The sequence below is a fragment of the Legionella gresilensis genome, assembly GCF_900639865.1.
Classification (GTDB): domain Bacteria; phylum Pseudomonadota; class Gammaproteobacteria; order Legionellales; family Legionellaceae; genus Legionella_C; species Legionella_C gresilensis.
This window is the reverse complement of record NZ_CAAAHX010000004.1, coordinates 238,522-353,864: the sequence shown is the minus strand read 5'-3', so window position 1 is coordinate 353,864 and position 115,343 is coordinate 238,522. Positions and strand designations below refer to the sequence as shown.

The following is a 115,343-nucleotide window of genomic DNA, read 5'->3' as shown; positions in this document are numbered from 1 at the left end:
TTATTATTGATACACCTGATGCTGTTTTAGTTGCTGATAAAGAGCAGACGCAAGATGTAAGACATATTTATACGGCCTTAAAAGAGACGGACCATAAAGCATATAAATTACATCAAACTGTCCATCGACCCTGGGGAAATTACACTATTTTAGATGAGGGGAAAAATTTTAAAATTAAACGTCTTGAAGTTAATCCTGGAGCAAAACTAAGTTTACAAATGCACCATCATCGCAGTGAACATTGGATTGTGGTTAGTGGTATAGCACAGGTAATTAATGGTGATAAAGAACTCTTAGTAAGAATGAATGAGTCCACTTACATTCCAGCCGGTAGTATTCATAGATTAGGAAATCCTGGCGTCTTAAATTTAGTTATTATTGAAGTACAAAGTGGAGAATACTTAGGTGAAGATGATATTGTACGATTTGAAGATAACTATGGTCGACTTTAATTTATTTAAAATAGCAAGTCATTTTAAATAACTTCCTTCAGTGGAAAAAGAATGCTATTTTTACTTCAAATTAGTGATAATTAATCACTTGCTGAAGTGATTAATACTTTAACTCATAATCTTTAAGTTTAATAATGAAAATTCTTCTTTTTGGAAAAAGTGGTCAGTTAGGTTGGGAATTAAGGCGTTCCTTAATGCCTCTCGGTGAATTAATTGCTCTTGATAGACATAGCGAGTTAGTTGCTAACTTTGAAGATCTAACAGGACTTGCTACAACGATTCGCTTCATTAAGCCTGATATAATTGTTAATGCTGTAGCCTATACAGCTGTTGATAAAGCAGAGAGTGAACAACATTTAGCAACATTAATCAATGCTCAAGCGACAGCTACTTTAGCTCAAGAAAGTGCAAAACTTGGTTCGCTACTGGTTCATTATTCTACCGATTACGTATTTGATGGTTCGGGCACCATAAGCTGGCAGGAAACTGATAAAACAAATCCCCTGAATTTTTATGGTATGACCAAGCTACAAGGTGAACAGGAAGTCATAAACTCTGGCTGCCGATATCTGATTTTAAGAACCAGCTGGGTTTATGGCACTTATGGTAAAAACTTTATTAAAACAATCCTGCGTTTAGGTCAAGAAAAAGAAACACTTAAAATTATTGATGACCAGATAGGCGCGCCAACCGGCACTGAACTTTTAGCAGATGTAACTGCCCATATTTTAAAAGCAATTAGTCTAAATCCCAACTTAACAGGGTTATATCATTTAACAGCGAGTGGCAATACATCCTGGCATGGTTTTGCACAATTTATTTTAGATGAAGCAAAAAAATTAGGCAAAGCACTTAAAATTCAAGATTTACTACCTATTCCAAGTAAAGAATACGCTACACCTGCGTTAAGACCTCTAAACTCTAGATTAAACACTCATAAATTACAGGAAACATTTTCTGTTTATCTTCCAAGCTGGCAACCTGGCGTTGCAAGAGCAGTTAGGGAAATTTTAGGATCAACATTATGAAAAAACATAAAGGCATTATTTTAGCTGGAGGTTCAGGCACAAGATTACATCCTATTACGTTAGGCGTTTCTAAACAGATGCTACCTATCTATGATAAGCCTATGATTTATTATCCTTTATCAGTATTGATGTTAGCTGGTATAAGAGAAATTTTAATTATTTCTACCCCTGCTGACTTACCTAAATATCAAGAATTATTAGGTAACGGCCATCAATTCGGTATTGAATTAAGCTATCAAGAGCAGCCTTCGCCTGATGGTTTAGCACAAGCTTTTCTTATTGGAGAAAAATTTATTGATGGCGATAATTGTTGCTTAATTCTAGGTGATAATATTTTTTATGGACAAAGTTTTTCAGCAAATTTAAAAGCAGCTACCATGCGAGATATAGGCGCAACTATTTTCGGTTACCATGTACGTGACCCAGAACGCTTTGGTGTCGTCTCCTTTGATAAGCAAGGTCGCGCAATAGACATTGAGGAAAAGCCTGCTCAACCTAAATCTAATTATGCAGTTACAGGTTTATATTTTTACGATAATCGTGTAGTAGATATTGCTAAAAGTATAAGACCCTCCGCTAGAGGCGAGTTAGAAATAACAGATGTTAACCGCTTTTATTTGGAAGATGAAACACTCTATGTAGAACTTCTTGGTCGAGGGTTTGCTTGGTTGGATACGGGCACCCATGATTCTTTATTAGAAGCGAGTCATTTTGTACATACGATCGAACAACGGCAAGGGTTGAAAATTGCTTGTTTAGAAGAAATAGCTTACACATCTGGGTGGATTGATTCTGAACAGCTACTTGAACAAGCTTTTCGTTTCCAAAAAACTGCTTATGGTCAATATCTGCTTCGTCATCTGGAAGAAGAAGTAATTGCATGAAGTTAATTCTCTAACTGCTTTAATTGCCATACTTACTAAACTTGCTATTTGAAGGTAAAGAAGTTGTCAAAATAATTAACTAACTAATTGTTATTGCAGTTAGTTAGCGCCTATTAATTAGGCCTAATAGTAAATTTAGTTATTATTAACTGCGAAAATAGCTAAAAATTAAGACTTATATTCTTTCATATCCGATTTTGTGCAAGGATGGCTTTTAGCTCATAAGAAAATAGAAAATTCATCATTGTTTAAAGTTCACATAAAGGCAGTATTTAAACCCTAAAACCGCGTTTAATCTAAGATCATTAAAAAATGCTTTTTAGTCAGCATAAAGAATAGTTTATTTTTATTAAAAAATCCTTATACTAACTGCGAAAGTTATATAAGAACGCAGCTACTTAAAATAGTAACCTGCACTATTTATGGATGAATTGGTAAAAACTGTATAACTCGATAACTATCCCATCTTAAACAGCCTTAATTAAAGGATTAGATGAGTGCTAAAAAGCTTAATAAATTCTAGTTTTTTTTATTTTTTACTTCCCGCTTATCTAGCAGTGATACTGCTTTTGACTTTTTTTTATATACCTCAGGACTTCTATTTTGGTATTGTCGCTTATTATCTTATTATTACTTTACCTATTTTATTATTAACGCTTCTATTCCCATTTAAGATGGCTTTACAGGATTATTATGCATCAATAATTAAACAACCACGTTACAAATATATTATATTTTTAACTTGCATTATTATCACGCTTTGTGGCCCCTTAGATATCTACATTAATGGTTTTAAATTACTTCATCCAGAAACTTACGCTATTTTTAAAGGAGTAGGTAGATACATCAGGCATATTACTATACTTTGTTGGATTTTTATTCCAGTAGCCTTTATTTTTGTTTCTAATCGATTTATAAAAGTCTTCCTTTGCTCATATGCATTATTATTTCCTATTCTTATCATCGATAGAAACCGCCTGTTTTTAGGGGGGTATACTTTTTTTCTTTGTTATATACTTTCCTATTTATGCGCTAAGAAGAATAAGCTATCAACAAAGCTCACTTTTATTTGTATACCCATTATCATTTGTGCAGTTTTTTCTTCTTTAGGCTTCTTTAGAAGCGGTAACATGTTAATTATACCCTCTTCTAGCCAGAATTTAATTCCTGAAGCTTATCCGTTAAGCGATGCACTTTCCAACTTAGTGCCTAGCCTACAACAGGTTATCTTATATGTAACCTCACCTATTTTTAATTTTTCCACTGTTGTTGCATCTAATTTCTTAAATCCTGAAGTCTTACAAAGTCAATTTTCTCCCTTTAGTCGGGAGACTTTAAACGCTTATCTTTATACACCTATTTTCGTCCCACGTTTTAATGTTGGAACAGAATTTTATCCATTTTTACTTTATGGCGGATTGCCGCTAGTAGTACCCGCCTATCTTTTTCTTTTAGCTGGATTTATGCTCTCCTCTTTTTTATTAAAAAGATATCCTAATATCTTTACATTTTTAATTTTTATTAAAATCTCTTATAGCGCTCTTTTTATGAATTTTGCGCCGCAGTATTATATATTATTAAATTTTTTATTTTGTATCTTAATGTTAGTTCTATGGAGTATTGCTGCAACTTTAAACTGGGCGGTAACAACACATCGCAAGGAAATCATTTATGAAGCATAGATGTGAACCTAAAGCTCATTATGCTGTGCTCATGGCTGTTTATAATGGAATAAAGTATCTTCCTAAGCAGATAGAAACGATTTTATTACAAAAGGATGTTCGTATTACGCTCTTTATTAGCGTAGATGTATCCGAAGATGGAAGTGAGCGCTGGGTAGACGACTTATCCTCGAGTGATCCTCGTGTTATTATCTTACCGCATGGCCAGAAATTTGGCTGCGCCGCTAAAAATTTTTTCCGTTTAATTCAGGATGTAGATTTTTCACAGTTTGATTACATTGCTTTTGCTGATCAAGATGACGAGTGGTACTTAGATAAATTATCAAGAGCTGCCACACTTCTTGGTACGTCAAGTTTTAAAGTCTATTCAAGCAATGTTATTGCCTTCTGGCCAAATGGCAAAAAAAAATTAGTTAATAAAGCACAACCGCAAAAAAAGTGGGATTTTATTTTTGAGTCTGCTGGCCCTGGCTGTACTTATGTGATGACACAACAATTTGCTTTGGCATTCAAAAAACATTTGTTAAATATAGATGATTTATCTCAGCAGATAAGTTTTCATGATTGGTATTGTTATGCATTTGCTCGAGCACATCATTTTAAATGGTTTATAGATGCTAGACCAAGCATGCTTTATAGGCAACATGTGAATAATGAAATGGGCGTCAATGCGGGACTTAAAGCTTATTATTACCGTTATAAACAAATTAAAAATGGCTGGTGGCTTATGCAAGCGCGTACCATTGCTAACCTAGTCGGTTTATCTGAAAGTAATTTTATAAAAAGCTGGGCAAACCGGGGACGAAAAGGATTGATTATATTGGCGTTATATGCGTTCCAATGTCGGCGTAAAAATCTAGACAAAATTACCTTTACACTCATATGTCTTCTTTTAGCTTTTAAAGGTAATTATAATAAAAAGGCGACTATTACTTTACAAAGAGAAACACTTTAAATAGTAAATAACGCTAGCTTATATTAAGATCACCCTAAAAGGAGATGATATTGTCCACTTAAGAATTAGATTTGCTAAATCAGTTTTATAAAATTTATTTAACCTAAGCTAGTAACTATGAATAAAAATGAAAAACATAAAGCATTAACTTATAATAGTGAGCCGACTTTATTAGATCATCTTGCTTTTCTATGGTATAAAAAATGGATTATTAGTAGCATTACTTTTCTAAGTTTATTTACTGCAATTTTATACATTTTCTATACAAAACCCATATATCAAGTACAAACTGTTATTTTGCCTTTAACTCTAACTGAAATAGAACAATTAAATTATCAACGCGCTCAAGGTGAAGATATTCGTACGTTAGGTAAGCAAGTAGCAATACCTTCTTTCACTATAGAAGAAATTTACGGTACATTTACGAAAGACTTAATAGCTGAATCAACAAAGATTAATTTTCTTAAAAGCAATGTAGGTCAGCAGTGTAAACCACCTAACGCCAACCTCACAATTAGAGAAACCCCTCAACCTAACTCTGTGAAATATAGTGTTACTGTAAAGAGTTATAATTCAGAACAAGCTAAACAATGTACTATTAACTATTTAACCTTTGTAAAAAGCAAGGCAACACAGAAAATTTTAAAGCTAGTAAATATGCAAAATAAAAAATTACTAAGACATTTACTAAACGAAATAAAGATAACCAAACGAGCTCTAGCTGTAGACAAAAGATATAACGACGAAACACTTAAATCAGTAAAAATTACTGATACCGTTAAGCTAGCACTAAATCAAGATAAAGCGATTAAAAGTGATGAGATTATAGCTGCCTCATCTACTTATAAAGAGCTAAACTTAGTTTATTTAAAACAAGGGTTATCTAAGCAACAAGCTTCTGTTGATCAGCAAGCAAGAGCTGTTCTAAAAAATATGCGTCGAGATATGTTAGAGCTTAAGCTTTTTAATAAACAAGCTAAATATCAACTCTATAAAAACATTACTAAAGATAGTGAAAAAATAAGCCCTATTTTCTTTCATCTTGATAAACCTATTGAAATACCTAATTCGCCTATTTGGCCTAAAAAAACCTTTATTCTAATTGTTAGTGTTTTTTTGGGCTTAATCCTAGGTTTATTTACTGCTGTTCTGCATAAATTTATTACAAAAACTTAAATTAGCTTGGTGACGATATGAAAATTTTAGTAACTGGTGGCGCTGGATTTATTGGTTCTGCTTTAATACGGTATATTATTAATGATACACAAGATACAGTTTGTAATATTGATAAATTAACCTATGCAGCTAATTTACAATCTCTAACTTCAGTAAAAGATAGTAGTCGCTATTCTTTCAAGCAAATTGATATTGTTAATGCAACTAAATTGGATGAAGCAATTTCTTCTTTCCGCCCTGATGCAATTATGCATTTGGCTGCAGAAAGTCATGTTGATCGCTCAATTGATGGACCAGCCGAATTTATTGCAAGCAATATTGTAGGCACCTACACTTTACTAGAATCCGCAAGAAGATACTGGGAAAAGCTTTCAGATAATAAAAAAGAAATTTTCCGCTTTCACCATATTTCAACTGACGAGGTATATGGTGATTTGGAATTAGAAGATGACGCTTTTACTGAAAAGACCCCCTATGCACCAAGTTCACCCTATTCAGCTAGTAAAGCAAGTTCTGATCACTTAGTTAGAGCCTGGCATCGAACTTATGGTTTACCAATCTTATTAACTAATTGCTCTAATAATTATGGACCTTTCCAATTTCCGGAAAAACTCATACCTAAAACTATTATACATGCTTTGTCTGGTCAGGCTATACCTATTTACGGCCAGGGATTGCAAATTCGTGATTGGCTTTATGTAGAAGATCATGCACAAGCACTTTATCAAACCCTACTTAAAGGTAAGATGGGTGAAACTTATAATATTGGTGGCTGTAATGAAAAGAAAAATATTGAGGTAGTCTCCAGTATTTGCACACTGCTTGAAGAGCTTGCTCCACAAAAACCGCAGGGATTAGCTTCATATGCTGACTTAATTACGCATGTTACGGATAGGCCTGGACATGATAAACGCTACGCTATCAATGCAGAGAAAATTAAAAGCGATTTAGGTTGGCAGCCAAAAGAAACGTTTGAAAGTGGTCTTCGGAAAACTGTAACTTGGTATATAAATAATTTAGCCTTAGTAAGCTAAATTGTGCTTAAGCTGCATTCAATTTTTGATAAAATTGCTGCATACCAAAGCATTGTAATGAAACCAAAAATTAGTTTTGTAATTTCAAGCTATAATCCTGTAAATTTTTGCTGCATTATTAAATGGTATTCAACTTGATATTGCCACAGTCACTGTGGCAGCCAAGATTAATATTATAAACGTAGGTATATTGTTAGCTTCTATATAACCTTGCTATTTCAACCATTATTTTTTATTTAATTTAAGCTTGAATAACTTGATCGTATACCTTTCTTAAATAGGTCCTGCTTTGTTTATTATCTGTCTTACATATATTATTAACATAATCAGATAATGAACCCTCCTGCTGGCCAGAGTATAGCTGTTCATTAAAATCTTTATTACCTTTTGGTAAAGTTAAGGCATATTCAATTAGCTCTAAGAGGTCATCGCGAATAGGATCATATGGAACAATATTTTTTGATATTTTCTTAAGAAATGCTTTGTCGCGATTGTCATATGTATTAGTTATTGATGGGATACCTGAGGCAGCTGCTTGATAAGCAATAATGCCTGGGTGAGCAGAATAAATCATTGATACAACCACATCACATGAAGAAAGAAGATCGACATATTCCTGCTTGGAAAGCTTACTTAGCACATAAATTTGAGTGCCATTGACCTCATAAGAGTATCGGGTGTCAACGGTACCAACCATATAAATAGTATAGTCTTGATGCTTCATACAAAATGCTTCGGCAGTCTCGCGTAATAGATTTGATAAATTTCTTAAATTAAAACATTCTGGACGAAAGTAGAAGAAAAGCTTTTTAGTTTTCTTTTCTAAGGCACTTATCGGCTCAATTTTAGGACTTGTGATAAAGATTCTTTTGTCTTCCGTAACAAGATTTTTATTTACTAAGTAACGCTTTAAAATCTCAGTAGAAAGAATAAGATTGCGTGCACTATAAATTGCTTTTTCTACTTCAATATATTTTTCACTTAAAGGATAATCGCATGCCTCAAATTCCTGACAATAATAAATTGTTTTATTAACATCATTAAATAAACGAGATGCCTTATGAAAAAGATAATGATTAAAGCAAATAATAAGAGTTGGAGCATAATCTAAGTCTTTTAGCTCACTCTCATGAATAACTTCAATATGCTCAGCGTAGCGAGTTGCGAGGCTTGGCGTAAATTCTTCACATTCTACTGATAAGACTATTTTTTTAAATTGGGTAAATATAGGAGCAAAGTCATTAAAAAATGCAGTATATCCCCCATAGAAAATGTCTTCTTGTAAATGAGAAAATAAAATAAGGAGAAAAGGCTCTTTACTCTTTGCTAAAGCCGGTAAAGCTTTATACTTCGTGAAAGAAGCATAAATATTTTTCGGAGCAAATAATCCTGTAGGATAATTAGGCATTACAGAAAAATTTTTTTGCAACTGATTATTACTCCATATTCTGCCTTCATCTTTGCCGTTTAGACAATAATGGATATAACCACAAGGAATTTTTCTACTCGCAACGCTCTTTGCCACATCTGGATATGCAGCTAAATAAAATTCTTCGTTAAAATCTATTAGACTTTGTTCTCCTTTAATTAGCTTATGAAGCTCGTGTTGAAATTTTAATAGACCTAAGTATTTATAGTCTGACCTTTCATAAACTGATTTCTCTAAATATAAAAAAGGTAATATTTCTTCATCTGTATTATTGATTAACTTGTATTGGTGATTATCAATAAATTTAGCCAAATCTAAGGGATTTGTTATGGAGTTATCATGCTTAGATGTCTTTGTGGAATTGAGAGTGATTTTAATCCATTTATAGCCTGCATGTTCGCATATGAAAAAATATAATCTTTCTATAGCATGTGCTAAGGTAGCATCTGTTTCTTGATTTTCTATAGGAAAGTCATTATAAGTAAGATGAGCATTTAACAACGATTTTAAACTTGCTGATCTACCCCAAAACATAGACCCTGAAGGAAAATCTATACGATTATTATTCTGTAATTTTATTCCCAACTTCTCTGCAAAACTCTGAGCGATTTTAAAATTATTTGCCCATCCCACATGCGGGCGAAGTAAGTGGAAGTGTTCAGGCGCAATCATGCCTAAATCTTTATCCCGCCTAAATGCCTCAAAAATACTTTGAATAATTTTTTCAGAGCCTAATAGAGTCTCAAATAAATAATTCCGCCAGCCCATTCCTTTGTAATGTGGTGATTTTTTTGTATGGATATGTAGAAAAAACTCATATTTAGAATAAACATGTGCAAATTCAATTAACTTCGGCGCAATATCTCTTCCACGATTTTCAACGATTTTTACACTGACAGATCCTTTTGCCCACTCTAAAAAATAGTTTTCAATTTCCACCTTTTTTTCTTGAGTATTAGTTGTGATAAATAAATCAAATGAAAAAGGAATATTTTTCAAATAACCTGAAATTTCCTCTAAAAGATCAACATAAAACATATGGCATATGACTGCTATTTCTGGATCCGTTGTCCATTTTTCAAATGAATAATTTAACGGAATTTGCAAACAATATTTTATAGGAGCGCCCGCAACTACTTGAGATGGGATCGTTAAAAAATTAGAAATTGTTTTTCTAATGCCGCCATATGTACGACATTTTTTCAATAATTGTCCAGAAAGCAAATATTTAAAGAATTTTATAAAAGCTCTAGAAATTAACACAGAATACAAGTAGTAAGGATAACTTTTCATTCTGGACTGTACCCTTCCTTTTAACTCTCGGTAACCTTCTTCCTTGTAAATTTGGTAACTTTTATTTGCCAGTTTAATAGCTCTTTGAAATTTTAACATTGCGCTTCCTATAATTCGAATTGGTTTAGAAACCTTCCAGCTCAAAGAATTTTTAATAGCTTCTAGTTGGTTTTGATATTCACAAATAGAAATATTTTGGTTATTAGCATGTTGAAAAAGCTCTTTATGCTGATTGCTTAATGCATTATATTTTTTAGTTATCTGCTCAAGCTCACAAGTTAAAGCTGTATTTTGTTGATTTTTATCTTGTATAGCTTGGCCTAAATTACTAAAAGGGAGCAAAGTATCAAGTGGCCAGCATACTTCACTACAAATAGTTAAGCCTATAACTTCACTATATATATTTGCTTCAAGCTGACAATAGTTCTTTATTTTGTCTAAATCAATTTCAAACCCTGCTTCTCTATAAGCTTCCTGAAAGAAATCTAAGCGAGTTTTTATATTAGTATAAACTGGTTTCCCAAACCTAGAAAGGCTATTGGTCAAAGCCAATAAACATCTAAATAAAATAAAACCTACAGATAAGGGCTGTTTAATGATCCATTCTTTATCAATTACATGAAGCTGGCCATCTGAACTAATAATAATATTCCAACCCATGTCAAAACACTCACCTGATACAGATGTATCAATAGTAAGTGCCTCTTTAGATATAGTTGGAGTACATAACGATAAAATAATATTTATATATCGACGTAAAAAACTACCTACTTCACGAATGTGCCATCCATCCTGAGTTACTATCCTAATTAAATCGAATATAAGTAATTTCCCGGATATATAACTAGCTTTATTTTCTAAAGAATGAGTGATCCATTTTGTCTTTAGTCTAATTGTTTTAGGTTCTAACAAATGATAATGAACTTCAAGGACCCCAGCTTCTATTTGCTTAAAAATGGTTGCTTTACAAAAATAGCTACGCCTTTCAGTGCTGTAATGGTAAGCAAGTGTATTAGTATTTGATAATTTGTTTGTCGTCGCTAAGCTAGCCACAATTAAAAATGAATTAGCAACATCTAAAGCTAACTTGTTATCGCATAGACTAGGCCATACTAATTCAGGTGAAAAAGACAAAAGGCTAGGTAATTGCAGATCTTTTTTAACTGATGCGTTGATTAAAGGTATAGGGTCAAATTCTTCATGAGTAAACCCTTGTTCATCGATAATTGTTACCGGAAATTTATAATCTGGAAAAGCTCCAAAGAAATTTGTAGAAGCAAAACCTGCTTGCTTAATATAGTTTGTCAAAACTTGCCGGCCATAAGTCTGAGGCCCATCATTATGATAACGCCCTTCAATACCATACATAGGTAAGCCTAAATGATCTTCAGGCGCCCCAGCAAAATATTTTAAGCCGAGCTGATTTTCAATAGCTATAATTAATTTGCCCTCAGGTTTTAAAAATCGACAAACTCGTTTTAGTAAAGCTAGTACAGGCGGCTCTTCTTCTGAAGACATATACATATTAGCGTACTCTAATACACCAATTAATGTAATAAAATCAAATTTCTTATTTCCTTGAAATTGATCAAACCGTTCACAAACTACTTCTACATTTTTTAAATCGCGTGTACGCATTCTTGTAAGAGCAGCACGTCGATAAGTACCTTCTAAAGCAACAACATTTGCCCTACTTTCTCCTAGGAAACGAGTTACGGCTCCACATCCTGCACCTATTTCTAATACTTCGGCGCCATCAAGCTCCTTTTGAAAAGGCCTTAAAATATTAGCTCTAGCGCTACTTAAATGATAGGACCAGGGCCAGTTTGTGCAGTATTTTTTTAATTGTGTAGATAATACACTTAAGTCATTTGCTTCGGTTAAAATAACAGCAAGCCTTTCTTCAACCTCGTCACCATCACTATAGGGAATGCTTTCATAATCGGGACGAGACCAGACTTGCGTTTTGCTATCTAAAATATAAACAGAATCAAGAGTAAATAAAAAATTCATTAAGAAATTTCCTTTACTTTTAATGTAAGACCTAAATCAGCAAGTCCAAAAAAGTTAGTTAGCGGCTTTACATGAAAGTGAATAGAGTCATATCTTCTATCATGCGGAATAATCTCCTCCCCTTCGCGCGTAGCAATACCTAAAGAAATAAAGTAGTCCCCAGATGCTAATAAACAGTTGAAAGAAGCATTAAATTGGTAAACTTGATCTTGAAGCCCTGCTCTCTGTAATTCTAATAGCTCAAGCATTTCTGAATTAGTGCCATATACGGTAATTCCTTCAACAGTCTTAATGGTGATACCAAAGATTGGACGTACAAGCTCTTGCATTAACTTTATTGAAACACTTAATAAAATAGTTTGGCCTGAACAGACAGAAATTGGATAAGGTTCCTCGCCTGCCTGCATATAAAAATCAAGTATTTTTGCTTTTTTGTCGCCCCAGCGGTATTCGTTAGGATTATAACCTGGGCGGCTAGCAAACACATCTTCTATAATACTTAGATCATACGTTAGGAAAGGGTTAGACAATAGACTATTTTTTTGGGTTTCCAGTTTAGGAGTGGGAAGGCTTTTTACCGATTGCTTACCAAATAACAAATCCATATACCTATTGGTAACATCTAGGGGTTTACCCGTTTCTAACATTACACCATTATCTAACAAAATCGAGCGCGAGCAATGCTTAATAATTTGATCGCTTGAATGTGTAACTAAAAGTATGCTTGTTCCATTCTCTTTTAATACCCGCAAACGTTCAAAACATTTAGCCTGGAACTTAGCATCGCCTACCGCTAGCGCTTCATCAACAATTAGAATGTCAGGATTAATTTGAGCTTGAATAGCAAACGCTAGTCTTACCATCATACCACTAGAATAGGTCTTTACAGGTTGTTCCATAAAGTCTTTCATATCAGCAAAAGCGACAATATTTTCATAACGCTCGTCTATTTCATCTCGAGTCAAGCCAAGAATTGAGGCATTCATGTAAACATTTTCACGACCTGTAAACTCTGGATTAAATCCCGAACCAAGCTCTAGTAATGCAGCAATGCGTCCGGTTTTTTTTATTGTACCTTCAGTTGGAAGTAATGTGCCGCAGATAATTTGTAATAGAGTTGATTTACCTGAACCATTACGACCAATAATGCCAACAGTTTCACCTCTTGTGACAGTAAAAGATATATTTTTTAATGCCCAAAATTCTTTAAAATATTTTTTTGCTTGCTTTTTAAATCTTTGCTGAAGAGGAGAAAAAAGGAATTGCTTGAGTCTATCTTTAGGTGTTTCATAAATTTGATAACATTTACTGAGATTGTTTACACTAATACATACATCATTAGATAACATCTGCAAATCCTTTTCTTGTTTTTTGAAAAAGACTATAGCCAAGCCAGGCAAAAATACACGCGACTAACATATAAAAGCTTAAGCCCTTCCAATTAGGTAAATTGCCCCACAATATTATGTCTCGCATTTGCTCAATAATAAAGGTTAATGGGTTAGCCAAAATAATGGGCCTATATTTTTCAGGTACAGCGGTAATTGGATAAAATACGGGAGAAAGAAAAACCAACATTATCGTTAATAAATTAATAAACTGCCCAATATCACGCAAAAATACTCCTAATGCGGAGAAAATCCATGCCAACCCCGCTGTAAATAAGCAAAGTGGAAATAAAATAATTGGCAGGAAAAAAAGGGTTAAATGGATATGGCCTGTTAATAAGAGGAAAGACACTAATAATACCAGTATACTAACAGCCGCGTTAAATAAAGCTGTACATAATGTAATAACTGGCAATATTTCTAAAGGAAATACAACTCTTTTTACATAATTATTATTAGAAATAATTAAAGTAGGAGAACGATTTAAGACCTCGGCAAAAAAGTTTTGGATAATTAATCCTACAAAAAAGATTAATCCAGATTGAAACGGATCTGTATTATCTACGCCTGTCCAACGAGAATGAAAAATTTGTGAAAAGACAAAGGTATATACGACTAACAGAGCTAAAGGATTAATGAAAGACCAGGTAAAGCCTAAAAGGGAGCCTCGATAGCGACTCGCTATCTCTCTTTTAGTCATTTGTAAAATTAAATATTTATTAAGTATAAGACTTCTCATTAAAGCAAAAGGTAACGTGGGCTGTTTAGGCCAACGAGAAACCGCTGAAAGTGAATTGGTAGGGCTTTGTGCTATCTTTGAATTTGTACTCATATTTTTCTTAAGATAAAAAGGCAACCTGTTTATCTTTTATAGCGAATAATTTTATATTATCCTTCGAGCCCACTATTTCATTAGGTATTTTTAATTTAAATCCTACTCTTGTTAATGTGGGGTTATTAAAATAATTAGCCACGTCAGCTCGATCTAGATTAACGCCATCAATAAAAACAACGCGATTATTAGCAATAACACCTACATAATCGGCAGGCATTTTCGCGTCAGTAAAAGCTGCCCAACCATATATTGTAATATGATCCCCTTCTTGTGTAATGGAATCAACGGCGCCACCTTTAACCTCCCCTTCAGGAAATCGAGCCCATAGCTCTCCCTCCAAGCTGATATAAACCCCTTTTTCATCTTTCGACAACTGCGCATTCTTCATAATTAGCTTATATACTTCCTTTCTTTTAGCTAAGTCTACATCAGTATATTGATGCATTTTTGGATCGTTTAATTTTTTTAAACTTTCATATAAATCTGGATTAGGAACAAATCGCATTGAGCGCTCAACTCGCTCCTCTATTACGACGTCAGGATTTTCTTGTAAGACAAGTTGTACAAATTGTTCATTATCCGGCATCCCCCAAAAATAAACTACTCGCTTAAAGCCAGAAGAAAAATATCTAGACATACCAGAGGTAAATGAGTCATGGAAAATTAGCAAAGTTCTGGTTTTAAACGGCGCGTAGGTGGCTCCTGTTTTAAATGCGTTTTGTTTAAATCCTAAAGGATCAAGTAATTGAGCTGGGTAAAAGTAATTTTTATCTGGCTCAGGAACAATATCTTCCTCTAACAAATTAAGCCTAGCCATTACCGCTAAATCTCTTTTAGTTTTTGGTCCATTTTTAAAATTTTCTCGTTTATATAAGATTGTATTAGGTAGATAGTCATTTCCTAATGATTTCATAATATTCAAATACCCCAAATAAGCACCGTATGATGTCCAATGCGTATCTGTTCGAAAGTAGAGTTTAGGTCTATCTGGGGTTTTATTTTCTTTTAAAATAGGTAATAAATCTATCACGTAAGGATTAGAGCCTAAATAAGTCATTAGCTCCTGAAAACGAGAGAAATTATGCCTTTTATGACTAGCAGGTAAATACTCTGAAAAGATACTGTGTTTATCTGGAGGGATTACAAAACGATATTTTATTCCCTTACTAGCTAGCCATGTCCCCCTTTCCTTTATGGTTAAGGCCCATTTTTCTAATTCCTCTGGTGATAAATGCTCTTTTCCTTGAATATCTTCTAAACTTCTATCGTCACTATAAAATAACCAGTCGTTTTTCCCAACAATAACTCTGGGCGAGCCAGACTCTTTAAATAAATAATGGACAGCTTGATTATATAGATCTAAAAAATAACTACGAAAACCAAAATTGTCATTAAAGTAGGCTTCAAAGTCATGAGGGAATAGCTTAAAGCCTTCCCTAGATAAAATAAGTTTAGGCCGCTTATTATGGACTCTTTGTTCTGCAGCATCAACACTCGTTAATTTAATCCCAATTAAAGGTAGCGTTAATAACATAATAAAAAAAAGAACGAGTAAATAATTGAAAAATTGTTCCTTATTTAAATTTTCCATATCAAAACCTAAAATAAATAAACGGGTTATAGGTTGTAGTAGCTAACTTAGAGACACTACCAATTAGAATAAATGATGTTACTGCGAAACGTGTAGCCATCAAAGACAAGCTGGCATCAGATAGCTGTAGGCCCTCTACAAATTTTATATAACCCTTTTGCACATGCGCAGGGAATAACCGATTACGCCAGTCACGTGCCAGAAAGGTTAAAATTGGGCAAGATGTGATGATCGCAACAATAAGGATAAAAAATGTATAGCTATTTAAATAGATAGCCATTTCTGGTGTAAAACCATGCCCATGCCCCCCTAGAAACATAGTTTTAAGGTACACTAAAGCATAAATTAAGGTGTCAGCTCTAAAGAAAACCCAGCCAATCATGACCATAAGTAAGGTATAAATATGCCCCATATAGGCTGGCGCGTTATCAATTTTTTTCCCAAAACCACCTCGTTCAATCACCAAAAGAATACCATGAAACATACCCCAAATTACAAAATTCCAGCTTGCTCCATGCCATAATCCACAAAGAAAAAAAACAGTAAATAGATTAAACCGTACCCGCCACCAAGATCCTCTATTTCCACCTAAAGGAATATATAAATAGTCTCTAAACCAAGTTGACAACGATAAGTGCCATCTGCGCCAAAACTCTCGTACCGATCGTGAAATATAGGGATAATTGAAATTTTCGGTCAACTCAAAACCAAATAAACGTGCCAGACCAACAGCCATGTCAGAATAACCTGAAAAATCAAAGTAAATTTGTAATGTATAGCAAATAAGCCCAAACCAAGCTATAGAAGTAGATAAAGAAGAATTAGGTGTATTAAATGCCTGATCAGCAATCTGACCTAAAGTATTAGCAATAAGAATTTTTTTACCTAATCCAAATACAAAGCGCTCTATTCCTGATGAAAACCTCGCTATTGAATTCGTTCGATTTAATAATTGTTTAGCAATATCGTGATAACGTATGATAGGGCCAGCAACAAGTTGAGGAAAGAAAGAAATATAAAGGCCCATATTGAGCGGGTTTCGTAATACATAGCCTTGACCTCTATAAACATCAACAATATAAGATATGGCATGAAAAGTGAAAAAGGATATACCTACAGGTAAAATAACATTATGAACATCTAAGTTAAAATGGAGTACTTTAAATAAAACTATATTAAAACTCGATATTAAAAAAGCAGCATATTTATAATAAGCTAACGTAATTAAATTAACACTAACGCCAAATCCTAATATTAGAAATTTCCCTTTCTTATCCGAAATAGTTGCAATACCTAGTCCAATTGCCCAGTTAAATAAAATAGAACTTATCATCAGCAAAACATATAAGGGTTCACCCCAAGCATAAAAAAACAAGCTTCCTAAAAGGAGAATAATGTTTCTGTAACGCGGATGTAATAAATAGTATAAGCTGAGCAATAAGGGTAAAAATAAGAAAAGAAAAACAGGCGAGCTAAATACCATAATCTTCCTTAATAAAAATGATCAATCGAAAAATATAGAAAATAAGTTATCTTTTACCTATTTAAATAACTATTTCCTAACTTATATTAAGTGGCTTTTAATTATTTAGTTTGCCTATTATTCAAATAACTCTGCTTTACACAATGGTAAACCCTGCCCGTCTTTTTGTGAAATTTGTGGTTGCTCATCAGTGGGCCAATCAATAGCTAGATCAACGTCATCCCATTTGATACAACGTTCATGTTCAGGTGCCCAATAATCGGTTGTTTTATAAAGTACCTCAGCAGTTTCTGATAAAACAACGAAACCATGTGCAAAACCCTCAGGCACCCAAAGTTGTTTTTTATTTTCTGCAGAAAGTATTTCACTTACCCACTGGCCAAATGTTGATGAAGAAGCTCGAATATCGACAGCTACATCAAAGATAGCGCCGGAAGTCACCCGAACTAATTTACCTTGTGCTTGTTTAATCTGATAATGAAGGCCACGTAAAACATTTTTTCCAGAACGTGAATGATTATCCTGAACAAAACGGACTGAACGCCCAATGATTTCTTCAAAATGAGCCTGGTTAAAACTTTCAAAGAAAAATCCGCGAGCATCTTCAAATACTTTAGGCTGCAATAAGATTACATCTGGAATTTTTAATCGCGTTGCTTTCATTAAACTACCTCTTCACTAAAGTGCCTCTAAAAGGCTCATACCCATTTCACTATCTGCAAGGATAATAAATTACCAATCTTTTTCAAAACGATTTTATTCCACGAAAGTATTCTAATCCCTAAAATTTTCATACTGTAACGGTATTTTAATATCTGATTTTTTAAGTAGTGCAATTGTTTCTTGCAAATCATCACGCTTTTTACCTGTTACGCGTATTTTATCACCCTGAATAGAGGTTTGTACTTTCAGTTTATGGTCTTTAATTAATTTTATAATTTCTTTCGCAGTAGGTTGATCTATCCCTTGCTTAAATTTCATATTTAAAGAATATGTTTTACCACTATGAATAGGCTCGTCTTCTATTTCTGTACCTGCTGCGCTGACATTACGCTTGGTGCAGTGATTACGAAACATATCTTCTAATTGACGAACCTGAAAATCTGATTCAGATTTTAGAGTTACCGTTAAATCATTGAGTTCAACACTGGATTGTACACCGCGAAAATCAAAGCGGGTTGCTATTTCACGGCTAGTATTCTCAACAGCATGGCGTAACTCAACTGTATTAATTTCTGAAACAATATCAAAGGAAGGCATAGTTTTTCTAAGAAAGTTTTTGCATTATATTATCAGGATATCAACGCTTTGAAAATTATCTTGTAGAGTGACTTATAAATACAATAGTATTATTTATAGAAAGAAAAATTCATTTTTTTAGCCTAGCTTGTTTCATTTTCTCGGAGATTTTTATGGTTGATATTGCTGTTATAGTCAATAGTAAGGCAAAAAATGCAAATCAACTTACTCCTTATCTAGAAGGACTAACTAAGCAAAATGTTGCTTATCAACTTTATAAAACTCATCCTGCAAATTTAGAAGAAACTATAAAACAGTGCCAATTAAATCACCCTATTTTATTAGTAGGTGGAGGAGATGGCACAATTCGTAGTGCAGCGCAATGGTGTGCAAATACTAAAACAATACTTGGTGTTTTACCTTTAGGTACGCTAAATCATTTTGCTAAAGAGTTAGACCTACCTTCTACAGTAGATGAATTAATAGATGCTATACAAAAGCACTCAACTAGCCTTATCGATTGCGCCGAAGTGAATGGCAATGTTTTTATTAACAACTCTTCAATCGGTTTTTATCCAAAACTTGCTGAAAAGCGAGATTATTACACGAAATTTTATAACAAGTGGATAAGCTATATACCCAGCTTCATTAAAGCGCTCTTTTATCATAGAAGCTACTCCCTTCTCATAAAATGCAATGACTTTAATATCCTACTTAAATCATCCTTTTTTATGATTAGTAATAATCTTTACTCTTATGAATTTCCTTTAAGTTATGTTCGCGATAGCTTTAACGATGCGAAATTAGGCATTTATTATTTTAAGCACGGCAAACTACGTTTGTTTGAAATTCTACGTGTTTTATTTACAAAAAAGCACAATTTTGAAATTAAGCAAACGCAATATCCAGTTGAAGTAACGGTGCATTACAAAGAAAAGATAAACATTTCTCTTGATGGTGATACGCTCACTGTTACAACGCCCTTAACGTATAGAAGTCTCCCTAAATCTCTTATTTTATTAACTAAAAATTATGAAAATAGCTCATATCTCTGATCTACATTTTGGTATGCATAATAAGCAAATCTTAAACGCTTTTATGAATGACATAGCAGAGCATAAGCCAGATGCTGTCATCATTTCAGGTGATTTAACCCAGCGTGCTAAGGCTTGGCAATTTGAACAATTTAAAGATTTTATTAATCGATTATCCGCTTTAGTGCTGACTGTACCAGGGAACCATGATATTCCTCTTCATAATCCAATAGCGCGACTATTTTTTCCTTTCCAAAATTATAAACAGTATGTCACGAATGATTTAACTATCACTTATAGTAATGAAGAAGTACGTATTTTAGGTATTAACAGTGTTAACCCATATCAAGTAAAAGATGGACAGCTTTCACATAAAAATTTAGCGACAATTACGCGTTATTTCGATATCCAAGATACCAAATTAAATATATTATTTTTCCATCATAATTTTGATTATCTTGAGGGATTGCATAAACCTTTGGAAAATGATCAAGAGTTTTTGCATTATTTAAAACAAAGTACCGTCGACATTGTATGTACTGGTCACTTACATTATGCTCATTTAGGCTTAATCGAAAAAAATGATAATTATTCCTGTCTTGTACTACATGCCGGCTCAATGATGTGTGAGCGAAGTAAAGACGGATTAAATAGTTATTATATCATTGAGAATAATCATCAAGCTTGCCGTATTCATTGGCGCGTATTTTGTGAAAATCAATTTATAACTCGCACTATTCATCATATTGATTTTTCCAATAAACACGCTTTATTAGAAAGTATCATGCAACCAGCTGAGGAAGTGTAAATACCTTAAGAACTTATTTGACTATAGGTGATTTTTAGAATTACTATAATTCAGCATGCTTTAAATAGATTCATATATTATTAATTGAATTCAATTTATAGTAATTATTTAGTTAATATAATCATTAAATTAAAAGAATAAAAATGATAAACAGCGTATTATTTTTTAATAAATTTTTAGGAAGTTCTTCAACATCGACTTTGCCCAAGATTATTTTATTGATGGGTGGTCCAGGCAGCGGTAAAGGAGTATTAGCTAAGCAGCTACCCAACACTAATCACTTTTCTATAGGTGAATCATTAAGAACTATTATTAATAATCCAAAGCACCCCAAGGCTCAATTATTTAAACAGCGTATAGAACAAGGTAAGCTTTTAAACGATCAAGAAGTTATCGAAGTAATGAACCAAGCTGATGCATTTAAACAAACAAAGCCTGTTTTACTTGATGGATTTCCGAGAACGTTAATGCAATGGCATCTTTTTAAGAATTACTATGGCTCACCTGCTGCTGTCATAGACTTAGCAGTCTCTAAGGATATTATGCGTAGTCGTTTATTAAGCCGGGGCCGTAAAGATGATAAGGTCGATGTTATCAATTACAGAATTGAAGATTATTTTAACAATACTCGCCCCATGGCAAATAAAATATTATCAGAAACAACTAATGCTTTAAGGATTAATGCCTCGACTTTGAATCCGAAAGAAATAGCTGAAATTACTAAAAAGTTTCTTGAAAGTAAACATATTTATCCCCTTGATAACCAATCAAAGGAACTTACCTCAGTACAACCTTAAAATAGGAAATTATTAATCTTCCTTGGGGTAAATAACTGAATCTTTATGCTCATCGTGCCATATTTCTTCTTCGCTTAAGCGCGTTTCGATGAGCTCAATAGGCATACCGCATTCGTTAATAATAGCAACTTTAAAGCCAGAAAATGGTTCATAAGGGCCAAGTATGACCTCTTTACCAACAATGGCTTTTATAAGATCGTCTACTTTAAACGCAATATGTGGCTTTGATCTTATTAACGCGTGCAAGGGCGAATCTGATTCAAAGCGATGATATTGGATACGAAATTCATTTTCCTGACCGCCACTGGTATACATTTTAAAGGTTGAGCTGTATCGCTCATTAGGTTGTATAGTTGTTGTTGGTATGCCTATATGATGAAATGCATAAGTTACCGTTTGTACTTTCATAATTAGAAATACCTCGTTTAAATAAATCTAATTATACCTTGATACGAAAAAGGTTGTAAATTGATTGTTTTTTCACCTATTATCAACTAAAAGTTGATAATATCTTAGGTAAATCATGGGATTTTATAACCATAATCAGATTAAATGTTTTTTAAAGGTTGCAGAGTTAGGCAATTTTACTTTAGCGGCACATAACTTACATTTAACGACTACTGCCATAAGCAAGCAAATAAAAAACTTAGAACAAAACTTAAGAGAACAGTTATTCCAACGCTCTACACGTCAAGTTAAATTAACAGAATTTGGTATTTTGTTTTATCAACGCTGTAAACTCATAGCAAATGAAATAGAGTCTATTGAGCACTTTGTTGAATCAAGTAAAGAAATACCGCAAGGTGAATTGAAAATTCTTGTTTCTACCATTACATCTAAAGATTGGATACTTAAGCATCTTCATAGTTTTATGAATCATTATCCTAAAATAAATTTAGAAATTATTTTTTCTGAAGAAGATGCTGATTTAGCGAGAGATGATATTGATATTATGGTTGGCTTTCCAGTTATTCCACCGGTCACTGAAGCCCTAAAATATAAAAAATTATTTCAAACTAACAATATTCTTTGCGGCTCAAAAGAATTCATTGCCTACTATGGGAAGCCGGAGACGGCTAATGAGTTACTACACTATAAAATCATTTCCCATACACTACGTAAACCAGCAAATTTTTTGCCTCTTGCTAATGGAAATCAATTGCCTTGTGCTAATCCAATTTTATATATGAATAATTTTGATGCGCTTAATCAAGCTTGCTTAGCTGGTATCGGTTTGTTTTTAACTGGCGATACCTTAGTTAAGCATTGGCTTGAAAGCGGAGATTTGATTCAAGTATTACCTCAATATCAATTTAGACAGTATGAAATTTTTATATTTTATCGCGCTTACAACTACGAATTACCTAAAATTCGAGTTTTTCTTAATTTTTTTTCTAAAACTTAAAATTATAATTAGCTTTTAAAGAGCGCTGCACTCTATTTTATATTCAAAGCTTAAATAAATTTATTTAAGGTGCGACATTGGATTGAAATGTTTCCTCCGGAGCCTCTTTTGTAGTTTTAATTACCATTTCCACTAATGCCTTACTTAATTCTTTATTAAAATTTGGCTCAGCTCTGAAAAAGCCATTCGCTACTCTACTACTTTGTTGATTTGTATTATCAGTATTACCTAAAGCTCCGACACATAGACAATTTAAATCCCTTAGCTGCTCACGTATATAATTAATTGTATTTTGGCTTTCATTATCGTTTGCAGGAAAACATCTTTCAAGTTCGATGTCTAATTCCTGCGCTGTAGCATAAGTTGCATACAATAATAATGTATTAAATGCTGTTATTCGAATGCTACGTTCTTTTTCATCTGGAGTCCTATTAAAGATACGATGTACATTATCAATAAATTTCTCTTTTTGCTCTACATATGAGCCTATTTTGTTAAGCTTATTCATTAAGTACTCCTGATTAAACCAGTCACAAATTAAGATTTTGAAAAGATATTTGCCCTACTGACTTTATCCGTTATTAGGTTTGACAGCAATACTTGTTAGTAAAAAAACATGATGCTAATTCAAAAAGCAAAATATCCAGTATTTTGTTTATTAATCAAAGATAGATGATTGCAAATGAGCACCAAATTTAAGGGAGAAACTATTTGAGCTTAGAGTTTAAAATTGTTCTTTATTCTTTCACTCTTTATCATCAAAGACACATAAATCTGATAAATTTTATTGGTCGATTAAACGTTGCCTAAGAATTTTCCCAACTTTAATGTCGTGTGGGTTATGGGGATAGTTTTGAGGATCATTGAAAGACATCTTCACGTAATTATTTTTCCTATATAAGTGATACGCTTCACGAGATGACGGGACTAAAACTTCCTTTATATTTTGCTCAGCCAACCACTTCTCACAATATTTAAGAAAAAGACTGCCGAAACCTAAATTACGATACCGCTCCTCAATAACTATTATTCTTAATATAGCTTTATTGTTAGAGCATAATTGAATATGTGCATAGCCAATGATTGTCGACTCTTTATATAAGATAAGATGCTTATGGGAAGAATCTTTAAAAGTCCAATGATAAAGGTCATTCATGGTACCTTTATCAAAAAATTTTTGACGCAGGTTTTTTACTGCTTCCCACTCTCGCTTGGTTAAAGCTTGGACCATTCTTAAACCTGTAAAACCGCTTTTATTATCAATAGTTGCGATAAAGGCCTCTTTACCTTCACAATAATTTAAAATATCATCAGGGTATTTTAACGCTAACTCTTTTTTAAGTTGAGCGTAAGCCTCTCTATCATCAGCATGCGCGCACATCCAGTCGCGAAATTTCAGATGCCTATCAATCTCGGAATTGCCCACTTCAAATATATGAACATGATGGGTGCGCTTATCACCTTGGAACTTCTGAAAGTAACGCCGAAAAGGAATACCATATTCACCACGATAGCAGTAGCCGATAGCTACCATTTGACTGACAGCATTCCCTACTAATGAAATATCTTTTACAACGGGTAAAATATCAATGATAGGCTTAGCGCTTAGGCCTGGAACAGCCGTCGAACCAATATGGTAGATTGTAATGCAATTAGCACCTAAGGCTTCTTTAATTAAGCTTGCTTCTGCTAAAAAAAGCTCGGGCCAATTATTTTCATAAGCCACTACCTCTACAATGTTGCTCATACTTTTTCTTAAAATTAGTGTAAATAATTTGTTTAGTAAAAAATAAGTTAATCTACTTTTCTGTAGTACTTCTAAAGATTATTTTACTCATTATCAAATTAAAACCAAAATAATTCTCAGACAGCTGAAGCAGAGGCCACAACTAAGCTAGGCAAAATATTTAGACCTAACTTAAGCTATAAAGTAATTTAAAAAAGATGGGCCTACTTTGTGGCCCATCTTAATCATTGCGTTATATCATTTGATTTGATATATCTATCGGTTGAGTTGCTGTGATAGCTTTACTTAGGATATCTTCTACAAGTCTATCCGGCTCTTGAATTAAGCATTGTTTGCGAACTTCCTTTAAGCAACCATACTGCCCATAAAGCAACATCATCTTTAACAGCTCACTTTCACTGCCTGGGTGTGATAACTTCTCTTTAATTGGTGCAGGGTTAAGAATAGTCATTTCAATACTATCGTTGCCACTTTTTCTAAACGTTAAATAGGCACTTCCATCCTTATCTTGAAGAACTATATTAAAGTCATAATTTAACACAGCGAATAGAGATTCAATTTGAAATTGCGGTTTTTGCAGCTGTGCGATAAATAAACCACTAGCGTTGCGTGCGCTTACATTCAACCGTTTTTTATTAAAGAAAGAGGTTAAGTGTGAAAGTGCGCCTTTTTCCTCATGGATAATTAAATTTTTTGCACCGTGAGTGTTTATCGTTGCGATCAGAGGTGGCGTTTCACCACGACGAATGTTTGTGTTGTAAACATCAATGTTTGAATTAGGTTGACAGTATGCAATTAAGCTGAGGCTTGCTGTTTTATGCATATGCAGCAAGCTCGAGGTATTTACATGGCGTCCTTTATCAGCTGAACTAGAGTCCTCCTGAATAGCTCGATTATAAGAACGGTTTACCACTTCAGATGCATCATCTAAACAGGCACAAACGATAACCGAATTTTTATTGGTTTCTACCAAAGCTCGGTGAGCTGGTTTATAAGTAACACCATCCACTATCATATTCGGTCTTTTATCTTTTAAAGAACGCATTCTATCTTCAACAATTTCACTTACTAAATAAGCGCTATCTTGAGTACGGATAAACATTTGATCCGTTTGCTGACATTCAAAGCCATCAGTAGCAGGTAAATAAATACCTCGATAATCATCAGTAGCCATTGACACATAATCTAGTCGCTGATCTTGATGAATATATTGGTTAGAGATAGTACTCTTACCACTTGCTGCTGGGCCAATAAAAACGTAATCTTTATTTTCACCAATTGGAAATTGCGGCTTCTTGTGTAAGTCTTCTTGACGGGCAAATTGGTCAAAATACTTATCCAAAAATGCTGCCATAACTTGGTTACTTAGTCGCTTGCGAACTTTATTTTTTTCCATTTCTAAGCAAGATTTAAATTTAAAATCATATTCAGAAGTATCTTCAGCAACATCAGGATAAAGCCGGCTCATACGTTGCTTTGCTTTTTCCTGACAATCTTCATAAAAATGCGTTTCAGCTAAAGGCGCCATTTTAGTTGACATCTCTTGCCAATCTACCATTAATTTATCTGAGATGTCTGAAGACAATATTTTATACCACAGCTGCTGGGCTGTTTTATTAACATCTTCAATATCAACGCGATAATCTGTAATTAATCTTGCTGCAATATTTAAAAAAAGAGCAGTCGAAAATTTAGGCACTAATACATCCGTTAGCCACTCTTCTTGAGCAACTTGTGCATGTTTAAGCTGCTCATCAAGAATGCCTTCCATAAAATTAGGCTGTAAAATTCGATTGTGGATCTGTTGCAAGTATTTTTCTTTATTAGTCCAAGCTTTAAAACTTTTAAGCGTTAATATATGTCGCATACTATATTGGCGATAAGCTTCCGTCCTTGCTTCGTCTAAAGTGATAGTAGGCAATTTAAAAGGCTTAGTAGGAATACTAAATTGCTTTGTGAAGTCATCTACATCTGTTTGCACAGCTGGCTTTGCTACTTGTTCTTTTTGATAATTTTGTAAAGCTTGTCTGTGGTAGCTTAAACAATTTTCTTTTAAATGAGTTAATAAGCTCATTTTGAGTTCTTCTCTAAAAATAACTTTTGCAGAAATTAGGTGACCTGACTCATCTGTCAAAGATGCACTTTTAGATGTCTTTTTATTAAAGACTTTAACTACAGGGCTATTTTCAACTAAAGCATCTATTAAGGAATCCCACTTTAAGCACCAAATCTCATCTTGGTTACTAAATTCAATTAGTTCATCTTTATGTCCATGCAAAATAATGTTTTTAACAAATTCACTAAAATTTCCATCCGTTTTAGGAAAGGCTTCATTAGGAAATAATAATGGCGTTTTATCGTAAAAGCTTTTTAAATTTTTTAAATGACTTATTAATTGTAAAATTTGTATATCAAATGCTCCATCTTGCTTGTCCATAGATGCAGCAAGGTGAATAAAGTTATCCATTAAATCTCTAACAGCATCAATTTCGGCCTTAATATAGGTACTCATCTCACTATGATTTTTGGCCTGCTCTGTAACAAGATTTAATTGCTGAATATAACGTAGGCAACTATCATCAATTAAATGATGAATCACTTGCGGTAAATTTCCTGCATTTAGCCACTGATTTAATAGGAGTTTTGCTTCTTCTCTCTGTATAAAACAGCTAGGTGGTAAATTAGTTGAATGAAGCTCAGGATTAAATTCTTTTTTAATAAAATCTATCGCCCTATCTCGCAATGAAGCTGTATTATTTAAAGCTAAGCGATTAGTATGCCCCCTTGCTGCTGTGATTTTAAGAATATTGGGTAAATATTGTTTTAACTCTTCCTCCGTAGTTTGCTCATCAATTTGATTATTGATTTCACTAAAACGAATAGTATCTCTAAGGAGTTCCCCATTATCTTTTAATATAGTGTAATTCAAGTAACCATAATTAAGGGTTACATAAAGCATGCCTTTTTTGTAACGATCAGCACTTGGAATTTGCAGCGTAATATCAGTACTTATAGATTGAAGAAATGGTAGCAATGTATCTCGAGTTATAATTTCTGGCGCTACAACTTTTACCTCTTTTTGATAGTTATTAAATTCGATAGCCAATTGACGAGTAAATGCCTGTAAAAAATTCTCATATATTGGATTGGCTGTAAGTAAACTGATTAACTGTTCAAAATCATCTTCATCTCTAATTTTTACTAAATTTGGCGCATTCTTCGCTAACTTTTTTTGCTCAAGCAAGAATTCTTTAAATATTTTTTCTAATTCCTGTAAGTTGGTTATCCCTGCATCTTTTAAAATAGCTAAAGAAATTACTCGATCTTTCGTTGCACCGAGTTTGAAGGCAAATTTTTCTAAAAATAAATGATAATTTGGATAACTATATAATTGCTTAATTACATGTTGCAGAATAAAATCATTATATGAAGTGTTTGAATTTATTTTCTCAATTATTTTATCAGCAACTTTAATTCCTTTTTTCTCTAAATTTTGTAAAATAATAACTGCGATATTATTCCAGTTAACTTCATCATTTTTTAAATAAGAGGAATAGTTATTAATTATTAAGTTTTCGAATACGTCAGTTAAATTTTGCTTATTATTATAGCGATTTATTTCTTTATTTTTTATCAAAGTTTTCATGTCTACTCTAATTTTTATTAAAATTTTCTCAACTTTAACAAAGAAAAATTAAGAGAACCTGAAGAGAAAGAAAGTAAAATGAAATTAGGTCATTAAGGATTATGAATAATTGATTATCCTTAGTTATTGATTTAATTATATTTTTAAATATTTTAAAAAATTTTATTTATTTCAAGATAAATAATTTTATTAAAGTGTTAATTTTTATTGAAAGCTATAACTTTCAATAAATAGATTGTGCTTAAGATGGATTAGCAATGACGTTGCTCTTGAATTATCTATTTATAACGCAATAAATATTATATAAAAAGCAACTTAAAGGCTGTCTTGTTTATAAAAGTACTATTAAAGTATTAGTTAGCTGATAGTATAATACATCCCTGTACTATATGTTTGGACCAACCTTAATTTTATCAATATCATTGAATATTTCTTCGATATTTTTATGCTCTGTTGAAGTCATCTTTCCAAAAAATGTTTGATTTCTTCTCGTATCATTATAATTTTTAATTTCCTCTGAAGAAAACTCAGTTTTAGATGAAGGTTTAATCATTGCAACAAGGTTATCAAAAAATCGCCCAATTTTTTCTCGCCAACTAAAGTCTAACGTCCTGTTAGCAAGTATGTCCGTCTTAATAATGTTTCTTACTTCTGTTTTATTATTTTCTTTAATTTTCAAATTTGAAACACTAGTAGTGATGAGATCTTGGTTACTCCAAAGTTCCTCTGCACAAAGTCCTATAGCCTTATTAATACTAGATTTAATCTTATCATTAACTAACTTAAGCGCTGCAATATGATTTCTATTATGATTTGGCTCACTTTCAATCCTATTTATCTCATCAGTAATTCGTTCTTGAACCGCTCGTATCTGATTAAAAAACGAATCATGTTGTAATAGTATTTTTGTATAAGCTTGGATAAAAGTACTTTTGCAACGTTCTTTATTATTAGATAAAGTTTGGGCTTCTGCTCCTTTCTTACTGCGCCAACGATTTTCTATATACTGCGCTTGATCATGTACTATTTCAGATTCAAGTTGGTCGCGCGCTGTATTAATTATTAGCTTAGCTTGTTCTGGATTAACGGCAATACAGCTTAATCGTGTATCTTCAGTTTTTACACGCTTAGAGTTTTCCTCATAAATATTAAGATCAACTTCTGACTTAGCTAATTCTTTAGAATACATAGCGATAAAGTCATTAACTTTAACTATACACTGCTCGGTAATACTTTCACTAGCTTTACCTCTGCGAACATTATCTATTGCCGGATTTAAGATATTTCTACGTAAATCTTGTTTGGCTTGTTCAATACATTGACTAATACTATCATTAGCCTGTGTGAGGCACTCTAATCGTGATCTTAAGTGAGTCTCTGATTTTATTCTTTGCTCTATTTCTTGATATTCCTTTTCAATTCGTTTTTGAATTGCTATTAAACTGCTAAATGGAGCCATTTGTTTTTTTGTTGACTCATCTACTGCCGCTAATGTTTCTTTAATTTCCTGAGCTAGCGGAGCTAGTTTGCTTTCCGTTTTGTGCTGGGAAGAGCTTCTATGCATTTCTATATCTACATCTAATTGAACTTGTAATTCTTTCTGGGTAGGCAATTGAACTTCTTCGCCTGTACCTGACTCACTATCAAAAAAATTAGCTGCGTTGCTTAAAAACTGCTGGGCTTCCATGGACTTATAAGATTGAGTACGCACTTCTTCCTGCGTTCGTTCAATAAATTCATCCCAAGTCTCTAGCAGTGTATAGCACATACGGCCATCTGGGTACGGCCGAACTGAAGAGAAAATATTTTCCCATTGTTTCTTTTGTATACCCCAGTTATATTGTTGTAAAGAATTTTCTAAATCTTTTGAGTTAGGTAAAGGGTTGTCTCGCTTACTATCTGAAAAAAAATGTTGTGCTCTTTGCAAAAATTCTTGAGCTTCTTTTTGTAAAGGAGAAGAAGTACTTAAATTAGGAGAAGCCAATTGTGTAGTTAATTTTAAAAATCTATCCCAAGCTTGGACTAGACTCGAGCGTTCTTTTTTATCTAATATTAATTCAGAAGAGAAAATTGCTTCCCATTGTCTTTTTTGCTCTTGCCAATTTTTTAATTCATCTACTCGTTCCTTGAGAATAATTTTTAATTGATTGATTTGAGGTTCTCCCTCAACTAATTTTTCGTTGAAAAAATAGCTAACTTCGTCCAAAAATTGGCTAGCTTCTTGTTGAAGTTGAGTTGTATTGAAGCCTAAATTATTATTAGATAAGGATGCTATTTGTTTCGAAACCTTTATAAAACTTTCCCAAGTACGTAATAATATTTCCAGCTCATTTTTAGATGGTAATGCCCTTAAAGAAAAAATTTTCAGCCAATCTTTTTTTTGCTTTTGCCATTTATGCAATATTTTTATGTTTTCAAAATGAGGTAACTCTTTTTTAGCGGGTAAGGTTACAATAGATTTTTGTGATCCTCCATAAAAAAAAGCATTTGCTTTTTCTAAAAATTGAGTGGCTTCCTGCTGCAAGGAACTTCTCGTAGTACCTAAAGGAGTAGGTCCAAACTCAAATTGATATATATTTTGAGTTATGCTTTTAAAAATTTCCCAATCATTAGCTAACCTTGTCCAGGTTGCTTCTGATGGGAAACCTAGAGCAAAAACTCCTTCCCAAAGCCCCTTTTTCGTACGCCAATCCTCTAATTGCTTTACGGACATTCTTTCTAAATTGTGTTGTATAGGTAAAGATCGCTCTTTCTGGCTAACCATTAAAAGCCTACTTTCTTCAAGGTGAAAAAATTTTTTGCCTTTTTCTAAAATCTCATTAGCTCGGTTCTGATATGGAACTAAGGTAGTTCTTTGCTTATCTAAATTAAGTTCTTGAAGATCACTTAGCTTTTGAGTTAACTTTATAAACTGATCCCAACTTTTGATTAAAGTTAACCATTTTTGATTATCTACCGTATCTGAATCAAAAATTTCTTCCCATTTTTTTGCCTGATCTTGCCAACCTTGCAGTGAATCAACTAAAATATTTGTCCTTTGAAAGAACTGACTTGGAGGTAAGTCAATTAAAATATTCTCAATTTTATCAAAATCCTTGCCAAAGAACTTACAAGCATCTTTTAAAAAATCTAAAGCGTCTTGTTGTAAAGCAGGGCATGTGAGCTTTAAATTTTCAGGAATTATCTTTGATAAATCTAATACTAAGTCTGCCCATGTGCTAGTTAGCCTTAACCATATCTCTTCGTCGGGAATTCGTTTTTGAGAGAAAATTTTCCTCCATTCTTTTACATCTGTTCGTACTTGCCACTTCTTTATCAATTCTAAGGAAAGCTTTTGCACCTCATCTTGCGTAGGTAACTCCGTTTTTTCAGGTTCTTTATTATTAAAATCCTTATCAAAGAAAGTAGCGGCTCTTTGTAAAAAATCCCTAGCTTCTACTTGATGCTGAACTGCATAAATACCAGTAGAATTTGCACTTATTAACCGAGTTAGAGCGATAAAGTCATCCCAAGAGGAGAGAAGTTTTGCTGCAGTTTCTTTATCAGGCAAGGATTTAAGAGTAAAAAAGTTTTCCCATTGCGCCTTTTGTGCTTCCCATTTTTCTAACTCCGCCATGGAAAGTCTATATGCTCCTAGAAGATTTTTCTTAAAGAATTTCTCAGCACTACCTAAAAACTCCCTAGCATCTGCCTGTATCTCTGTTATGTTAACGCCCGGCATTCCTCCATACAACCGAGAAGTTGCATCTAATTCACTTAAAAATTTAGTGAATTCTAGGAACTTATCCCACGAATCTTCTAATTTACGTAACGTTGATAAGCTTGTTATTAGTTTAAAAGAGAAAATATCTTCCCAATGTTTTTTATCTTTTCGCCATTCCGTTACACGGTCCAAAACCACATCTGGCTGGCCAAATCGACTTTTCATGATGATTAACTTTAAATTATATAGATAATTTATTATACAATATATTTTAATAATACACTATATGTCTAAAGATTTTAGAGAAAATATAAGCTTACAGTTAGCAAGATTGGTCAAGCGACACCATTAAAAAGTTAATATCATGATTAGGTAGGCAGGACTTATGATTTAGAGATTATTATGAATTACGAGCAGCAGTTACAAAAAGTCACGGAATTTATTGGTAAGCATCTTGACGATAAGCTTACCTTAACGCAATTAAGTGAGATTGCTTGCTTCTCCAAATATCATTTTCATCGCATATTTAGTGCCTACACTGGGCTATCTTTACAGCAATATATACGCTGGTTACGTCTAAAACGGGCGGCACATCAGTTAATTTATGAAAAAGATAGAACAATTATTGATATTGCAATCAATGCCGGCTTTGAATCCCATGAAGCTTTCACGCGAGCTTTTAAACAAACTTGTGGTAAATCACCTAGTTTATTTAGATCCGAGCCAAATTGGCACGTATGGGAGGATTTGCCCTATTGTTTGCCTAAACGAGATAAAGAAATGAATGTAGTTATTAAAGAATTAATGCATGACCGCCGTTTAGCTGTTTTAGAACATAGAGGTGATCCTGCGGGGGTTGGTGAAAGTGTAAATCAGTTAATTGACTGGGCAAAGTCTCAGCCAATAAACTTAAAACCTAGCCCTGGGGAGGCCTTTGGCTTCGCTTATGATGATCCAAAGACAACTCCTTCTCAAGAATTTCGCTTTGATCTAGGTATTACGGTGCCTAAACAGTTAAAAATTGATGGTATTGTAAAAGAGAAATATTTACCTCAAGGGCGTTACGCGGTGGCAGTTCATAAAGGCTCGCGGGATGACATTGATAAAACGATTTATCATTTATATCGCGATTGGCTACCTAATTCTGGCGAAGAACTTGCAGATCTACCTTGTATTTTTTGCTATTACAATTTTGATCACGAAGTTGCTGAAACAGAATTAATCACCGAGTGTTGGTTATTACTAAAATAAACATATTGGTTTTTTATTCATTTAAGGCCGGCGATGACGTTCGGCCTTTATTAAATATAGGATAGGGCACTAAAAATCGAAGCTTCTTTTAATTTGTTCATATACAGAAGTTTGGAGTCCAACTTGTACAAAACCAGCAAAATTATACACTTCTACATCCATTACCTGCCCAAACGTATGATACATGGAATTACTGTTGATTGTTTTTGATAGTGGAATACAAAATCCGCCACGAGGATAGTCAAGATTTAAGTTATTGATTGCTTCTAAGGCTTCTATGGCTTTTAACCAACGTTTAAGGGCATCTCCTTTAGCATATACCGTATTGCATGCATGGATAGGTAGAGCAAAAGAGCTAACAGTTAATCCAAATTGCTTAGCAGCATTTTCATCATACACAAAGCAATAGGCACGTAAACTATGATCACGCCGATAGCCAATAGGCACAATTCTACCTGTGGTTCTTGACATCGCAAGTCCATGTAATTGCGCGATAATTTTATTTTCGTTGAGATTTTTTAAGATCCAAAAATTATGGGTAAAATTAAAAAAAGGAATAGGTAGTTTAAATATAGCAGCCTCGATCGCGTAATTTAACATGATCAAACTCGTCTCTTTATATAAAATTATGCCAGCTCACTATAGAATTATTTCTTTAAGTTCGCTTTCTATTTTTAGTCTACTTAACCCCTAAAGTCCTAGGTCGGAGCCATCAGCAAGGAATCTTCTTCCTCTGATGTTAACTCTTCCGGATAAGTAAAAAAACGCAATTTTGAAGTAATTACTTGACTAGAAGGGCTATTAATTTTGCTCATTTCAAGAATTTGCTGTGATAAGCTATTATACTGTCCACCTGTAAGAAGCGAATATGTTTGCAAGGTATCTAACAATGACTGAATATCACACCTATGGTAAGGAGCTAATTATCCTTTCTCCTAAAATGGTAATGCCAATCGTTACTATAATTTGCATCAATGCCTGCATGATAAATCTTCCATCCCTCAGTGACATGCTCTATTACATAGGTTAAAGTCGATGCAGGATCATGCTTTTCGAATTCATCAGCAACATCCATCATAATTAATAATTCATCGAATCCGTTATAATAAACCGTTATATTAGATTCTTTAATAATAATGTGGCGAATCGATGATTTCTTGTTTTGATCTGGTTCTGGGGTTAAGATTATCAAGGCAATCTACTTTACAAAAAACAATCAAACTGTACATATTATACACCAAAAGATTAAAATTTAATAGAGTAGCTAGTAAACACAGGAACTAAGCAAGGAAAAGCACTGCGTTGTTAAACTTCGAATAGCTGCAGTGCTAAATAAAATTAATTATGAGCCATTGCAACAAAAGTTGGTATTTAATACATAAGAATTAACGATTTATTGCATATGGAGCGACTCTTTAGTATAGACGTTACTTTAGGATAGGAAATTTACAATGAAGTTTTTACTCTCTCTCTTAAGCTTGTTACTCCTAGTTATAGGACATTATTCTTTTTCTAAAAGGGCTGAGCCTAGTCGGCCATCTGAATTGCCTAAACGCTATATCAAAAAAATAGATAGATCGGTTTCTTTTATTGGCTTAGGAACTGTTGAATTAGGTCGAGCCTGGGGTATCGCAGGCAAAGAAAGCTTACACCCGTCGGAATCAGTAGCACAAGCTGTATTACAACAGGCTCTAAGCAATGATATTAATGTCATTGATACAGCTTCTTCTTATGGCTTAAGTGAAGAACGTATTGGACGTTATATTCCACGCACAGCTTATAATTATCTTCTAATTACTAAACCAGGCGAACATAATATTAAAGCCACTGATCCGCGTTGCGAGCAAAAAGCTTATGATGAGGTTTATTGTGCAAAGCCTGCTGCGGATTATGATTTCAGCCGAGAAGCTATCTTTAAAGATGTGCATGAGAGTTTACAAAAATTAAAGACAGATAAATTAGATATCGTGTTACTACATTTAGATAATAAAACAGCAATCGATGTCTTAAAAAAAGGCGAAGCGGTGCACGCCTTGCAAGAATTAAGAGAGATGGGAAAGTTAGGCTTTATTGGCGTTTCGGTTAATGGGGAAGCTGCTCAACATGCGATTGATATGAATCTCTTTGATGTCATAGAGATGGAATACAGCTTAATTAATCAGCGTAATAAACCTTATATTGATGCAGCTTATGCTAAAGGAATGGGTGTCATTATCAGGGGCGGCCTCGGTACTGGCTTATTAACCCCTTATGTCAAACAACACATTGATGATCCTAATCTACCCTATGGCTCAAAAATACGCGCTTTACTTGAATTAACCCAGCATGATTATAATCAACTAACTAGCCTAGCTCTGGCCTTCCTTTATCAAGAGCCTCATATTAGCTCTGTTATTATTGGCGCTGATAGACCAGATTATATTGATAAGGACATTAAATTATTAAAAGAATTTAAGAATCAAGCTCTATTAGAAAAGGCAAAGGCAATTCTGCAACATTATGAAACACCTGACTTTTTTACTGAAAATATGGGTGAATATTACTTTGATAAATAAATTTAATTGAATTAATCAGTTAAGTCTAACCATTGGTCTAACCGGCTTTAAATTGTGTGATATTTTAAAGGTAACACACAATATAACTGCCTCAATACTTACAAAGGGCTTAACTCTTTTCTTCCTTTTGCAGTCGCAACTTCTAACATCATAGCTAAAAGTGTTCGTATTTGATTTAAACGCCACCTCATCATTATCCCAAACTCATTTATTTATTTTTAGTTTAGCGAAGAATTTAAGAGCAAATATTTCTTGAATGTATGAAATTGTATTTATTTTATGCTAACTAATAAAATTAAAATCTTACGTTGCTTCATAATTTTATAGCCTGTGATCGTACCCTTAAGCCTTAGATAATTTCAATATTGTATAATTAATATACATATCTGGATTTTATAGTCTTCTTTAACCGTTTAGGAAATAGCATGCCAGGTACCATATCCTCACTATTAACGGAAATGCTGATTAAGATTTCTTCAGGCGAGCATGATTTTACAATCACGGCACAAGCAAAATTAAATATAAAGAAAATTCAGAAGATTTGTAATGATAAATATTTTGATCAACACTTTTATGGTAGCGCAGCTTTAAATCGCATGATCTTACTTGATAAAAAAATTGCTGAGTTGTTGACACCTGAAACTATTTTAGCTCTTTTGGCGATGCATGCTAAAACTACTAAACTTGATCACGATAGCCCTATTGGTGTATTTAGAAATACCACCGGGTATTTAAGTTTAGCTGCAGTTTTATTTTATGGATTCAGCGAGGGCTTAGAAATTATTAAGTTATTGCCCAATAATGAGCCAAACTATGGTATTCATCCTTACCAAGAACAAAAGAAAAAATTTACTGAAAACACCACTAAAATCATTAACAATATTGAACAAGCTGCAGCCCATCTCAATATTACAACTAATAGTAAAAAAACTTTATTGGAAGAAGGGCAAGTCTCATTGTCACAATTATTTAACTCTATTACCGACACCATAATATGTCTCAAAAAAGCATATAAAAGTGAAGAATTACTCTTTGTGCCAAAATATACCCCGCAAGCAATAAGAGAGCAGGCTCTTTTAGGTTTTCAAGCCATTTGTAGTAGCCTTAATATACCCTATACTGTTAAGCCACCGCATAATATTTCTCTTCATACAACAACTTTAGAAGATTTCATAAAAAATTTTCTCACTACAGAAAAAACATTACTTGATGGGGAAGTTATTCATCTTTTTTATGATAGAGCTCATTTAGAGGCCTGCATTGAACAAGATACAAAAATTATTTTTAAGGATAAGGCTTATTCTTTAAAAGATATACTCAAAGAAATGGTAGTATTTTGCGAAAAAAGTCCTTTAGCTAGTCAAACTGCTAGAGAACAATTTAAAGTAAGATTAAAATCATGTGAAACCCACCTTAAAAGAGAGTTTCCTTTTTATTATAAGAAAGAGAATATTCAACCCCATACTCAACAAATCATTAATTTTCCTCCCGAATATTATGAAATCAAGGAATTACTTTTTCGGATTGAAGAAGATATTACTAATGATAAAGCATTATGGGCCTGTAAAAATCCTAAAAATGATAAGGCTCAAAGAGACTTTTTAAGACAAATATTAACCTTGTATGAAAAAGCAGATGGTCAAATATCTTTAAAAGATTGTTTTCTAACCGCTAAAAAAAATTATCCAGAAGGCTATCAACTGCTTAGAAGTAATACGGGGGCCGACTTTATTTTTGCTATCTTAAACACTGAATTAACGCAAAAACTTAGACAAGGACCACGATTTAAAACTTATGCAACAGTAATGCTTGAAGAATTATTACATGCTTTATTAAGTAATTATAAAACCATGAACTGCTCTTATAATGCGTTAGAGGAGCTAGAAATTACTATCGATGGTAAGCTGTTTAATGTTACGCAAATCTTGCTGTATGAACCTGATTTTGAACATATCTTATTCTCAGATGAACACTTAACAGCTTATGAAAGCTATATTCACAAGCATCCTTGGAATAAGACTGCGATTGAGTTAGACGATTTAGATAAGGTACCTAGGCGTGAAGATTATGAAAAATGGGATACAAAAAGAGAGTGGACACACTTACACTATGGAGAAAAACTTGCCATAACAGCCTATTCCTCTGAATTTCATTATATTATTCAACAATTTTTACGCAACAAAGGTCAAGTGGGGTTATTAAAAAGTCTCCCAGCAAAACAGCAAAATAAAATTATTCCTAAAATACTATTAAGCGCAGCTATAGCAGCCCATGGCCTTTCTAGAAAGTCAGTGACTGTTGAAGAGCATGATGATTCTGTAAGCAAAACATATAGAAAAGAACGCTCGCCTGTTAATGCAAATTATTTAAAGGAAAGATTAGAAGCATGCAAACTACATCATGCTTTAGTCGAACGAGGCTTCTTAAGTACTAGTAAAAATAATAGTTTTTTTCAGACAAATTCTAATATTTTTGTCGTTTTTCGAGAAAACAGCGTATCTAACACAATCGGTAGAAATGTTACATCTTTATCACTTAAGAAGGAAGAATTAGAAATATTGTATGCGCCTGGAACTCAATTGCAATATACGGACTATCATGCCGAAGAAGGTAAGCATTTCTTTGCGGTAAGGCCAACGCGTTCTATTGACGGTATACAAAATAATACCTATTTAAAGTATCTCTTTGCAGCGCATGAAATAGAAGTTATTGATAAAATAATGCAAATCTATTTAAAAGAAAATGCTCACTCATCAGTTCGTCGTTTAATTGATACTGTAGATAATAGTAAAAAAATAGAATGTATAAGAGAAGCAAGGGTAGAAATTGAAAAGTCAATGAAAGAGATTAACGAAATTTTTGAAAAAATTAATCGATTAAGAGGAGAAATAAAAGAGTTTAAACATATAATATGCACTAAGTTCAATACCGCTGCTGAAGGTGAAAGCTTTGACGAACTAATTAAGTTAAAATATGGTGAAATTGCAATTTTACAGCAAAAATTAAAAGATAGCTTTATTTTTGAAACACTTACTTATTGTAGAGACGTGCTGGAAAAAGCAACAACAGAGAATTTAAAGTTAGTTAAACAAGCAGTTGGCCCTGCCTCAGCGGGCAAAACAGGGAAGCTATTACAAGACGCATTAGAGCGAGTTGAGCATGCACTAAAACTAATAAAACTAGAAAATTTAAATACCACACAGAAAGATATTCCTTTACCTTAAAAATCAATTTTTCTACTTTTAAATAATTTTAATTATCTCTCTACGCCAAAATACAATTAATAGTAGTTAACTGTTTTTAAAATTTTATGTAAGTATTAGTCTTATATTCTCATAATTTTTATCCCTTTATAATTCTTGTACAAAAGACACAAAATGGTATAGACTGCGCATTTTTATATGCAAATGTATTATTTATGGCAAATTTAAATGTAAATCTTAAAAAATCTGAAAGTAAATACGGTGGCTTTTACCGTTTAGAGAATCCGAAGAAAAAACCTTTAGAGAAAGTTGGTCAATTTTTAATACATTTAATTAAACTCCCTTATACCCTTTTCCAAATACTTGTGGGTCGCCTACTTAGTTATCTAGTCATCAATCCACTTTTTCGGAAGGAAGAAAAAGATGACGCACTTATCGTCCAGAATCCTAAGTACCCTGATCCCTTATTTATGTCGTCGGAAGAAATGGATGTTATTAATATTTTACCGAAGAAACATATTTTAGTTAGAGAGTTATTAAACTGGCGAAATTTTTTGGTTAATCATACGATTACAGTAAAAGTTCTAGATGTTTTATTAAGTTGGGTAACTCACCTATTTCCTAAACCACGTGCTGAAAAGTATATTGATAGTTATTTAGATAAAGTAGTTAGCAAGGTCGAAGCTAAGATTAAAGGCGATAATCCGAAGTTCAAACCTGATCAGATTCATTTTCGTGGCCTCGAACAACTCAATGAAGTACAACAAGAGCGATTTTATCAAAAATTACAGCAACGTTTAGGGTATGATTTTCGCCAAAATAGAAGCCACCTTTATTTCTATAAATTACAAACGCCAGATAATGCTATTCTTGATTCAGTAGAGGTTCGTAATCCAAAATCAGCGAATCATGACATAGCTAAACGTCGATTTATTATAACGGCGATGCCTAGAAGTAATAATTTTGTAGATTGGCTTAAACTTTATCAAATATATGCTAGAGAATTAAATGTCACCGTTATCGCTTTTAATTATCGCGGTATAGGTTTAAGTAAAGGAATTATAAAAAGTGAACAGGATCTTTATGATGATGCGCTTGCCCAAGCTCAACGTTTAATTAAATTAGGCGCAGATCCACAGAATATCGGTTTTATGGGCGAGTGCTTAGGCGGAAATGTCGCTGCACATACGGCTGGTACATTACATGCAGAAGATAATTTACCTGTTAAATTATATGATGCTCGCTCATTTCGCTCTATAACTGCCATTATTGAACAGCGTAGCCGCCCCCCTAAAGGAGCAAATCCTCTTCATCCTAAGACTTGGTTAAATTGGTTTATTCATGGTTCTGTAAAATTGATTTTAAATCCTCTTATCGTTTTAAGTGGCTGGTCTCTAAATGTAGAAAAACAATTTTCAGCGATTCCTCCCCATGATCGGGACTTTGTTGTCGTTCGCTCTAAAAAAGATAAACAGGGAAAACGTTTTGCAGATGATAAATTAGTTCCCTATAACAAAGCATCAATTTATGCCTTCGTAAAAGAAAAAACGAAAGCGTTAACGGCCAAAAAGCAACAAGGCCAGACACTTTCTGCTACCGAAGAGGAATGGCTGCAGGATAATCCTAAATCTCATAAATTTTATGTCTCTGAAGAGAAATATAAAAACGCGCGTACAGCGAATGGTCATATTGTTCTTTCGCATTTATTAGTACCCACATGCCCTAATGCATGTGAGTCTGTTCAGCCTGATAGTCGGCAGTATTCATTTAATTTCTTTAAGCGTGTTTGGCCTGAACAAGAAGCGAGAAGCACTCCATTAGATCAGAAATTTATAAGTGCACCTTAATAAGTAAAACAATAATATCGTCTCTTATGCACACTTAATTATTTACATTAAGCTATGGGCTACTATACTTCGATGTAATTAAGATAATTGGCTACTTAACTTAGCTGATGTAAAACTATCAATATAAACTAATTATAAACTTTCTATAACGAGTTAGATTTAGCATAATTATTGCGACATTTTATTCGTACTTAAATTTTTCACCAACCGCCCCACCTCTTTGTTTAATATTTAAATTTAATTGTTAGTAGGCTTATAACCTGCATGAAGTGGAATATAATCAAAGGGCTGTTCTGATGTCAAAGAGCCGCATTCATCATGGGTATTGTCTACACATAGATAAAATTCTTTTGCACCATAAGCTGAAGCGCAATCAACTGCATCTTTAAGTGTGTGAAAATGACGATTTTTTTTGCCTTTATGAATAAATAAAACAGTATCTTTAGCAATTATTTCAACAATGTATTCATGTAGCTCAATGGGTGAGTAAATTAGCGCAATACGTTTAGATTTAGATTTGACGTAATTTAATAAATCTTCATGTGTTTGACTTGCCATAATTTTTGCCTTAATAAAGATTTAAAAATACTTCTAGAAATCCTTTTATTTTTATAGTTAGTTTATATTAATTATAGCCGGATTTGGCATGAATCCGAGCTATAAAATAAAAGCAAAAACTATCTACTTCTTAGCGCTCTTCTTTAAATAATTGATTTAACCCTTCTTGATAGGTTGGATACTTAAGTTTAACTTTTAATTCGCTCTTAATTTTATTATTAGATACTTGACGATTATTGGCATAAAAATGCCTCTCAAAAGGTGAGAGGTTCGCCTCTTCATAACTAATAAGCGGCAAAGGAGATTGTTTCAATAATTTACAAACATACGCATCAACAATATGAGAGCCAATTGGCTTATCATCAGCAACATTATAAATTGAATAAGGGTTAGGATGGTCTAGCGAAGCAAGTAAAACTGATACAATATCAGAAACATGGATTCTAGAAAAAAATTGCCCACTTTTATAAATACTTAATTTTTTTCCTGCTTTAATACGAGCTATAGCATTTCTTCCTGGTCCATAAATACCCGCTAATCTAAAGATATGTAGGGGTAGTTGATATTGCTTTGCAAAAGACATCCACGCTTTTTCGGCATTTAATCTTAAAGTACTTTGAGCATCTTTTGCTAAGCAGACTGACTCTTCATCTATCCAATCACCTTTATGATCACCGTAAACACTAGTAGAGGATAAATAACCTAACCATTTTAAATGATGTCTATTATCTTTAATTAAATTACTAAAATCAGACAAGACAGGATCACCTACTGCAGGCACTGGAGGAATGCTTATAAGAAGATGTGTTGCTTCTTTTAAATAAGCTGAGACTTCATCAAATTGATAATTAATAAGAAAATAATTTGGCTGTTTAGGTAGGGTTAAAAGTTTTTGTTTATCACGAGTAGTTCCAATGACTTTACAACCGCGATTCATTAAATCCTTTGCTAAAAACTTGGCGGTATAACCGAAACCAAAAATAAAGTAGCAATCACCAGATGCTGAATTTTTCATAAAAATAACTACTATATAATTTTAACGTTGTCTATTGGTTTAGACATAATAATAAACTCAAGGATACTTCATTTTAATGGAAATTCTCAATTAGATTTAAGTTTGGTAACGGGCTGAAGCTCGGCATCTAGTTTATTAGAGTTAATTTTAAAATAGATTCCCGCCTGCGCGGGAATGGCATAGTTTTGCGGAAATAAAATACTTTCGTGGGAATGATATTGTTTTGCAAAATAGTCTATTTCTTTTTTGTCATTATAGGCATTAGAGTTAACTAATTGGGAAAGAATTATTCTCTGCATTTCTATAGTCAGGAAAAGAAGCATGCATATGCGCTATTTTCCAAGCACCATCCTCTAGTTCAATGATTAAAGTACCTCGTAAATGCTCAAATAAATAATTCTCATTAGCAACTTTAATTCGGGCATTACAAACTGCCGCAGTCCACAAGGCATTATCAGGTGTGGGTATAAAGCGTACAACTTCTATTTTAGAACTTTCTGACTGGCTCCAATCTCTCCTTAATTGTTCTTCAATTTCCTTTAATCCTACTCGATACTCATCAAGTCCTGATCCCCAAACATTAGCTTCTTTCGTAAAAAGGCTTAGTGTAAAAGATAGATCACGCTTTTCATAACCATCACAAAATTGTTCAAATAAATGTTGTGCAGGTTTAGCTAATTTCATCAAACTCTCCAAAATTAATTTTATTTCTCGTAGAGTTTAATAGGTAAAATTATTTTGTCTGTCCGTTATAAATACCTACACCTAGCAAATATTCTAAACAGCAGAACAAGAATACAACATACGTTCTATTTCAGACCAGGAAGAAAATTCTGTCCTTTGTTTAATTCTCACCAAATAAGTCTCAACGGTTCGATGCGAAAGATCGAGACACCTGGCAATCTGTTTATGTGTTGCCCCTTGCAACCATAACCTTAAACAGGTTAATTCTTGGGTAGTGATGTAAGTCGATTTAGTTTTTCCTTCTACTATGATTCTATCTTGATGCAAGCAGATATCTTTATAATTTACATCGCGATAGGCACTAGGAAGTTTTAAAGGATTTTTATTTAGTAACGTTATTAATTCTTTATTTTGTAATTCAAAGTCAAAAATAAATTGTTCTATCGCTTTAAATTTATTGAGATAAAATGAGCCAGGATTTGGGTGCTCGTAGGGAAGCGCAACAGCAATCATATCGTAATAATTTTTATTACGCTTCACTAAGGTAATACCATTATGGAAATTATATTTTTCTCGAGCAATTTGCACCGGCATGCTAGGTAACTCTTCATCCCAAAAAAACCAATAGGAATGGGATTTCGTATGTTCATCACCAAAAGATGAAAAAACAACAGGCTCGTTGTCAATTTTCTGAAAATATTCAAATAAGTTTGTATCTGTCACTAGGCAATTTATAGAGCCATCAGCAAAGCAACGTAAGTATTGAAAATAATTAAAACCAAATATATTTAAAAAATTTTTACTAATTTCGTAGACTTTATTTTTTAGTAAAAAAATTGGATGGTTTAAATCGATTTTTAAAGACATTGATAAAGATTTTATTACCACTTAAGTGAATGTTAACAAGCTTAAATTATGTATTCAAGCTGTAATATTTTAGCTAAATAATCGCTTTGAATTAAAAAAAAGAGATAACTTCCTTGTTTTATTCTTATCTTTGACAGTTTAGACTTTATTGTTTTTATTAGTTTTTCTTCTTTTTTCGTTTAAAGAGTCTATAAATAGGCATATAAATTTAACCTATTAAACACATCCTTGCTTTATTTTTGTTGCAATTTTTATTTAACCATTAATTATTGTTATTAGTTAAATAAGCACACTTGAAGCTCTAAAATTCTACTTTAGTAAAACACATCCCTATCTTTTTTTCTTATTAGTTAGTTTATTTTTATTACTTATTTTTATTGTTTTATTTTTATTAACGATTTCCTTTTGGATTTTACTAAACTTTATTCTTTTTATTTTTACAAATTTATTAAGTTCGCTCCAAATCCCTGTTTATTATTATTACATCTTAAAATCTATTCCCTCACACTCAGTTTCTTTGGGCTTCTCTGATTTATTGACTACTACAAGCTGAACAGGTTTTCTAAATATAATTTCAAACTGAGTCAGAGAAATTGGCTCTCCATTGCAATTAACTGCCACCGGTTGTTTTATAGGCTTTAATAAGCCATCAACCAATATTCCTTTATTAAAGAGACGCTTCATCACTTCCCATAACTGGTCATCATGAGGCAAAAAATGGGTCGTCACAGATTTTATTTGGTTAAAAACCAGCTTATAAAAATCTTCATGAACAGACACACCTTGTTTTTTGGCTTTATTAAAAGTTGCCTCTTTCCAAGCCTCAAATGAAGTAATTGCTTGGCCATCTCCCAAGATGAGATCACTGTTATCATTCATTACTTTACCTACAGCACTTAAGATGCTTCGACAATTACTAGCAAGGTTTCCCGGTGGAACTAAAGTACCCCTCATATCATTTGTATGTAAACGCTTTTCACCTTTTAAATCATATAAACTATATAAATCATGTGGTTTTGCTGCCGTATCTACTATGGTAATTTTGGTTTCATTAACCTCAACCACATCAGACAGCTCAAACCCCTTAGCTGAATAAATGACATCTTTATGGACATCCCACGTCATTACTTTATTATTTTTTATACATAAGCCGCGGATTATTATTCTATCTTCATCATCCGTTGTAAAAAACTCTGCTTCTTCTAATCGTAAAACACAATCGAAATGGTCCATTGGCAGTATTCGATCACCTTTAGGTATTATATAAATAAGGTTCGTTTTACCTTTAAAATCTCGAGTTGCCCATATTGCATTTAAGCCAGAAGCCACTATGGCCATTGGGCTCTGGGCTAATTCCTCTGCTGATTTTTTATAAGCATTACCAAAATGCTGTAATTTAATTCCTGGTATTTCAATTAATTTCTTTCCACTATGAATAACATGGTAGTCATGGTGGGGGATAATTACCTGCTCTGTACCATTTTTCGTTATAGTTAAACCATCTTTGCTTTCTTTAATCGCTTCAACTTCCTCTTCAATAATCTTAACGCCTGCTTCTTTAAGTAATTCACGTAATTTGATTACAACATCCTTAACCATTTTAAAGGTTAACGGTTTATCTTCACCATGATCTGGAAAAAGCTCTCCTGCAACATAGCGCATTGCTTTTGGCAAATAACGCTTTGGTTGACCCCAAGGTTGATTTGCCCAGAGCTGCTCATTAATGCCTTCAATCCACATCGGCGAGCTGACTATTACAACTTCTGTACCTTTTAATTTATAAGGCTGTACCATTAAAACTTCCCAAATCGCTGCTAACGTTGCTGCCCCACCGAAAAGACATAATGCTTTTACTTGGGGCTGTATTTGCTCTGCCTTAGTTTCAATTTTACTTTTAACTTCCACTTCTTTCAGTGAGCTAAAAAAGCTAATTGATGCTGATATGGATAAATTAGGCTTAAATTGTTCTACCTTCATTTTCCACGGTCCTTTTAAATCATCTCTTTTAATTGTTTGCTGTTGTTCTAAATTTGACCCAAATGTATTGCCTTTACCTATTCCCTCTTTACTTGTAAATAACCGTTGAGATAACAGCTTATTATTCTGATTACTGCTCTTATTTCTACTTATCCTTGGCATACTAGGTAATGAACCTAAATGCCATTTAGCTTTTTCTGATGCATTATCCCTAGCCCCCACTATTTTCTTACTTTTACTTATTATGGTCGTTAATGTTCTCATTATTATTTCCTGCTTTAATTTTTATTAACTTTATTGCTATAATTGCTCTTGTTATTAACAGGAAGAGTAACAATTTGACATTAACGAAAAATTTCTTTACCCCTAAATTTATTTATATCCTTAAAAAAATTGTTAATAGATAACGTAATTAAAGAATTACCGGCCAGGTAGCGCAGAAATATTGAATATTATATTCATTTAATGTAATATATTTAATCAATATGTTTAATTTGCTTTTAATTATTTTATTTAAAAATGCATATCAACTTAGAAAATGAACCCTTGCGCCTGCTTAATTACACTAATTTTGTAAAAAACACATGCGCCGTATTATTTAAAGAAATAGGAATTAATCATTTTAGTTACATTGAAGCGGATGAAACGGGTAATTTTTTTTGGTTAGACAGTCATGATGAATACTTACGTCAATGTATTTTACAAGGCATTATTAAGAATAAACCTCTAAATATTTTAAAATCTTATCCCAAAAAAGGCTTTTATCTTCTAGATACTTATTCACAAAAGGATCAAGAATATTGTAAGGATACATATAAATTATTGCAGGATTTTAATTTCGGTCACTCATTTCGTGTGCTAGAAATCCTTAATAGTAAGGATAAAGTATTAAAATTCTACTGCTTTGATGCGTCCTTAGATAATCCAGATATAAATCATATCTATTTAAACAATCTTGATACATTATCTAAGTTTAATAACTATTTTGATAGCCAATTAGCTCCACTTCGCCCACTTTTACCTAAACTTTCAATTTCGAATCACCTTGAGTTTATGCAACGCATGAGTACCGCCTTTATTAAGGAATCGATTTCCCTCGCAATCCCTTTTAATAAAAAAAGCTTTCCACACAACACACATTTAACGCTAAGAGAGAAAGAAGTACTATGGTGGCATATACGTGGGAAAACCTCGGATGAGACAGCCTCTCTCCTTGGTATTTCAAGACGTACCGTAGAGAGACACTTTGAAAATTTACGCGAAAAATATGATTGTAAATCAAAAAACCAGCTTATTCTAAAATTAGCTTCTGGTTATTAATTAGATAAAGATTTCCTAAAACGCTACTTCTTCGTAGTATTGAAGTGCCCTAGTATACGCCTATTAAATTCTTTACAGACATCTTATCTGAAAGCTCTTTGAAAAACTTCATTCGTTTATTTAGCAAACTACCCGCTTTATATACCAAATACACAGTATATCGAGGTGGATTTTTAGGAAAATGCATTTGAATAACCGATTGATTGTCGATATAAGGCTGGACATACGCTTTTGGCAAACATGCTACCCCGTATCCACGAGCAACTAAATCAACTAACACATTAAAATCAGTAAAAGTAAGATAAGGTTCAATAAATTGTACTGTATCTAATATAGAGTCAATGTATTTTTTGATAAATGGCAAATCATTATTATAAGCAAGCCAACGCAATGAATGAAGGCTAGAAACAAATGCAGCCAGATTCGTTTGATCTAAGTAATTCTTCCAGCGCTCAGTTCCAACAAAAATTAATTCATCATCAAATAATTTAATAAATTTCAGATTGGGATAATCGAATTTCACTGAGGTAATACCAAAGTCTATTAAATTATCTTGCAATGCATCAATTACTTCCTGATTGTTATTGATATAATTTACTCTAAGTTTAATTTCATGCTCAAGACAAATACCAATTTTAGGCGTTAAAATCTTTTGAGCAAATTCATTAATGCAACCTATTTTTATTATACCTTCCCGCGTGTTGGTATATTTCGAAAAGCTATCGATAGCACCTCTTAATTTATAAAAAGGCTCAGAAACTAAAACAGCTAACTTTTTAGCAGCAAACGTAGGTTTAATATATTTACCTTCACGTATAAAAAGTGTCTTACCTAAATAAATTTCCAAATTCTTTATTTGAGTTGACACAGCAGCTTGTGTAATATTTAACTTCTTACCTGCCTTAGAGAATGAACCGAGCTCATAAGCGAATAAGAATGACTCAAGATTATTATAAAATTTCATCACTAATTCTTGAAAACCTCTTAATTGGTTTATTTTCAATCAAGTCGCGATTTTAATTAATCTTGGCCAAAATTAATATGGGTAATTTTACCCATATTTATAATATAAAAAATTTTATTAAAGAAAAAACTTAAAAATTTGGCTTAGCGGTATTATTTTCTGAAGATATAATATTATCTATCTTTTCCGCCTTACCGAGCTTGGTAACATCGCGATGAATATAGAAAAAAGGCGAATTCGTATCAGGGGTCTTTGTTTTTAAGCACTGAACATCTTCTTTCAAGGTAAAGCTAGCAAATCTAGAATAAAAATCCTTACCCATCGTCTGAAAAAATCCTTTTTCCTGTGGGGATAATTTATTAAGCGTTTCCTTCTTATAGAGCGGGTAGGCATCCAGTAAAAGATGCTCATCAAAATGCATATCTAACCCAGTAAGTGTTGTTCCCTTTTTTAGAGTCGTAATTTCAGCCTTTATATTCCTTGCCTTTAATTCTGCAAGTTGCTGCGCTAAATAGGAGGAGCTATGAGGTTTTGCATAGCGGGTTGTAGACAGATTCCGATTAAAAAAACTAGGTACTTTTTTAGAAGCTGGATTCATATATATCGAAGTGAATGTTTTAAACATAAGTTTCTTCCAGTGCTGAATTAATTGCATTTTACTTAAGCCGTAAGGCCAATATAGCTAACACTATGGCAAATAAAAGTTCAAGATTTTTTTTATTTTTATATTTAACATAATTAATTGTATTTAAATTAACCAATTAAATGCGTTTATTATCAAAGGCTTACGGTTAAATTATGGAGATTAAAAATAATTTAGAGATGAGTACTAGTTTAATATTGATCTTTTCAATGCTTAAAAATAAATTAATTTTTTAGCGGGCTAAAATTTAATTGTAATTTTTGCAATAAATAGATCACAACATTAGTCATATTATTTTATGTTAGCGGTTTAATGGTACAAATTTGCACATTATTCTTATGAAGAAGGTTACCTACTAAATTTAGCGTTAAACTACTAAGCAACTAATCTGAATCAGTCTTTTGATAATATTAATTAACTGATTCAGGGCTACCTCTTTGCAGTAGAAAAGTCAGAATCAGCGCAGCAATTACTAATAGAGTACTGATTAAAAAAGGTAAATGAATATTAATATAGCCAAACGGGCCTGCCAGTAAACCTGCCAAAGTCCATGCAATGGCAACAAATGCACCAGAAACCCCCATGATCCAACCTTGCTTATCATCACCAACTGCATTTGAAAAAAGTGCCAATACTAATGTATAAGTAATAGCCATAGAGCCAATTATAAATGGTCCTGAAATCCATTGGATTGCCTCGTAAGGGATTAAAAGCGCTAGTAATAAAGCAATCACATTAAGGCTCAGGCAAAGTAAGATTATGTATGAGGGTTTTTTAATGTATTTTATTAATACTTTTAAAATAACCATCAAAGCAAGAGCAAAAGCGATACCTAAATAAGCTATGAATAGGCCAATTTTATTTGGCGTAAATTTAAATTGCTGAAAAAGAAACCAAGAAATAGATTGAAAATAGAGTGTCCATCCAAACATAAAAAAGAAAAGCAAAAATGAAAGCAGACGAATTTTAACGTTTGTAAAAGCTTCCTTTAATAGTGTAAAACCTTCAAATAAATTGAATTTAACTGGCGTTGTTCGTTTAAATGTTTCAGGAAAAATTAACCAAAGAATCAAGGCATTAATAAAAGCAAGTAAAGCTGCTGCTTCAAAAGGAGTAGCATAAGTTAAATCTTTAAAAAAACTAGGGTCAGAAAGATAGCCACCTACTAGGGGGCCAAAAATCATGCCAATACTTATTGCAACAATAATATAACTTAGATTAACAGCTTTTTTATCTTCAGGACTAATATCAGCAATAGCTGCTTGCGCAATATATTGGCTGCCACTAAAAAAGCCAGCACTTGCCCTACTAAACAAAAGTAATGTAAGACTTCCGATATTAATAGCAACGGCTGATAAAACAAAACTTGCAGCTGATCCCAGCAAGCAAAGAAGAAGTGTTGCTTTTCTACCTAATTGATCTGAAAGTGCACCTAATAAAGGAGCCCCAAAAAACATAAAAAGAGGATATAACGCAAGGCATAAGCCAAAAAGAACATCGCGCGTACCCTTATCCATTCCTGTAGAAATAAGGTTGCTGGTAGGCTCCATGAATAAAGGCGTTAAAATAGGAAATACAAATGTAATACCCATTTGATCAATAATAATTGCTAAAAAAAGACTTCCAATAATCGCAATTGGGTTCGACTGGGTAGGCTTACTAGTGGGCATACTCTTCCTAAGTAATTATCTCCTAGTTATAAAATAACGTTTTATTTGAGAAATACAAGTAAAATACCCTTATTTCAACTTGAAAATTCTTTTTAAATAAACTTCAAGCCTATTCCAACAAGGTGGCATACTGCGAAAACCAACAAATCGATCAGGTCGAATTAAATAAAGGCATTCACTAATTGCGCCATAGCGTTTATGGATTCTATCCTCCTCATCAAAAATGATCCCTGTCTTCCACTGAACTGACAACTCATAATTTTTACTTATAATTAAATAGAGATTTATCCATACATTATAATGTTGGTGAATATTATGGATGATAGTATCAATAGCTTGTAACATTTCATCTTTAAGATCATTGTTGGATAAAAATATAAATAAACTATGTTTTCCAGCTAGCCGATTCTCAAATAGCCACTGTGTTGTACCACCTTTATTAAGCGTTGCTGCATAAACATCGGGGGCTCTTTCACCTGACTTTAGGCCCTTAAAGTTAACTGAGTTTTGTAGACAAGCACTATTTTTAACTTGATAACGAGTTCGTAACCAACGAATAGGTGAGTTTACATAAGTATCAATAATCGAACTTCTAGTTATATGTATATTAGACTGGGATAATAAGCCACCAAAGTAGCGTTTTACAGGCTCTATTTGCATCATCAACTTAGTAACATGATCACGATATTCTCTGGAGATAAATCCAGTCATTCCAAATGATTTTTCATTTAAATTTGAAAGTAACTTTGCTGATATTATGGTTTGCCTTTGTTCCTCACTATAACTATCAAGCAATCTATCAGCTGCGACTCCTTGACATTGCAAAGCAAGTTTCCAACCTAAATTTCGAGCATCCAATAGACCTGAATTCATACCTAAAGAAGTCAAAGGGCTAACTTGATGAGCTGCATCGCCACATAAAATAATTCGCCCTTTTCTACGATTATTAATTAATTTTAAATAGGTATGAAAATGGGATATCCATCGTGGCTCTGAAAACTTTGTGGAGATAGGAGACAGCACATCGAAATAATTTTGTAATTCACTAAGGGTAGGTTGTTGACCTTGTTCATAAACATCTGATTTAGGTAGTGAGATTAGTACTCCCCAGCGGTTATCGGGCAAGCAACCTAAGGATGCAAAGCCTTTATTTGCAAAAAAAAGATACCAATGCTTAGGATTTAAATCACCTTGAACGCTCACATCAGCCACAATATAATGGGAAGGGTATTTTTTACCTTTATTAATAGTAAACTTAGCTCGGTCTTGTACTAAGCTATGGGCACCATCACAACCAATAAGATAACGGCAATTGATAACTTCCTTTTGCTTACCCTCTAGATTCGCTTGAACATACTCACCTACATCCATAAAGTCTTTTAATTCTACTTGCCATTCAACTTGGCTACCTAACTGATTTAAAAGCTCTTCTTGAAATTTTTCAATATAGTTCTGGCCTATTAAAAAATAATTTGGATACTTCGATTCAATGCCTAGCCAAGGGGCATGAACAACTCGTTGACCTTCTGCATAAATAACGAGAGCCTGCGTTGCATTACCAACATGGATAAAAGGAGAGGCGTAACCAAAATCATCAAATCCCTCGAGAGCTATTGAAGAAAGGGCTGTTGCTTTAATTATTTGAGATGTTTGTGCTTTTTTATCAATAATCCGAAAATTAATTTTTTGCCGTGCTAATTCTAAAGCTAACATTAAACCAGTTGGCCCGGCACCTACGATAAGTACATCGGTATCTGACACCATAAGATTAAACTCAATAAAACTTATCCTTTAAGTTTAGCTTAATTGATATTGAACTTTGGTCACTATCTATTTAGTTTTAAATTAGATTTCTTTGTGCCTTAGGAAGTTTTTAAATATTTCCTCATTATATAGGTTGTATAGCCCTTAAAATTTCTCGGTAGTGTTGCAACGGTACTGTAGCCTAGCTTTTCATAAAATGGTTTTGCTTGAAACTGAGCTGTATCAAGTTGTATAAATTCGCAATTATAATTGCAAGCGACTTCTTCTAATTTTTTAAATAATTTGTGGCCTAGACCTTTATGGCGCTCTTTTTCTGTAACCCAGGCCATTTGTACCATGCACACTTGCTCAAAGATCTCACCTTTGATACCAGCAATAATTTGATCATTTTTATCAGTAAAATAAAGTGTAAAGGGCTTAAAATCAAAAGGGCCTATTCTTGATTCATTAAATTTTCTTAAATTCTTGCCAATTTCCTCAGCTGTAGAATTCACTTCTTGCTCATCAAAAGTTAATTTTATTTTTAACATTTTATAGAATTTTAAAAAGTTTAATTTTTAAGGGTTTATTCTAATTCTTTAAAACAGTGAGATTAAGAGCCTTCCAATACACGAAGGCTCAACTTTAAAGCTTTTTTACTTATAATGCAGCCAGTTATTTAATTTTAAGGCTGAAGTGAACTTCCGTGGGTTTGCTCCTCCGGTAGATGATGCTCCTTTTTAATCTGTGTTAAATCAGCTTTAAAAAGTTCACTATTTGTTTTAAATAAATTAAGAGGTGACTTACCTGTTAAAGCATAGACTATACCCATGATAGCAAGACCGGGAATAATGCCTGTCGCTAGGGTAGCTACAATCATTCCAACCCCGGTAATAAAGCGTTTTGTTGATATATCTTTATTATTTTGAATAATCTCAATATTAGTGAATTGTCTTCCTGATTCTTTTGCATTAAGAAGCTCAAAATATCTTTTTATAGTATTTTGGTTTTTTTCTGAGTTATCTAAAGTACTAAGAAGCTTTGCAATTATTGCATGAATTTCTCGGTTTTTTGGCGATAAACTTGCTTGATATTTTTTGGTAGCTTCTAAAAGTTGATTAATGATTAACACAAACTCTTCTTGGTTATCAGAATTTACTACCTCAGCATTTATCTCTTCATCTAAGTCTTGTTCTGTAGCCTTCGTATTTATATCATTAAGGTTAGGAACCTGAATATTTATCTGAGGGGAAGGTAGGTCTTTTTCTTCTCGTTGTCCTTCTTTAGACGTTAAGCCATCCGAACTCTGTACCTCAAGCGCTATCTCAGTAGTAGAGAGATCATTCTTTTGGTGTTTTATACTTTGTTTATTTGCATTATCTCTGTTATAAACAACAATGTTTTTATCTGCGCTAAGGGTTTGATTCCCGTAAGCTTCTGGCGTAAGCTCACATTGTTTTCTAAACTCCTGACCTATATTTTCCGCGACATAAATTGAGGCTTTGGAACCAACATGACCATCATAAACACCAAGAAGCAAAGCCGGTGTAGTGGATGTAATTGTTTGGATAGCAACAGTAATATTATCGGTAGAGCCAGCTTCTTTTGCTTTAATCACTAAAGCTTTAGCTATTTCTGTTTCAGATAACTTATCATTTGCTTCTAAAATTTCTTTCAAAGCCTCTAGTAGAAACTCCTCATGTCCTTTTTTTGTTTGAACATTTGCACCATCGGTAAAACCATCACAGGTATTAATAATTTGTACTTTTCTTATTGCATTTGGACTAACTTGAAAAGTTTTCGCAAGTGTATTGATACTAGTAATATCAATTGTTGCCTCAGAGCAAACGCCACTTTTTTTAAAGTATTTATCACCAATGGCTCTTGAAACAGCAAGGTGACCACCTACTCTTCCCCAAGAAACCGTGCCGCCAGCATCAGTAATACGTTTTTCTTCTAGAGGATCCTTTGGCTTATGTATTACTGAGTTTAATCTAACAACCCCTAAAAGTTGATTATTATTGTCATAAACCGCTGCAAAAGATGCAGCGTCTGCTAATAGTGCGGTAATTAAGTTCCCTTTTCCATCATAAATAGTCGTTGCTGCTGTTGTGCCATCCCTATAATTATTCTGTAAAAATTGTTCATCTAAAGTGCGATAAGTTGTCCATAGTCGCTTACCAATTTCTTCTGGTGTTAATGAATCTACAGTATTTTCTAATGTTTCCCAAGCTAAGGCATCTTCTTGCTTGTCGCGATACCTTGAGTTTTGAATTTCAAAATAACCAAACGGTTGCTCATTATCCTGATAGAAAATGTTTTCAGCTTGAGAGCGATCATATTTTTTTATGTGAGAAGTAATTTTGGGCATGTATTTTTCTTAGTAAAAAATTTTAGCCAAACTTATCACAAAACTTATACACAATAAACATTAAAATCACAATTTGATCATGTAATTTAACCACTAAAAGAAAGGCAATAGGATTATGCTTGCAAGAAGGATTGACTGATATAAACAACGTCATAATAATTGGATAAGGAGCTAATAGATGCGCTACTTGGCAAAGTCACCAGTAGGTTTAATTTGACTACTTAAATAATATTACTCTTCTTTTAAGCGATACTTTTTGAATTCTAGATTTGCTTTAGCTAGTGGCTTTAGCTTAATACGTGCTAAACCTAGTTTTTTAAGCAAAAGAATATAAACCCACCCTATATCTAATTCATTAGAATAAAATGAAAACTTAGCAGAAGCAGGATATTGGTGATGATTATTATGTAATTCCTCACCAGCAATAAATAGCCCAAAACTAGTCACATTATGTGAGTTATCTTTCGTGTTAAAGTTACGATAACCCAAGTAGTGGCCTAAGCCATTAATAACACTAGCTTGAAATATAATTTGTAGAATCATTTGCAGTGTCCATAAGGGAATAGCCCATATACCAATTAGAATCATTTCAATCACTAATAAAATGATGGGTCCCATTGTAGAATATTTACTATACCAATGTTTCTCTAAGTAATCGTTATCGCTAATAATTCCATACTTCTCGACTACTTGATCAGATTTCGCTTTATGATAAAGCTCAAATCCTGATGTAAATAAAGTTTTTAAGCCATGGATAATGGGACTGTGCGGATCGTTCTCTGTATCTGTCGCTTGGTGATGTGCCCTATGGACCGCAACCCATTCACATCGACTAGCGCCCGTTACAAGCCAAAGCCAAAACCTAAAAACATGACGTACTGCAGGATGAAATTTTACGGCGCGATGTGTCTCACTTCGATGAAGATAGATAGAGATAACAATCATTGTAAAATGGCAAGCCAAAACTAAATAAAGGATTGACCACCATAAATTAATCCCGATAAGTCCCTGTATTACAGGGGGATACAACAGAGCTAAACACCAAAACCCAATCATCATCCCAACTGTTAGCAAGCTATACTTAAAATGAGCAAAATTGATGTTTTTCAATGTAATAAGCAATTTATCTAACATCAACATACTTTTAAGTGTTTCCTGAGAGTCGTTTTCTACTCCAAGTTTTAGCTTATTAATTTCTTCTTTTTTAAACATTGGCTTACAGCTTGTGCCTAGTAATTTATCCCATAAAGTAGTGACAATTGCATAATTTCTAGCGTCTGTATCTGTTGTATGATGAAGTATGTGATACTTAGGTGTCGCGATAAATAGACTTAAAAAACGCTCTACCTTTTCATTGCATTTAATATTGGAATGGCACCAAAAAACAATGAGCGCTTGAATTAAGTCACAAATTAAGACAACGGTAAAATAAGGACCAAATATAAAAATAATACTAATTTTATAGAGAGTAAACAGTAGAAATTCAATAGGGTGTATTCGCAAAGCTGTTGTAGCATTTACTGATTTATCTGTATGATGGGTTTTATGTAAGCACCACAAAAAGGAATACATATGAGCTACACGGTGATAGGAATAGTGCATAAAATCATTAATTAAAAACCACAAAATAAATACTAGCCAAATAGGTGAATTAAAATAATGAAAAAGACCAAAATTATAATATTCACAAAACAAGGCAACAGAAAGCGTGCTTAAAGGAATAGCAATAATTATACTTATAATACCTATACACCAGTTCAATAATCGTCGTTTTTGTACCCCGTCCTTGCCTAAATTGTGAAATGGATAAAAAGCCTCTAATAAAATAAATAGCCCAATCATCATGAAAAAAAACAACATCCTTATTATGCTATAAAAGTCAGCATCATAAAGATCCACAAACTACTCCAAAAACACAACAGTATTTTAAATTATAGATTAATAGATAAATAATTTTTCTAATTATTCAAAATTTATCCTAAAAAACATAAAAAAAGCCATAAAAATAAATGAATAGAGATATTTTCTTATTAAATTAATAGCCCTTTTATAAGCTATCTACTTTATTTAATACTTTGAAATTCTTTTAATTCTTGCTGTAGTTCAGCAATTTTTTTATCACGACAGGCTTTTACTTCAGTAGCTTCGACACTTATACCTTCGATTTTTCTCCCTAAAACTAAAGGCTTCATGCAGCCTTGCCAAAATTTTTTATCCTTATCTTTAAAACCAGCTGATTTGCATGCTTTAACAATCTTCTTGCAATCCATATGCTTAAAATCATCCGCAAAAGCCATAGGAGAAAGTATGAATGTTGTTACAATAATCAAACCAAGTCTTTTCATTTATTCTTATCCTGGAATTAATAGAGACTTAAGTAATAGTAGGATAGAAATTTTGCTTAATCAAAAGTAGATTTACAGCCGTGGCCTTATCTTTAGGCTTCTAATCTAACAGGCAGGATTTAACGTAATTTGTCTCTTTCTTTGCGTTGAAAGCTACTAGTAAAGCTAGCTTATTTATAGTCTATATACCGCGGCCAAACCGCGGTATAAAAAATTTTTACGTTTAATTACATAGTGTATTGCACACCAAGTGCTAATATATAATTTTTATTATCTAAACCTGCTGAATTAGGAATAAATAGCCGTCTTCCTAAACTATTACTTTTAATTTCAGTATCAGCCCTAGTATTGCCATAGTTTGCATAAGAAGCTTCAGCGAAAACTTTAGTATTTTGAGTAAAGTAATAGCCTGCGTTTAAGGTCAGTGAATGATATTTTGCATTATTCCCCCACTCTTTAAAAGTTAAGTTACGTGAATAGTGCTTATCCTGATCTTCTGATTTTACCCAATTACTTAACTTCAGTAATAAGTTCAGTTCAAAATTGTTTATTGCATATTTCCCAGCCAGACCCACATAAGGTGTTTTAAATACTTGCCGGTACCCTATTCCAGGCTCATTATTGCTAAAGCAGCCAACTTGGCGGCCATTTTCATATATGAAACACCCACCTTTTGCTCTAAAATTAAAAGAGTTTTTTTCATAACCTCCGAGAAGACCTAATTTATAGTTTGGTTTATTAAGCAACCAAGTTTGTAAACTAAAATCAATTCCATTAGCATTATTAAGATGCGTATTTTCATGATAAGACCAGTCTGTCCAATGTGATTGTCTATCACTTAACCAATCATAATCATCCATAAATCCACTGCCTTTAGCCAGAGTTGCCCAACCTTTTCCGTTAATACTTAGCCAAGGCCTTAAGTCATAATTTAACTCTGCTTTAGCTATTAATGAATTATCTATCCGCCAATCTAACTGACTTATTTTTTTATTTGTATTTGGCTCATACACATATTCATGTGCTTCGCCGGATAAATGACCTAGTGCTGCATTAAATGATAAGCCCTCAAATTTATACGCTGTATCACTATCAGAAGCACTTGCTGTTATAGGCAATAGGCTCACTAATGACATCATCGCTAAAATGCTTGGTTTTTTTCTCATAGCTACTCCTAATTTTTTTATTAATGGAACTATTTGAATCCCTTGCATTTGAGGTTGGATTTTAGAGGCGAATTTTTTGCTGAAAGTTACCTTAACGGAGAAAACTTAAGGTTTTCTTAAGAAGACGATGTTTTATACCATTTATTAGTAAATTTTCCTTATCCTTATAAGTAATTCGCCATCAACACCTGGTCAATTTAAAAACCAAAAGAAAATTACTTAATCAAAACTTGTAATGCAAATTCAATTAGATAATAATAAGCCTCAATTAAATGTATATTAAATGAGCAAGGAAAAACCTTATCAATTTTACTTTCTTATTAATTCATTTTAGGAATACCGATCTAATAATTAAAAATTATAAGGTTTAATTGTTAGGTTTATTATTCTTTAGTGACTTTAAAAATTGCTTACTTTAAAGGAAAAGTGAACAAAAAATTAAAATATTTACTGTATTTATTCTTTTATTGGTAGCGAAGTAACTGATGTACACACATAATTTTTTCTCCGTCAAAATTCGGCCCATTCAAGCTCATATTGCAAAAATTAGATTAAATGCTAACTTAAGCCTTGCTGATAATGAAGGTACTTTATTAGCTAAAAATGCTTATAAAGGTTGGTTTAGTCAGACAAGAGCTACTTTAACTGAACTTGAAAGAGAAGAGACTGAATTAACCATCTATGAAATCTTAGCTTATCAGCAGAGAATAAAAAAACATTTACAAAAAATAGCCAACAAAAAAAGTCAAATGCATGCGGACAAATATAAAGTTCTTCATGACATTTTAGGCGATTTAAATTCTTTAATAGATTTGAAGAAAAAAGAGCTATTTCAAACCCTGGCCAATCTGGAAGTAATATTTTTAGCCCATAAAGATCGTTTTTTAGATGAAGAAATTAAGGAATTTCGTAAACAGGTACGTCAAATACAAAAGCTTTTTGATCCTCGTTTTTCTCACTTACGAATTTATTTAAATAGAGTAAAACTCGTTATAGAACATTTTATTGCCTTTACTCGAGAAAAAATAACGCGTTGCCTACCAGAAAAAGAAAGGGCCATTAATTCAACTCTCGACAAATTAATAGTTATTTTAGAAGATAAATTACAATCAGACTGTATGCACCTATTAATTAAGATTAAAGATATTGCTAATAACAATCAGAATAATAAAATTTTTGTCGACTTGATAAAAAGCCACAAACAATTATTTATTATTTCTTCTAGTAATCCAATAGACAGCCATCAGCTTTATTTATTAATAAAAGCCTTTATAGAAGATTTAAAAAAACAAACAGACAATGTATCTCTAGAATCTCGAGAAATTGTTGAGGTACAATACAAAAAACTTCTTAAAAAATTTCAAAAAATACAAAAAAATAATAGCTATTATATTAATTATCAACAGTTTAATTTCATACCACATAAGCGCTTAACTGCACCAGAAATTAGACGTGCCCATGCGCCGGCCCGATCAGAAAATCAAGTTATCCATTTTTTAAATGCTTATGAAGATATGTCTGTACCTAAAGAGCAACTTCAAGGTGCTTTCCCTTCTATTATCAGAAGTATTCAAAATGCGAAATATGTAATTTGTATAGAAGGCTGGGAAATTAATCTACACCTTGACTATTTACAACCACAACTTAAAACCATAGCAGAACATGAAACCTCGCCCCTTACTTTAGGTAAAATTTTAGTTCAAAAGGCCATCGATAACCCTAACTTAGTTATTGCTATTAAAGTATGGGCCCAATTTTGGGATAACAAATTAACTTACCATCATGACTCTATTGCTTATCTAGATTCAATTGCACGAGCAAAAGGACTCAAAAATGGCCTAAATGATCTTCCTAATTTACAATTTCGAGCGGTTAATCATACTTATAATTTCAATACTCATCATGCAAAAGCCGTCATTACCGATGCAGAATTTACACGCAAAGATGGTAGCAAAAAAAGAAAACTAACAGCCTTTTATGGTGGTTTAGATCTTGCGCATGATCGTATGGATGATGCGCATCATTCAACGCAAAGAACGCCTAATGCTTATGGCTGGCGGGATGTTCATCAACAAGTCATTGGCCCTGTGGTTGCAGATATATTTAACGATTTTGTTTCTGCCTGGCAGAATGCCAATAATGGCAGATTAAAGTTTTGGAATAAAAGAACAAAAGATAAACATCATTATCACAGCTTAGAGCGTTTCTGCCGCAATCTAGGCCATACTCAACTTCTTAATTACACAGAGCTTCGCAAACCTAAAGCCCTATGGCAATCACAGCTTTTACGCTCTACAATGGCAGCTTCTCATGGTAATTTCTGGACTGCACCTAAACCTTATGAGCGAAGTATTGCTTTAGGTTATAAAAACGCTATTGCCGAGGCGAAGCGTTCTATCGAGCTAGAAACACAATACTTAATAGGTGGGCCGGGAATCCACGCTAAACCAGAACATGCAGCTTTTAACCCTATTCCTCAAGCGTTAGTTGATAAAATTGTGGAACGATTTAAAGCAAATACACCATTTCATGTTTTCGTTACCTTGCCCATGCTACCCAATGTCACGAGTAGTGCCCCAGGTAGATTAGAGGTGGATTCTATAAGAACGCTACAATGGCTAACTATAAAATGGATGATGAATGAAATTGAGAAACGGACGGATAAGCCTTGGTGGCATTTTATTTCTTTTAACTTCTTAGCTCAATGGTATGGCCCAACAGAAGAATATAATAAATTGGCATCTAAGGTAGGTGTTACAAGAAATGAACTCATAGCTGCAGCTCAACGTAGCCCAATTTATGTGCACTCTAAATTTTTAACGGTTGATAATCATTTAATGATCTGTGGTAGTGCCAATGCTAATGAACGTAGTATGCGTGGTCAAGGCGGCGATAGTGAGATTGCAATTATTAACCGGCCTGAGCAAGGATATGAAGCCGCATGTCAAGAACAAATAATAGCTCAACGTATTCATAATTACCGAGTAACCTTAGGAGATGATTTTATCAAAAACTATCCCGAAAGCGTAATACATCCTGAGCTATTCGCAGAGCAAAGGCGACAGCAAGCATTAGCAAACTTTAAAGCATTTACCTCTAATACCGTGCGTTTAGATAATAATTCACCAGCAAGTAAACTTCTAACTTGGCCTTTAGTTTACTCGGATAAAACAGGGCATGTGGGAGAATACCAACTAGGGAATTCAAATTTAATAGATACACCTAAAGGAGAAGAAAACCAAGGTTATTATCATTGGCATCCAGAGCATTTTCCCAAAGCGCTACATACTTTAGCAAAATTTGATATAAGAATACCTTATTGACTAGTTTCCATTGACTTAGCATTGGCAAAGAGAGTCTCCTATAGAACTAACTAGCTATTCCAGAAAACTATCTAATTAACCCTCGCCTTAAGTATATTAACGATCTCACTATCTTTGAGCGCATTTAAATAATTCATAATTGTTACCTTAGGCTTAAATTTAAATCCAATTGTTACAATTTTGGTTAAATTAAGTCAAAATTGGTCTTTTTTGTACTAAAATTGACCTATATATATTATTTAGTTTGTAGTTTGTATGCCTATATCCGATGATCCTCAAACCAGATTAAATTATTTGGCTCATAACGGACTTCATAAAACTGTAGCCAGCATCTACCGTAATATAGAAGACAACCCGCAATTTTTAGATATTGATGTAACTGATGAGGCAATCCAGACGGCAATTGAAGCTGGATTAGCAGTAGAATTTAGAGAACCTGAGAAAGCAAAGAACTATGCAGCTATTTTAGAAGTGTTATGCGCAGTTCGACTAAGAGAAATTAAAGTGATTGCTGATTCCTTTCCTGAAGTAATAAATTTCAAACTTCCTAGAGAGAGACTTAATGAGGTATTAATAAAACTTACTGAGGAAGGAATAAAAGCCGCAAAAAGAGATGAGGATGCATCACAATATTGGCAAGCTCTAAGGATCTTATGCTCTCTACCGCTAAAAGAATATAGTCCCAGCAAATCAGCTATTACTGATATTTTACAGGCGATAGCTAGGGATAAACCTGAGAATTATATGCAAATTCTAGAAGAATTATCTCTCCTACCATTTCAACAAATTAATGTTTTACAGGTGATAGCTAGAGATAAACCTGAGAATTATATGCATATTCTAGAAAAATTATCTCTCTTACCACTGAAACAAATTAAAGTCATTACTGACTTCCATCCTGAAATAAAAAACCTTCAGCTGCCAACAAAAGACCTTGATACATTCTTAATAATAATTACCGAGGCTGGAATAGCTGAGGCAAAAAAAGGAAATAAGGAAGCGGCAGCCCAGTATTGGCAGGCTATAAAGATTTTATGCACTCTGCCGGCAAAAGAATATAGTCCTAGTGACAAAGCGATTAATACAGCCATAATAAAACTAGCTACTGTTGAACAGAGTGAAGCACTTGCTGTATTTACAGACGTCCTAGGCCGAGAACGAGTTATAGACGCGGCTATAAAGGGTGATGCTAGAGGTACATTAGCAATATTTTTGGAAGAAACTGCCCAGTCTCATTTATCAAGTCAAACTAAAATTGATGACGAATTCATAACCCTTGCTTCTCGTAAGCAATGGCATAAAGCACTGGAACTTTATTTTAAACGAGTACCCCAGCCTTCACCAAGCGCCCATGATGAAGTTTTAAGGTATGCAGTTTGGCTAAAAGACTGGGATGTTATTCCATTACTTTTAAATATTGAGTGCCCTAAACTTGATATTTTAAATACACTTCTAGAGAAAGCTGTTGAAGAAAAAGAGTTTTCAGTAGTTGAGAAAATTTTCTCCTTAGGTTATCAACCCTCCAGCAGAGGATTTAAGAGTGCATCAGATTTAGCGAAAAAGATAAAATGTACAGAAGAATTTGATAGCGCTGTTAAAAAAGGATTTCAATCTAAAAAATCTGCTGAGGTTATGCCTGATATTAAAATTACATCACAAAGCGAATTCGAGCGTACCTTAACCTGCTTAGCATATTTACGAGACTGGGATAATGCTCTCCGACTTTTAGTGTCAGGCCCTCGCAAGCCTATTGACCCTAAAATCATAACAACTATTTTTAATTTAGCTTTGAAAGAGATGGAATCTAACTCGAAGTTTTTTTTAATTATTAGGCCGCTTATACTTTTAGATACTAGTCAATCAATTAAGCTAAACGATAAAGAATTCATTTTCTTGTTTAATCGAGGTATTGTAGAAGATAAATTAGATTTTATTAAAAAACTTTCTCTTATTAACCCAGACCTATTCGCTAAAATAATTCCCGATACTTTGCAAGATATTAGCAGGGGATCTTTAATAGGTAAGTTCTTGAGTTTACAGCGCATTTTTTACAATGGAGATGATTTACTTGCCGGGATAAAACTTGTACTAGAAAACTATTTGCTGTTCAATAAACGTCATTTTGGAGTAATTAACCAATATGAAGAGCTTAGAGATATTTTTAATAAAATTGATAACCTTGAGGATTTAATTCAGCGTATTACCAATTTAAAAGACCTTCCGAAAGAAGATCCAGAGTTCAAACGTTATATGGACTTTATTCTTGAAAAATATACAGGGCAACTTGTTGAAGCTTCACTTAGTGTAAATCCAGATACACTAGAAAATAGAGAAGACCTTAGTGCGCCAACAAAAAATATATCTCGTTCTGAACTTTACTTTCAACGTTTACCCGCAGCCTCTGAAATGGCACAGATAGCTATACATGATGAGTTTGAACAAGCACTTGCAGGAAAATTGGAGGAAGAAAGAGTCGATATAACTACAAATTGGCAGCAAATCTCAAGTCTTCTTGCGTCAGGAAAGCAGCCTGATACCCGAATGGCAAATAAATTATTATATTTAGCAGCTAAAGAGGGACAACTAAGTGTTATCAAGCAGCTTTTTAAACTTGATATTTGCAATCAGCCAACAGAATTAGAAAAAGCAATTCAGGTAGCCAAAAAAGACAACCATAAAGGGGTGGTTCAGTACTTAACTAATCAAGCTCTTATTGCCAGCACAGAAAATCCTCTAACGGTGGTTAGATTAATATTAGAAAATTTCATAAATAGACATGCCAGGAAAGCCTTTATGAGCCATCTTTTTAATACACCTATTACTACATTACGAGAATTAGTTAATACAATAAAGCAAATTGAAAAGGAACCAAATTCCGCAGGAAATGAAGAAAAACTCGATAAGGTATTACGTCAGTTAGACGAGCTAAAGGAAATTCCAGAAATAAAAGAAGATAAAAAATTAGCTAGCTGTATTGATTTTATTAGAGAGCAAATTCCTCTACAGGAACAAAGCATACTAGAAATTCCAATAGAATCTAAAGATGTTCAACACCAAAGTATGTTTTAGATCAGATAGCCTTGATGCAGCAAAAATCAAGGGTATTTATTAGTACCATATCTTTGAAAATCCTTGATTACGCTGCATCAAGGCTACTTTATTGCGCGCTACGAGCCTTACTTTAGAGCTTCCTTAAATCAAGGGTTAGGGTTCTGATTCAGTGAATTTTGTTTTATTTCCCCATTTCCTTGGTCATTATTTGCAGTAATATAGACTCCATTTCGAATAAGATACTGATTAAGATAGGTACTACTCATTGCTATAGAGGAAGCAGAAAGTTATACAAGTAAAAGAGAAAAAAGTGGAATGATTTCCCCATAAAATTAGAGGAACTTCTATTTATTAACTAATAGCAAATAGCGCAGTAATAAAAGCTTTATTCGTATTACCAATCAATAAGTTATGGTGGGGCGGCGTCCATAACATTGGCCATCCAACCCATTGATAATAAATAATTATTTTAATGTGATTTTTGAAAAAGCCCCCAAATAGGCCCCATTTTATCAGGTGTTACTCTTGAAATTGAAGCCAATTCGACTAGCTTACTGTTCTTCTGTTCGCGAACAGCAGAACACCGCTTTTAAGCGTAAAAAGGTACATAATGAATGTATTTTGCATTTTTAATCTCTGGATTACCAACTTTAATCTTATTTTGTTCCAGTGCATCTTTGATGATTCGTGAAGCAAGAGCATAATTTTTTTCACTAATCCCTAGTCTTTGACGTAAAGTCGCGTTTGTCATTTTTTCATTTGATAAATATTTTAAAATGCAATGTTGAAAGCAAGCCTCTACACGCTCTGTTTACTCATATCTTGATAATTTTTAGGCGCGTATAGTATTACTTTAAAAACTATATTACTAATTTCAAATTTCAGTGGTGGTAATCCATATAATTCAATGCCGGTTAAAGCTCTTATCAGTCCACTACCTCTATCCTCACAAATATGGGTTTTATACATTATTCTCGCAAACAGTTCATTTCGAGGATTCGTAGAACCAAATAATCTATCAACAGACGTTTTCGCGATTAGTGTACCTGGGTTAGAGATCTCCATACGATCCGAAAAATCTCGACTTTAGGATGAGTACTATCAATACTAAAATCCTGATGAATCATTGCATTTGCTAAAAGCTCTCGTATTGCAACGATAGGATAAACAGTCACATTTTCTCTGAAGGCATTTTTAATTATTTCCCTACTAGGCAGTTAGTCTTGTATATAATCAAGTATTTCATTAAATCCAACAGCATAACCTCGACCAAAGGTTTTATCTTTGGTTGCTTCAATTTTTGACGAACCTTTATAACAAATTACACGGATACCCCGTCTTGCATAACCGGAAAAATGAGACATATTATTTGCAGCAAGTAATACACCTAAGTTATTAATCACATATTGACGATTCTCAGGCTTAACAAGACAGTATTCTTCCAATTTTTGGATTATTGTATCGGCATTTCCAGGGACAGGTATTTTTAAGAGGTTAAAAAAGTAACCACATCTATTTTATTTAAAATTTCATTCGATGATGTAGGTAGGTCAGCATCCTGCTCTTCAAAACTGGGTACCTTTGATCGTAATAAACAAACACCAGCCTATTTCTTGTTTCGACATTTTATGAGTCGAAGCTCCACTCCTTATGTAGGATTCTTCTATACCTTTGCCGCGTAAATGAACCGGTTTTTCCTTAGATTCTTTAATATAGATAAATAATAATACTTTGTCTTTATAAACGGTTACTTCATGATCAATAGATATTTGAGGTTCGACGCCTTCTCTAGCGATACTACTAATTTTACTAATAATTTCTTTGATTTTTTTCTGATCAAGACTATTTATTTGCCCATAATCGTCTATACCAAAGACTAAATAGCCGCCATATGCATAATTTGCAAAAGCTGAAATATGCTTCGCTAAATTTGGAGCGCCTTTACTTGAAGCATCTGCCTTCCAATCTAACTCATTAAGTTCGTGAGGCAGTGGGTTCAAACTCTTTTCTAAAAGTTGTAAGGCTAAATCTAACCATTGCTTTTCTGGTTTCATAACGCATAACCTTTTTAGCACATGACGATCACATGAGAATATATTTATAATCAAATGGTTACTTAATTTAGTAAATAGATGATCACATGAAACTTAGTGATTGGAAATAAAACAATTTACTAACACCAATAAGCCTGTCACATGAAAAAAACTATAAAATCAATTGGTTATGTAATTTTGCGGCAATATGATCACATGAGATTTAACTATTCTAACCTACCCCATTTTTGTTTCCATTCAGCATCTTTAATGATTTTTCGTTGATGATTAAGGAAATCTGAAAATCTCTCGGCCTCTTTCACAGATCAAGGCTTATTGGATTTTTTTAGATGTCTTAGGAAGTCAATATGGTGGAGGCGGCGGGAATTGAACCCGCGTCCGCAAATCCTCTGCCCTTAGATCTACATGCTTAGCCTTGTCTTTTAGTATTCACTGCGTCCTCTCCGATAGGCAGGATTTAACACAGCTAGTCTTTAAATTTCGCTTCAATGGGCAAGACAACCAAAGAAGCTAGCTTATCTTCTATGACCGTTGATTCGATACCAATAAGCAAGCTCGGTCAACGGGGCGCTGGTTTTTTGGCAGCGCACGGTGCGGTTACACTATCAAAGCTTACGCAGCGATAGCTTCACCTGCAAAGTTTTCATCGTTTGCATTTATATTTAAGTGAGATTGATTTACGAGAGTTCTCTCAAGTTCTCGGCATGCACCTTAGGTTTCGCAACCCGCGTCGAAGCCAAGTCGCCCCCCATTTAGGAACACTATAAGTATACCATATTTTTTAATAATTGCAGTCTTTAAATGATCATTTAGCCTAGAGCGTTGTAGTGATAATTTAATTTTCCCCTACGTCCTGTGGCTTGTCCACCGGGCCCAGTATCGGTCTTGACAATTAAAGCTTCTTTGCCTGTTCCAAATCCAATAGATCCCGTGAACAAGCTACGGGACATAGGCGTAAATAGTAATTATTAACCATCCCTAAAATACGAGCATTATTTAACTGGGTTACTAAATATTCAACAACTTAGGCTAATTTATACCATTATGACGCAGTAGAGCATCAATTGTGGCAGGCCGACCTCTAAAACTTATAAAGGCATCTTTCGCTTTTTTTGACCCTCCCACTTCTAAAATTGAATGGAGAAAATCACGGCCTGTCTTAGCGTTAAATATGCCCTCTTCCTCAAAGCGTGCGAATGCATCACTTGAGAGAACCTCAGCCCATTTGTAACTATAATAACCAGCTGCATAACCACCAGCAAAAATATGAGAAAAACTATGCTGAAACCGATTATAGTCAACAATAGGGACAACCGTAATTTGCTCTCTAACTTGATTTAAAACCGTCTGTACAAATTGCTTTTGCTCCGTATTAAATTCCTGATGGATTCGAAAATCAAACAAAGAAAATTCTAATTGACGCATCATAGCCATTGCAGATTGAAAATTTTTAGCAGCGATCAGTTTTTGATATAAGCTCTCGGGCAAAGGTTCGCCTGTTTCAACATGGCCTGATAATAATTCAAGAGCGCTTTTCTCCCAGCACCAATTTTCGAAAAACTGACTGGGCAATTCAACAGCATCCCACTCAACCCCATGAATTCCTGATACGTCTAAATAGTCAACTTGAGTTAAAACATGGTGTAGACAATGGCCTAACTCATGAAATAAGGTAGAAAGCTCATCATGAGACAATGTCGCCATTTTATTTGCACTTGGTTTAGCAAAATTGCAGGTTAACGTTGCTATTGGCGGTTGAATACTTTTACCATTTACTCGACGTCTACTTTGTAATGAATCCATCCAAGCGCCACCACGTTTATTTTGCCTAGCAAATAAATCCATATAAATAAAACCGCGTTCGATATTATGCTCGTCAATTAAACGATAACAAGTGATATCTTGATGCCAAGTATCAACATTAGGTACTACTTCTAATCGAATGCCATAGAGTCGTTCAATAATTGTAAATAATCCTGTCATGACCTTATTCAATGGAAAATAAGGACGTAAATCTTCTTGAGATAAATCATAATATTTGTGACGCATTTTCTCAGATAAATACGCAATATCCCATGGTTCAACTTGCTCTAACTGATACTCAGTTTGGGCAAATTGTTTTAATTTTTCTATATCCTTTTTCGCTTGAGAATGAGCGCGCTCTGCTAAATCAAGAAGAAAATGGCTAACTTCATTGGTTGATGAAGCCATTTTAGTTGCTAAGGATAATTCGGCATAATTAGCAAAACCTAATAGTTGTGCTTTTTCATGGCGTAAAGAGAGTATCTCGTCAATAACAGTGCTGTTATCAAATTGACCAGCATAAGGGCCTTTATCAGAAGCTCGTGTAACATAAGCTTGATAAAACGTTTCCCGTAAGTTTCGATCGTCAGCATAAGTAATGATTGCTAAATAACTGGGAAATTCTAAATTTAAAACCCAACCCTCTAAGCCTTTTTCAACAGCTAACTCTTTAGCTGCTTGTAAAGCATGCGGCGGTAAACCTTTTAATCTATTCTCATCCGTAATATGAAGGCTGAAAGCTTGTGTTGCATCGAGAACATGATTTTCAAATTGATTTGATAATTCAGAAAGCCTTGTTTGAATAGCTTCAAAACGTACTTTATTTTCTTTAGATAATGCAACACCAGAAAGTTCGAAGTTTCTCAGACTATCAGCTACTATTTTCTGTTCAATAACATTTAAATCTTCTGCATCGATAGAGCAAATCGCTTTATATAAGGTTTCATTATGTCCTATAGCAGCCTCATAGGCAGATAATTTAGGCAGACACGCCTGATAACAATCACGTAGTGCTTTAGAATTAACAACAGCGTGTAAATGCGACATAGGAGACCAAAAGCGCTCAAGAGCATCTTCCATATCCTCAAGCGGCTGCATTAAATTATTCCATGTAAAGGACTGTTTTTGTTTAAGCAATTCCGTAATTTTTTGTAAATTTTTCTGTAATAAAGCATCAAGTTGCTCAACAAAAGCATCCGGCTTAAATTGACTAAATATAGGCAACGTAGTCTGTGACATAATTTTCTCGGCAAAAAGAAAAATTGTAGCATTAACTTAAGAATCACTCTACGCTTACATTTGATTCAATTCTAACGATGGATCTAATAGCTCTAAATCTACTTCACTAGATTTTTGTATGCCTTGCTTAGATGCAAAAAAACTATGCGCGGTTAAAGGTGACGGTAAATTTAATAGTTTCTCAACTTTTTCATTTGGTCTTTTCTTTTCAATATTTTGCCAAATCAAATAGCCCGCAACTGTTATCGATACTAAAAGTAAGGCGCTAATAAAAGGAACAATGGGTGAAGCAACAAAGATTGGTATTGTTATGGAAGCAGCAAGCAACAATGCAGTGGTATTACATACACCAAATAATAATCTTTTATATTCATAATTTAATTGAGTATCTAAATGTTGTTGAAACTCGTAAATTTCGATTAACTCCTGTTTATCCCCTTGCTCTTTGATACTATTTGCTAAATTATTATATTCTTCTTTCAAAGTATGTAAGCGTTTAATTTCAAGCATTGCCCTTATGCTTGCTAAAAGAACATCATAACCAAAAAGACCCACATTAACATATACACTAAATGGTGCTAAGAATGGTCCAATTAAGATAAAACAATTTAAGATGCCGCCAGTCATCCATGCAATATCATTACCAATTTCAGGCCATCGGCGCTGCAATTGAGCATGAAAACGGGTAGTCCAGCCTATTTTTTTCTCCTCTTCTCCCATCCAAAATCCAGGAATTAAGTGCTTGAACAATAAAAACAGGTTAGTCGATAAACGCGGAATAAAAAATAACCATCCTAAATAAGCCACTACAGGATTAGCATATTTATCTACTGTGGCAACAAAGAGGCAAAATTTCTCTAAATCTTTAGCTAGAGGTACGGCCGTATCTAATAAACGTTTGCTACGAATAGACAAAAGACGCGGCCAATTATATTGAGCAATTTTAGCTCGAATTTTCTGTGTAAAATTATGAGAGGGTTCTGTATTAAAAAGATTAGTTGATGGAAATTTAACGCCTGCCTCGATTAACAAATGTTTATATACCTCTTGTTCTTTTTGCAGGCGCATAACTTCGCGAGGTACTACAAGATAATTTTGATATAAATGAGCTAATAATTCAGCCATCATAAGCGCTGTTATAAGCTCTGTTCTTAATTGCTCACGATCATAGTTTTTACGCGTATAATTATGTACCAATTGCGTACAAAGCACATTATATTCAAGGTTAAGTAAGTTATGTTGCTTAATTAAAGGAAGAAAAAAATCACTTTTTTTATTTTTTAGTTGTTCACTGAATTGCCATAATTGCTTATCTTTCAAGGGTATTATTTGTATCGTCTTTTGCAGATGGCGCATTACAGCAGTCATATTTTATCCTAGAGTTGCTCTTATTTCGCTTCGATGCCAAATTGTTACTAATTTTGTTAATAAAATCAACAGCAGTTAATTATTTAATCAATTTCAATCATTTTTAATAAATAACTAAGGCTTTAATAGTTAAATAAAATTCAATCCAGGGCTTTTTACAATCAGTTCGACTATAATATTTACGGTTGTATTAACTTGCTGAATCACAACTTCTGAGCGACAATAGCCCTCTCAGTGATAAGCTAAGAAAATAAATGAGCTCTACAAACGAATTAGCAAACGCAATTCGCGTTTTAAGTATTGATGCTGTTGAACAAGCCCAATCAGGTCATCCCGGTATGCCTTTAGGCATGGCAGATATTGCTACTGTTCTGTGGCAAAAATTTCTAAAACACAGTCCCAGTAATCCTCATTGGTTTGACCGCGATCGATTTGTATTATCGAATGGTCATGGCTCAATGATTCTTTATTCTTTACTGCATTTAACTGGCTATAAATTATCTATTAATGATTTAAAACACTTCCGCCAACTTCACTCTAAAACACCTGGGCATCCTGAATATGCAGAGACACCTGGTGTTGAAACAACCACGGGCCCTCTTGCGCAAGGCTTAGCCAATGCAGTGGGTATGGCCATTGCTGAGAAAACCTTAGCTCATCAATTTAATTTACCTGATTTAGAAATTGTTAACCATTTTACTTATGTCTTTGTGGGTGATGGCTGTTTAATGGAAGGTTTATCACATGAAGTGTGCTCCCTCGCAGGAACTTTGAAATTAGGAAAGTTAATTGTCTTTTATGATGATAATGGCATCTCTATTGATGGTAAAGTTGATGCTTGGTTTACTGATGATACAGCTACTCGATTTAAAGCTTATCAATGGCATGTTATTGAAGAAGTTGATGGCCATAATCCAGAAGCAATTGAAGAAGCTATTCGACAAGCCCGTGCTGAAACAAATAAACCTAGTTTGATTATCTGTAAAACTATTATTGGTTTTGGGTCACCTGTTGCCGGTAGCGAAAAATGTCATGGTTCACCTCTTGGTAACACCAATATTGAGCAAGTAAGAGCAAAGTTAGGCTGGTCTCATGAACCATTTACTATCCCTGATTCTATTTATGATCAGTGGAATAAGGTTGAGCAAGGCAAACGACATGAAAATGCTTGGCTGCAATTGTGCCATCAATATCAACAGGAAAATAAAGCACAGTATCAGGAATTTTTACGACGTATTAATGGTGATTTACCGGATAACTGGCATGACTTAAGCAAAGAGTTTGTTAATGAGTGTCGTTCACAAACAAAAGCTATAGCAACCCGTAAAAGCTCTCAGGCTTGTATTGAGTATTATGCAAAAATATTGCCGGAAATGTTAGGTGGCTCTGCAGATTTAACTAGCTCAAACAATACAAATTGGTCAGGTAGTAAAGCACTGACAGCAAAAGATTGCTCGGGAAATTACATCTATTATGGTGTGCGAGAATTTGGTATGGCTGCAATTATGAATGGTTTAGCCTTACATGGTGGCTTTATTCCTTATGGTGGAACATTTTTAGTCTTTGCCGATTATGCCCGCAATGCTATTCGCTTAAGTGCCCTAATGAAACAGCGGGTTATTTATGTTTTTACTCATGACTCAATTGGCCTTGGCGAAGATGGTCCGACTCATCAACCAATTGAACATGCTGCTATGCTAAGAATGACTCCTAATATTCATGTTTGGCGGCCTGCTGACTCGACAGAAACGGCTGTCGCTTGGTATCAGGCTCTAACTCATCATACAGGGCCTTCTGCTTTATTATTATCACGGCAGAATTTACCTGCGCTAACTCATCAAGAGAATGCTTTAAAAGCTATTAGCCGAGGCGGATACACTATTCTCGATTGCGAACAGGAGCCAGATATTATTCTTATAGCAACTGGCTCTGAACTTCATCTAGCAATTACTGCAGCAAAACAATTAAATGAAGAGCAAGGCAAACAAATTCGTGTTGTTTCTATGCCATGCTGTGAACAGTTCATTGCTCAAGACGAAGCATATCAGGAATCTGTTTTACCTAACAAAATACGCAAACGGATTGCCATCGAAGCAGCTGCAACGAATTATTGGTATCGTTTTGTTGGCTTGGATGGCGCTGTAATTGGCTTAGATCGCTTTGGTGTATCTGCACCAGCCGACGAAGCTTACGCTTATTTAAACATTACAGTAGAACATCTAATTGATGTTATTAATAACTTTTAATTGATTCATAATGAATCTTTCATTTTGGAGAAAAGTATGGCGCTGAGAGTTGCAATTAATGGCTATGGGCGGATCGGTCGTTGTATTTTAAGAGCAATTTATGAATACAATCGACAAGATGAATTTGAAATTGTTGCTATAAATGATTTATCAAGCCTTGAAGCAAATGCTCATTTAACTCGTTATGACACTACACATGGCCGCTTTAGTCATGAAGTCGCTGTTAAAGAAGATAGCTTGGTTATTAATGATCATGCGATTCGTGTCTTCGCTGAACGCGATCCTAAAGCCTTACCTTGGAAAGATGTAGATGTAGATGTAGTTTTGGAATGTACGGGTTTATTTACCAACCGTGACAAGGCAATGCAGCACATTGAGGCAGGTGCAAAAAAAGTATTAATTTCAGCGCCTGCTAAAGATGTCGATGCAACGATTGTCTATGGTGTAAACCATCAGAGTTTACGTGCAAGTGACATTATTGTTTCTAATGCATCTTGTACTACAAACTGCCTAGCGCCTGTCGTTAAGGCCTTGCATGAAGCAGTAGGAATTGAACAGGGTTTAGTGAATACTGTACACGCTTACACGAATGATCAAATGTTACTTGATGGCAGTCATAGTGATTTAAGACGTGCACGAGCCGCCGCACATTCCATTATCCCTACTAAAACAGGGGCAGCTTCAGCTGTTGGACTTGTGCTACCTGAATTGAATGGTAAATTAGATGGCTTTGCAATGCGTGTACCAACATTAAATGTCTCTGTTATTGATTTAACATTTACTGCCTCACGTGAAACAAATGTATCAGAAATTAATGATATCATGCGTCGTGCTAAGAGTAATATTTTATATATTAATGAAGACCCTTTAGTTTCTTGTGATTTTAACCACTGCCCTGCATCTTCTATTTTTGATACCAACGAAACAAAAGTTTTAGGCAATTTAGTTAAAGTGGTTGCTTGGTATGATAATGAATGGGGTTTCTCTAATCGTATGCTCGATACTGCTAGTTGTATGATGAGTCGTTAAGGGATTTTAGTCATGAATTTGCTTAAAATGAGTGAATTAGATTTACGTGATAAGCGTGTTTTAATTCGCGAAGATTTAAATGTACCTATTAAAGATGGAATAATTACAAGCGATCAACGATTACAAGCAGCTATACCAACTTTACAACGCGCGCTTGAAGCTGGCGCTGCAGTAATTGTTTTATCGCATCTAGGCCGTCCCGAAGAAGGTAAATTTGAAAGGCGTTTTTCGCTTGAGCCTGTCGCTAATTACTTAGCTAGTCAATTAAATTATCCAGTGCACTTTGCAGCAAATTATTTAGAAGGTGTATCTGTTAAGTCAGGAGAAATAGTCATTTGTGAAAATGTACGGTTTAATCCTGGTGAAAAAAAGAATGATGAGCAATTAGCTAGAAAATTAGCCTCATTATGTGACATTTTTGTTATGGATGCATTTGGTACGGCTCATCGTGCCCAAGCTTCTACCTACGGCGTTGCCAAGTTTGCGCCAATTGCCGCTGCAGGCCCTTTACTAATACGTGAGTTAGAAGCAGTAGAAACGGTCATGAAAGCACCAGAAAAACCTATTGTTGCTATTGTAGGTGGTGCAAAGGTATCTTCTAAATTATCGTTGCTTAATCACTTAGTAAAAATGGTTGATTACCTTATACCCGGCGGTGGTATTGCCAATACCTTCTTAAGAGCGCGAGGTTTTGAAATAGGTTTATCACTTTGTGAAGATGACTTACTTGATGAGGCTCGAGCTATTTTAGAAACAGCTAGCCAACATAATTGTCAAGTGCTCTTGCCTTCTGATGTTGTAGTTGGTAAATCATTTAATGAAAACTGCCCAGCTTTCAATAAATCTCTTATGAGTGTTGCTAGTGACGACATGATTATGGATATCGGACCAGATACTGTGGGTAGATATTTAGATATTGTTGATAAGGCTAAAACGATTATTTGGAATGGCCCTGTAGGCGTTTTTGAATTCGCTCAATTTTCCTATGGAACTCGAGCGATAGCGATTGCTATCGCAGACAGTGATGCTTTTTCAATTGCTGGTGGCGGTGATACATTAGCAGCTATTGATCAATATAATTTAACCGAACAAATATCATATATTTCTACAGGCGGTGGCGCATTCCTTGAATGTTTAGAAGGAAAAACCTTGCCGGCTGTAGCTATCTTGGAAGAACGTGCACATGCTACATCGAAGAACTAAAATTGTTGCTACCCTTGGCCCTGCTTGCAGCTCACCAGAAACGTTAAAATCTATTTTAGCTGCTGGTGTTGATGTTTTACGAGTTAACTTCTCGCATGCAGATCAATCTGTACTTAAAACGATTGCAACAGCTCGGATGATTGCTCAAGAATTAAATCAGCCACTTGCGGTCATGGCTGATTTGCAAGGACCAAAATTACGAATTGGTAAATTTCAAGAAGGTCAAATTACTCTTACTCCTAATCAGGAATTTATTCTTGATTGTGCCACTAAAGAATTAGGGAATAGCACTTTTGTAGGTGTAACTTATGCAGCCTTATGTCAGGAAGTATCACCTGGCGATACGTTATTATTAAATGATGGCCTTATTGAATTAACTGTGACTAAAGTTGAAAAGTCACGTATTTTTTGTAGAGTTATTGAAGGAGGCATTTTAAAAAATAACAAAGGATTGAATCGGAAAGGTGGAGGGTTAGCTGCACGTGCCTTAACTGAAAAAGATAAGGATGATATGCGTACAGCCGTTGAAATTTCGGTTGATTACTTAACGCTGTCCTTTGTACAAGATGGCCAAGATATTGTAGAGGCCCGTCAGCTGTTAGCTAACTTAAATGCACCTGATATACCTATTATTGCAAAAATAGAGCGAACAGAAGCGCTAGAGAATTTAGCAGAAATTATTAATGTTGCTGATGCTGTAATGGTAGCTCGTGGTGATTTAGGTGTTGAAATAGGTGAGGCAGAAGTTCCTGCTATTCAAAAGAAAATTATTGAGCAAGCAAGGCGCTTGGATAAAGTTGTTATTACGGCGACACAAATGATGGAATCAATGATTTATCAACCACAGCCAACTCGAGCGGAAGTATCTGATGTAGCGAATGCTATTCTTGATGGTACTGATGCTGTTATGTTGTCTGCGGAAACTGCAACAGGACAATATCCTGTTAAAGTTATTGAGATGGTTAATAAAATTTGTTTAAGTGCTGAAAAACATGCTTCTTTCTTATATAACAGGCCTGAGAAAGATACCTGCCATTATGATCGTGCTGATCAAGCTATTGCGATGGCAACCATGTATACAGCCAATCACTTTCCTATTAAAGCAATTGTTGCATTAACTGAATCAGGTGCAAGTGCAATTTGGATGTCGCGACATCAAAGTAAAGTACCTATTTATGCAATTAGTGCAAACCCTAGAACAGTTAATAAGCTCAGTTTAGTAAATAATATTTTTCCTATTTTATATGATTTTCATCCTTTACAAGTAGAGCTTATAAAAAAGGCCATCATTAACCATTTAACTAGCTTAAAGTTATTGGAGGTTGATTCTTTAGTTTTATTAACTCGTGGTCAAATTATAGGTGAACCTGGCGGAACAAATTGCATGGAAATCATTAAGGTTATTGCAGAATAAACATAATTTAGCTATTGAATCCAGCTTCTGAAAAATATCGTAATAGATCAGGTAACAGCGGCAACTTAAGGATTTTGTCATTTTCGCGAAGGCGGAAATCTATCCTTACACTTACACTGTGCCTACATAGAAATGGATTACCAACTACGCGGGAAAGGCAGAGTTGTTCTTAAGTTGCCGCCATTAGGTGATCTGTTACAAATTATCAAGTTAAACGCAAACGCTTCCTTAGTTGAAAGCATGTTTAATTCAGCATTAAATACACATTCTGTTGCTATTTATAGCATGATGTTTAAAATACCTCTTCTTCAAAATTTTATAAATTTATAAATAAGAGGTATATAACTGACATGAAATTAATACTTAACAGCATAGAATATGAAGTTAATGATGCTTATAGTTTAATAGAGTTAATAAATAGCTCACCTCAAGATTTATACCAAGAAATTATTATCAAATTACTTGAATCGACTCATTTTAATAGCCTTATCCAAGATAATGACCAACTTATTGCCTTATTAAGATCGCCTCTAACTGATAATGAAATCTCTAAAATAATGAGTTTTATTACCACCAATAAACAAGAATTTAAAAGATTAATTCCTACTACTTATGAATTCAAACAAACACTCCTAACTATTAATACTGAAGATGCCGAAATTTTAATTCAATCTATTTTAGAGGATGAAAATGAGTTTGATAGACTGATTAAAGATGAATATAGATTAAATATATGGATAGATTTTCTTGATGAAGAATTTCCTAATTACATTGAAGATTTTTTTGAAAAAATATTAAATTTTAATATTGAAAAATTTAATAAGCTTATTGGTGATAAAGAAAACATTATCGAATTTTCAGAAAGATATCCTCATCTTCGAGATAAATTAATTAATAAAGCGTTTTCTTGTGATACAACAACTACTGAGGGTTTGGTTAAGTTCGCCGAAACTGTTAAAAACTATAAGCTGCCAAAAAATTCGGTAAAAAACAAAATACTACAATCTATCCCAAATAAATTATTAGATAATTTTTTTAATAGGAAAGATGATATTAGTTTTATTGAATTCCTTAAAATTACCAAAGATTTATTAACTGATAAACTTACTAATAATTTTTTTCAATTATTTATTACATCTGATAATGAACTATTGCGATTAAGAATTCACGATTTAGAAGGTTTAATAACCATTTTAGCGGCTTTACCTGTTGATTTAGCGGCTCAATTATTTAATCGTATTCTAAATGATAATAAACTTTTTACTTATTTTATTAAAGATAATGAAACATTAAGTCGCCTATGGTTTGGTTCTGTAATGCAACAAGGCACCGTAGATAAAGCATTAATTCCTGGTTGGGCTAGAGAATACATGTTTGATAATAATTCTTCTTTATATAAACAATTAGAATTTGATATTGAATTAAAATATAAAAGAGATGAAGGACTTAGCCCAGAATACCTTTTTACTTTGCAAACTAAGTTACATCACAAGAGTAAAATTAGGGTAGGCAATACTATATACCAGGTACTAAGTACGGAAAGAGGAATTTTTATCGATAGTATTCACAATAAAGATCAAAAGAAACTACTAAATATATTAGAAAATGCATTAACCAATAGCGCCTTACTAGAACGACTTTTTAAATCTACAAAGTATAATGGTGAGCCATTTTCCTTAAAAGATTTATTTGAACTAATACCCAATGATCTAGCCTATAAATTAATACAAGCTATCATAAAAAATGATAGGCTTGATCAAGCTGTTGATCTTATGAGTATTAGTCAACTTTCTTCAGTAAAAAGTTTAAATAGTTTATTAAACCAAAATAATAAGACTGATTTTAATGAAATTGAAAATGAAATAACGAATAAAATTAAAAATAATACTATTAATTATTCTTCATTAAATTTATTTTTGCATTTATTAAATGAAAAAAACAAAAAAATTTTAGACACATCACCAATTAAGGCTAATTTAGAAAATCTAATTGATTTTGTAAAAAAAAGTAGAGTACCCTCACTTAGACGCATTACTTCTTTCTTCTTGCAACAATCAGAAGTAACAATTAAAAGCAAAACCCATGATGAAATAGCTGAAAAGAAAGAAATAATTCAACAAGCGCTAAGCAAGAATATGAGTTTAAAATATGAAGAAATTGTTACAGACATTAACAATAATAATAATACGCTAAACGCTGAGCAGATAGAGAAAAAAAACAAACTTGCTCTGGAAAAAATGCTGCAACGAGCTAAGACAGATCCCGATTTGTTAATTTCAATGTTTAAGCAGCCAAGATATGTTTCTCAATTTAACGGTGCAGAGTTATGTGCACTTGCCTTATCTAATGTAAAAGTTGCTAACGGTTTATTAGAACAATTAAGCGATAAATTTGAAACCAGAGAAATTAGTTTTCAAGATATTAAGACTATTATTAAAGCTTTTCCTGAGATAACTTCTTCGCTGCTTCAACGTCTACAGTTAGGCTCACTGCATCTTTTAATCATTGCAGATATTCATCCAGAAGCAGCCAATGCTATTTTAAAAACCCCTAAGCAATTAAGCATTTTGGCAAAACGTCCAGGGGTTAGTAGCGCTATAGTTATTTTAGCTAAAAAACATCTTGAAACGGCTAAATTTGTTTTGAATCAACCCCTATTAAGTAACTCACTTACCGATGACAATGTGGTTGAAATCGCTACAAATAACCCGGATATTGTAGATGATATTCTAAGAAATGAAAAAATTATGAATAAAATGAGTGAAGAAGCACAGGAATTACTAGGTACAGTATACTCGCTCCAACAACCAGCAAGCTTAAAAATTTCGTGATATTAAAATTATCATAAGATAAATTTTTATTTTAGTTGCTGATTTGTTTCTATTTAAAATAAAATTTATGAGTTTCCTTTATATATGATCATTTTTTGCAAGACCATCCTATATAAAGGAAACAATTTCGATTTAATTATTGCATTTAAATATTTTTTCTTTAGATTATCGTTTATGTTAGCGCTAATAAACCAAAACTTACCGGATAACCTAAGTAGCATATATTAAATATTTATTAAGCTTCTTATTCACTCTTACGAGCTATGCCTAATTTTTCTTTTAGACGAGCTACAGCGCTAGGATCATAGTGACGCAAAGGTTTGCGCTTTATCGTTACTGTAGGCTTGGAAAGGGTATTTGTATTATCGGCTGTACTAAAAAGAGGGGGCTTTTCAATATAATGAGAGTCAGAAGAGCAATAGCTAGATAGGTTAAATGTACTTGCTTGATGATTAGAGTTAGATTGGTGTAATGAATTATTGCCTATTGGCTTAACTATCACTGTACTGCGAGTATTTCGTATATTTTTTTCGATCCGCTTTTTAATTTTTAATGCTGCACGTTCAGCTTCTTCTGTCGTAACAGGTTCAACTGGATTGCCGTCTAAATCAATACGCATTTCTTTCGCTTTTAAGCAAATTAAGTAATCTAATCGACGTGTAAATAAGACGACAGCTTCACGAATCTTACTACGAGAAATTCCTAACGAATGTGCTTTATCTGCATGTTGCAAAATATCGCTCATAATACCTGCTTTTAAAGGGCGAATACGCACTGTACTATCAAAAGCTTGCGGAAAAGTGGCCGCCAACCATGTTAAAGCATCACTTTTAGCTTTTTTCGATTGATTTTTTTGTGCTTTATTAATTACAGCAGTGTAAGGATGAAGTTCGTACCTTCTCATGCTTGATACCTTAATTGAAAAACTTAAGTACAATGTTTGAAAATATTGCGCGATGTTAAGCGAAACCAGCTCATAATGCAAAAATTTCTTCTTAATTAAAGCAGGCAAAGTTATATTCGCCCATTAATGCCTGGTAAAGGTACATTACTTGTTGCTCCAATGCAATGCCTAAGCTCAAGCAGGCGTTAGTAAGCTTTGGTTTTTAAGTAAAGAAATAATATACTTTAAGTAAAACTTAGTAATTAACGTATGTTTGAGATAGGAGAGTTGAAGGCTCTTTAGTTCGTAAAACATTTTCCTATGCATGCGTAGGATTCATAAGCGATCCAGATTAAAAAGTATTACTAATTAGCGAGATTGTGTATAGTAAATTAAATTAATTAAGTAGGTACCTAAAAATGTTAAAGAGAATGTTTTGGGCCTTTCTTTCTTTTGCTTTTCCTTGGTTAGTATTATTAATTTATGATAATCCAGGTGGAGCAATTGTAGCATTGTTTATGCAAGCCACTCTAATTGGTTGGCCTCCTGCAACAATATGGGCTATGCGTACAGTAAAAGAAAATCAGAATTTAAACAAAAAGAAGTTTAGCAAAGAATAATTATTATTAAGTGGCTTATATTGCAATTTAGGAGCTAAATTATGGTGATTGGTGTTATCGTTAATGGCGCACGTGGTAAGATGGGATCGCTTGCTTGTGAAACAATAACTAATCACCCTGAGTTTAAATTAGTTGGTGCCCTATCCCGGCAGGATAATTTAAGTACCGCTATTATTGATACAAAAGCACAAATCGTTATTGATTTAACCCGAGCTGATTGTGTGTATGCCAATTGTTTAACCATTATTGATAGTGGTGCCCATCCTGTGATTGGTACTTCAGGTTTAAAACAAGATCAAATTCAGCATTTAGAATCACTATGCGAGAACAAAAAATTAGGTGGCATTATTGCGCCTAATTTTTCCATTAGCGCTGTTTTAATGATGCAATTTGCAGCACTTGCAGCGCGTTATCTTTCTGAAGTAGAAATTATTGAAGCTCATCACCCCCAAAAATTTGATTCTCCTTCAGGGACGGCTATAAAAACGGCAGAAATGATCGCTGCTACACGAAGTGCATCCGAGATAGAAGATCGAAGTCATGAATTAATTCCAGGCGCTCGTGGTGGTAAATATCAGGGAATTCCCATACATTCGGTACGCTTACCCGGTATTATGGCAAGACAACAAGTCATATTTGGTAATCCAGGTGAAACATTATCTATTATGCATGATAGCATTGATAGAGCTTCCTTTATGCCAGGCATTGTTCTCTGCTGTCAAAAAGTAACACAATTGCAGGCGCTCTACTATGGTTTAGAACACCTCTTAGTGTAAATGATTTGTCTTACACCTTTTCACCAAGATATAGACAAACTAGCTTCTTGAACTATTAATTCTTAGCTCATAGCTCGTTTGAGTTAAGATAAACTTAATATGAATCTATTATTCTTCACATGATAGACCCATCGCCTCTAAACCTCGTTCTATGTCATCTGGCATAGTTGGCCTAGAAAGTAGATATTCACCTGTATGCTCGGTCCAGCGCTCTACTGCAAAAGCTAGTGCTTCATCCCATTCTTCAGGCACATAATCACCTCTACCTAAATACATTAATGCTACAAGGGTTGCTTGCTGATCAGGTCTTAAATTATTAATTGCACCAACAACCTCTTGATAGACCATATCGTCAGCATAATCAGCTAAAACATACGATGCATCCATATCATCTGTCATCTCAGGAAAACTTACCTCTTCTTTTGCTTGAAATTGTCGTGCTTTAATAATTACATCGCAAATAATACCTGTATTAACATTTAACATTTTTCCTCCCTATAGATTTATAACTCTTCTTGTAAGATTCTCTAATTTGATAAGACTTGGCTTGTCTCTTTTATATTATCTTCAAAGGATTTAGCTTTAGTTTCTAGCAATTGCTGTAAAATCAAATTAACTTGGGCTTCAGGATCAGTTGATGCATATAAATTCCTTATACAAGTATAAAATGCTTCTGTTCCACTCAATCTTGTTTCAGATTTGTCTGGCCTCTCTGAAACAATATAGTAAATATCAGCAAGCATACGCGTCTTAATTTCTAAAGATGAACTTTGCGTAATTGTGTCATCAAATAATTTTTGAATCTGAGTTATACCTTTTGGTGAAGTAGCAAACAGGCGATAATTTAGCTGTTTTTGCCAATATCCTTTTTCACCTATTAACAACTTTATAGTTTCTAATAGTGTTTCTATGCTAGATTCAGATAGTTGCATTGCAGCCACAACACAACGAGCATACTTCCGTTTTGTATAAGATGCAATTCCAGCAATTCGTCTAACTTCATTATTAGTAGCTAGAGTATCATCTATAGTTAACGACTGTTTTCCTGCTCTTAGCTTAATGGCTTCTACTATATCTTTAGGTAAATAATTTGCAGGAGTTTTAATTCCTTGGGCACCATCAGCATTTCGGCCTGCATGAACATGCGCATGCCAGGTAATATATAAATCCACAAATATACTTTCAAAATGCCCTCTTGCTTCTTTATTATCAAAAAAGCTTGGCCAAGTACCATAAATTTCACGATAAATTAGCATGGCATCCGTATGAATTATTTCTAATGCTTTTCTATCTTTTCCACTTACGCAGGAACCATAACTAAGCCCTTCTATAAGTATAATAATTAAATTCTCAACTGAACTTAACCATAGTTCCCTACAACGGTAATCAAAGATTGTTGCTGTACCATAGCCTGAATTAAGCACTTTATTGTACTCACAACAAATCTGTGCTAAATCAGTTAACCGTTTAGCTAAGTTAAATGCTAAAGAGTTAGAACCTTTTAAAGAGATCAAGTAATCTAAGCTTTTAATTACGTTGTCTTTATTAAATTCTTTATCCGGCCATAAACTAGAACAAAAAGATACAGGTATTTTATTTTCACTAAAAACCTGCTTAATAAAACGTTCATAAGCAGAAGTACCAATGTCTTCTATAAGCTTAGGATTTTCTATAAATTGTCTAATTTGCTTAAATATCTTTGGATAGGTATAAGATAATTCAATAAGACAAGCAATATGAGTTGCAAAATTATCATCAATTTTTAAATCTTTAGATTGCTCAGTAATATTCCGCAATTCTTCTTGCACGCTATTTAATAGTTCTAAGCAATCTTGATCATAAGAACTTGTATAAATTAAGTATTTAGCTATATTAAATGGATGATTACTTGTATAAATTTTAATTTCTTTGTGTTCAGAGCGTAGGCGCTCTATAGCATGTCGTCTATGTTTGTCTAAAATTGGATCCGGTAATATTTGACTAGGTAAAGAAATCGGGCTAATTAAAGTCTGAATAAATAATGCACGACTTTTACCTAAATAATGACAAATTTGCGCTACATTGCGATTACTATGCTCTTGACCTAGGATAGCAGGTTCATCTTCTAAATCTCTTGAGCTTAAGTGACTAGAACGCAGCCTTGCCTGACCTAATTCTTTTACTTGTCCATTTGGATATAACAAAAATAATTGATGTTTACCAAAGTTTGCTAATAAAGGCAAAGACCGTAAGCGGCTAGGTAAGTAAGAAACCACGTCAGCTATATTATTAGTTTCAGAGAGAACTCTTTTCAAGAATAATTGTTCATAGGCAGGCAGCCTTAGAAACCAATAAGGAACCTCACTAACCTCTTTATTGACTGGAATATTATCTAATGATTTACCTATCTCGGTTAAGTGATATTCAACACAATTTAATCCATTTTTAGAAACCTGCGCAGCTAACTCTCTAAATATTTTTTGATGACCTAAACTTAAGTGAGAAAACCAGGAAGGTTTTGGTAACTTGTCCTCTGAAATAATTTCTAAATCTTTAAGTAAATTCGCTTGCTCCGTATGATCTTTTACATACTTCCAAAGCGTTTCTAATATACCTAAGTTATTTCTTAGATTTTCTTTATTGAGTGGTTGGCTTTCATTTACATGTACAAAAATTTGTTGAATAGGAGAAAGTTGTCTAAACCAATCGGGAGTCACCCATAAGTTACTATTTTTGATCGCTTTTAATTCATTAAGTGTTTCTTCCGTGTAAGGCGGTAGTGATTCATCCCATTGTAAAATTAGCTTGGGTTCATTAAAGGTTGTTTCTATACTCAATGTAGCTAAATTTGGACGCCCCTCTTTCATAATAAGATATTGCTCTGCTCTATTTAGCATCTCAATAGCAATCTCTTTAGCTTGAGCTTCTTCTAGAGAAGTAAAGTCATCCCAATAATCTAGTAATCCATTAACAAGCAAAGCTGTGAACCGAGCCAACGTATCCTGATATTCAGAAAGCACTTTACAAGGAGAGAGATTACAAGACCTTAAGCACCAAGAAATATAATCTTTTAATTCTTTTTCATTCCCTTTGGGTGGTATTGCTTTGACAATAAATTGAAAGGCCTGATGTAATATCTGAATGCGCTTTGTATAAATATTTTCTAAATTTGGAGTGTTAGAATAAGTTTCTAGTGTTAAATCTTGGCCTAGAATACTCTTTAGATTAGCCATTATCGTAGAAGTGAGTTCAATTCCTTCGGCAACACGTAATATTGTTTTTCCCATAGCTAAGTTTCCTTGCTCGCGTTGGTGATTTATTATTGAATAAATCCTTATACTTCACAATTTATTGTCAATAATTTATAACAAGACCTTCAAAGTTTATCGTGCTAAACTAAATTTCTCCAATTAATGAACGGATAGTTAACGGATGATAATATCGAAAACACGTGATTATACAGGCTTTTCGGAAGAAAGCCTTAATGAAGCAATTCTAAATGCGCTTGAAAAAGCTCAAGAACATAGTCATGTTGAAGTCATTGAATCACGCAGCTCTTTATTTACTGATAACATACGACATTATTATGTCACGTTGGCTACATTTTGTGATTAATAAATAGAAGGCTGCTTCTTTCAAAACTACTTGTTGAGGCTTAGATGACTTAAATTCGTAGCCAAAGCTTAAGCTGTCTTGCTAACAATAAACATTTTTGAAAGACGTTTACCTAAAAAGGAGTTTAGTGATGGTCTATATTGTTTCTCACTATATTGGTGGCCAAAAGCTGGATAATGATAATAGTGCAAATCAACGTACGCTCTATAATCCTGCTACGGGTGAAAAGATTGGTACTGTAAATTTAGCCAATAAGCAAATTTGCGATCTTGCTGTTAAAACAGCTAAAGAAGCGTGGTCTGATTGGGCACATACCGCGCCTGTAAAACGAGCACGTATTTTATTTAAGTTTCGCGATCTACTAGAAAAAAATCAGCGTGATTTAGCAAAGCTTGTCACCCAAGAGCATGGTAAAACAATTGATGATGCATTAGGTTCAGTTGCCCGCGCAATAGAAGTTGTTGAACTTCATTGTGGCTTAGTGTCGCAACTGCAAGGTCATTTTACACCTGAAGTGTCTACTGATATTGATTGTTACACATTAAGGCAACCCTTGGGTGTCTGCGCCGGTGTATCACCTTTTAATTTTCCTGTAATGGTACCTGTCTGGATGATGATTCCGGCCATTGCCTGCGGCAATACATTTATACTTAAACCTTCAGAGCAAGATCCTTCAGCCCCAATTCGCCTTCTAGAGTTGCTTACAGATGCAGGTTTACCTGCAGGAGTTGCCAATTGTGTTCAGGGCGATAAAGATGCTGTTAATTATCTTTTACAACATCCCGATATAAATGCATTTACTGCTGTTGCTTCAACACCAGTAGCGGAATTTATTTATAAAACAGCAACTACAAATGGTAAGCGTGCCCATACTTTTGGCGGTGCTAAAAACCACTGCGTAGTTATGCCAGATGCAGACCTTGCGCAAGCCGCACAAGCGATTGTAGGGGCTGCTTATGGCTCTGCAGGAGAACGCTGCATGGCCATTTCAGTCGTTGTTACTGTAGGTGATAAAACAGCTGATCAATTACTAGATAAATTATTACCTTTAATCCAAGCAATTCGAGTTGATTCAGGCGATGTACAAGGTTGTGATATGGGCCCATTAGTTAGCAAAGAACATAGAGGGCGCGTTATTCAAGCTATTGATCAAGGTATTGAAGAAGGCGCTAAGTTGCTTGTTGACGGGCGTTCTTTCAAGCACCCAATCCACGCAGAGGGATTTTATTTAGGGCCAACTCTTTTTGATGAAGTTAAAGAATCTATGACAATTTACCAAAATGAAATCTTTGGACCTGTTTTAGTAATATTACGAGTTAATGATTTAGATGAAGCTATTTCTTTAGTTAATCGACATCAATATGGGAATGGTACTGCAATCTTTACTAAAGATGGTTATTTTGCCCGTGAATATAGCCAACGTGTACAGGTAGGCATGGTTGGTATTAATATTCCAATTCCTGTTCCTGTTGCAAGTCACCCTTTTGGCGGATGGAAGCACTCTTCTTTTGGTGATACTAATATGCATGGAACAGAGAGTATTCACTTTTATACCCGAATTAAAACTGTAACTAGTAAATGGCCTGTTCATAAAAGTGCTTCTAATGCTTTTATTATGCCAACTCATTAAATAAATTGAAAAGATGCAAATCCCTAAACGCTCACTTGTTAATAAAATGTAAGTGAGCATGTTAAACAATCAATTGGAGAGAAAATGGCTCACATTGGATTCGTGGGACTAGGACATATGGGCTTGCCAATGGCACTTAATTTAGTCAAGGCAGGTCATCGCGTAACAGGTTATGATTTACAATCAGAGGCTTTAGAACATTTTGCTAGTGCAGGCGGTATTGCTGCTTTAGATTTAAAACAAACAGCGCACCACCAAGATGTTATTATTACTATGCTTCAAACAGGAAAGCAGGTACAACAAGTCTGCCTTAATGATGGACTTTATGCAGCTGCCTCACCCTCTACTTTACATATTGACTGCTCAACAATCGATGTTTCCACTTGCCAGGGCCTTTATCAGCAGGCTATAGAGCATCAACTGTTAATGATTGATGCACCTGTATCAGGTGGCGTTAAAGGCGCTACAGCAGCAACTTTAACGTTTATGATAGGTGGAGAGACAAAAGCATTTGAACGTGCTAAACCCTTACTTATGGCAATGGGTAAAAAACTTTTTCATACAGGCCCTGCTGGCAGTGGACAAGCGGCGAAAATTTGCAACAATATGATTTTAGGAATTAGTATGATTGCAGTCTCTGAAGCCTTTGTGCTTGCGGAACAATTAGGGCTTGCTCCTGATAAATTATTTGAAGTAGTTAATAACTCCTCAGGTCAATGTTGGACAACCAGTCATTATATACCTGTTCCTAGCCTCCTCCCAGATGTCCCAGCCAATAGAGATTATCAAGCAGGTTTTACAGCAGCTATGATGCTTAAAGATTTATTATTAAGTCAAGAAGCTGCTAAACAAGTTAAAATTGAAACAAGCCTAGGAAAACAAGCAGCTGCAATTTATCAGCAATTTAATGAAGAAGGATTAGGACAGCTTGATTTCTCAGCAATCATTAAAACTATCAAAAGGTAAATCATGGCTGGGCAAGAACAGAAAGATAGCTTTTGGGCTAATATTGCTAAAGAATATGTAGATTGGATTGTACCATGGGATACCCTTTCAAGTGGTGATTTTAACTTAGGTAAAATTCAATGGTTTCTTAATGGTAAATTAAATGTTAGTGCTAATTGTTTAGATAAACACTTGCCGACAAAAGCACATCAAACAGCTATTTTATGGGAAGGTGATAATGAAGATAAACAACAATCATTAACCTTTTCTGAACTTCATCATGAAGTTTGTCTGATGGCAAATGGGCTAAAATCATTAGGTATCAAAAAGGGGGATACTGTTGCTATCTACCTTCCTATGATTCCTGAAGCCGTTATTGCCATGCTTGCTTGCACACGTATAGGCGCAATTCATACTGTGGTTTTTGCCGGCTTCTCAGCAATGGCCTTAAAGCAACGCTTAGAAGCGTCACAAAGTAAGCTACTTATTACCAGTGACGGTTATAAGCGTGGTGGTAAACTATTCTCTTTAAAAGAGAATGCCGATGAAGCTAGTAAGAACCTAACTATAAAAACGTTAGTCATTAAACACAGCCAAGAAAAGATACCCTTTGATTCAGTAAAAAACTATTGGTGGCATGAAATAAAAAATACAGTTACTGCAGAATGCCCGCCTGAAATCATGGACGCAGAAGATCCTCTTTTTATTCTTTATACTTCAGGCAGTACAGGTAAACCTAAAGGTTTAATCCATACAACTGGAGGATACTTGGTTCAAGTCGCTTACAGTTTTCAGCAGGTTTTTGATTGTCGCTCAACAGACATCTTTTGGTGTACAGCAGATATAGGTTGGATAACAGGCCACAGTTATTTACTTTATGGGCCACTTTGTAATGGCATTACTACTTTAATATTTGGTGGCGTGCCTACCTGGCCCGATCCTTCACGTTGCTGGAAAATAATTGATAAATATAAAGTGAATGTATTTTACACAGCGCCTACCGCTATCCGAGCCCTAATTCGTGAAGGGGAGCAATGGTTAGAAAATACTAGCCGACAATCATTACGCCTCCTAGGTAGTGTCGGCGAGCCAATTAATCCTGAAGTTTGGCGTTGGTATTATGAGAAAGTAGGTTTAGAACGTTGCCCAATTGTGGATACGTGGTGGCAGACTGAAACAGGCTGTATTATGATTAGTCCACAATATAACAAGACGCAATCACTTAAACCTGGTGCTGCCTGTAAGCCTTTGCCAGGTATTTATCCTGTAATTCTTGATGAAAAATATAATGAGATTGAAGGGCCAAGTGAGGGTATATTAGCCATAAAGTCACCCTGGCCTTCCATAGCAAGGACGATAGCAGGCGAGCATGAGCGTTATCGTAATAGTTATTTTCATAATGGCTACTATATTACCGGGGATGGTGCTCGTCGTGATGAAGACGGTGACTATTGGATTAATGGTCGCATTGATGATGTCTTAAACGTGTCTGGCCATCGCTTAGGTACAGCAGAAATTGAAAGTGCATTAGTTGCTCATCCGGAAGTTGCTGAAGCTGCGGTGGTTGGCTTCCCTCATGAAATCAAAGGCCAAGGTATTTATGCCTTTATAACTTTAAAAGAAATTTCTAAACCTAGTGCTAAATTGGAACAAGAGCTTGTTGAAAACGCGAAAGCAGCCATTGGCGCTATTGCAAAGCCTGAAGCTATTCGTTTTGTTAACGACCTACCTAAAACACGCTCCGGTAAAATCATGCGCCGTGTCTTACGCTTAATAGCTAGTAAAGAGGTAACGTCTATTGATGAGCTTGGTGATTTATCGACACTTGCTAACCCGCAAGCGATAGATGATTTATTTCAAAAATAAATTAGGGCGTGTTAATAATTGCTCCCCCGCCTACGCGCAGGCTTGCCCGAGGCATTTAGGCTATCTAGATTAGGAACAAAGTTCCTCGTACGGATCATGCCATTGTAAAGTAAGCCTTTCCATCAAATTAATTATCCATTGCCTGCCCCAGTTTTTTAAAACGTTTTTCACATGGATCAGCTTCTAGATGAGATGGCAGCTATTAAGGGCCATAGAAGAATTGAGCAACTAATTAAAAGTAAAATAAATCAAACTTCAGTTATAGCAACTAACAGATATGGTTTTTATAACACTATGATAGACACAGCTAAAGCCATGAATAACCTTAATGAAGAAGTTAAATTTATTGCGCCTTAATAATTTGGTTATTGAATGCTATAAAAGATAGTTGATTTATGTATTTTCACTACCGATGACATCTTCATCTGGCCATTGATACCAAGTATTTAATACCTTAATTAATTCCTCAATCCCTTCTTTTTTTAATGAAGAGAAAAGTTGAACGGTAATTAACTCGGGTAATAAACGGTAATGATTGCGTACCTTTAAAGCTGTGTTTTTAGCTTCGCTACGGCTGATTTTATCAGCTTTAGTTAATAAAATATGTACAGGTATTTGTCTACTTACGGCCCACTCTACCATCATTTGATCAAGGTCTTTGAGTGGGTGCCGACAATCCATCAATAAAATTAAACCACAAAGGCACTCTCTAACTTCCAAATAATGGGCTAAGTTTTTCTGCCAATCTTGTTTAACTTGTAGTGCAACCTTTGCATAACCATAGCCAGGTAAATCAACTAAGCGTCGCTCCTCATCCAGAGCAAATAAATTTATTAATTGCGTGCGCCCTGGCGTTTTACTAGTACGTGCTAATTGCTTAACCCCTGTCAAACAGTTTAAAGCACTTGATTTACCAGCATTAGAACGACCTGCAAAAGCAACCTCGTAACCAGTATCAGCTGGCAATTGAGAAACCTTTGCTGCGCTTTGTAAAAAATAGGCCTTTGAATACAGATTATTTAACATTATTATACATTTTCATTTTGGGATTTTTGCTTAAGCAGTGTACCATTAAATGAAGGATAATTCTGAGGTTAGGATGAAAAAAATAGTCTTTGCTATTACTATTATGTCTACATTCGCTGTACAAGCTGCTGATAAAACGCCAGTAGCGCCCGCCAAAGCAGCAACTTGCGTTGCTTGCCATGGCCCAGAAGGAAATAGCACAAACCCACTTTGGCCTAATCTTGCTGGCCAACATGCTTTATATCTAGAAAAACAATTATATGATTATAAAAAGGTAACCACTCGCAACGTACCTGTAATGACCGCTATTGCAGCAACTTTAACCGATCAAGACATTAAAGATTTATCCGCTTATTACGCTAAATTACCTCTTAATCAAGGTGCTACGCCACAAAAATATGTTAAATCAGGCGAAGCAATTTATCGTGGTGGCGATTTAAGTAAACATATTACAGCATGTATTGCCTGTCATGGTCCTAAAGGAACAGGAAATGCACAAGCAAACTTCCCTGTTTTATCAGGACAACATGCCCAATATACCATTGCACAATTGCGGGCATTTAAAGAAGGTAAGCGTAGTAATGATTTAAATGAAATTATGAGGGATATTAGCCATCGTATGAGTCCAGAGGATATGGAAGCAGTTGCTTACTATATTCAAGGTTTACATTAAACTTTTAAGTGAGAAATAAGTTATGTTAAAACGTTTATTAGTTCTTTTTTTATTATTTCCTATGTTTGCCCAAGCAGAAAATTTCGTTATAGGAAAAGATTATGAGGTAATAAAATCTGCTGTACCAACAAAAAATACTAAAGTTACGGTTACTGAATTTTTTAGTTTTGGCTGCCCTTGGTGTTATCGCATTGAATCAAATGTAGAGCAATGGGTTAGACAGCAAAATGATAACATTCAATTCATTCGCGTACCTGTAGTCTTTAATAAAGATTGGTCATATTATGCTAAAGCTTACTACACTGCTGAACTATTAAATCTAAGTGATAAATTAAATCCTCTTTTATTTAAAGCGATTCAAGTAGATAAAGCCTCTCTTAATAATAATCAAGCAATGATTAATTTTTTTATTAAGCAAGGAGTAGACAAAGAAACCGTTGAAAGTGCATTTATGCATTCGCCTACTGTTGATATGAAAATTAATAAAGGTAATGCGAAAATGACAGCTTATCATATTAACGTGGTACCTTCCTTTGTCGTTAATGGCCAATATAAAACAGATTTGCAAATGGCCCAAAATGAAGAAAGGCTAGTCAAAATTCTTAATTTTTTAGTTAATCAAACAAATCAAAAAGCTAATTCTTAAGTTTATAAAGGCTACCTTAAAAAGGTAGCCTTTATACTTTAATTTACTGATATTATTTATAAACAGGTTGTGCTCTTGGTGCTTCGGGATATGCGTTATCCCAAGCAGCACGTTTCTCTTTATCCATTAAAAACTCATAAGCTGCATTAAGTGCTTTAAACCTTGCTGCCTCGACAGTCTCAACTTTATCTGGATGAACTAATATTACCTTTTGGCGATATACTTTTTTTATCTGGTCTTCTGAAGCATCTCTTTCTACCCCTAAAACTTCATAAGGATTTTGTTTTGGCAATTCAATTTGTAGTTTACGCTTTTCGTGCTTCTGCCCTTGCTGAAACTTGAATTCTTTAGCTAAGAGAGATATAAGTGTTGTACTTTTCTTTATTATCTCCTCTACCCTTGATAGGGTACTTTCCTTTATTGCTTTATTTAAAATATAAGATATAGGCGGTATATTATTTCTATTTGGGTAAACGCTTTTCGCATTACCCATTGCTTGAAGGAAAGCTAGTTCATGGCGGTGGGTATAATAAATACTAGCTAAGTCTTCTGCTTTAAAAGGAATTAAAAAACGACTCTTTAATAAAATTAAAGCATTCTCAGCTGAGTGTTTGGCTAAATCAGTTAAAGATATCTGATGCTTGTTAGTTAATAATTCCACTAAGGAAACTATATTTTCAGCTGACCGATGTTCATAAATTATTTTACATAACTCGTCATAAGTAACATGCTCTTTTAGATTAGGATGATTAAACAACTCGACAGCACTTTTGTCATCCTTAAGAGCTTTTCCCTTCAAAGAGTTAATTAACTCTATCTCTTTTTTTTCTTGTTTCCCTTTTTGCCTTATTTCTGGCTTCTCCTTTTGGGACATTTTTTGTAATACTTCCCAATATTGCCTACAAACCTCATTATCATTAGTGCCATTCACTTTTTGATCTGATGAAGCATAGTTAGCCGTGCCGTTGTCTTCAGGCGCAACTCTTGTAGGGCTTAACTTTAAAAAACGGCGCAAAGCTCTGGCGATAAATTCACCTAATTTTTTAGATAACTCAAAAATATTAAGCAGTTCCCACATAGTTTTAGCTAATTTCAGTTAGATATATATATTATATAAAACTTAGATTAAGTAATTATTAATTCTAGATTCAAGAAATTCGTTTTATAATCAGTGCAAACGATTACTTTCTATAATTAGATTTAAATAGTGAGGTTGCAAATAATACATCACCTGCTTTAAATACTTTAGTTTCTCCACTACTTGCTTCTACTTCAACCTCACCTCCTTGATAAATAATAAATTGCTTAGTAGAAGCTGTATGCATAGAAAAAATTTTGCCAGCCGGAAAGGTTCTAAAACGCATGGTTTCAACTTCAATTTTAGATGAATAAGAACCTAAGGGCTTTTCTGTTTTTGGCAGAGCAGATTCTTCTTTAAAATAAGATTTTTGATCACTACCTGTGAACAATAAAAAATATTTCATAATATTTAAAAATTAGGGAACATTTATAATTAATAGCACGAAAATACGATATTAAATTATTAAACTTGATAGTTTCCGCTAAATTCCCGCCCAATCTACCACCTATCCCTCCCTTACGCTTGTTACTGAGATTTACCTCTTAAATCAATATCCCAACAATCGACTACAATATCATTTTCACAGATAAAAAATTTATCAAATAGATTAATAGTCGGATCGCAATGCGGTACTATTAACTCTAATACCTCACCTAGTTTAGGTAGCTCACCATCTATGGTCATTATCTTTCCATGCTCATCACCAAAGCCACCCCAGTCATAACTTAATCCTTTGGGTTTTATAATTTTAGGCTGATGTTTATCAACATAGATAGATTTAGTACCGGCATCCACAGTAACATGTTCTCGTCTGTTAGCACTAATTACAGTAGTTAATAAAGTCATGGCTGGTTGAAAAGTATGAAAATAATTCGGATTTTCTTTTGAACCAATCACAGCATAATCTACATCCATCACGGTGTAGGAGCCTGGCTGAATTTCTGTAACCTCAGGCGCCTCAATGTCTATATCATAAGTACCTGTGCCACTACCTGTTAGAATTGAGCAAGGTAACTCCTCTTGCCTAAATTCTTTGACGAAATTACTTGCCATCTCCATCACTTCTAAGGAAGATTTTCGTCGCTCTTCATAAGATTTAATATGTTGCAAATTACCGGCATAGCATTGTAAGCCTTTTAAGTCTAATCCTTGACATGATTGAATAAAACGGCCCAATTCAAGCGCTTTTTCAGGTTTTATTCCAGTTCGTCCTATACCCGGATCAATATCAATTAATACATTAATTTTTATTTGCTCAGCTTGAGCTGCTGCATTTAAAGTAGCTACATTATTTTGATTATCAACCACAATCATTGTTTCAGGCGCTTGCTTAACACAATTAAGTAGTCTTGTTATTTTGGTTGGGGTTACCACAGGTGAAGTAATTAAAATATACTGAATACCTGCAGCAATTAATACCTCAGCTTCAGCAACTTTGGCAGCACTAATACCAATAGCCCCATATTGCAGCTGAAGAGCAGCTAATTTTGAGCATTTATGTGTTTTTACATGTGGCCTTACTTGCACATTATGCTCTAAAGCATGTTGCTGCATAAGTTGCAAGTTGTGCAATAACTTATTTTTATCTATTACCAAGCAAGGGGTATCGAGTTCAAATTTTGACAATCCAATAGGGTTATAATTATTCATTGTTATCTCAACTCAAAATGAAAATTAATGTACTGACTCTGACCTTTCATCAGATATGCCTGGATTCTCTAGGCTTAAAACGCCGGTATTAAAATCATAAGCGAAGATTTCGCCATAACGTCCCCAATCAATCATCGTACGTAAAACACGCTCAGCCTCTTTTTCAGTAAAGTAATCTTCTAATTTAGTTAGAAAACGCTCTTCTGACACCCGGTGACCGATTTTTTCATCTAAAACATGCCGAATGTAACGCGCAAGAGGCACTTTATCTAATAAACGTTTAGTAAATATTTTCTTACGCGTTTGCAGATCAGCATTTGCATACTCTCTACCAAGTTCTGTCAGTTGAATATCGCCATCTGAGACTCTTGCAAAGCCTAAAATCTCTAAAGTCTCTAACAAGGGAAATAAATCATCAATATTCATCATTAATTCATCAGCAAGTTCAGGCAAGTCAATGCGCTCACTAAACGAAGTCATTGTTTCAATTAACCCTGATAATTCCGATGGATCTACATCAGGCAAACGATAACCTAAACCAATCTGGCGCTCTCGTTGCGCACGCTTGGCTTTTTCACGTAAGCCTGTCGTCATTACCGTATAAATTTTATCAACTAACTCTTGAAATTCAGCCGTCTCAGGGTTACGTGGTTGTGGTAAAGAAACCTTTAATTCTGCTCGAATATACCCAGGATCACTACCAAAAATAATAATACGATCAGCAAGTGTTGCAGCTTCTTCAATATTATGAGTAACCAATAATATTCCATTAGTATTAGTCTTTTTTTCTTGCCATAAATTAAGTAAGTCTGATTTTAAATTTTCTGCTGTTAAAACATCTAAAGCGGAAAAAGGTTCATCCATTAATAAAACATCCGGATTAATGACGAGAGCTCTAGCAAATCCCACCCTTTGACGCATTCCTCCGGATAACTCCTTAGGAAAAGCTGATTCAAATCCATCTAAACCGATTATATCAATCGCTTCAATTGCTCGCCTTCGACGCTCTTCTCTATTCACACCTTGTGCTTCTAAGCCCAGCTCCACATTTTCTAGCACCGTTAACCAAGGCATTAACGCAAAAGATTGGAAAACCATAGCAATTCCAGCAACCGGTTTAATAACGGGTTGGCCTCGATAAGTGACGCGACCTGCTGAAGGAGGGACTAAACCTGCAATAATACGTAGTAATGTCGATTTACCTGAGCCTGATTTACCAAGTAAAGCAACAATTTCTCCTTCGTGTAATTTAAAATTAACATCTTCAAGGACCAAAAGTTCTTGGTTAGATGCTTTTTTAAATGATTTACGGCAATTTTCTAACTCAATAATTACATTTGGCATAAGCCTGTTAAAACCTCAGTTAAAATTAAAACGCTCATGTGCTAAGCGATATAAGGGTCGCCATAATAAATGATTAAACGCAAGCACATATAAACACATCATGCCAGTACCTAAAGCAATTCTAGGAAAGTCCCCTGCTAATGTACTTGCCTGAATGTACTCGCCAAGGCCTGTAGCTCTTAAAGTTGTATTTCCCCAGCTAACTAATTCAGCAACAATGCTCGCGTTCCAAGCGCCGCCCGCTGCTGTAATGGCACCTGTAATATAAAAGGGGAAAATACCTGGTAAAGCTAATCGCTTCCACCAAAGCCAACCAGATAAACCAAAATTATTTGCAGCGAGATAAAGATCCCGCGGAATAGCTGAAGCGCCCGCGATTACATTAAATAAAATGTACCATTGAGTACCAAGTATCATTAATGGTGTTACCCAGATTTCAACACTTAAATTGAAACGAACAATAGCAATGACAATTAAAGGATAGAATAAGTTAGCCGGAAATGCTGCCACAAATTGAATAATTGGTTGAATTTTTTGGGCAATTCTTGGCCTAAGTCCAATCCATACGCCAACAGGAATCCAAATAAGCGAACTTAAAACAATTAAGATAATAACCCTTGTACCTGTCGCAGCTCCTAAGGCAAAAACATATAAAATGTCGCTAAATTTTAATTTAGCTAAAATAAACTCTAATAAAAACCAGCTACCACTCGCTATACCTAATAGAACAAAACTATTCCATATCCAGTCTAGACGTCTTTGGTGATGAAGATCAATTTCTTTACTTACGGGTGGCCCATGACTAAGCCAACGAGCGTTGACAAACTTTTCTTTTATAATCGAAGCATTATTCCTTAAGCGTTTCATTAATTGGCTACCACGAATTAGGTCAATAAGCCATGATTGATATTCTTCCTCGTCGGGTCTTTGCTCTATTTTAAATTTTTCAGACCAAGCAATAAGGGGTCTAAAAAGAATTTGATCATATAAGAAAATAACAATAATCATGGTTAAAATGGCATAACCAACGGCTGCTAAATTATGTTGTTCAATGGCTACAGCAATATATGATCCTACTCCTGGTAGGCGAATTTGTTGGTGAGCGACGACAATGGCTTCGGATAATACAACGAAGAACCAACTTGCTGACATGGAGATCATCATATTCCAGAGTAAACTCGACATAGAAAATGGAACTTCTACTTTCCAGAATCGCTGCCAAGCCGATAATTGGAACATGGCTGCTGCTTCTTTTAAATCATCTGGTAAAGTCTTTAAAGATTGATAAAAGCTAAAAGTAATATTCCATACTTGAGCTGTAAAAATAGCAAAGATAGAAGCACATTCAGGACCTAATAAGCTATTAGGAAATAAGTGAATAAAACCTGTTACTGTAATGGATAAAAAACTTAAAACGGGAACAGCTTGTAAAATATCAATCGCAGGAATAATAATTTGTTCAGCTCGTCTATTTTTACTTGCCAAAGTACCTACAATAAAGGTAAATAAAATTGATAAAATTAATGCAATAAACATACGCAACACTGTGCGTGCCGCATAAAATGGTAATTTAGTAGGGCTTAATGAGATAGATAAAGGATCGCCCAGTTGATAAGGAACAGCCATCTGTTGGCCAGTCCAGCCCAATAAAAATAAAATAGATAAAATTAAAATCAGTAATAATAGATCCCAACGATTGAGAAAACGGCTAACATTTTCACGGTTAGCAAAATAAAAAGGGTTATTATTACGTACCAACCTTTTCTCCCTTGTTGATTATTATTAGGTAGAAATTATCTCTAACTTACAGACTTACTGCAAAATTAAATAAGTTTAATTATGGTTTCTTTAAGATTTTTAATTTTTTGAAAAATGTTATTAAATTCAAACAAGTTTCATTCTAAGCAGTTACATTACTGCGTTAGGCCTATAAAATTCAGAAAGCGATTTTAGTGCCATTCATAAAGAATATATGAATATAGCGACTAATCTTGCAGTAATTTATTAGACTTCTTTGAAAACTGCCATTGCCGGTCAATCACAGTTTCCGCAGAAGTCTACTGTTTAATTATTATATTTAGACTAATTTGTAATGACCTTTGCTTGCAATCACAGCAAATACTTTTTAAAGTTAATTCCAATTTACAGTTATTATACTCTTTACAAAGAATAATAATTTTACTTTCTGCTTATTTTTACGCAGGATACCACAAATAGTTAATTATCAACAAATAACTTGGTGATTATCTATTTTATAAGTATGCTACTTTACTGCTCTTACCTAAAGGCAAGGATTAAGTTATGTATCGTTTTCTTAAATTCGTTCAAACTTTGTTACTTTTATGTCCTTTAATAACTTATGCAGATAATACGCAACTTGCGGTATGGGCAAATGAAGCTATTGTTGCGACTTACACTTATAGCTTTAATAACTTTATTCAACGCCAGCGTGAAATAGCGCGCTATTTTACAGCACAAGGCTGGACTTCTTATAGTGATGCGCTTAATGCGTCTAAGCTTCCTGAGACAGTCATGAAAAATAATTTTTTTGTTAGTGCGGTAGCTACTATGCCGCCAGCAGTTAAATCACTAAACAAGAATCAATGGCAAGCCACCATGCCTTTATTAGTTGTCTATAAAAATCCACAATTTCAACAAAAACAAACCCTTGAAGTGACTATTTATTTTAGTCAAGTTCCTAGTAATCAAGGTGTAAGAGGACTGGCTATTAATGCACTGCAAGCAAAAGTCATAGAACCGCTATGTGAATGTCAGCCTCCTAAAAAAACTGACGAACAATTACCCCCAAATGCACCACAATAAGGCAAGCTAATAAAACAATAATAAAATTCAGCTTAGTTGGAATTTTTACATCTAAAACAGCTTGTTGTGGATCAATTGGATTATAAAAAACATCAATATCTTCATCCTTCTCAAAAGCCACTGCTGCCCGATAAGCCACTCTACGAGAGTACTTACTATTAGGATTATTGTGGGATGTGTCTAGAAAGAAATACTCGCCTAAGAAATCTTTGTCATAAACGTGGTAAGTGTACTCAATTTTAGGCCATAAATGATAACCATCTTTAGTCCAAAGAAAACGAGTAATCCGTCCTTTAGTTAAAAACCAAGTACGGGCTTTTAAAAGGGCTTGCCTATCTTGCCAAAAATGTTTAAGCAATAGAAGCAATAACAACAGCCAAGTAATATCAGCAGCGCCTCGCCAAGAAATAAATTCACCTAACACAACGACTAATCCTATCTATTTTTTAATTACTTTATAAGTATAGATTATTTAAATTAGACCTATTAAAAATTAGTTCACTACTGAAAGTGAGCTGACCTGTCAATTGATAATGGTCTAAAATGATTAAAAGAGGAGCGCTAAAAAATCAATTAAAATACAATTGCTTAAAGCCAATAAACTTGATAAGGCCTACTTTACATTAGAAATAGTCTTATCATTATTATCCATTTTATCGGCCCTTGATTTCCAAAGTAAATAGATTACAAGCACAACAATTATTAATAAGCCCATTGCAAAAAATGGCCTTGTTGTAAACCAAGCTATAGCTAAAAAAATGGCCCATAAACAAATGCCTAATACTACAGCAATTAAACCCGTACCAAAACCAATGATGGTTCCCACAAAAGGGATAACGTCTGCTAAAACAGCTAATGGACGCATTAATAAAGCAAATCCCATAATTACCATAACTAGTGTTACAAGTCTAATTGACCACATGGTCATGCGGTTTTCATCTTGCGCTTCTCTAATCATTCCGGCATGAGAAACTTGTCCAGGGGATAAAAGTAATACGTCCTCCCCTGCTTTCGCATGATATGCTTGTAATGTTGTACCTACTTGCTGCGCAATAATACTAACTGCTTGCGGAAGAACTGCTGAGAGCGAAATTCGTAAATCGCCTATCTGGGGATTTTGAATATCTTGCCCTAGGTACAATTCATTATTAATGAGCCGCACAGGTTTATTAAATTGCTTTGTTAACTTATCTAGATCAACTTGCGATAAATCAACAGGAGTAGTTGCAGTAATTTTATCTACTAAAGCAGGCGGTAAGGTAAAGTCTCCTAATGTAACGCTTGATGCCACTTGCCGTCCTGAATGCACAGGCATACTTACCGGGTTTTGATAATTGTTTTCCTTAAATTGCGAACTATTAATTAAATTTTCTGACCATACTTTATTATAAATATAACTTTTAATCGTACGCTCAGAACCACCTAGTTGCTTTTCAGTCCTGGTTTTTTCTTCTTGCTGCCATTGGTACATCTCTACCTTTCTAATTAAAGCAATAGCTACTAAATCAGCATTTAAGAGTGGATCTTGAAGTTTATTGTTTGTCGTTGCCAGGCCGGAGACATAAATTACGCGTAAATTATTTTTACTATCAATGGGGCTTGGCGGAACACTAATTAATACTTTACAGGCTTCTGACAAGGATCGTGCCATAATCAAGCTATGATTTTCATTCCAAAAAATAAGATAAATAGCAATTCCAATCAAAATAAAACCAAACAAGATACCTACAAGAGAGTCCTTAAGACGACTTCCCCAAGACTGTACTGTGACCTCTTGCATAACATACCTTAAAAAATTACTTGGTATCTATAAAGTATAAGCCATATAACCTATATCTAATAAATTTCTTGTATAAACTCGCTAATTTGTTGTCTTTTAGTGGTCAGTAGTAATTTTGAAGTGTTTAACCCCTATTAATTTCATTTACGTTTTTTAAGGCCTACCCACCAAACACTCTACAAATTTTCTTTTTATTTTTTTAGTCAGGTATTATTATTATTTTTTTATTAGGCAATCGGAATTTTAGTGTATTTCTAGAATTTTAGAGATTGTAAAATATAAGCATACTTCTAATCTCCCAAGTAACTATTTTAAGTTTAAATTAGCAATAACAAATAAATAAGAAAATAAAGGAAGTACTTAAATGTATAAACTAGAGTTTTTTCCAGATAGTAACAATAGAAATAAAATAAAAACACCAAAATTATATTGGGAATACGGTGTAATAGCCGATCTTCAAAGTAAAATCCCACTATCTCCAGAGTTGATCCAAGAATTAACACAACACCTTATACCAGAAATACAATTAAAAATATGGCCTAAAAAAGGTGAGCCTTTAGTTAAATGTATTATAGATTGTATGAAAAAAGGATTTGTTAATAATCACCCAACTATCACCTTTATCTTAAATCCCGATATAAAATCAATGAGTTATCCTTTAATTTTCAATGCAGAGGATTATATTGCTCTTCCTCCTAAAAAGCCAAAATATGGACAAGAGGATCTTATTTATGCAATCTGCACACTACTGATGTTTCGTTATATAGAAGAAAACTTTGCGAAGCTTGATGATCACAGTGTTTTAATCAAGAAGTATCAGCAGGAAGGGACGGGCGTTACCAATCGGCTATTTCCTTTTGTACTCATTCAATATGCTTATATAGAAAATAATCTAATTCCAGAATTAGAAACTATAAAAAGCACTTGTGTTAGCCCAGCAGTAATTCGTGCTTGGGAAATCATTGAGAAAGAAGGGATTAAGCCATTTTTAGATGAGCTTAAAAACTATGAATTAAATCTTAATCAACAAGTTACAAGTAAGCCACTAGAAATTTAATGCTTTTTCTGGCTGATATAGCTTATTTTAGAATTAGAAGTTAGATGACAAAAATGTTAAATTTAATCAGAAAATTTAACATTTATTTTTTATCAACCATATTTAAAAATTAAGATTGTTCTAAACTACTATTTATACAAAGAGAGGGTTTTCGCTTATTGTAGACAACCATTGCTTCTATAAATGGAATTTAATGTAAATACTTGTTGGCTTATTCAAAATGAACTACCACCCAAATTATATAATTCAGCTCATTTATATATGAGCACTTATTAGACCTCTTAAATAACTTATAACATAGGTTATTAGATTGATGATTTAACCTAGGTAATATGTTGCACTTGTAGTAAGCACCTATCAAGGTATAATCAATATAAAAAGTTGTATGGAGCGAGGGAGTAAATGATTGCAAAAACACCATTGCATGCTAGCCACTTAGATTCGGGGGCTAGAATGGTTAATTTTCATGGCTGGGAAATGCCCTTACATTATGGTTCCCAATTAGAAGAGCACCATATTGTTCGTACTGATGCAGGCATGTTTGATGTCTCACACATGACAATTATTGATATTTTAGGCGCCGGCGGACGACAATTTCTGCGCAAACTGCTAACTAATGATGTCGACCAATTAGAGCATAGTGGCCGCGCTTTATATAGCTGTATGTGTAATGAACATGGAGGCATTATTGATGATCTTATTGCTTATCAACGTGCCCCAGATAATTACCGAATCGTGCTTAATTCTGCAACTCGAGAAAGAGATCTCGCCTGGATTCGTAAGAAAAGTGAAGGCTTTGCGGTAGGATTACAAGAACGTACAGAGCTAGCTATGCTTGCGGTACAAGGGCCTGAAGCAATAGCTAAAACGATGAGTATCTTAAGTCCTGCGCAAAGTGACGCCGTTTCAACACTCACGCACTTTGAATGTGTTGATGTCGATAACTCTTTTTTTGCTAGGACAGGTTATACAGGCGAAGACGGTCTAGAAATTATTGTTCTTGCGTCTGAAATTAATCAATTATGGTCTGATTTATTAAACGTTGGCGTTAAGCCATGTGGCCTAGGTGCTCGAGATACATTAAGACTTGAAGCAGGCATGCTTTTATATGACCAGGATATGGATGAGACTACAACACCACTGGAGTCAGGTCTAGCTTGGACTGTTAAATGGCAGCCAGAAGATCGAGACTTTATTGGCATGGGCGCTTTATTGTTTCAAAAACAACAGGGTATAAAACGTAAATTTGTTGGCCTAGTTACTAATGAAAAAGGGATCATGCGAACAGGTCAACGGGTAATAATTCCTGATTCACCTCATGAAGGCATCATAACTAGCGGTACTTATTCACCAACATTAGGAAAATCCATTGCCCTTGCTCGGGTACCGATAGAAACTCGACACGAAGCCTTTGTAGATATTCGAGGGAAACAGATTTCAGCTCAAGTAACTAAACCTAGATTTATTCGAAATGGTAAGCCTATATCAAGCTAAAATTAATACTAATTAAATTCTATAATTAAGGGGATAGGTTGATGTCAGATTTAAAATTTACGCGCACACATGAATGGGTCCAAATTGATGGCAATGAAGCCTTAATAGGTATTACCGATCATGCACAAACACTTCTAGGCGATTTAGTCTTTATTGATCTTCCCAAAGAAGGTGAAGAAGTTAGCGCTGGTGACGAGCTAGGTGTGGTAGAATCTGTTAAAGCTGCATCGGATTTTTATGCGCCAGTTAGTGGAACCGTTATTGAAGTTAACCAAGCTATTGTTAATGATCCAGCTCTGGTAAATACTGATCCTCATGGCGCTGGTTGGTTAGTAAAACTTCGTTTAAATGAAAATAGTGATTTGAGTGACTTACTTGATGCAGACCAATACGAAACTGAGATCGCTGAGGAAGATTAGTTATGCCTTACATTCCCCATACAAAAGAAGATGTCAAACGAATGCTAGAAACCATTGGTGTGTCTAGTACCGATGAATTATTTGATGAAATACCGAAACAACTCCACTTTCAAGGGTTCAAAGATATTCCCGTTGGTATCACTGAGATGCAAATGCTTCAAGAAGCATCTCATTTAGCTCAGGCGAACAATAACGGTATTTGCTTTTTAGGCGCCGGCTCTTATGACCATCATATTCCGGCAGCAGTATGGGATATTGCAAGTAGAGGCGAATTTCTAACTGCCTATACGCCTTATCAAGCTGAAGCAAGTCAAGGTACCTTGCAGCTGCTTTATGAATTTCAAACGATGATTGCTGAATTGACAGACATGGAAGTAGCGAATGCTTCCCTATATGACGGCGCAACAGCAGTAGCTGAAGCCATTTTAATGGCTATAAGACTTAACAAACATAGCAAAACCAATCGTGTTTTAGTTGCAGGAACCTTACATCCCTTTTATCGAGCGACAATTGAAACAGTTGCCCGCAACCAACATATTGAAATTATTAACTTACCTTTCGATTGTAAAACCGGCACTACAACTTTAGCTGACGTGGATAAATATACTAATCAGGATATTACAGCCTTAGTTATTGTGCAGCCAAACTTTTTCGGCTGTCTTGAGCCTGTTGATGAATTAACTGCCTGGGCAGCAAATAATAAAGCTATTTCCATTGCCTGCGTTAATCCTATTTCATTAGGCCTTTTAAAACCACCTGGCCAATGGGGCTCACATGGCGTTGATATAGTTTGTGGTGAAGGACAGCCTTTAGGCGCACCTATGGCTTCTGGCGGACCTTATTTTGGCTTTTTTAGCACACGTCTTGAACATGTACGACAGCTGCCAGGACGTTTAATTGGTAAAACAGTAGATAAAGAAGGTAATACAGGCTTTAGTTTAACTTTACAAGCTAGAGAACAACATATTCGCCGTGCAAAAGCTACTTCTAATATTTGTACAAACCAAGGCCTATTAGTAACGGCAGCTACAATTCACATGAGCTTACTTGGCCCAGCTGGCCTGCAGCAAGTTGCAGAACAATGTCATAAAAATACCCTAAAATTAGTAAAAGGACTTACCCAAATAAAAGGCGTTAAGCAAACTTTTACAGCCCCTTATTTTCATGAAGTATTACTGCAATTTGAAACGCCAGTAGAAAATATTTTGGATAAATTAAAAGCGCGTGGTATTGATGGTGGCTATCCTATACAAGCGCATTATCCTGAACTTAATAATACTTTACTTGTTTGTGCCACAGAAATGCGTACAGAACAAGAGATTAATTTTTATATCGATGAATTAAAAAGCATTTTAAAGTGAGGCTGTATGTTTATTATTCAATTAACTTATAAAACGTCCTTAACTGAAGTTGATAAATATCTTCAAGCGCACCGTGAATTCCTAGATTATTATTATAAGCAAGGCTTGCTAATTGCCTCTGGGCCAATGAAACCTCGTGTAGGCGGTATTATTATTGCTGCAAGCAATAATAAAGAATACCTTGAGTCTGTGTTTAAGAAAGACCCCTATTATTTAGCTGAAATCGCTGATTATGAATTTTTAGAATTTTCGCCTGTGATGTATTGCGAAAGCTTAAAACCATTTATTGAGGAAGCGGAGAGTATATTATGTTGATATTCGAACGTTCTCAGGCTGGGCGACAAGCAATAAGCCAAGCTCCGAGGCCTAACACAGAACCGCTGAGTATACCAGAGCAGTTTTTACGTAAAATACCTCCCCGGCTACCAAGTTGTTCTGAATTGCAGGTTGTACGTCATTATACTGGCTTATCACAAAAAAATTATGCCATTGATACAACCTTTATTCCTCTGGGCTCCTGTACAATGAAATATAATCCACGTGGGGTGCATAAAGCCGCCTCTATTGCAGGATTTGTGAATCGTCATCCCTTAGCGCCAGAAAAAGATAGCCAAGGTTATTTAGAAATTATTCATCAATTGCAATCTTATTTACTTGAAATTACCGGCATGAGTGGTGTTTCTTTAACACCGATGGCAGGCTCACAAGGCGAGTTTGCCGGTGTTGCTATGATTAAGGCATACCATCAATCCCGAGGCGATACTCAGCGTAATGAAATGATTATTCCTGACGCAGCGCATGGTACTAATCCGGCCTCAGCTGTTATGTGCGGCTTTAAAATTGTTGAAATTTCTACTGCTAAAGATGGTGATATTGATTTAGAGCAATTAAAAGCGAAAGTTGGCCCTAAAACTGCTGGGATTATGCTAACAAACCCATCAACCTTAGGTCTATTTATGCGGCAAATCACCGAAATTGCCGCGATTGTCCATCAGGCGGGTGGTTTACTTTATTATGACGGTGCTAATTTAAACGCTATTTTAGGGCGTGTGCGTCCAGGAGACATGGGCTTTGACGTCATGCATTTAAATTTACATAAAACCTTCGCAACCCCTCATGGAAGTGGCGGCCCCGGAGCTGGGCCTGTCGCGGTAAGTAAACGCTTATTACCTTATCTACCGCAACCCGTCGTTATCAAGGAAAATGAAACTTATCGATGGGCTACTAAAGCAGATTATCCTCAAAGTATTGGTAGATTATCTTGTTTTATGGGTAATGCAGGTATTTTACTACGTGCCTATTTTTATATTCGACTTTTAGGTAAAGAAGGATTATTACGCGTATCAGAATTTGCGACTTTAAATGCTAATTATTTATTAGCAGCATTAACCAAAGTAGGCTTTAACCCAGCTTATCCTCAAAGACGAGCTAGCCATGAATTTGTATTAACTTTAAGCCAAGAGAAAAAGCTTTTTAATATTACTGCAATGGATTTAGCAAAACGCTTATTAGATTATAGGTTCCATGCACCAACTACTTACTTTCCTTTGCTTGTACCTGAATGCTTACTCATTGAGCCAACAGAAACAGAATCTAAAGAAGAGCTAGATGCGTTTGTTGCTAGCATGGGATCAATTCGTAGGGAAGCGGAAGAGCAACCGGAACTGCTAAAACAAGCGCCCACTAAATTATCAGTTATGCGTTTAGATGATGTTAAAGCCGCTAGGGAGCTTGATCTAAATTATTTCAGCTCGCAACTCCAAGAATAATAAATCTTTATTGTGGCGACTATAATAGACTTCTTTCGAAATTCTACTGCGAGAGAGGTCTAATCAACCAATTATACCGCCAATTAATAGTCTAAATGGTAAATTTGTAGCTTTCTCTATTCTTCGTCTATAAATAAATATTTACTGACACCTAATGAAAACCCTTTTCTAAAAAAAAAAAATAAGTTATAACAGTTTTACTTACGTCAAGGATTGGCGGTTTAGGATTAACCCGGTGTAGATGTAATCATTAATTAATTTCAGGGAGCGAAATAATGAATACTAAAGTGTTCTCGCAACGATTTAATCGGGAGTTATCTTTATTAGGTTTTCCGGAAGAAATATCAGAAAAGACAAAAGCCGTTGCCAAAGTTTTTGGTGTAACTCGCCATCTTGCTAATGGCATGATTTTTGGCCAAATCTTGCCTTCTTCCGAGCAGTTAAATAAGATCGCTGAAGTACTTGAAGTTTGTCCTCAGTGGTTAAGCGGTGCCACCGACAGAAAAAAGGCCTTTTCTGTAAGAGAAGAAGAAAGCGTGTAGTTAATTATAAATTAAGCTATAATTTTGATAGTTTAAATTACTCCTGATAAATAAGTATTTATCAGGAGTCAAATTGTGTAAGGTTTTTGCCGTTATGGAGTGCTTAAGTTATTGCATTGCCAATTCAATTGATTTAACTCGTCTCGATCATTATTTTAAATCTTCAGCAAATTATTATCCGACGACTAAATCACGAGATGTTTTAAGAATTTCTCCAGTCAAACTACCTAATTCAACCATTTTCGCTTTTAAAAATGGTACAGTAGTTACATGGGGAATTAAACGTTATCAAGTCGACCCTTATCTTGATAAGATTCGTCAATTTGCAATCAGGCCAATTTCTGTTTTGGTACGAGATGAATTTACCTATAGAGTAAGTGATAAAACATCTATTGAGCCTCACGGCTTTTTTGATGTCGATTGTATTTCTCTTGATGCAGATATGGATAGTGATGAGCTTAAATTAAGTTTATCTTACGGCTTTTCACAGTCAGTAAAATTACAATATTTTGAAACCATTATTGAAGCATTAATTGAAAAATATTCGCCCGTCATTCAAGCACTATCCACAACAGGACAGATGCAAATACCACGTATGCAAATTCGGCAAATTATTGGCGAGATTCTAGGTGCTAAAAGTGAAATGAACTTAATTAGTAACTTTTTATATCATCCTAAATATTTCTGGCAACACCCTACCTTAGAAGAATATTATACAATGCTTGAGCGTTATTTACATATTCAGCGCCGGGTTAATGCTATTAATCATCGCTTAGATACTCTTAATGAGATTTTTGAGATGTTTAATAGTTATCTAGAAAATCGCCACTCTCATAACCTTGAAATTATTATTATCATACTTATTACAATTGAGATTATTTTTGCAGTACTTAATTTTCATTTTTAAATTAAATACTGTTTTTTCTGGAAATTATAATTATCTTCCCCTAATCTTTGAATAAGAAAATATAATTAACGTGAGTTCGCCATGAAAGAGACGAAGTCTCTTTTATGGCGCTAAGTGGCCGATATCCGTAAACAATTAAGTAATTTATACGTGATCTCGATAAATAGGCTAAATTTTATTAAATTGTATTAAGAGTTGTTATGCTTAAACGTAATAGTCAGCTAAGTACAACCCAGTTAGACCACGTTAGTAAATTAGCTGCGCTTTGCGCAATTCAAGATGGTGGTTTGCCAACGCTATATCACGATATTTTAATAAAAAAAAGAGAAACTGAAAGTAATGTTCTTTTATATGAAAACGATAAATTAATTGGATTTTTAGCCTTATATTTTTTTTATGAGCATGCTTGTGAGGCAAGCTTACTCATTGATCCTGCCCATCGCAATCAAGGCATAGCAACCAAGCTTTTCACTCAAATTATGTCATTGCTTAAACAAAAGAATATGAATGACGTTATTATTTCCTTTCCAGCATCTGCAATACTCCCTTGGCTAGAAGTATCAGGATTTAATTATCATCATAGTGAATACTATATGATGAGACACAGTGAGGAATCGTTATTAATTAGTAAGCCTCGATTATCTATACGTAAAGCAACTTTAGCCGACTTAACGGACTTATGTGCTATTGATGCATCCTGCTTTTCTGTCCATCAAAATATGACTGAGCGTTTTACTTATTTATTAAATGATATAAACAACACTATATTATTGGCTTTAAAGAATAAAACGCCTATAGGCAAAGCGCATATTCAATGGAAACCAGATATAGCCCATTTCTCAGATATCGCCGTTCTTCCTTCTTATCAAAGAAAAGGATTAGGCAGTGAATTACTAGCACATTGTATCAATGAGGCATTAAGTATGGGAAAAACAACTATCGATTTAAGTGTTGAAGCAAGCAATCAAAGAGCCCTAAAATTATATCAAAAGTATCATTTTAAAGTGAAAGATAAACAGGATTATTGGGCAATTAGTGTAGTAAAGTTACAAAATCTGTTGCCTTCCTTTCTTTATTAAAGTTCTTGCCTAACTTGTAGATTTTACTTTTTTCATTCTTAGATAATAGTTATGAATATTAAATGAATAGTAATTGCAATTACTGAGTATTGCTTTCAAAATCTAGCAAGTACATAATTTAATTTGATTTTGACATCCAGAAGACAAACTCTCTGCTATGTCATTAAAAGGATATTATCCCGTAATAAATGCTTAAGCGTTTAAATGGGAGCTAAATAAAAATAGGTTATGTCCAAATAGCAGTATTTACTTTGTTAATTTGGCTAAGCCCACTAACCTCTATCTTGCAAGAATAGCTTAAGGGTAAGGAATGAAAAAAAGGGTGGTAATCACGGGGATGGAAATTGTATCTTCTATTGGCAATGGTTTACAGCCATTCTGGCAATCAGCCATTGCAGGAAGATCTGGTATTAAACGGATTCAAAGTTATGATCCAAGCCCTTATCCTACACAAATCGGGGGAGAAATTACTGATTTTTCTTTAGAAGGAATAGAAAACTTAGAGAAATATAAGCGTTACCCGCGTGCTATTCAGTATGCTCTTTATTGTGCTTATCATGCCCTTATACAAGCCGGCCTTACTCCAACAGAATTGCAAACTGCAGGTACTTTCATAGGCACAAGTTTGGGCGGTACCCCAGAAATAGAATCAGCAGCTTACGACTTTTTTTTCAATCAAAGTTGGAAAAAAATTCCAGCTTTAAGTGTTTTACGTGCTATGCCTAATTCCATTGCTAATCATATTGCAATTGCCTTTGGTTTAGGTGGGCCTAATTCTACAATATCAAATGCGTGTGTTTCTTCAGCAGAAGCAATAGGTAGTGCTTATCAACATATTGCACAAGGTCGAATGGCTGCTGCAATATGTGGAGGAACAGAATCACTATTATGGGAAGCTATTATGGCTGCTTGGTGTAAGTTACGGGTAATGTCTGTTAAAAATGAGCAACCAGAGCTCGCTTGTAGCCCATTTTCTAAAAATCGCAGCGGTATGGTAATGGCTGATGGCGCAGGGATTTTAGTTTTAGAAGAATTTAAGCATGCTAAAGCGAGAGGCGCTAAAATTTTTGCAGAAATTATTGGCTTTGGAGCAAGCTGTGATGCTTATCATGTTACAGCCCCAAGTAGTCAAGGACAAGTGAGAGCCATCCATGCAGCACTTGATGATGCCAAACTATCAATTAATGATGTGCAATATATAAATGCTCATGGGACTGGGACACAATTAAATGATTTAACAGAAACAGAAACAATAAAAAATGTATTTGGGCAACGAGCTTATGAGATTCCAATCACTGCGCAAAAATCAATGACAGGGCACGCTATTGGCGCTGCAGGAGCGATGGAAATTATTGCAACAGCACTAAGTTTACAACACGATACTTTACTGCCTACCATTAATTTAACTGAAGCAGATCCTGCTTGTGATTTAGATTATGTTGCTAATTTTTCAAGAAGAAAGTTAATTGATATAGTCTTATCCAATCATTTTGCTTTTGGAGGCGCTAATGTCGCTTTGTTACTACGTCGAGGTATTTAAAGACTACAGTAGTCTTAAATAAGATTACATTGTTAATTATTCAATCGTCTTATACCCAATTTAGTAAACAAAAATCTAAAAACATGGTTCGCAAGTCATCCCGCAACGCGTTATAATCGATCCATTTGCGCAAACTAGAAGGTTAATTAATGAGTATTTCTCTATATGAAATAGCTAATATAGTGCAAGGTATAGTTATTGGTGCTGATGATATTATTGTATCTTCTTTATCGCCAATTGAAAATATTACTGCGGGCTCTCTTGTTTTTGCTGATGGCTTAGATAATTTACGACGAGCTGAGCAATCAGAGGCAGTAGCAATCCTTACTAGCCCCGAAGTTAAGTATTCAGTTAAACCCATTATTCAGGTTGCTCATCCTTTCCAAGCATTTATTCAATTATTAGATTTCTTTTATCCTCATACTAAGCCTGTAGCAAGTGTGCATCCAACTGCTATGATTGCTCCTGATGTCAAACTTGGAAAAGATGTTTTTATTGGTCCTTATGTAACTATTGAATCAGGTACCGTAATTGGTGATCAGTGTATTTTAAAAAGCCATGTAAGTATTGGGAAAAACGTGGTAATTGGCCAAAAAAGTACCTTACATTCTCATGTTACCATTTATGATGAAATGGAAATTGGTGAGCGCGTATGTATCCATGCATCTAGTGTTGTAGGCTCGGATGGATTTGGTTATACCTTTATAAATGGTCACCATTTAAAGGTTCCTCATAAGGGTAAAGTTATTATTGAAAATGATGTTGAAATTGGTGCAAATACTGTCATTGATCGCGCCACTTTAGGTGCAACGGTTATTGGTTTAGGGACAAAAATAGATAATCTTGTTCAAGTCGCACATTCTGTTAAGCTTGGCCAACATAATATTTTATGTGCCTTTACAGGTATTGCTGGTAGTACAGTAAGCGGTAATCATGTTATTTTTGCAGCCAACGTCGGTGTTAGTGATCATGTTCATATTGACGACGGTGTTATACTCGGTGCGCGTGCAGGGGTTCCACCTAAAAAGCACCTTAAAGCTGGTAATGTGTATTTAGGCAATCCGGCAAGGCCTAAAGAGAAAGCTCTTGAACAAGAATTAGGGGTAACTCGTATTGCCAGTATGCGTAAGAATTTACGTCTACTTAATGATAAAATAAATGAACTAAGTACTCGCCTAGAGCAATATGAGGCTACTGAATAATGTCTAGTTCTTTGCTTTTAATAGATGGTTCTTCTTATTTTTTCCGCGCTTTTCATGCCCTACCTCCTTTAACAAACTCAAAGGGTCAGCCAACAGGCGCTATTTACGGTGTAGCTAGCATGCTCAAGCGATTAATTAAAGATCACCAATGTGATCAAGTTGCTGTGGTTTTTGACGCGCCTGGTAAAACTTTTCGGAATGACTTATACCCTGAATATAAAGCGCATCGCATCGCAATGCCACCTGACTTATATGTACAATTTGCACCATTAATTGAGCTTTTAACCGCTATGGGATTGCCTCTATTAATTATCGAAGGCGTTGAAGCTGACGATGTTATTGGGACTTTATCCCGTCTAGCGACAGAGCAAGGTCAGCCGGTCATCATTTCCACCAGTGATAAAGATATGGCGCAATTAGTTAATGAACATGTAACTATTATAAATACTATGACTAACCAAGTCATGGATAGCGCAGCGATTAAAGAAAAATTTGGTGTCATGCCCGAGCAGTTTATCGATTACTTAACCTTAGTGGGTGATACCTCTGATAATATACCTGGCGTGACCAAATGTGGACCTAAGACAGCCGTTAAGTGGCTTGAGCAATATGAAAGTTTAGATAACCTATGTGCAAACTCCCATCTTATTACCGGTAAAATAGGAGAATATTTACGTAAAAGTTTAGATTTCTTACCTCTATCAAAGCAATTAGTTACGATAAAAACAGATGTAGAATTACCTTTAACATTAACCGATTTAAAAATTAAAAAAGAAGATAAGGAAAAATTAATTACTCTGGTACAGGCATTAGAATTTAAATCTTGGTTAAAAGAATTACTAGAAACTAAAGAATTGCAAGAGTCTACTGAAGAAGTCCACCAGCCAGATTTAAATATCGTTAACACGGAAGCAGAATTAAATAATTTTATAAAATTATTGCAATCTAGTTCACAAATTTACATAAAAACAGAAACCACTGATCCAAATTCTATTCATGCAAATATAGTAGGTTTATCGCTCGCTTTAGACGAACAACAAAATGTATATATCCCATTTCTTCATCAGGATCCCGAGATCAAATTAAATCCGCATGCCACTCTTGATTCTTTAAAATCTATTCTTGAGAATGAAAAAGTAAGTAAGATTGGGCACAATTTAAAATATGATTATAATATTTTAAAAAATTATGGCATCCATTTAGCCGGTATCCAGTTTGATACTATGCTTGCTTCCTACGTTTTAAATAGTACAGGGCAACACGATCTGAATACCTTAGCCTTAAAATATTTAGGTTGCAATACGATTACTTATGAAGGTGTTGTAGGAAAAGGGGTCAAACAACAGCAACTAAATCATGTTAGCCTTAATAAAGCTGCTACCTATGCAATAAGTCAAATTATAACTATTGTAGCGCTTCATAATAAACTTAATACCTTATTAGAATCACCTTTAGATACGGTATTTAAAGATATTGAAATGCCATTATTGCAAGTACTTGCGGAGATGGAACGACAAGGCGTGCTTATTGATATTCCTACTTTAGAGAAACATGGGCAAAGACTCAAATCTAGGCTAATCACCTTGGAGCAAGAAGCAAAGGAACTTGCTGGACGAATATTTAATTTAAATTCACCTAAGCAGCTACAAGAAATTCTTTTTGATGAATTAAATTTACCAATTCTTGCAAAAACACCTACAGGCCAGCCATCAACAGCAGAATCTGTATTACAAGAACTTGCTTACAATTATAAGCTACCAGCTATTATTTTAGAGTATCGTAGCTTAAGCAAACTTGTATCAACTTATATTGATGCATTACCTAAACGAGTTAAGCTAGAAACTATGCGTATTCATACCTGTTATAATCAAGCGATTACAGCAACAGGTCGTCTTTCATCCAGTGAACCTAATTTACAAAATATTCCTATTCGAAGTGAGGAAGGCCGTTTAATCCGTACCGCTTTTATAGCGCCACCTCAATATACCATGCTCGCAGCTGATTATTCACAAATCGAGCTACGTATTATGGCGCATTTATCAGCGGATCCTAACCTTTTAAAAGCATTTGCAAGTGGTTGGGATATTCATACAGCCACAGCCAGTGAAATCTTTCAAGTTAAACTTGATGATGTAACTTCTGAACAAAGGCGTCGGGCAAAGGCCGTTAACTTTGGGTTAATATATGGTATGTCTGCGTTTGGGTTAGCCAAGCAACTAGGTATTGATCGGCAAGACGCCCAATTTTATATGGATCGTTATTTTCAGCGTTATCCAGGTGTTTTGGACTATATGGAAAGAACACGCGAGCAAGCACATACGCAAGGATATGTAGAAACAATCTTTGGCCGTCGTTTATATCTACCTGATATTAATGTACGGAACTTAGCTAGGCAGAGAGCTGCCGAACGTATGGCTATTAATGCTCCTATGCAAGGTACTGCGGCAGATATTATAAAAAAAGCCATGATTGCAGTATTCAAATGGCAAACATCACTATCTAATCCTGACAGTGTACGTATGATCATGCAAGTTCATGATGAATTAGTGTTTGAAATTCAGCAGGATGCTATAGAATGGGCAAGAAATGAAATTCATCACTTAATGGAAAATGCTGTAGAACTTGTAGTACCTTTACAGGTTTCAATTGGTGTAGGAACAAATTGGGATGAAGCACATTAACTTTCATGTGCTCTCCTAGTTAAGCTGCCAACCTTAAATATATAAATGATCGACGCTTATCTGTTCTTTAGCAAAATTTTGTTCTTGTCTAATTAAGTAAGATAACGATCGAGCAATACGTTCTGGGCTAACAATTTTTTGCCAACAATGATAGTCATGAAAAGGTTTATTATGCAGGCGGAAAACATCAGCAAATGCCTGCCGCATAGTTTCTGAATTTGTCCAAGCAATAATAGGAATATATTTATAATTAGCCCAAATAGTATGAGCTAAAGCTGGACCATTACATTCTAATCCATCCGATGCTTTTAAATCACCATCTAAAATGATAAGGGTAGGAATACTGTTTTGTAAGTAAGCTAATGCCTGTAAGCTATCATTAACTACAGTAACATTGATTTGCGTATACAACACTTGTAATAAGCGAGTTAAACAAAACGCATTGAAAGTACTATCCTCAACAACTAACACTCGCATGAGAACTCCTTTTAATTGTTGTTAGGAGTATAATGTCTAAACCTTAAGGGAAGATTAAGAAATTGAATAAGCGTTTGAAAAAACAGAGCAAGTACATATTAAAAATTTAAAGCTTT

Annotated in this window: 91 protein-coding genes and 1 other RNA gene (1 of these 92 running past the window's edge); 45 read left to right on the top strand and 47 right to left on the bottom strand. The window is 34.3% G+C overall.

The window, feature by feature from the left end:
• From E1P04_RS06910 to rfbB, 7 genes are all read left to right on the top strand, one after another.
• Positions 1-452: the end of a mannose-1-phosphate guanylyltransferase/mannose-6-phosphate isomerase gene (locus tag E1P04_RS06910; protein WP_131782182.1), read on the top strand. The gene continues 1,021 nt to the left of window position 1, outside the view; only the last 452 of its 1,473 coding nucleotides appear in the window; its start codon lies off the left edge, out of view; the stop codon is at positions 450-452.
• A 134-nt stretch (positions 453-586) separates the two neighbouring features.
• Complete coding sequence (rfbD, locus tag E1P04_RS06905) at positions 587-1,480, top strand: dTDP-4-dehydrorhamnose reductase (protein WP_131782181.1); 894 nt, start codon at positions 587-589, stop codon at positions 1,478-1,480.
• Entirely contained in the window at positions 1,477-2,364 is an 888-nt protein-coding gene (gene rfbA / locus E1P04_RS06900; RefSeq protein WP_131782180.1) for a glucose-1-phosphate thymidylyltransferase RfbA, read from the top strand. The genes rfbD and rfbA overlap by 4 nt, the downstream gene beginning before the upstream one ends.
• 497 nt (positions 2,365-2,861) lie before the next feature.
• Complete coding sequence (locus E1P04_RS06895; protein WP_131782179.1) at positions 2,862-4,046, top strand: hypothetical protein; 1,185 nt, start codon at positions 2,862-2,864, stop codon at positions 4,044-4,046.
• Positions 4,036-5,001 carry a glycosyltransferase gene (locus E1P04_RS06890; RefSeq protein ID WP_131782178.1) on the top strand — a complete coding sequence of 322 codons (966 nt, stop codon included), beginning with the start codon at positions 4,036-4,038 and terminating at the stop codon, positions 4,999-5,001. Before E1P04_RS06895 ends, E1P04_RS06890 begins: the two co-directional genes overlap by 11 nt.
• A 117-nt stretch (positions 5,002-5,118) precedes the next feature.
• On the top strand, positions 5,119-6,177 hold the full coding sequence (locus E1P04_RS06885; protein WP_131782177.1) for a Wzz/FepE/Etk N-terminal domain-containing protein: 1,059 nt from the start codon (positions 5,119-5,121) through the stop codon (positions 6,175-6,177).
• A gap of 17 nt (positions 6,178-6,194) precedes the next feature.
• Positions 6,195-7,211, top strand: a complete 1,017-nt coding sequence (gene rfbB / locus E1P04_RS06880) for a dTDP-glucose 4,6-dehydratase (protein WP_131782176.1) — start codon at positions 6,195-6,197, stop codon at positions 7,209-7,211.
• 241 nt (positions 7,212-7,452) lie between these two features.
• On the opposite strand, the gene E1P04_RS06875 is transcribed toward rfbB, so the two are convergent.
• From E1P04_RS06875 to E1P04_RS06845, 7 genes are all read right to left on the bottom strand, one after another.
• Entirely contained in the window at positions 7,453-11,946 is a 4,494-nt protein-coding gene (locus tag E1P04_RS06875; RefSeq protein ID WP_131782175.1) for a rhamnosyltransferase WsaF family glycosyltransferase, read from the bottom strand.
• Positions 11,946-13,295 carry an ABC transporter ATP-binding protein gene (locus tag E1P04_RS06870; RefSeq protein WP_131782174.1) on the bottom strand — a complete coding sequence of 450 codons (1,350 nt, stop codon included), beginning with the start codon at positions 13,293-13,295 and terminating at the stop codon, positions 11,946-11,948. Before E1P04_RS06870 ends, E1P04_RS06875 begins: the two co-directional genes overlap by 1 nt.
• Positions 13,285-14,166, bottom strand: a complete 882-nt coding sequence (locus E1P04_RS06865) for an ABC transporter permease (protein WP_131782173.1) — start codon at positions 14,164-14,166, stop codon at positions 13,285-13,287. Before E1P04_RS06865 ends, E1P04_RS06870 begins: the two co-directional genes overlap by 11 nt.
• Before the next feature lie 7 nt (positions 14,167-14,173).
• Complete coding sequence (locus tag E1P04_RS06860) at positions 14,174-15,760, bottom strand: alginate O-acetyltransferase AlgX-related protein (RefSeq protein WP_131782172.1); 1,587 nt, start codon at positions 15,758-15,760, stop codon at positions 14,174-14,176.
• 1 nt (position 15,761) lies between these two features.
• Positions 15,762-17,243, bottom strand: a complete 1,482-nt coding sequence (locus E1P04_RS06855; protein ID WP_131782171.1) for an MBOAT family O-acyltransferase — start codon at positions 17,241-17,243, stop codon at positions 15,762-15,764.
• Between the two features lie 117 nt (positions 17,244-17,360).
• Positions 17,361-17,906, bottom strand: coding sequence for a dTDP-4-dehydrorhamnose 3,5-epimerase (gene rfbC, locus E1P04_RS06850; RefSeq protein ID WP_131782170.1), 546 nt, complete (start codon positions 17,904-17,906; stop codon positions 17,361-17,363).
• 111 nt (positions 17,907-18,017) lie between these two features.
• On the bottom strand, positions 18,018-18,503 hold the full coding sequence (locus tag E1P04_RS06845; protein WP_131782169.1) for a YajQ family cyclic di-GMP-binding protein: 486 nt from the start codon (positions 18,501-18,503) through the stop codon (positions 18,018-18,020).
• 152 nt (positions 18,504-18,655) lie between these two features.
• Here E1P04_RS06845 and E1P04_RS06840 point away from each other — a divergent pair, with 152 nt between their 5' ends.
• The 3 genes from E1P04_RS06840 (at position 18,656) to E1P04_RS06830 (ending at position 21,121) form a co-directional block, all read left to right on the top strand.
• Complete coding sequence (locus E1P04_RS06840; protein WP_131782168.1) at positions 18,656-19,537, top strand: diacylglycerol/lipid kinase family protein; 882 nt, start codon at positions 18,656-18,658, stop codon at positions 19,535-19,537.
• Positions 19,515-20,324, top strand: a complete 810-nt coding sequence (locus E1P04_RS06835) for a metallophosphoesterase family protein (RefSeq protein ID WP_131782167.1) — start codon at positions 19,515-19,517, stop codon at positions 20,322-20,324. Before E1P04_RS06840 ends, E1P04_RS06835 begins: the two co-directional genes overlap by 23 nt.
• A gap of 143 nt (positions 20,325-20,467) precedes the next feature.
• A complete protein-coding gene (locus E1P04_RS06830) occupies positions 20,468-21,121 on the top strand; it encodes a nucleoside monophosphate kinase (RefSeq protein WP_131782166.1) in 654 nt (217 codons plus the stop codon).
• A 12-nt stretch (positions 21,122-21,133) separates the two neighbouring features.
• Here E1P04_RS06830 and E1P04_RS06825 read toward each other — a convergent pair whose 3' ends face one another.
• The gene (locus E1P04_RS06825) at positions 21,134-21,529 is read right to left on the bottom strand and encodes a hypothetical protein (RefSeq protein WP_131782165.1); all 396 of its coding nucleotides are present in this window, start codon (positions 21,527-21,529) and stop codon (positions 21,134-21,136) included.
• A gap of 115 nt (positions 21,530-21,644) precedes the next feature.
• Here E1P04_RS06825 and E1P04_RS06820 point away from each other — a divergent pair, with 115 nt between their 5' ends.
• Positions 21,645-22,526, top strand: a complete 882-nt coding sequence (locus E1P04_RS06820; protein ID WP_131782164.1) for a LysR family transcriptional regulator — start codon at positions 21,645-21,647, stop codon at positions 22,524-22,526.
• Between the two features lie 64 nt (positions 22,527-22,590).
• Here the strand turns inward: E1P04_RS06820 and E1P04_RS06815 are convergent, their stop codons facing one another.
• The 4 genes from E1P04_RS06815 to E1P04_RS06800 form a co-directional block, all read right to left on the bottom strand.
• On the bottom strand, positions 22,591-23,034 hold the full coding sequence (locus tag E1P04_RS06815; RefSeq protein WP_131782163.1) for a hypothetical protein: 444 nt from the start codon (positions 23,032-23,034) through the stop codon (positions 22,591-22,593).
• A 276-nt stretch (positions 23,035-23,310) separates the two neighbouring features.
• A complete protein-coding gene (locus E1P04_RS06810; protein WP_131782162.1) occupies positions 23,311-24,273 on the bottom strand; it encodes a bifunctional GrpB family protein/GNAT family N-acetyltransferase in 963 nt (320 codons plus the stop codon).
• Positions 24,274-24,505: 232 nt separating this feature from the next.
• Positions 24,506-27,919: a hypothetical protein gene (locus tag E1P04_RS06805; RefSeq protein ID WP_131782161.1), complete on the bottom strand. Its 3,414-nt coding sequence runs from the start codon at positions 27,917-27,919 to the stop codon at positions 24,506-24,508.
• A gap of 385 nt (positions 27,920-28,304) precedes the next feature.
• Positions 28,305-31,847, bottom strand: coding sequence for a hypothetical protein (locus tag E1P04_RS06800; RefSeq protein ID WP_131782160.1), 3,543 nt, complete (start codon positions 31,845-31,847; stop codon positions 28,305-28,307).
• 177 nt (positions 31,848-32,024) lie between these two features.
• Here E1P04_RS06800 and E1P04_RS06795 point away from each other — a divergent pair, with 177 nt between their 5' ends.
• Positions 32,025-32,873 carry an AraC family transcriptional regulator gene (locus tag E1P04_RS06795; protein WP_131782159.1) on the top strand — a complete coding sequence of 283 codons (849 nt, stop codon included), beginning with the start codon at positions 32,025-32,027 and terminating at the stop codon, positions 32,871-32,873.
• A 69-nt stretch (positions 32,874-32,942) separates the two neighbouring features.
• On the opposite strand, the gene E1P04_RS06790 is transcribed toward E1P04_RS06795, so the two are convergent.
• Together E1P04_RS06790 and E1P04_RS06780 are read right to left on the bottom strand one after the other, a co-directional pair.
• Entirely contained in the window at positions 32,943-33,473 is a 531-nt protein-coding gene (locus E1P04_RS06790) for a hypothetical protein (protein WP_131782158.1), read from the bottom strand.
• A gap of 319 nt (positions 33,474-33,792) precedes the next feature.
• Positions 33,793-34,065 (bottom strand): hypothetical protein, encoded by a 273-nt coding sequence (locus E1P04_RS06780; RefSeq protein WP_131782156.1) that lies wholly within the window; start codon positions 34,063-34,065, stop codon positions 33,793-33,795.
• 259 nt (positions 34,066-34,324) lie between these two features.
• Between E1P04_RS06780 and E1P04_RS06775 the strand changes: the two genes are divergently transcribed.
• The 3 genes from E1P04_RS06775 (at position 34,325) to E1P04_RS06765 (ending at position 40,478) form a co-directional block, all read left to right on the top strand.
• Positions 34,325-35,428, top strand: coding sequence for an aldo/keto reductase (locus tag E1P04_RS06775; RefSeq protein ID WP_131782155.1), 1,104 nt, complete (start codon positions 34,325-34,327; stop codon positions 35,426-35,428).
• A gap of 425 nt (positions 35,429-35,853) precedes the next feature.
• A complete protein-coding gene (locus E1P04_RS06770; protein ID WP_131782154.1) occupies positions 35,854-38,652 on the top strand; it encodes a hypothetical protein in 2,799 nt (932 codons plus the stop codon).
• Positions 38,653-38,846: 194 nt separating this feature from the next.
• Positions 38,847-40,478, top strand: coding sequence for an alpha/beta hydrolase family protein (locus E1P04_RS06765; RefSeq protein ID WP_131782153.1), 1,632 nt, complete (start codon positions 38,847-38,849; stop codon positions 40,476-40,478).
• A gap of 237 nt (positions 40,479-40,715) precedes the next feature.
• On the opposite strand, the gene E1P04_RS06760 is transcribed toward E1P04_RS06765, so the two are convergent.
• From E1P04_RS06760 to E1P04_RS06735, 5 genes are all read right to left on the bottom strand, one after another.
• Complete coding sequence (locus tag E1P04_RS06760; RefSeq protein WP_131782152.1) at positions 40,716-41,036, bottom strand: hypothetical protein; 321 nt, start codon at positions 41,034-41,036, stop codon at positions 40,716-40,718.
• Between the two features lie 130 nt (positions 41,037-41,166).
• Positions 41,167-42,051, bottom strand: a complete 885-nt coding sequence (locus tag E1P04_RS06755; protein WP_131782151.1) for an SDR family oxidoreductase — start codon at positions 42,049-42,051, stop codon at positions 41,167-41,169.
• A 267-nt stretch (positions 42,052-42,318) separates the two neighbouring features.
• Positions 42,319-42,735: a nuclear transport factor 2 family protein gene (locus E1P04_RS06745; RefSeq protein ID WP_131782149.1), complete on the bottom strand. Its 417-nt coding sequence runs from the start codon at positions 42,733-42,735 to the stop codon at positions 42,319-42,321.
• A gap of 93 nt (positions 42,736-42,828) precedes the next feature.
• Positions 42,829-43,602, bottom strand: a complete 774-nt coding sequence (locus tag E1P04_RS06740) for a helix-turn-helix transcriptional regulator (protein ID WP_131782148.1) — start codon at positions 43,600-43,602, stop codon at positions 42,829-42,831.
• Between the two features lie 480 nt (positions 43,603-44,082).
• The gene (locus E1P04_RS06735; protein WP_131782147.1) at positions 44,083-45,843 is read right to left on the bottom strand and encodes a hypothetical protein; all 1,761 of its coding nucleotides are present in this window, start codon (positions 45,841-45,843) and stop codon (positions 44,083-44,085) included.
• A 255-nt stretch (positions 45,844-46,098) separates the two neighbouring features.
• Here E1P04_RS06735 and E1P04_RS06730 point away from each other — a divergent pair, with 255 nt between their 5' ends.
• Entirely contained in the window at positions 46,099-46,899 is an 801-nt protein-coding gene (locus tag E1P04_RS06730) for a helix-turn-helix transcriptional regulator (RefSeq protein ID WP_131782146.1), read from the top strand.
• 49 nt (positions 46,900-46,948) lie between these two features.
• Here the strand turns inward: E1P04_RS06730 and E1P04_RS06725 are convergent, their stop codons facing one another.
• The 9 genes from E1P04_RS06725 to E1P04_RS06685 form a co-directional block, all read right to left on the bottom strand.
• Complete coding sequence (locus E1P04_RS06725; protein ID WP_131782145.1) at positions 46,949-47,863, bottom strand: LysR family transcriptional regulator; 915 nt, start codon at positions 47,861-47,863, stop codon at positions 46,949-46,951.
• A gap of 130 nt (positions 47,864-47,993) precedes the next feature.
• The gene (locus E1P04_RS06720) at positions 47,994-48,488 is read right to left on the bottom strand and encodes a hypothetical protein (protein WP_131782144.1); all 495 of its coding nucleotides are present in this window, start codon (positions 48,486-48,488) and stop codon (positions 47,994-47,996) included.
• 428 nt (positions 48,489-48,916) lie between these two features.
• Positions 48,917-50,176 (bottom strand): MFS transporter, encoded by a 1,260-nt coding sequence (locus E1P04_RS06715; RefSeq protein ID WP_131782143.1) that lies wholly within the window; start codon positions 50,174-50,176, stop codon positions 48,917-48,919.
• 69 nt (positions 50,177-50,245) lie between these two features.
• Positions 50,246-51,940 (bottom strand): FAD-dependent monooxygenase, encoded by a 1,695-nt coding sequence (locus tag E1P04_RS06710; RefSeq protein ID WP_131782142.1) that lies wholly within the window; start codon positions 51,938-51,940, stop codon positions 50,246-50,248.
• A 98-nt stretch (positions 51,941-52,038) separates the two neighbouring features.
• The gene (locus E1P04_RS06705) at positions 52,039-52,470 is read right to left on the bottom strand and encodes a GNAT family N-acetyltransferase (protein WP_131782141.1); all 432 of its coding nucleotides are present in this window, start codon (positions 52,468-52,470) and stop codon (positions 52,039-52,041) included.
• 134 nt (positions 52,471-52,604) lie between these two features.
• Entirely contained in the window at positions 52,605-54,290 is a 1,686-nt protein-coding gene (locus E1P04_RS06700) for a PP2C family serine/threonine-protein phosphatase (RefSeq protein ID WP_131782140.1), read from the bottom strand.
• Positions 54,291-54,521: 231 nt separating this feature from the next.
• Positions 54,522-56,189, bottom strand: coding sequence for a sterol desaturase family protein (locus E1P04_RS06695; protein WP_131782139.1), 1,668 nt, complete (start codon positions 56,187-56,189; stop codon positions 54,522-54,524).
• 164 nt (positions 56,190-56,353) lie between these two features.
• On the bottom strand, positions 56,354-56,635 hold the full coding sequence (locus E1P04_RS06690; RefSeq protein WP_131782138.1) for a hypothetical protein: 282 nt from the start codon (positions 56,633-56,635) through the stop codon (positions 56,354-56,356).
• 227 nt (positions 56,636-56,862) lie between these two features.
• Positions 56,863-57,801, bottom strand: coding sequence for an omptin family outer membrane protease (locus E1P04_RS06685; protein WP_131782137.1), 939 nt, complete (start codon positions 57,799-57,801; stop codon positions 56,863-56,865).
• 485 nt (positions 57,802-58,286) lie between these two features.
• On the opposite strand from E1P04_RS06685, the gene E1P04_RS06680 reads away from it, so the two are divergent.
• Both E1P04_RS06680 and E1P04_RS06675 read left to right on the top strand, forming a co-directional pair.
• Positions 58,287-61,124, top strand: coding sequence for a hypothetical protein (locus E1P04_RS06680; protein WP_131782136.1), 2,838 nt, complete (start codon positions 58,287-58,289; stop codon positions 61,122-61,124).
• 255 nt (positions 61,125-61,379) lie between these two features.
• Positions 61,380-64,193 carry an ankyrin repeat domain-containing protein gene (locus E1P04_RS06675; protein ID WP_131782135.1) on the top strand — a complete coding sequence of 938 codons (2,814 nt, stop codon included), beginning with the start codon at positions 61,380-61,382 and terminating at the stop codon, positions 64,191-64,193.
• Between the two features lie 571 nt (positions 64,194-64,764).
• Here E1P04_RS06675 and E1P04_RS17590 read toward each other — a convergent pair.
• The 7 genes from E1P04_RS17590 to E1P04_RS06645 form a co-directional block, all read right to left on the bottom strand.
• Positions 64,765-64,926, bottom strand: a complete 162-nt coding sequence (locus E1P04_RS17590) for a hypothetical protein (protein WP_165482693.1) — start codon at positions 64,924-64,926, stop codon at positions 64,765-64,767.
• Positions 64,927-64,973: 47 nt separating this feature from the next.
• The gene (locus E1P04_RS06670; protein WP_131782134.1) at positions 64,974-65,240 is read right to left on the bottom strand and encodes an ATP-binding protein; all 267 of its coding nucleotides are present in this window, start codon (positions 65,238-65,240) and stop codon (positions 64,974-64,976) included.
• Between the two features lie 152 nt (positions 65,241-65,392).
• The gene (locus E1P04_RS06665) at positions 65,393-65,620 is read right to left on the bottom strand and encodes a hypothetical protein (RefSeq protein ID WP_131782133.1); all 228 of its coding nucleotides are present in this window, start codon (positions 65,618-65,620) and stop codon (positions 65,393-65,395) included.
• A gap of 120 nt (positions 65,621-65,740) precedes the next feature.
• Complete coding sequence (locus E1P04_RS06660; protein ID WP_131782132.1) at positions 65,741-66,229, bottom strand: AlbA family DNA-binding domain-containing protein; 489 nt, start codon at positions 66,227-66,229, stop codon at positions 65,741-65,743.
• Between the two features lie 348 nt (positions 66,230-66,577).
• Positions 66,578-66,978: a transfer-messenger RNA gene (gene ssrA, locus E1P04_RS06655) on the bottom strand.
• A 280-nt stretch (positions 66,979-67,258) separates the two neighbouring features.
• Positions 67,259-69,271, bottom strand: coding sequence for a M3 family metallopeptidase (locus tag E1P04_RS06650; protein WP_131782131.1), 2,013 nt, complete (start codon positions 69,269-69,271; stop codon positions 67,259-67,261).
• 54 nt (positions 69,272-69,325) lie between these two features.
• Positions 69,326-70,639 carry a hypothetical protein gene (locus E1P04_RS06645; protein ID WP_131782130.1) on the bottom strand — a complete coding sequence of 438 codons (1,314 nt, stop codon included), beginning with the start codon at positions 70,637-70,639 and terminating at the stop codon, positions 69,326-69,328.
• Positions 70,640-70,893: 254 nt separating this feature from the next.
• Between E1P04_RS06645 and tkt the strand changes: the two genes are divergently transcribed.
• From tkt to E1P04_RS06615, 5 genes are all read left to right on the top strand, one after another.
• A complete protein-coding gene (gene tkt / locus E1P04_RS06640) occupies positions 70,894-72,885 on the top strand; it encodes a transketolase (protein ID WP_131782129.1) in 1,992 nt (663 codons plus the stop codon).
• 36 nt (positions 72,886-72,921) lie between these two features.
• Positions 72,922-73,914 (top strand): type I glyceraldehyde-3-phosphate dehydrogenase, encoded by a 993-nt coding sequence (gap, locus tag E1P04_RS06635; RefSeq protein WP_131782128.1) that lies wholly within the window; start codon positions 72,922-72,924, stop codon positions 73,912-73,914.
• A gap of 12 nt (positions 73,915-73,926) precedes the next feature.
• Positions 73,927-75,117, top strand: a complete 1,191-nt coding sequence (locus tag E1P04_RS06630; protein WP_131782127.1) for a phosphoglycerate kinase — start codon at positions 73,927-73,929, stop codon at positions 75,115-75,117.
• On the top strand, positions 75,098-76,531 hold the full coding sequence (gene pyk / locus E1P04_RS06625) for a pyruvate kinase (RefSeq protein WP_131782126.1): 1,434 nt from the start codon (positions 75,098-75,100) through the stop codon (positions 76,529-76,531). Before E1P04_RS06630 ends, pyk begins: the two co-directional genes overlap by 20 nt.
• Before the next feature lie 350 nt (positions 76,532-76,881).
• The gene (locus tag E1P04_RS06615) at positions 76,882-79,362 is read left to right on the top strand and encodes a hypothetical protein (RefSeq protein ID WP_131782124.1); all 2,481 of its coding nucleotides are present in this window, start codon (positions 76,882-76,884) and stop codon (positions 79,360-79,362) included.
• 244 nt (positions 79,363-79,606) lie between these two features.
• Here E1P04_RS06615 and E1P04_RS06610 read toward each other — a convergent pair whose 3' ends face one another.
• Positions 79,607-80,266 carry a ProQ/FinO family protein gene (locus tag E1P04_RS06610; RefSeq protein ID WP_131782123.1) on the bottom strand — a complete coding sequence of 220 codons (660 nt, stop codon included), beginning with the start codon at positions 80,264-80,266 and terminating at the stop codon, positions 79,607-79,609.
• 398 nt (positions 80,267-80,664) lie between these two features.
• On the opposite strand from E1P04_RS06610, the gene E1P04_RS06605 reads away from it, so the two are divergent.
• Both E1P04_RS06605 and dapB read left to right on the top strand, forming a co-directional pair.
• The gene (locus E1P04_RS06605) at positions 80,665-80,865 is read left to right on the top strand and encodes a hypothetical protein (protein ID WP_165482692.1); all 201 of its coding nucleotides are present in this window, start codon (positions 80,665-80,667) and stop codon (positions 80,863-80,865) included.
• A gap of 41 nt (positions 80,866-80,906) precedes the next feature.
• The gene (gene dapB / locus E1P04_RS06600; protein ID WP_131782122.1) at positions 80,907-81,641 is read left to right on the top strand and encodes a 4-hydroxy-tetrahydrodipicolinate reductase; all 735 of its coding nucleotides are present in this window, start codon (positions 80,907-80,909) and stop codon (positions 81,639-81,641) included.
• A 108-nt stretch (positions 81,642-81,749) separates the two neighbouring features.
• Here dapB and E1P04_RS06595 read toward each other — a convergent pair whose 3' ends face one another.
• On the bottom strand, positions 81,750-82,127 hold the full coding sequence (locus tag E1P04_RS06595) for a DUF3775 domain-containing protein (protein ID WP_131782121.1): 378 nt from the start codon (positions 82,125-82,127) through the stop codon (positions 81,750-81,752).
• Positions 82,128-82,168: 41 nt separating this feature from the next.
• Positions 82,169-84,907: a Dot/Icm T4SS effector PI-3-phosphatase SidP gene (gene sidP / locus E1P04_RS06590; RefSeq protein ID WP_131782120.1), complete on the bottom strand. Its 2,739-nt coding sequence runs from the start codon at positions 84,905-84,907 to the stop codon at positions 82,169-82,171.
• A 145-nt stretch (positions 84,908-85,052) separates the two neighbouring features.
• Here sidP and E1P04_RS06585 point away from each other — a divergent pair, with 145 nt between their 5' ends.
• From E1P04_RS06585 to E1P04_RS06565, 5 genes are all read left to right on the top strand, one after another.
• Positions 85,053-85,235: a dodecin domain-containing protein gene (locus E1P04_RS06585; RefSeq protein ID WP_115329660.1), complete on the top strand. Its 183-nt coding sequence runs from the start codon at positions 85,053-85,055 to the stop codon at positions 85,233-85,235.
• 130 nt (positions 85,236-85,365) lie between these two features.
• The gene (locus tag E1P04_RS06580) at positions 85,366-86,865 is read left to right on the top strand and encodes a CoA-acylating methylmalonate-semialdehyde dehydrogenase (protein WP_131782217.1); all 1,500 of its coding nucleotides are present in this window, start codon (positions 85,366-85,368) and stop codon (positions 86,863-86,865) included.
• 84 nt (positions 86,866-86,949) lie between these two features.
• On the top strand, positions 86,950-87,831 hold the full coding sequence (mmsB, locus tag E1P04_RS06575) for a 3-hydroxyisobutyrate dehydrogenase (RefSeq protein WP_131782119.1): 882 nt from the start codon (positions 86,950-86,952) through the stop codon (positions 87,829-87,831).
• A gap of 3 nt (positions 87,832-87,834) precedes the next feature.
• Positions 87,835-89,676, top strand: coding sequence for an acetate--CoA ligase (acs, locus tag E1P04_RS06570; protein ID WP_131782118.1), 1,842 nt, complete (start codon positions 87,835-87,837; stop codon positions 89,674-89,676).
• Between the two features lie 171 nt (positions 89,677-89,847).
• Positions 89,848-90,033 (top strand): hypothetical protein, encoded by a 186-nt coding sequence (locus tag E1P04_RS06565; protein WP_131782117.1) that lies wholly within the window; start codon positions 89,848-89,850, stop codon positions 90,031-90,033.
• A gap of 36 nt (positions 90,034-90,069) precedes the next feature.
• On the opposite strand, the gene yihA is transcribed toward E1P04_RS06565, so the two are convergent.
• Entirely contained in the window at positions 90,070-90,702 is a 633-nt protein-coding gene (yihA, locus tag E1P04_RS06560; RefSeq protein WP_131782116.1) for a ribosome biogenesis GTP-binding protein YihA/YsxC, read from the bottom strand.
• Between the two features lie 103 nt (positions 90,703-90,805).
• Between yihA and E1P04_RS06555 the strand changes: the two genes are divergently transcribed.
• Both E1P04_RS06555 and E1P04_RS06550 read left to right on the top strand, forming a co-directional pair.
• Positions 90,806-91,375 (top strand): c-type cytochrome, encoded by a 570-nt coding sequence (locus tag E1P04_RS06555; protein WP_242604403.1) that lies wholly within the window; start codon positions 90,806-90,808, stop codon positions 91,373-91,375.
• A 22-nt stretch (positions 91,376-91,397) separates the two neighbouring features.
• Positions 91,398-92,021 carry a thiol:disulfide interchange protein DsbA/DsbL gene (locus E1P04_RS06550; RefSeq protein WP_131782114.1) on the top strand — a complete coding sequence of 208 codons (624 nt, stop codon included), beginning with the start codon at positions 91,398-91,400 and terminating at the stop codon, positions 92,019-92,021.
• A 52-nt stretch (positions 92,022-92,073) separates the two neighbouring features.
• On the opposite strand, the gene E1P04_RS06545 is transcribed toward E1P04_RS06550, so the two are convergent.
• From E1P04_RS06545 to E1P04_RS06525, 5 genes are all read right to left on the bottom strand, one after another.
• Positions 92,074-93,099 (bottom strand): J domain-containing protein, encoded by a 1,026-nt coding sequence (locus E1P04_RS06545; protein WP_131782113.1) that lies wholly within the window; start codon positions 93,097-93,099, stop codon positions 92,074-92,076.
• Positions 93,100-93,202: 103 nt separating this feature from the next.
• The gene (locus tag E1P04_RS06540; protein WP_131782112.1) at positions 93,203-93,505 is read right to left on the bottom strand and encodes a cupin domain-containing protein; all 303 of its coding nucleotides are present in this window, start codon (positions 93,503-93,505) and stop codon (positions 93,203-93,205) included.
• Positions 93,506-93,627: 122 nt separating this feature from the next.
• Positions 93,628-94,752 carry a DSD1 family PLP-dependent enzyme gene (locus E1P04_RS06535; RefSeq protein ID WP_131782111.1) on the bottom strand — a complete coding sequence of 375 codons (1,125 nt, stop codon included), beginning with the start codon at positions 94,750-94,752 and terminating at the stop codon, positions 93,628-93,630.
• 24 nt (positions 94,753-94,776) lie between these two features.
• Complete coding sequence (locus tag E1P04_RS06530) at positions 94,777-96,096, bottom strand: ABC transporter ATP-binding protein (RefSeq protein ID WP_131782110.1); 1,320 nt, start codon at positions 96,094-96,096, stop codon at positions 94,777-94,779.
• Positions 96,097-96,111: 15 nt separating this feature from the next.
• Positions 96,112-97,722: an ABC transporter permease gene (locus E1P04_RS06525; RefSeq protein WP_427853178.1), complete on the bottom strand. Its 1,611-nt coding sequence runs from the start codon at positions 97,720-97,722 to the stop codon at positions 96,112-96,114.
• Between the two features lie 675 nt (positions 97,723-98,397).
• On the opposite strand from E1P04_RS06525, the gene E1P04_RS06520 reads away from it, so the two are divergent.
• Positions 98,398-98,919 carry a DotI/IcmL family type IV secretion protein gene (locus tag E1P04_RS06520; RefSeq protein ID WP_131782108.1) on the top strand — a complete coding sequence of 174 codons (522 nt, stop codon included), beginning with the start codon at positions 98,398-98,400 and terminating at the stop codon, positions 98,917-98,919.
• On the opposite strand, the gene E1P04_RS06515 is transcribed toward E1P04_RS06520, so the two are convergent.
• Positions 98,876-99,343 (bottom strand): DUF3592 domain-containing protein, encoded by a 468-nt coding sequence (locus E1P04_RS06515; RefSeq protein WP_242604397.1) that lies wholly within the window; start codon positions 99,341-99,343, stop codon positions 98,876-98,878. The two genes, E1P04_RS06520 and E1P04_RS06515, sit on opposite strands and share 44 nt — an antisense overlap.
• A gap of 189 nt (positions 99,344-99,532) precedes the next feature.
• Positions 99,533-100,699, bottom strand: coding sequence for a TMEM43 family protein (locus E1P04_RS06510; protein ID WP_131782107.1), 1,167 nt, complete (start codon positions 100,697-100,699; stop codon positions 99,533-99,535).
• A 364-nt stretch (positions 100,700-101,063) separates the two neighbouring features.
• On the opposite strand from E1P04_RS06510, the gene E1P04_RS06505 reads away from it, so the two are divergent.
• The 12 genes from E1P04_RS06505 to polA all read left to right on the top strand — a co-directional run bounded on the left by E1P04_RS06505 (position 101,064) and on the right by polA (position 114,750).
• Complete coding sequence (locus E1P04_RS06505; protein ID WP_131782106.1) at positions 101,064-101,756, top strand: hypothetical protein; 693 nt, start codon at positions 101,064-101,066, stop codon at positions 101,754-101,756.
• A 402-nt stretch (positions 101,757-102,158) separates the two neighbouring features.
• Complete coding sequence (gene gcvT, locus E1P04_RS06500; RefSeq protein ID WP_131782105.1) at positions 102,159-103,250, top strand: glycine cleavage system aminomethyltransferase GcvT; 1,092 nt, start codon at positions 102,159-102,161, stop codon at positions 103,248-103,250.
• Positions 103,251-103,291: 41 nt separating this feature from the next.
• Entirely contained in the window at positions 103,292-103,669 is a 378-nt protein-coding gene (gcvH, locus tag E1P04_RS06495; protein WP_131782104.1) for a glycine cleavage system protein GcvH, read from the top strand.
• A gap of 2 nt (positions 103,670-103,671) precedes the next feature.
• On the top strand, positions 103,672-105,030 hold the full coding sequence (gene gcvPA / locus E1P04_RS06490) for an aminomethyl-transferring glycine dehydrogenase subunit GcvPA (protein WP_131782103.1): 1,359 nt from the start codon (positions 103,672-103,674) through the stop codon (positions 105,028-105,030).
• A 6-nt stretch (positions 105,031-105,036) separates the two neighbouring features.
• Positions 105,037-105,345 carry a YciI family protein gene (locus E1P04_RS06485; RefSeq protein ID WP_131782102.1) on the top strand — a complete coding sequence of 103 codons (309 nt, stop codon included), beginning with the start codon at positions 105,037-105,039 and terminating at the stop codon, positions 105,343-105,345.
• The gene (gene gcvPB, locus E1P04_RS06480; RefSeq protein ID WP_131782101.1) at positions 105,339-106,799 is read left to right on the top strand and encodes an aminomethyl-transferring glycine dehydrogenase subunit GcvPB; all 1,461 of its coding nucleotides are present in this window, start codon (positions 105,339-105,341) and stop codon (positions 106,797-106,799) included. The genes E1P04_RS06485 and gcvPB overlap by 7 nt, the downstream gene beginning before the upstream one ends.
• Positions 106,800-107,074: 275 nt before the next feature.
• Positions 107,075-107,341, top strand: a complete 267-nt coding sequence (locus tag E1P04_RS06475; protein WP_115329625.1) for a hypothetical protein — start codon at positions 107,075-107,077, stop codon at positions 107,339-107,341.
• Positions 107,342-107,414: 73 nt separating this feature from the next.
• Complete coding sequence (locus tag E1P04_RS06470; protein ID WP_242604396.1) at positions 107,415-108,248, top strand: RMD1 family protein; 834 nt, start codon at positions 107,415-107,417, stop codon at positions 108,246-108,248.
• A gap of 200 nt (positions 108,249-108,448) precedes the next feature.
• Complete coding sequence (locus E1P04_RS06465) at positions 108,449-109,327, top strand: GNAT family N-acetyltransferase (protein ID WP_131782100.1); 879 nt, start codon at positions 108,449-108,451, stop codon at positions 109,325-109,327.
• Positions 109,328-109,637: 310 nt separating this feature from the next.
• On the top strand, positions 109,638-110,867 hold the full coding sequence (locus E1P04_RS06460) for a beta-ketoacyl-[acyl-carrier-protein] synthase family protein (RefSeq protein ID WP_131782099.1): 1,230 nt from the start codon (positions 109,638-109,640) through the stop codon (positions 110,865-110,867).
• Positions 110,868-111,016: 149 nt separating this feature from the next.
• Positions 111,017-112,069 carry a UDP-3-O-(3-hydroxymyristoyl)glucosamine N-acyltransferase gene (gene lpxD, locus E1P04_RS06455; protein WP_131782098.1) on the top strand — a complete coding sequence of 351 codons (1,053 nt, stop codon included), beginning with the start codon at positions 111,017-111,019 and terminating at the stop codon, positions 112,067-112,069.
• The gene (gene polA / locus E1P04_RS06450) at positions 112,069-114,750 is read left to right on the top strand and encodes a DNA polymerase I (protein ID WP_131782097.1); all 2,682 of its coding nucleotides are present in this window, start codon (positions 112,069-112,071) and stop codon (positions 114,748-114,750) included. Before lpxD ends, polA begins: the two co-directional genes overlap by 1 nt.
• A gap of 33 nt (positions 114,751-114,783) precedes the next feature.
• On the opposite strand, the gene E1P04_RS06445 is transcribed toward polA, so the two are convergent.
• Positions 114,784-115,227, bottom strand: coding sequence for a response regulator (locus E1P04_RS06445; RefSeq protein ID WP_131782096.1), 444 nt, complete (start codon positions 115,225-115,227; stop codon positions 114,784-114,786).
• Positions 115,228-115,343: the final 116 nt, after the last annotated feature.

Bases quoted from the DNA above. Each gene is read 5' to 3' on its own strand.
- rfbD (WP_131782181.1), top strand. From the start codon at position 587: ATGAAAATTCTTCTTTTTGGAAAAAGTGGTCAGTTAGGTTGGGAATTA.
- rfbA (WP_131782180.1), top strand. From the start codon at position 1,477: ATGAAAAAACATAAAGGCATTATTTTAGCTGGAGGTTCAGGCACAAGA.
- E1P04_RS06890 (WP_131782178.1), top strand. From the start codon at position 4,036: ATGAAGCATAGATGTGAACCTAAAGCTCATTATGCTGTGCTCATGGCT.
- E1P04_RS06885 (WP_131782177.1), top strand. From the start codon at position 5,119: ATGAATAAAAATGAAAAACATAAAGCATTAACTTATAATAGTGAGCCG.
- rfbB (WP_131782176.1), top strand. From the start codon at position 6,195: ATGAAAATTTTAGTAACTGGTGGCGCTGGATTTATTGGTTCTGCTTTA.
- E1P04_RS06875 (WP_131782175.1), bottom strand. From the start codon at position 11,946: ATGAATTTTTTATTTACTCTTGATTCTGTTTATATTTTAGATAGCAAA.
- E1P04_RS06870 (WP_131782174.1), bottom strand. From the start codon at position 13,295: ATGTTATCTAATGATGTATGTATTAGTGTAAACAATCTCAGTAAATGT.
- E1P04_RS06865 (WP_131782173.1), bottom strand. From the start codon at position 14,166: ATGAGTACAAATTCAAAGATAGCACAAAGCCCTACCAATTCACTTTCA.
- E1P04_RS06860 (WP_131782172.1), bottom strand. From the start codon at position 15,760: ATGGAAAATTTAAATAAGGAACAATTTTTCAATTATTTACTCGTTCTT.
- E1P04_RS06855 (WP_131782171.1), bottom strand. From the start codon at position 17,243: ATGGTATTTAGCTCGCCTGTTTTTCTTTTCTTATTTTTACCCTTATTG.
- rfbC (WP_131782170.1), bottom strand. From the start codon at position 17,906: ATGAAAGCAACGCGATTAAAAATTCCAGATGTAATCTTATTGCAGCCT.
- E1P04_RS06845 (WP_131782169.1), bottom strand. From the start codon at position 18,503: ATGCCTTCCTTTGATATTGTTTCAGAAATTAATACAGTTGAGTTACGC.
- E1P04_RS06840 (WP_131782168.1), top strand. From the start codon at position 18,656: ATGGTTGATATTGCTGTTATAGTCAATAGTAAGGCAAAAAATGCAAAT.
- E1P04_RS06835 (WP_131782167.1), top strand. From the start codon at position 19,515: ATGAAAATAGCTCATATCTCTGATCTACATTTTGGTATGCATAATAAG.
- E1P04_RS06830 (WP_131782166.1), top strand. From the start codon at position 20,468: ATGATAAACAGCGTATTATTTTTTAATAAATTTTTAGGAAGTTCTTCA.
- E1P04_RS06825 (WP_131782165.1), bottom strand. From the start codon at position 21,529: ATGAAAGTACAAACGGTAACTTATGCATTTCATCATATAGGCATACCA.
- E1P04_RS06820 (WP_131782164.1), top strand. From the start codon at position 21,645: ATGGGATTTTATAACCATAATCAGATTAAATGTTTTTTAAAGGTTGCA.
- E1P04_RS06815 (WP_131782163.1), bottom strand. From the start codon at position 23,034: ATGAATAAGCTTAACAAAATAGGCTCATATGTAGAGCAAAAAGAGAAA.
- E1P04_RS06810 (WP_131782162.1), bottom strand. From the start codon at position 24,273: ATGAGCAACATTGTAGAGGTAGTGGCTTATGAAAATAATTGGCCCGAG.
- E1P04_RS06805 (WP_131782161.1), bottom strand. From the start codon at position 27,919: ATGAAAACTTTGATAAAAAATAAAGAAATAAATCGCTATAATAATAAG.
- E1P04_RS06800 (WP_131782160.1), bottom strand. From the start codon at position 31,847: ATGAAAAGTCGATTTGGCCAGCCAGATGTGGTTTTGGACCGTGTAACG.
- E1P04_RS06795 (WP_131782159.1), top strand. From the start codon at position 32,025: ATGAATTACGAGCAGCAGTTACAAAAAGTCACGGAATTTATTGGTAAG.
- E1P04_RS06790 (WP_131782158.1), bottom strand. From the start codon at position 33,473: ATGTTAAATTACGCGATCGAGGCTGCTATATTTAAACTACCTATTCCT.
- E1P04_RS06775 (WP_131782155.1), top strand. From the start codon at position 34,325: ATGAAGTTTTTACTCTCTCTCTTAAGCTTGTTACTCCTAGTTATAGGA.
- E1P04_RS06770 (WP_131782154.1), top strand. From the start codon at position 35,854: ATGCCAGGTACCATATCCTCACTATTAACGGAAATGCTGATTAAGATT.
- E1P04_RS06765 (WP_131782153.1), top strand. From the start codon at position 38,847: ATGGCAAATTTAAATGTAAATCTTAAAAAATCTGAAAGTAAATACGGT.
- E1P04_RS06760 (WP_131782152.1), bottom strand. From the start codon at position 41,036: ATGGCAAGTCAAACACATGAAGATTTATTAAATTACGTCAAATCTAAA.
- E1P04_RS06755 (WP_131782151.1), bottom strand. From the start codon at position 42,051: ATGAAAAATTCAGCATCTGGTGATTGCTACTTTATTTTTGGTTTCGGT.
- E1P04_RS06745 (WP_131782149.1), bottom strand. From the start codon at position 42,735: ATGAAATTAGCTAAACCTGCACAACATTTATTTGAACAATTTTGTGAT.
- E1P04_RS06740 (WP_131782148.1), bottom strand. From the start codon at position 43,602: ATGTCTTTAAAAATCGATTTAAACCATCCAATTTTTTTACTAAAAAAT.
- E1P04_RS06735 (WP_131782147.1), bottom strand. From the start codon at position 45,843: ATGAGAACATTAACGACCATAATAAGTAAAAGTAAGAAAATAGTGGGG.
- E1P04_RS06730 (WP_131782146.1), top strand. From the start codon at position 46,099: ATGCATATCAACTTAGAAAATGAACCCTTGCGCCTGCTTAATTACACT.
- E1P04_RS06725 (WP_131782145.1), bottom strand. From the start codon at position 47,863: ATGAAATTTTATAATAATCTTGAGTCATTCTTATTCGCTTATGAGCTC.
- E1P04_RS06720 (WP_131782144.1), bottom strand. From the start codon at position 48,488: ATGTTTAAAACATTCACTTCGATATATATGAATCCAGCTTCTAAAAAA.
- E1P04_RS06715 (WP_131782143.1), bottom strand. From the start codon at position 50,176: ATGCCCACTAGTAAGCCTACCCAGTCGAACCCAATTGCGATTATTGGA.
- E1P04_RS06710 (WP_131782142.1), bottom strand. From the start codon at position 51,940: ATGGTGTCAGATACCGATGTACTTATCGTAGGTGCCGGGCCAACTGGT.
- E1P04_RS06705 (WP_131782141.1), bottom strand. From the start codon at position 52,470: ATGTTAAAAATAAAATTAACTTTTGATGAGCAAGAAGTGAATTCTACA.
- E1P04_RS06700 (WP_131782140.1), bottom strand. From the start codon at position 54,290: ATGCCCAAAATTACTTCTCACATAAAAAAATATGATCGCTCTCAAGCT.
- E1P04_RS06690 (WP_131782138.1), bottom strand. From the start codon at position 56,635: ATGAAAAGACTTGGTTTGATTATTGTAACAACATTCATACTTTCTCCT.
- E1P04_RS06685 (WP_131782137.1), bottom strand. From the start codon at position 57,801: ATGAGAAAAAAACCAAGCATTTTAGCGATGATGTCATTAGTGAGCCTA.
- E1P04_RS06680 (WP_131782136.1), top strand. From the start codon at position 58,287: ATGTACACACATAATTTTTTCTCCGTCAAAATTCGGCCCATTCAAGCT.
- E1P04_RS06675 (WP_131782135.1), top strand. From the start codon at position 61,380: ATGCCTATATCCGATGATCCTCAAACCAGATTAAATTATTTGGCTCAT.
- E1P04_RS17590 (WP_165482693.1), bottom strand. From the start codon at position 64,926: ATGACAAACGCGACTTTACGTCAAAGACTAGGGATTAGTGAAAAAAAT.
- E1P04_RS06670 (WP_131782134.1), bottom strand. From the start codon at position 65,240: ATGGAGATCTCTAACCCAGGTACACTAATCGCGAAAACGTCTGTTGAT.
- E1P04_RS06660 (WP_131782132.1), bottom strand. From the start codon at position 66,229: ATGAAACCAGAAAAGCAATGGTTAGATTTAGCCTTACAACTTTTAGAA.
- E1P04_RS06650 (WP_131782131.1), bottom strand. From the start codon at position 69,271: ATGTCACAGACTACGTTGCCTATATTTAGTCAATTTAAGCCGGATGCT.
- E1P04_RS06645 (WP_131782130.1), bottom strand. From the start codon at position 70,639: ATGACTGCTGTAATGCGCCATCTGCAAAAGACGATACAAATAATACCC.
- tkt (WP_131782129.1), top strand. From the start codon at position 70,894: ATGAGCTCTACAAACGAATTAGCAAACGCAATTCGCGTTTTAAGTATT.
- gap (WP_131782128.1), top strand. From the start codon at position 72,922: ATGGCGCTGAGAGTTGCAATTAATGGCTATGGGCGGATCGGTCGTTGT.
- E1P04_RS06630 (WP_131782127.1), top strand. From the start codon at position 73,927: ATGAATTTGCTTAAAATGAGTGAATTAGATTTACGTGATAAGCGTGTT.
- pyk (WP_131782126.1), top strand. From the start codon at position 75,098: ATGCTACATCGAAGAACTAAAATTGTTGCTACCCTTGGCCCTGCTTGC.
- E1P04_RS06615 (WP_131782124.1), top strand. From the start codon at position 76,882: ATGAAATTAATACTTAACAGCATAGAATATGAAGTTAATGATGCTTAT.
- E1P04_RS06610 (WP_131782123.1), bottom strand. From the start codon at position 80,266: ATGAGAAGGTACGAACTTCATCCTTACACTGCTGTAATTAATAAAGCA.
- E1P04_RS06605 (WP_165482692.1), top strand. From the start codon at position 80,665: ATGTTAAAGAGAATGTTTTGGGCCTTTCTTTCTTTTGCTTTTCCTTGG.
- dapB (WP_131782122.1), top strand. From the start codon at position 80,907: ATGGTGATTGGTGTTATCGTTAATGGCGCACGTGGTAAGATGGGATCG.
- E1P04_RS06595 (WP_131782121.1), bottom strand. From the start codon at position 82,127: ATGTTAAATGTTAATACAGGTATTATTTGCGATGTAATTATTAAAGCA.
- sidP (WP_131782120.1), bottom strand. From the start codon at position 84,907: ATGGGAAAAACAATATTACGTGTTGCCGAAGGAATTGAACTCACTTCT.
- E1P04_RS06585 (WP_115329660.1), top strand. From the start codon at position 85,053: ATGATAATATCGAAAACACGTGATTATACAGGCTTTTCGGAAGAAAGC.
- E1P04_RS06580 (WP_131782217.1), top strand. From the start codon at position 85,366: ATGGTCTATATTGTTTCTCACTATATTGGTGGCCAAAAGCTGGATAAT.
- mmsB (WP_131782119.1), top strand. From the start codon at position 86,950: ATGGCTCACATTGGATTCGTGGGACTAGGACATATGGGCTTGCCAATG.
- acs (WP_131782118.1), top strand. From the start codon at position 87,835: ATGGCTGGGCAAGAACAGAAAGATAGCTTTTGGGCTAATATTGCTAAA.
- E1P04_RS06565 (WP_131782117.1), top strand. From the start codon at position 89,848: ATGGATCAGCTTCTAGATGAGATGGCAGCTATTAAGGGCCATAGAAGA.
- yihA (WP_131782116.1), bottom strand. From the start codon at position 90,702: ATGTTAAATAATCTGTATTCAAAGGCCTATTTTTTACAAAGCGCAGCA.
- E1P04_RS06555 (WP_242604403.1), top strand. From the start codon at position 90,806: ATGTCTACATTCGCTGTACAAGCTGCTGATAAAACGCCAGTAGCGCCC.
- E1P04_RS06550 (WP_131782114.1), top strand. From the start codon at position 91,398: ATGTTAAAACGTTTATTAGTTCTTTTTTTATTATTTCCTATGTTTGCC.
- E1P04_RS06545 (WP_131782113.1), bottom strand. From the start codon at position 93,099: ATGTGGGAACTGCTTAATATTTTTGAGTTATCTAAAAAATTAGGTGAA.
- E1P04_RS06540 (WP_131782112.1), bottom strand. From the start codon at position 93,505: ATGAAATATTTTTTATTGTTCACAGGTAGTGATCAAAAATCTTATTTT.
- E1P04_RS06535 (WP_131782111.1), bottom strand. From the start codon at position 94,752: ATGAATAATTATAACCCTATTGGATTGTCAAAATTTGAACTCGATACC.
- E1P04_RS06530 (WP_131782110.1), bottom strand. From the start codon at position 96,096: ATGCCAAATGTAATTATTGAGTTAGAAAATTGCCGTAAATCATTTAAA.
- E1P04_RS06525 (WP_427853178.1), bottom strand. From the start codon at position 97,722: ATGGCTGTTCCTTATCAACTGGGCGATCCTTTATCTATCTCATTAAGC.
- E1P04_RS06520 (WP_131782108.1), top strand. From the start codon at position 98,398: ATGTATCGTTTTCTTAAATTCGTTCAAACTTTGTTACTTTTATGTCCT.
- E1P04_RS06510 (WP_131782107.1), bottom strand. From the start codon at position 100,699: ATGCAAGAGGTCACAGTACAGTCTTGGGGAAGTCGTCTTAAGGACTCT.
- E1P04_RS06505 (WP_131782106.1), top strand. From the start codon at position 101,064: ATGTATAAACTAGAGTTTTTTCCAGATAGTAACAATAGAAATAAAATA.
- gcvT (WP_131782105.1), top strand. From the start codon at position 102,159: ATGATTGCAAAAACACCATTGCATGCTAGCCACTTAGATTCGGGGGCT.
- gcvH (WP_131782104.1), top strand. From the start codon at position 103,292: ATGTCAGATTTAAAATTTACGCGCACACATGAATGGGTCCAAATTGAT.
- gcvPA (WP_131782103.1), top strand. From the start codon at position 103,672: ATGCCTTACATTCCCCATACAAAAGAAGATGTCAAACGAATGCTAGAA.
- E1P04_RS06485 (WP_131782102.1), top strand. From the start codon at position 105,037: ATGTTTATTATTCAATTAACTTATAAAACGTCCTTAACTGAAGTTGAT.
- gcvPB (WP_131782101.1), top strand. From the start codon at position 105,339: ATGTTGATATTCGAACGTTCTCAGGCTGGGCGACAAGCAATAAGCCAA.
- E1P04_RS06475 (WP_115329625.1), top strand. From the start codon at position 107,075: ATGAATACTAAAGTGTTCTCGCAACGATTTAATCGGGAGTTATCTTTA.
- E1P04_RS06465 (WP_131782100.1), top strand. From the start codon at position 108,449: ATGCTTAAACGTAATAGTCAGCTAAGTACAACCCAGTTAGACCACGTT.
- E1P04_RS06460 (WP_131782099.1), top strand. From the start codon at position 109,638: ATGAAAAAAAGGGTGGTAATCACGGGGATGGAAATTGTATCTTCTATT.
- lpxD (WP_131782098.1), top strand. From the start codon at position 111,017: ATGAGTATTTCTCTATATGAAATAGCTAATATAGTGCAAGGTATAGTT.
- polA (WP_131782097.1), top strand. From the start codon at position 112,069: ATGTCTAGTTCTTTGCTTTTAATAGATGGTTCTTCTTATTTTTTCCGC.
- E1P04_RS06445 (WP_131782096.1), bottom strand. From the start codon at position 115,227: ATGCGAGTGTTAGTTGTTGAGGATAGTACTTTCAATGCGTTTTGTTTA.